The following is a 115,343-nucleotide window of genomic DNA, read 5'->3' as shown; positions in this document are numbered from 1 at the left end:
TTGGCAAGGTACACGCGCCAGACAATATCCAAGTGATTGGTATGGCCACCGCTCGTAACCGAGGCATGAGTAAAGGGAAAATTGTCAGTCTCGATAAAGTTATTACTGCAATTAAAAATGCCGTTCAAGAAGCAGAAGATATGGCAGAATGTCGAGTACATTCTGCTTGGGTTTCTATTCCAAGTGCCGAATTAAAAAGCTTTTATGCATCGGGGCGTACCTCGATCGACAATAGCGAACATGCGATTACCACCAGCGAAGTGGTACGTGCACTGGAGTTGGCCAAAGCCAGTCATTTGACTTCAGACCATTATCTGGTCAGCGCTGTGCCTCTGGGCTTTGAGCTGGATGATTCACCGGAATGGGTGCTGAATCCGATTCGGATGTCGGCACATAGCATGACCGGACATTATCATCTGATGATGCTGCCGATCAGTACCATGCAGAATATTGACCGTGCCCTGAAAGGGGCCAATATCGGCGTAGAAAAAATGGTGGTGTCGAGTCTGGCCACCGCTGAAGCCAGCCTGCTCAAAGACGAAAAAGAATATGGCGTATGTCTGGTAGATATTGGGGCTGGCACGACCAATGTTGCAGTGTATGTAGATGGCCGTCTGGCCTTAACCCATACTTTCCAGCGTGGCGGTGAACATGTGACCCGTGATATTGCAGCAGTATTGCAAACCACAACCGAAGAAGCTGAACGTCTGAAATTGCTGTACGGCTGTGTTGACCTGAAAGTGGTCAAGCCTGACCATATGATTCAGTTCCAGGGCATTGATGGACCACAGACCATCAGCCGGATCGAGCTGACTGAAATCATTATGGCGCGTTATGAAGAAATTCTCGGACTGGTGCGTGATGAGCTGGTGAAAAACGGTGCTCTCCAGGGCTTATATCATGGGGTAGTCCTGACCGGGGATGCCAGTCATATTGAAGGAATGGTGAGTTTTGTCCGCCGTACCATGGGAGTCTCGGCGCATTTAGGTAATCCGCCGACTCAGGTGTATGCGGATGAACCTCATCAGGCCGCTTTGCGTCGTTCGCAATATAGCACTGTGGCTGGTTTGTTGATGTTTAGCCAGAGTGATACCCAGGACACGATAGTGGAGCAGGATGATGTAGAACGGTTGTCATTGGCTCAGCGGGTGAAAAGAGCCTGGTCTGGCTTTAACGACACCTTGAAATCCATCTTTTAAGTCGATTTTTATTGTGAATATTGTTGAGAAGATGTAGTTAATCGGGCTTGTACTTGACAAGTGAACGCATGAGCAGCATTCTTAAAAACAATTTTATCAAGATTAAGGCAGTATACGGGCTTAGTGACTGCCAATTATGAATTAGGAATTTTATAGGTCATGGCCTCATTTGAATTTTTCGAAGACGATCATAGCGATAGCAATGGTCAAGCCCGTTTCACTGTATTTGGTGTAGGTGGTGCGGGTGGTAATGCTGTACAGCATATGTTGCAGTCCGATATTCAGGGTGTAAAGTTTGTTTGTGCCAATACGGACAAGCAGGCACTGGATCGCATGGAAGCTGAATTTAAAATTCAGCTGGGCGAGCAGAGTACCCGTGGTCTGGGTGCCGGTGCAAATCCGCAAGTGGGCCAGACTGCAGCGGAAGAAAGTCGTGAACTGATCCGCCAGCAGCTTGAAGGCACAGATATGGTATTTGTGACAGCAGGTATGGGTGGTGGTACCGGTACCGGTGCTGCGCCAGTCGTAGCTGAAATTGCCAAAGAAATGGGTATCCTGACTGTAGGTGTAGTAACTACGCCCTTCAACTTCGAAGGTAAACGTCGTTTACAGTCTGCTGAAAAAGGTATCGAAGCCCTTGAGCAGCATGTAGACTCATTGATCATCATTCCAAACCAGCGGTTATTGAAAGTCTTTCGTGATATTTCAATGAAAGATGCATATAAAAAAGCGGATGATGTGCTACTGAATGCTGTACGCAGTATTTTTGATTTAGTGGTACGTCCAGGTCATATCAACCTTGACTTTGCTGACTTGAAAACCGCTATGAGCACACGTGGTTATGCCATGATGGGTGTTGGTCTGGGTCGTGGTGAAAACCGTGCCCGTCAGGCAGCTGAACAGGCGATCCGTAGTCCATTGCTCGATAACGTGACCATCATGAATGCCAAAGGTATTCTGATCAATGTAACCGGCGGCGATGATGTGACTTTTGGTGAAATTGAAGAAATTACCGATGTTGTCAACCAGATTGTCGATTTAGATGAAGGTCAGGTGTTCTACGGTACCGTTTTTGATCCGGATGCACGCGATGAAATCAGTGTGACCGTAATTGCAACAGGTCTCACCCGCCATGCAGCCGATTCAGTTGAGCCGACCAAACGTACCAATGTACAGGCAACTCGTCCAGCTGCTGCACAGGCCGTGGTTGAAGATGACGATGTGCCGGCAATTCAGCGTCAGCAGCATGAAACAGGAGCAGCAGCGAACCCGGCAGCAGCTTCAGTTTCCAGCCCGCGCCCAACGCCAATGAGTATTCAGGATTATCTTAAGAATCAACAACGTAAATAACATGTAACATGATGTGTTTACTTGGATTACACAGTAAAGGTGGCTTAAAAGCCACCTTTTTGTTTTTTATCAATGGCCAAATATGCTAACGTATAGCGGTTTTATAGATGAACAGATGATAAAAGCATGTTGAAACAACGTACCCTGAAACGTATCGTGAAAGCGAGCGGAATCGGTCTTCACAGTGGGCAGAAAGTCATGATTAACTTTGTGCCGCACTATGCCGATGGGGGAATTGTGTTTCGTCGTATAGACCTGAACCCACCAGTGGACATTCCGGCTGATGCCATGCTGATTCAGGAAGCCTTTATGTGCTCGAATCTGGTTCAGGAAAATGCCAAAGTGGGTACGATTGAGCATGTCATGAGTGCGATTGCCGGTTTGGGAATTGATAATCTGATAATTGAAGTCTCTGCCTCTGAAGTACCGATTATGGATGGCAGTGCAGGTCCGTTTATTTACCTGTTAATGCAAGGTGGATTACAAGAGCTGGATGCTGCCAAAAAATTCGTCAAGATTATTAAACCGGTTGAAGCACTGATTGATGACAAGCGTGCCGTTTTTAGCCCCCATCAAGGCTTCCAGCTTAATTTCACCATCGATTTTGATCATCCTGCCTTTAAAAAAGAACATCAGTCCGCCAGCATCGATTTTTCTACTGAAACTTTTGTTTATGAAGTCAGTGAAGCACGTACCTTTGGTTTTATGAAAGATCTGGATTATCTCAAAGCCAATAATCTGGCGTTGGGAGCCAGTCTGGAAAATGCGATTGGAGTGGATGAAACCGGGGTCGTTAATGAAGAAGGCTTGCGTTTCTCGGACGAATTTGTACGGCATAAAATTCTGGATGCCGTCGGTGATTTATATCTGCTCGGACATCAGATTATTGCCAAATTTGACGGTTATAAATCTGGACATGCCTTGAATAATCAACTTTTACGCAATGTGAAAAGTGATCCAAGCTGCTATGAAATTGTAACATTTGATGACGAGTCTAATTGTCCAATCATGTATGTGAATGTGACATAAGTCATTGTGTTTGTGCCTTTATGTTTTTATTACTGCGTTAATACTGTGATACAGGTCACATAATGGTTACTTTTTAATTTATTACATTTGATTGCTATGTTACTTTTTATTGCTTGCCAAACGTAGTAAAGCTTGGCTAAGCTTAGGGTCGCTTATAAAGTCAGCCGCACTACGAAGTAATTCCTGTGTTTCTGCATTTAAGGCTCTTTCAGGTGTTACTGGAGCAGGGGGCATTTGCGAAGGATTCCGCAAGCAAACTTGAATTTTAGTGAGATCTGTTAATTCATTTATTTGAGAGAGTTGTGAGATGTATTGCTTTTGAAGATAGGCCAGTTGACTGATCATGGCCTGGTTTTCACCAGTAATCGTTAACACACCATTTTGATAGCAAACAACTTGCCAGCGTTCCGGTTGGGGCAACAGCGGTTGTACGAGTTTCGTAAGTTTCTGCCAAGCGGCAACTTGTGATGAGAGAAACGAAAAGTTTCCTGTTTTTATCTGCTTTCTTGTTTGTTGAAAAACGTTGACAGGTTCAGACATACATTGTTCCTACATATTTATGTCTTAATCTTATGCGCTTCTTTTAGTGGATATCAAGGATAGAGATCTTCAAGAAACTCGATTAAAGCAGTTTAGAGAGGTTTTTTATGCATATGCGACGTATTTTGTTGGCATTTTCTTTGTCGGCTTCAGCTGCCTCGGTAGCGTTTGCAGATTTAGTCAATCTAAATCAAGAAAATGGTTCAACAGATCGTATCGAGCAATTGACACGGACTTTGGCACAGGGTGCATATACTCATCCAGATGATATCGATATCCCAGCGCAAACCAAATTAAATGTTCAACTGCGTGAGAAACCTGTTGAGCTTAACAATCGAACACTTGCTCAGAAGTATGCCAGTACTTCCTCTAACAAAGCGGCAGCAAACAGCACTTACTCTTGGTTGATTTCCCATCCTTTACCTAATTCTCGCATAAGTTCAAGTTACGGCGGGCGTACCATGGGTGGCCGTGCTGAAAATCATTCAGGCCTTGATCTCGCTGCACCAAGCGGTACACCGATCTATGCTACTGGTCCCGGTATTGTGACCAAGTCAGGTTGGGGTACAGGTTATGGCCAATATGTTGAAATCAATCATGGCAACGGCTATTTAACACGTTATGCTCATGCTTCACGACTTATTACACGTGTGGGAGAACAGGTGCAAGCGGGTGATCATATTGCCAATGTAGGCTGTACTGGTCGCTGTACCGGTCCACACTTACATTATGAAGTAGTAAAAGACGGTCAACGTAAAAACCCATCGACTTATTTGGCCATGTTACCTTAAATATAGTCTGGGATAGCGAGATATATCTCTATACATAAATAATCTCCATTAAGCAGTTTTAAACACTTAATCTGAAAGCTCTTCAAATCAAATTGAGGGGCTTTTTATTTAATCGCTTTTAAATATCATATTATCACCAACTATTATAATGATTGTATAATAAATCGCCTTTATTGGCTGTTTTTTGTTATGTAGTGTAATTATACGTCACCAATCATTTAGTTCCTAAATAGTACTGCCAAATCGCATTCAGCTAGGGCCATACCAGCTGAGGTCTCAAATATGGTACATATAGGCTATTAGATTAGGCTTTTAGGAACTGTAGATTATGGCGTTTTATGGTGATACAGACGCGCAAGAAACCCAGGAATGGCAAGATGCATTTGATTCGGTTTTGCAGCATATGGGCACTGAGCGTGCAGCATTTTTATTAGAAAAACTTTATCAACGCGCAATCGCAAAGCATGTTCCTATTCAGCGTTTAAATACTCCCTACTTAAATACGATTTCTGTTGAAGAACAACCTGCCATGCCGGGTGATCAGGATATGGAGCGTCGTATTCGTGCGCTGATCCGCTGGAATGCTCTGGCAATGGTATTGCGTGCGAATAAAACTGGTGATGACCTCGGTGGTCACCTGGCGAGCTTTGCTTCTTCTGCGACCCTTTACGATGTCGGCTTTAACCACTTTTTCCGGGCCAACAGTGACCACTTTGGCGGTGACATGATCTATTACCAGGGCCATTGTGCACCGGGTATTTACGCGCGTTCATTTTTGGAAGGCCGACTGACCGAAGAGCATCTGAATAATTTCCGTCGAGAAGTCGGCGGTAAAGGTCTGCCATCTTATCCGCATCCTTATCTGATGCCGGACTACTGGCAGTTCCCGACGGTATCGATGGGTCTAGGTCCCATCATGTCAATTTATCAGGCGCATATTCAAAAGTACCTGATGAACCGTGGCCTGATCAAAGAAGAAGACCGTAAAGTCTGGGCTTATCTGGGCGATGGCGAGATGGATGAGCCGGAAAGCCTGGGTGCAATTTCTCTGGCCGGTCGTGAAAAGCTCGATAACCTGATCTGGGTGGTGAACTGTAACTTGCAACGTCTGGATGGTCCGGTACGTGGGAATGGCAAGATCATTCAGGAGCTTGAGTCGCTATTCCGCGGTGCAGGCTGGCGTGTAATTAAAGTCGTGTGGGGCCGTCACTGGGATCCATTACTAGCGAAAGATAAATCTGGTGCACTGAAAGCAGTAATGGAAGAAGCGGTGGATGGCGATTTCCAGCGCTACCAGGTAAAAGGTGGTGCTTATGCACGCGAAAAGTTCTTTGGTAAATATCCAGAAGCCAAAGAGCTGGTGAAAGATTTAAGTGATGAAGATATTGATAATCTGAACCGCGGTGGTCACGATCCGTACAAAGTCTTTGCGGCTTATGCCGAAGCTTGTACTGCCAAAGGTCAGCCGACGGTGATCCTGGCGAAAACCGTGAAAGGTTATGGCTTGTCGGAAGAAATCGAAGCAGTTAACAAAACGCATCAAATCAAGAAGATGCAAATTAATTCTTTGAAATATGTGCGCGACCGTTTCAATCTTCCTTTCACTGATGAACAGCTGGAAGAAGTGCCGTTCTATCGTCCAAGTGAAAACTCTCCTGAAATCAAATATATGAAGGCTCGTCGTGAAGCGCTGGGTGGTTATCTGCCTGCACGTCGCAAGGACAGCGAGCAGCTGGCAATTCCTGAGCTGTCTGTATTTGATTCGGTCCTAGCGGGTTCGAACGGCAAAGAACAGTCGACCACGATGGTGATGGTACGTTTAATCTCGGCACTTCTTAAAGAGAAAGCGATTAAAGATCGTGTTGTGCCAATCGTGCCTGATGAAGCACGTACTTTCGGTCTGGAGGGCATGTTCCGCCAGCTGGGTATTTATGCCGCGCATGGCCAGAAATATACCCCGGAAGACCAAGAACAGCTGATGCATTACCGTGAAGCCAAAGACGGTCACATGTTGCAAGAAGGGATTAACGAAGCCGGCGCCATGAGTGCATGGGCGGCATTAGGCACCAGTTATTCAACCAATAACCTGCCAATGATTCCGATGTACATGTACTACTCGATGTTTGGTTTCCAGCGTATCGGTGATATTGCATGGGCTGCAGGTGATGCACAGGCACAAGGTTTCTTGCTGGGCGCAACCGCAGGCCGTACCACACTGAACGGTGAAGGCTTGCAGCATCAGGATGGTCATTCACACATCCTGGCCAGTACCATTCCAAACTGTGTCGCTTATGACCCATGTTTCGGTTATGAGTTGGCAGTGATCGTGCATGACGGTTTACGACGTATGTATGTGAATCAGGAACGTGTGTTCTATTACCTGACCGTAATGAACGAAAACTACGAGCATCCTGAAATGCCAAAAGGTGTTGAAGAAGGTATCAAGCGCGGTATGTACCTGCTTGAAGAAGACGAGAAAGCTACCGTTCAGTTACTGGGCTCAGGTGTGATTCTGCGTGAAGTGATCAAGGCAGCGAAGATCCTGCGTGAGGAATACCAGATCCACTCGAATGTCTACAGTGTGACCAGCTTCAATGAACTGGCACGTGACGGCATGGCATGTGAAGAATACAACCGCTTGCATCCGCTGGCTGAAGACGTGAAAGAAGCATGGGTATCGAAACAGCTCCGTGGTACTGAAGGTATTGTGGTATCTGCAACCGATCACATGCGTGCCTATAGCGAACAGATTCGTGCTTATCTTCCGGATAACCGTCCATTCGTAGCACTGGGTACTGACGGTTATGGCCGTTCAGATACACGTGGCAACTTGCGCAGCTACTTTGGTGTTGATGCTGCACATATTGTAGTGGCCACCCTGAAAAAACTGGCTGATGAAGGTGAAGTTGATCCGCGTCTGGTTAAAGATGCGATCTCGACTTTCGAGCTTGATACCGATCGTCCAGTGGCTTGGGCACCGCAAGAAACTCCATCAGTACATGCTGTTGCTGACTACAAAGAGGAGAACTAAGCATGCAAATTACGACTCCCGATATTGGTGTAGATAAGGCAACAGTGGCCGAAATTCTGGTCAAAGTCGGTGATACGATTGCGGTCGATGACAGCATCGTATTGCTTGAATCTGATAAAGCCTCTGTTGAAGTGCCTAGCACTTCCGCCGGTGTGGTGAAAAGCATTCTGGTCAGCCAGGGTGATGAAGTGGCTGAAGGCGCGGTACTGATTGAACTGCAAGCTGAAGACGGTAGCACTGATGTGGTCGAGCCACAGCAAGCAGATGCATCACAAAAAACTTCAGAAAATACGCCAACCGCATTGCCTGATCAGGAAATCATGCAGGAAATCGCTTCACATCAACCCAAAGCTTCTGCTGCTCCTGAAGCGCAAGCAGGCTCAAAAGTGGTCGATGTGCAAGTGCCTGATATTGGTGTAGAGAAAGCCACAGTGGGTGAAATCCTGGTCGCTGTCGGTGATGAAATTGAGGTAGATCAAAGCATCGTGGTGGTGGAATCAGACAAGGCGACTGTTGAGGTGCCAAGTACGGTTTCAGGCATGGTGGAATCCATCGAGATTAAAGACGGCGACACGATCAAAGAAGGTGTAGTCATTCTGAAAGTGAAAACGGCTGTTTCGGCAGCGCAAGCACCGACAGAAGCACCTCAAGCACCAGTTGCTCAAGCGGCGACCCAAGAGAAAGCAGTCGAAGCACCACAAACGCCAGCAGTACCTGCGGGGGATATTGAAATTGCCGTGCCTGACCTGGGTGTAGACAAGGCGGCTGTGGCTGAAATTCTGGTTCAGGTCGGAGATACGGTTGAAAAAGACCAGAGCATCATCGTGGTTGAATCAGACAAGGCGACTGTTGAAGTACCAAGTACTGCGGCCGGGGTGATTAAAGCCATTCATGTTGAACTGGGTCAAAATGTCTCTCAAGGTATTGCACTGGTGACAATCGAAGCTGAAGCGCAAGCAGAAGCTGCTCCTGTTGCAGCCAAGGCAGAAGTAGCAAAAGCAGCAGAAGAATCAAAAGTGCCTGCTACAAAAGCAGCACCGACACCTGCGGCATCTTCTAATCAGGCAGTCGCGACGTCGGATAATGTCGACAAGCTGACCAAAGAGCAGAATGCGGCCAACTCGAAAGTCTATGCCGGTCCTGCTGTGCGTAAACTGGCTCGGGAGCTTGGCGTCGTGCTGGCAGATGTCAAGGCCTCTGGTCCACATGCGCGCGTCATGAAAGAAGACCTGAAAGCCTATGTCAAATCGCGTCTTACTGCGCCGCAGGCGGCTCCTGTCGCCGCTGCTGCCCAAGTCGCAGGACTGCCAAAACTGCCAGACTTTAGCGTTTTTGGTGGAGTGGAAGAGAAAACCTTGACGCGTTTGCAACAAGTGTCCATTCCACAGTTGTCGCTGAATAATTTCATTCCGCAAGTGACCCAGTTTGATGCAGCAGATATTACGGAACTGGAAGCATGGCGTAATGAACTGAAAGGCAACTTCAAGAAAGACGGCATTGGTCTGACCATTATGGCGTTCATCATCAAAGCAGTTGCGCACTTGTTAAAAGAAGAGCGAGAGTTTGCCGGTCACTTGGCTGATGATGGCAAGTCAGTATTGTTACGTAACGAGATCCATATGGGTATCGCGGTCGCAACGCCAGATGGTTTGACCGTGCCTGTGCTGCGTCATCCAGATCAGAAGTCAATTAAACAGATTGCAGTTGAGCTGGGAGAACTAAGCCAGAAAGCGCGTGACAAGAAATTGTCACCGAAAGATCTGCAAGGCGCGAACTTCACTATTACTAGCCTGGGTTCAATTGGTGGTACGGCATTTACACCGTTGGTCAACTGGCCACAAGTGGCGATTCTGGGTATTTCACCTGCAACAATGCAACCGGTCTGGAATGGTGAAGGTTTTGATCCACGCTTGATGCTGCCGCTTTCATTGTCATACGATCACCGTGTGATCAATGGTGCAGATGCTGCTCGTTTCACCAACAAGCTGACCAAGCTGCTTAAAGATATTCGTACTTTGCTCATCTAAAACCTTATCTCTAGGCCTTTGTTTTTCTCTCTGAGAGAAAGACAAAGAGGATATAAAAAACCCTGCTTCGGCAGGGTTTTTTGCTGCTGCATTGAAAAATAATCTATTTGATTATATACTTGGCGCACTTCATTGGGGAGTAGCCGCCTTTTGCGCAAAGCAGAAGGGTGATGGTCAACATATTTGCTCAACCGGGCATGGTCATCATAGCAAAGAACCAAGTCAGCTTTTCCAAGCTTTCTTTTGTTGGCAAGACCTTTGATTTACCACTCTGCAGATTTTGGCTAGCAGGAGCGGTGAGTCATTGGTATTGGATGCTAGCCAGAGAAAAACCTCATGTATGAATTCCTACTGTCGACTGCAATCGTAGCACTGGCTGAAATGGGTGATAAAACCCAATTGCTGGCATTGCTGCTTGCCGCACGCTTTCGCAAACCTGTTCCTATTTTAGTTGCCATTTTATTGGCGACGGTGATTAACCACGGTCTTTCTGCGGTATTGGGACAATGGGTCACTACAGTGATTGGGCCAGAGGTACTAATGTGGATCGTTTCGCTTGGCTTTATCGCGATGGCTATCTGGATGCTGATTCCGGATGAACTCGGGGATGAAAATGCCAGCATCAATAAATGGCAAAAATTCGGGGTATTTGGTGCGACCTTTATTCTGTTCTTTCTGGCAGAAATTGGCGATAAAACCCAGATTGCCACAGTTGCACTGGCGGCACGTTTCGACAGCGTATTCTGGGTCATGCTTGGGACCACTTTGGGTATGATGCTGGCCAATGCACCTGCGGTCTTTTTAGGTGATAAACTCGCCAACAGATTGCCAATCAGCCTGATTCATAAAATTGGTGCGGCGATTTTCCTGGTGATTGGTGTGGCAACCCTGGTTCAACATTATTTCTTTTAAAGAATAAAATAATATTTATGTGAATCCTGAGCTAAAAACTCAGGATTTTTTATGATTAAAATGCTATCGAAATGTTGATAAATAGCGTGATATGGTCAGTTCTATTGATTGTAAGTTTGATTAATTCCATATATTTTATACGGGTATAAAAGTGTCATTTTTATTATAAATTGGGGAATTTACATGGCTTTTGAACGCACCACATCGCAGGTTCTGTTTGATAACGGGACGCATAAATGCATCAGCTTTACCAGCCTGGTTAAAGGTGAAGGCGTTCAGGCAAACCAGTTTCTGATCATTGATCATGAACGTGCTGCAGTGCTCGATCCGGGGGGGGATTTAACCTATGTGCCGCTGACCATGGAACTGAATAAATACACCCGTTTGACCAATCTGGATTATGTCATGGCCTCGCATCAGGATCCGGATATTATTACCTCGATGCCACGCTGGCTGGTCTATACGGATGCCAAAGTCGTCGCATCCAAGCTCTGGGCACGTTTCTTGCCTCACTTAAACTCTGCTTTTATGAGTGACCGGATGAAAGGTAACTGGCTGGACCGCCTGGTAGAGCTTCCTGATCACGGTCAGATCGTTCCGCTCGGTCAATCTCATATTGTGGCAGTACCGGCGCATTTCCTGCATTCGGTTGGGAACTTCCAGTTTTATGATCCGGTTGCCAAAATCCTGTTTTCCGGTGATATGGGCGCGTCCATGGTTGAAGATGCCGCAAAGCCACTGGAAAACTTTGCCGCGCATATTCCGAAAATGAAAAGTTTCCATCAGCGCTATATGTGCAATAACAAGGTCATTCGTCTCTGGGTGCAAATGGTGCGCGGCATGGAGATCGAGATGATCGTGCCGCAGCATGGTACGCCATTTATCGGCAAAGAACAGATTACCCAGTTTCTCGACTGGATTGAAACGCTGCAATGCGGTACCGATCTGATGGATGAAACGGTTTTTACCTGTCCTGAATAGTTCATCCAAAAGATAAAATTTTTCTTGTATGGAAAAACAACATTTTTTATATTTCTTCTTCAAAAAATTTTTTTGATGACGAGAAATTATAAGAAATGTTGTCTCAAATTCCAACACCGGATGCGTGTTTAAGCTGTGGGGCGTGCTGCGCCTATTTCAGGGTTTCTTTTTATTGGGCTGAAGGGATTCATATGCCTGAGCACTATACTGAACCTGTTAATGCGGTTTATTCATGTATGGCTGGAACCAATCAAAAAAATCCACGCTGTATCGCACTGGATGGCACCATCGGCCAGCAGGTCAGCTGCGGTATGTATGAGCTGCGCAGTTCATCCTGCAAAGAAGTGCAGATTGCCGATCAGCAATGCAACAAGGCACGTGTGGCACACAATATGTTGCCCTTTGTTCAGATTGAAACTGATGAAGCCGAGAATGATGACAGTTTTGAATATGTCAGTTAAATCCATCCAAAGCAGAGCTTAGGCTCTGCTTTTTACAGTAGTCTTGAAGGATCAGGGTATATATTAAGTTAGGAAACTTGATTATTAAGCATAAGGGACTGCCCCAGAACACAAATCGCTCTGGTGGTACAACGCTTGAAGAAAAAATAATTTTGCAATTGCAATGAAATTTAAGCCGATATTTGTTTATAATAGTGCACGGAAATTACCAGTGAGACTGTTATGTTGACCATCGTTCAAGACGCGTTAACCTTCGATGATGTCCTATTACTCCCTGCCTATTCTACTGTTCTTCCAAAAGATGTCTCCCTAAAGACACGTTTAACTCGTGGCATTAACCTGAATATTCCTCTTGTGTCCGCAGCAATGGATACGGTGACTGAGTCCCGTATGGCAATTGCAATGGCGCAAAATGGTGGTATCGGTATTTTGCACAAGAACATGGATATCGCTGTTCAGGCTGCAGAAGTGCGCCGTGTGAAAAAATTCGAAGCGGGTATGGTCAAAGACCCGATTACAGTGACTCCTGAAACCACAGTACGTGAACTGATTGCGCTGACTCAAGCCAACAATATCAGTGGTGTGCCCGTTGTGAAAGACGGCAAAGTGGTGGGTATCGTGACCGGTCGTGATACACGCTTTGAAACCAATCTTGAGCAGCCAGTCAGCAACATCATGACTGGTCAGGATCGTCTGGTGACGGTTCGTGAAGGCGAATCGAAAGAAAACATTCAAGCTTTATTACAACAGCACCGTATTGAAAAAGTACTGGTGGTCAATGATCAGCAAGAGCTGAAAGGCCTGATTACGGTAACTGATTTCCGTAAAGCTGAATTGTATCCAAACAGTTGTAAAGATGATCTGGGTCGTCTACGTGTTGGTGCTGCTGTCGGTACCGGTGCAGAAACGCCAAGTCGCGTAGAAGCCCTGGTTGATGCAGGTGTGGATGTGATTGTAGTCGATACTGCACATGGCCATTCTGCGGGTGTAATCGAGCGTGTACGTTGGGTGAAAGCCAACTATCCACAAGTTCAGGTGATTGGCGGTAACATCGCCACAGGTGATGCTGCATTGGCTTTACTGGATGCAGGTGCTGATGCCGTTAAAGTCGGGATCGGTCCTGGCTCAATCTGTACCACACGTATTGTAGCTGGTATTGGCATGCCGCAAATCTCTGCCATCGATAGCGTAGCTTCTGCACTTAAAGATCAGATTCCATTGATTGCGGATGGTGGTATTCGTTTCTCTGGTGATATGGCCAAAGCGATTGGCGCCGGTGCGAGCACCATTATGGTCGGTTCATTAATGGCAGGTACTGAAGAAGCGCCTGGCGAAGTTGAATTTTTCCAGGGCCGCTACTACAAAGCTTATCGTGGTATGGGTTCATTGGGCGCGATGGCGGGTGCCACAGGTTCTGCTGACCGTTACTTCCAGGATTCCAAGGCCGGTGCCGAGAAGCTGGTTCCAGAAGGTATTGAAGGTCGCGTACCGTACAAAGGTCCAATGGGTAATATCGTACATCAGATGATGGGTGGCCTACGTTCTTCGATGGGTTATACCGGTTCTGCGACGATTGAAGACCTGCGTCAAAATGCCAAGTTTGTAAAAATCACTTCTGCCGGTATGTCGGAATCACATGTACATGATGTGACGATTACCAAAGAAGCACCAAACTATCGTGTGGGTTAATCTCCCGTGATTTAAAATTTGAAAAAGCCGTCATGCAAATGACGGCTTTTTTATTTTGGTGTAAAGTGTGGCACAAGGAAAAAAATGGGTGATATCAATCATCCGCGAAGAAGTGAGATAAAGATGAGTTATTTTGGTACAGACGGTATCCGTGGAAAGTTTGGCGAATTGCCGATTACCCCTGAGTTTGCCCTGAAACTGGGATTTGCAGCCGGAAAAGTTTTAAAACGTCATAGCAAAAAATCCAAACCGCTGGTGGTTTTAGGTAAAGACACCCGTTTGTCTGGCTATATTCTGGAAGCGGCCTTGCAGGCAGGTTTAAATGCTGCCGGTGTGTATGTTCATCTCTTGGGTCCATTACCGACACCAGCGATTGCCCATCTGACTCGTGCCCTACATGCCAGCTTGGGAATCGTCATTTCTGCGTCACATAATCCTTACTTTGACAATGGGATCAAGTTCTTTTCTGCGGAAGGCAAGAAATTGCCAGATGCTATACAAGAAGAAATTAATCAAGAACTTGATAAAGAAATGGTCATTGAGGATACTGCGAATCTGGGTAAAAGTGTCCGGGTCAAAGATGCCAACGGCCGTTATATTGAATTCTGTAAATCGACGTTCCCATATCACCTGGATCTGAATGATTTAACTATCGTGGTGGATTGTGCCAATGGCGCGGCCTATAACGTCGGACCTGCGGTGTTCCGTGAACTGGGTGCCAAGGTCATTGCCATTCATGATGAACCGACCGGTTTAAATATTAATGATAATTGCGGTTCAACCCATCCTGAAAGCTTGCAACAGGCAGTACTTGAGCATAAAGCGGATCTGGGGGTTGCGTTTGATGGCGATGCCGACCGTGTGGTCTTGGTGGATCAATACGGTAAACTGATTGATGGCGACCATATACTGTATATCTTGGCAACTCAAAGCTCGAAAAAACCGGCCGGAATTGTGGGTACCTTAATGAGCAACATGGCACTGGAACTAGCGCTAGAAAAAGCGCAAGTACCCTTATTGCGTGCCAAAGTGGGCGACCGTTATGTATTGCAGGGTCTGGAAGAAAATGGCTGGACCATTGGTGGTGAGCCTTCAGGCCACATTCTGACTTTGGACAAGAGCACCACAGGCGATGCAATTATTGCAGCATTGCAGGTCTTAACGGTGATGGTGGAACAGAAAAAAGCCCTACATGAACTGGTAGCTGACTTTAAACTGCTACCAAATGTCCTGGTCAATGTACGTTTAGATGCCATGTTTGATCCTTATTCAGTGCCGGCACTGGCAGCTGAATTTGAAAAAGCCGAACAGCAGCTGAAAGGCCGTGGCCGTTTGTTGATTCGCAAATCAGGCACAGAACCAGTCATCCGGGTGATGGTCGAAGGTGATGATCTGGCTGAAGTTACCACACTTGCAAATAGCTTGGCAGATGCTGTACGTGCCAATGCTGCTTAACGGGAGCATAAATGATGAGTGATCTGATCAAGGATCTGAGTGAGCTACGCCTGAATTATGAAAAAGGCGAGTTGCAGGAACAGCAAGTCAATCCGAATCCGCATATGCAGTTCCTGCAATGGTTTAACCATGCACTGGAAGCGAAATCGCATGAACCCTATGCCATGTCGCTGGCGACTGCCAATGCACAAGGGCGTCCGCATGTGCGTACTGTGCTGTTACGTGGTGCCACTGAAGCGGGCTATGACTTCTATACCAATTATGACAGTCAGAAGGGTCTGGATCTTGCTGAAAATCCGTATGCCGAACTGTTGTTTTACTGGCAGGATCAGGAGCGCCAGATTCGTATTTCGGGTCGTGTAATGAAAATCTCGGAAGAAGAATCCACCGATTACTATCATAAACGTCCACGTGATAGCCAGATTGCCGCACATGTCAGTACGCCGCAAAGCGGGGTGATTGGTAGCCGTGAAGAGTTGCAACAGCGTTTCTGGGGTTTACATCATCAGGTTGCGAATCAGCAAGAGCTGGACAAACCGGTCTTCTGGGGTGGCTATCGTCTCGAGCCAGATTATTATGAATTCTGGCAGGGTCGTCCCAATCGTTTACATGACCGTCTGAGTTATCGTAAAAGCGATGATGGCTGGACTTTAGAGCGTTTAATGCCATAACCATGCAAAAACTGGAAATCAAGCAGCGACCTTTTGTAACCCGTCCTGAAAACTTATCGGGTGTTCCTACATTTGTAGCCGAGATTCTGGCCCGGCGTGGGGTAGAGTCCGAGCAGGAGCTGGAACTCAAGCTGAAGCATCTGCTGGCACCGACCATGAAAGGGTTGCCTGAAGCCATTCAACTGATCGATCAGGCGATTGATCGTGGCCAGAAAATCGTGATTGTCGGTGATTATGATGCTGATGGCGCGACCAGTACTGCTTTGATGGTGCTGGCACTTCGGGATATGGGGGCAAAGGTCGATTATCTGGTACCGGACCGTTTTAAATATGGGTATGGACTGACACCTGCAATTGCAGACCTGGCCTTTGTCAATTTTACTCCTGATTTACTGATTACCGTGGACAACGGCATTTCCAGCCATGACGGAGTAAAACAGGCGCAGGATCACGGCATGCAGGTGATCATTACCGATCATCATCTGACGACCAAGCCGACACCCGAAGCTGAAGCCGTAGTTAATCCCAATCAGCTGGGTTGCAACTTTCCAAGTAAAGCCTTGGCCGGGGTCGGGGTGGCTTTTTACGTTCTTGCTAATTTGTCCACACATCGTAAAAAACTGGGAAAATCCACCACCTCAATTATTAACTATCTTGATCTGGTGGCGCTCGGTACTTATGCCGATGTCGCGAGCCTGGACTACAACAACCGGATTCTGGTCGATGCAGGTCTGAAACGGATTCAGCAAGGACACTGTCGCGCAGGAATCAGTGCGCTACTTGATATTGCCAAACGTGACCCAGCTGGTCTAAAAGCTCAGGATTTGGGCTTTGTGCTGGGCCCGCGGATTAATGCCGCTGGACGCATGGAAACCATGGACATTGGCATCGAATGTCTGCTGGCCCCTGATCTGGCCACGGCCTATCCACTGGCTGAACAACTCAATCAGCTCAATGTCGAACGCCGTCAGGTGGAAGGAAAAATCAAGCAGGAAGCGCTGCTTGAGCTGGATAAAATTCAGTGGGATGCAACTGAACTGCCTGCTGCACTGATCATGTTTGAACAGCATTGGCATCAGGGCGTCATCGGGATTGTAGCAGGACGTTTGAAAGAGCAGTTTCATCGTCCAAGTATTGTCTTCGCTGCTGATGAAGATGGCATTCATATTAAAGGTTCGGCACGCTCGATTGAAGGTATTCACATTCGGGATAGCATTGAACGGGTTGCGGAACAGTATCCGCATCTGGTCAGCCACTTTGGTGGACATGCAGCTGCGGCAGGTTTGACGATAAAAAAACAGTACTTTTCTGAATTTAAACAGGTTTTTGAAAATCTCGTTGCACAGATGGATGAGGATTTATTCACTGCAACTTTATGGACAGATGGGGAATTGCCAAGTTCTGCTTTTCAGATTGAAACAGTCGACTTGTTGCAAAACTTAAGTCCTTGGGGGCAAAAATTTCCCCAGCCGACTTTTGAGGGTGTATTTAAAATTATGGACTATCGCTGGCTCAAAGATGTCCATCTGAAATTGCGCGTGGCTTTGGAGAATGGTCAGGTGGTGGATGCGATTGCCTTCAATGCAGCGGATAAATATAGTTTTGACCCGATGAAAAATACCCGGTTGGTCTATGAGCTGGATAAAAATATCTTTAACGGCAATGTCAGCCTGCAGATGCGGATTATTCATTTAGAACAGTAGCTAATAGGCCATAAAAAACCGCTCACTAGAGCGGTTTTTTCTTTTCAAAGGAGAGATTAGAAGCGGAAAGTACCGTTAATTCCAAAAGAGTCAGCACCGTCAGTAGTCGTATAATTTACGCCAGCTGCAATAGCAGGGGTAAAGAATTTTTGTGCGCGTACTGAGAAGACAGTATCAAAATCTTCTAAAGTTGCATCGTTGATAGATACACCAACGCTTAACGTTGGATCAATATAAAGATCAGCAGCTACATCATATGCTGTTTCATCACCGAAAGCAGTTGACGCTTCAAAGTTAGCGTAGTGGTTGCCAATGAGAGTTACATATTTAGCACGTAGAGTAAAAGCAGTATCATCTGCTAATGCAGAAGCAGAGCTAAAAGTATTGATAAAGCCTTTTTTGCCTGCTTGATACGCATCGATATTTTCTTTTGAAATACCAACAGCTAAAAGTAGGCCATTAATCGGTAAATAACCAGCTTCAACAGCGTAACCTGTATTGTCATCAGACACTTTACCAAATTCATTTTCAACAGTTACTTCTGCACGGTTTAAGCTACCAGCAACGTAGAATTGCGAATCTGGAATAAAGAATTCACCATTGATGCCCACAGTATCAATTTTAAGCTCAGCGCCTTCATCGTCAGTATTCGCATGAGCATAAGCTAAACCAATATTACTTGCTCTACCTAAAAAAGCTGCTTCAGCAAGAGGTGAATTTTTAACTTGCACTCCGTTTAAATAATATTTTCCACCTATAGAAAATGTATTTACATCATCACTAAAACCATCAAGATCTGTGTTCTCATATCCAGCATTGAGTTCAGCTTGATAAGCATGTGCAGTTCCTAGGCTAGCAATAAGTGCTGTAGCAAGAGCAAGTTTCTTAAGCATTTAGATTTCTCTCTTTGTTATAAAAATATAACTGTTTGATTAACAGTTGTAACAAATTGTACGGTTTATATTTGATCCGTCAATGTGCAAAAAATACCTAAATGCCTGTTAAAAGTGCAATAAAAAAACCCATCCGAGGATGGGTTTCTTTTGAATGAAAAGTATCGTGGTTTAAATTAGAAGCGGTATTTCGCAGCTACACCAAATTTGTTGTAGTCATTATTCCCTACTTCACCAAAACCTACGCGACCTTCCAAGCTTACTTGCTGGTTAATGAACTTACGTGCACTGATACCAAATTCATTGGTATCTGCAAAACCATGATCTTTACTATAATAATCTACACCAACACTGAGAGTTTTATCGATGAAGTAGTCTGCTGCCAGATTCCATTCATCTAGATCACCAAATCCTGCACCTGCTTCCAGGTTAATATCTTTACCATTGCTTAATGTAGTCACATATTTAGCGCGAAGTGTTGGATCTACGCCATCATCGTAGTCATTATCATAACCTTTCAGACCCGCAGCAATTAATAAGCCTGGTGCTGGAAGATAACCGATTTCGGCGCCATAGACAGTTTCATCAAAATCACGGCCGTTGTCGCGTTTGATATCATCACGACCCACGTTACCACTTAAATAAAAATCGGAATTTGGTACAAAGTATTCAACGCCTACACCATAACGATGACGATCATCATCACCCACTTCATCATATTGGTATTGAGCGCTTACATTGCTAGCACGGTCAAGGAATGCCGCTTCTGCTAATGGGGCATTACGAGTTTGAACTGGATTGAAGTAATATGTACCATCAACACCGAAAGAACCGCTGGTTCCACCGTTGTCCGGATCAATTACTCCCGCTGATCCACCAATTTCAGCCTGGTAAGCATGTGCTGCTGTTCCAGTCATGGCTATTGCTGAAAGTAGTGCTGAAGCAATCGCTAATTTTTTCATGGTTAATACCCCTCAAATCGTGAGTTAAAATATTACACTTTTTGTTACAACTTTAAGTGTAGACCAATTCCAAAGATCGTCAATCACAGGAAAGTTACCGCAATGTGAATAGCGTAATCTTATGTAATTTTATCTAAATAAGTCACTGAATAATAAAAGTAAATTTATAATGTAGTGTTTTATTAAAACTGTGTAGATATTGTGGAATGTATTGAAATTGCTACTTTTTATTTTTTTTAGTATGCTTTTTAAAAAAGAAAAAAAGATCCACAGTCTTCAGAGACTAACTGAATAAATAGCAGTAAAAAATAATAGAAACCATTAAATAAAAAATAACTAATAAGGGGATTTTAGGGCGGTGCTGAGTGTTACAAAGTAAGTCCTAAGAAATAATCATTTGAACTTTTAGCCAACACTGAGGACGCGCAAACTGCAAAAAAAGACTGTGCTATAATCGCGGGCTAAATAATTTGTGCCTAATTCTGATTGAGAGTAATTCACGTGGAAATTAATCCGTATCTAAACCAATTAAAAGATTTAAACGAACGTGGTCAGACACTACGGGGGTATCTTTGACTACGATCTGAAAAAAGAGCGTTTAGAAGAGGTCCTGCGTGAATTAGAAGATCCAGCCATCTGGAATGACCAGAGTCGTGCCCAAGCCATGGCTAAAGAAAAAGGCGAGCTGGAAAACGTATTAAATGTACTGGACGGGTTAGAGACCCAGCTGGAAGATGCGCAAGCGATGCTTGATCTGGCCGTTGAAGCAGATGAAGAAGCCATGCTTGAAGATGTGCAGGCTGAGCTGAATGCTGCTGAAGAAGAGCTGGCCAAACTTGAATTCCGCCGCATGTTTAGTAATCCGATGGACCCGAATCCATGTTATGTGGAAATTCAGGCAGGTTCAGGGGGTACGGAAGCACAGGATTGGGCGTCCATGCTGCTGCGTATGTACTTGCGCTGGATCGAACGTCATGGCTTTAAAGCTGAACTGATGGAAGAGTCTGACGGCGATGTAGCCGGGATCAAGTCTGCCACGATTCGTGTAGAAGGCGAGTATGCTTATGGCTGGTTACGTACTGAATCTGGCGTACACCGTTTAGTGCGTAAGTCGCCATTTGATTCGGGTAACCGCCGTCATACTTCATTTTCTGCCGTGTTTGTGTCACCTGAAGTGGATGACAACATCGAAATTGAAATCAATCCTTCAGATGTGCGTACCGATACTTATCGTGCCTCAGGTGCCGGTGGTCAGCACATTAACAAAACTGATTCTGCGGTGCGTTTGACCCATATTCCGACCGGTATTGTGGTGGCCTGTCAGAACCAGCGTTCACAACATGCTAACCGTGACCATGCCTGGAAACAGTTACGTGCCAAGCTTTATGAGCTGGAAATGAACAAGCGTAATGAAGCTGCCCAGGCGCTGGAAGATTCCAAGTCTGATATCGGTTGGGGTAGCCAGATCCGTTCTTATGTACTGGATGATTCACGTATCAAGGATTTGCGTACTGGCGTAGAAAATTCCAATACGGGTGCCGTACTGGACGGTGATCTGGACAAATTTATTGAAGCAAGCCTGAAACAGGGCTTGTAACAAGTCGTTTAAAGCTGGCGTAACAATGCTTTAACAGTTTGTGACTTTTATATCTAAATTTATCGATATATAAATCGAAAAAATACGATATAATGATTGCAGATGCTGAATGAAGTTTCGTTGCGCCACTGATTGTGATGTGCTTATGGACCTTGATCTAATTTTTAAAGCCTTGGCCAATCCGACCCGTCGGCAGATTCTGGAATGGTTGAAATCTCCAGAACAATATCTGTCTGTGGAGGAGTGTGGCGGCTTTCAGCGTGGTGTCTGCGCGGGCCAGATTGAAAAATTAGGACAAGTTTCTCAATCCACCATGTCCAACCATTTGTCCGTGTTGCAACAGGCGGGTTTAATTACCGCCACCAAACATGGGCAATGGTCGTATTTTTCCCGCAATGAAGCTTTGATTCAGCAATTTATCGAACATTTACAACAACACCTTTAACCGGTGGGAGTAACGATGGCTGAATTAAATTCTCCTTTAACGCTCGGTGCGTTAGAACTCAAAAACCGTGTCATTATGGCGCCGCTGACCCGTAGTCGTGCTACTGCTGACCGTGTGCCAACGCCAATGATGGCTGAATACTATGCCCAGCGTGCAAGTGCAGGTCTGATCATCTCTGAAGCAACTGTTATTTCTGAAGAAGCCAATGGCTATCTGAATACGCCAGGACTGTTTAGCGATGCTCAGGTAGAAGGCTGGAAACAGGTGACAAAAGCGGTTCATGAGAAGGGCGGCCTGATTGTTGCACAGCTTTGGCATGTCGGCCGTGTATCGCACCCAGATTTGTTAAACGGTGAAACACCAGTATCGGCGAGCAGCGTACAACAGGCTGGTCACGTCAGCCTGTTACGTCCAAAACGTCCATACGTCCTACCACTCCCATTAGAAATTGCTGAAATTCAAGCAATTACCGAGCAGTATAAACAGGCTGCAATTCGTGCCAAAGCAGCCGGTTTTGATGGCGTTGAGTTGCATGCAGCCAATGGTTACCTGATTGACCAGTTCCTGCAAACCAAAACCAATAAACGTGAAGATGAATACGGCGGTTCAGTTGAAAACCGTGCGCGTTTCCTGCTAGAAGTCATGGATGCACTGATTGAAGTCTGGGGTGCTGATCGTGTGGGTGTACATCTGGCACCACGTGGCGATGAGCATGATATGGGCGATAATGATCCACGTGAAACCTTCGGTTATGTCATGGAGCAGCTGGGCAAACGTCAGATCGCATTTTTCTTTACCCGTGAGTATCTGGCAGAAGACAGTATTTCCAAGTATATGAAACAGCGCTCACATGGCGTACCGTACATTGCAAATATGCGCTTGAGCCGTGAAGATGCGATTGAACTGTTAGCGTCTGGCAAAGCTGATGCAGTATCTTTTGGCAAAGCCTATATTGCCAATCCGGATCTGTATGAGCGACTGCTTGAAGATGCACCATTGAATGAACTAAAACTGGAAAACATGATCGGCAGCCAGGCAGCTGAAGGATATATTGATTATCCAACCTTGGCTGAAGCAGAAGCTTTAAGCACCGCAGAATAATCTAAAATTGAGCCACATTGATTAACATGTTGATGTGGCTCTGCTATATTCTGCCCATTGAATCTTTGGACAGGGGCGCAAAGTGGCCACTCCATTTTGGTACAACGCAGCCTTGGCGCTGGTTAAACCCTTATATCAATCGCGTATTCGTAAACGTACGACCGAGCCGGAACAATTACAACAAGAAATGACAGAACGTTTCGGTCCATTTCAATCCCCTAAAAACCTGCATGCCATCTGGTTTCATGTAGTGTCAGTAGGTGAAACCAACGCGGCCCAACCTTTAATTGAGCATTATTTAAAACTCGGTCATCCGGTGCTGGTCACCAATACCACCAAAACCGGTCAGGCCCGGGCCAAATCGCTGTTCTTAAAGCCACCTTACTTAGACTTATTTCAGGCCGTGTATTTGCCTGCTGACCAGAAAACACTGATTCAGGATTTCTATCGGAAATATCAGCCTAAGTTACTGTTGTTAATGGAAACTGAACTCTGGCCGAATCTGATTGATCAGGCACCGGATTTTAAGGTGCCCTGTTTACTGCTGAATGCCCGACTTTCTGAAAAATCCGCCAAAGGCTATGCCAAGGTCAAAGGTCTGACCCGTGGCATGCTGAAAAATTTAACTGGCCTTTTGGCACAGGATGCTGTTACCCGGCAACGCTATATCGAACTGGGAATTGCAGCGGGGAAAACCCAGGTTTTGGGCAATATCAAGTTCGATATTACTGCGCCTGAGCACTTTATCCAGCAGGCAGATCAGTTAAAACAGCAATGGTCTTTAGCAGGTCGTAAAGTGATCACGCTGGCCAGTACCCATGCGCCTGAAGAAAAAGAAATTCTGAGTGCTTTAAAAGCTGCTTTAGAGGCTGATCCTAAGTTGGTCTGTATTGTGGTGCCGCGTCATCCGGAACGTTTTGATGAGGTGTTTCAGGCAGCACAGTTACTAGGTTTAACAATCCGGCGCCGTAGTTTGGGGCAACATATTGAAGCAGATACCCAGGTTTATCTGGCCGACTCTATGGGTGAAATGTGGCTTTGGTATGCTCTGAGTCAGGCATGTTATGTTGGTGGTTCTTTAAATGAACCAGGTGGTGGACATAATATTCTGGAGCCGATTGCGCTGCATGTACCTACCATTTTGGGCAAGAACTATTTTAACTTCCAGACCATTGTGAATGAGTTTTTAGAAGCTCAAGCTGTAGAAGTGGTCGAAAATGCTCAACAGGCAGCGACGACTTTATTGGAGCTTTTAAATAATTCAGAAAAGGCTGAAAGTTTGAATACGGCTGCGGAAAAGATTATGCAGCAAAATCAGGGTTCACTGGCTAAGCATATTCAGGTGATTGATCAGTATCTTTAATTTACATTGATAAGTAACAGATATTGGATTTCCCAAGACGGCAGGGATGCCGTCGTTAGGCTGTGTGATACAAGGAAGTGTCATCAGCCTAACAAAAGCCTTTTGCAGCGCTGAAGGGACGTCCTGTCCCTCGGCACTGCAGGCGACATCCCTGTCGCCACCCTCTAGCCAATAGAGGGATATATCATATTTTTTTGGTCTTCTTTTTTATGAACATCGTCCTGCTTGATCCCCGTCAAACCCAATCTGAGATTTGGACGATCAGTGCCAAACGTCAATTGGAACATTTGCAGACACATTTGGACATTCAAGTCGGTGATACGCTCAAAGTGGGTATCCGTGAAGGCAAGCGTTATCTTACAGAAATTGTTGAAATCTCTGAAACATCAGTACAACTAAAACCGCTGCAAGAAGAAACTGTTCCAGAAAAATTACCTGTGACCTTAATTGTGGCCTTGCCACGACCCAAAGTCCTGCGTCGTCTGATCATGGATGCTGTCACGATGGGAGTAGAAAAAATCATTTTACTGCACAGCTATCGGGTAGATAAAAGCTACTGGCAGACACCGTTTTTGCAGCAGCTGGATCATTATGTTGAACTGGGCCTGGAGCAGGCAGGGGATACGATCGCTCCAGAAATAGTGCTATATAAACGCTTTAAACCTTTTGTGGAAGATGTCTTGCCGGGTTTGATTAGTACGGATTGTCCAGCTTTTGTGGCACATCCTTATGCCGAACAGCCTATGCCATTTGCGCTTCAGCATCCTTGCAGTATCGTGATTGGCCCAGAAGGTGGTTTTATTCCCTATGAGATCGATCTGCTCATAAAAAACGGCTGTCAGGCAGTGAACCTTGGCAACCGTATTCTGCGTACCGAGACGGCAATTCCTTATGTTTTAGGTCGGCTGTTTAGCGCGAGCTGAGGCATCGTCATGACCATCCCCACGATAGACCTTCACTTCCTGAACGGGATAAGGGATTGAAATACTGTGTTCTGCAAAAGCCTGAATCACGCGTTCCTGCACCGCACTGATCGAAGTTCCGGTTCCGGTATCTGTGGTGTCGACCCACCATAAAGCTTTCAAGGTAATCGAGAAGTCTGCCAGTGCAATGACATTGACGCTAAAGGCAGGTTGACTCAGGATGGTTGGATCCTTATCCAGAATTGCAGTAATAATATCCTTGGCTTTCTGGATGTCATCTTCATAGCCAATACCGACCAAAAATTCACAGCGGCGATGGGTATAGGCAGTATTTACAGTCACTGCACTGGTGTAGACCGTGGCATTGGGAATGACGATACGCCGGCCATCTGGTGAGCGTAAAAAGGTCGCGCGAATCTGGATATCTTCAACTGTACCTTCCATGCCATTCACGATAATGTCATCGCCAATCTTGAAGGGTTCACTCAGTAAAATCAGTACGCCGGAAAGCAGGTTCTGGAAAATATCCTTGAAGGCGAAACCGATGGCCACTGAGCCAATCCCGAGGGCACTCATCAGCTGAGCTGGAGTAAAGCCAGGAATTGCGATCACCAGCCCGATTAATACACCGAAAAATATAATAAAAGTACTGCCTACACGGTTCAGGACCAGCACCAGATTCTGCCGGGTATAAGAGCGGTTTTCTAAAGTCTTGCGAATAAAAAACTTGAATATTTTGGAGAGTAACCAGAAAATCGAAATCACCACCAAGGCAATACAGAAATAGGGCACACGCTCCCAAAAGCCTTCTATGATCTTGTCAATGGCACTATAAGCATCATTATACTTGGCGGTATGTTCAATTACGGTCTGTGCTGTTTTTTCAGTTGCCTCGTGCAACAGCTCAGTCGTGCCTTCAGTGACCTGATTCAAAGTATTTTCTTTTTCTGCCACGAAATTTCCCGCATTTAAATTTTGCCTATTTTGCCTGATGTTCAGCAAAAAATTAACCAGGGTTTGCCAGCATGGCCAGGTATTTCTTCCAAGGCTAAAGTCAATATTAAAAATATTTTGTGGTTTTCTGCATCATTTCCCTCGGAGTCTGCGGCTGTTCTCCACCACTCATATAGCCGAATAAAGCCAGTGAACCCAACAGGCTAAGCAGAGTCAGGATAATCATCAGCCAAGCCAGGACCTTTTCCCAGAACAAGGTGATCCGTGCCGGACCATAGTGATTTATGCCACGATCACCCGAACCAAAGATTATATAAAGCCATACAAAAATGTTAACTAAGGGGAGTAATAATAACAGCACCCACCAGCCGCTCCTGTTTAAATCATGGAAACGGCGAACAGTAACGACTAAAGCAAAATACAGGTAGGCCAGAACGATGAGCAGTACACCAATGCTGCCCAAGCCTTGTAATGAAATCAGCCAGTTCGGGTCCATGGAAGGTGTGGCAATATTTACAATATCAATACTAAGGCCCAGTGCGAGGGTGCAACATAAAAAAATGAAATGTAGAAACGCCGACCAGGCAATAAAGCTCAAGCGCCCGAAACGCCCTTTCATCGACAGGGGATGATCTGCTAGAGGCAGATCAGGCGGACTAAAGTAGGGAGATTCAGGCGATGTCATAAAGAGAGTGTCCTGCTAAACCAGACCCAATGAGAGGGCAATTTTATTTTAAAGGGAATTACTACAGATCATACACAGTTGTGTAGAAAATTCTGTACTGTAAGTTGTGGTTTATTTTGATTGAATTTGTATAAATAATCTACGACGAAAGCATGATTGCCGGATTTGAAATAAGCAGGCCATACTGCCATTATGCATAAAAAACAATCAACCACGCCGCATTAACCTCTCGTGATGAGATAGAACAAAATCAAGGAAGTGAATTATGCAAGAGATCTATCCAGTACCTGAAGAATTTAAAAAAACAGCACGTACACTCGAAGAGCAGTATTTTGAGCGTTATCAGTATTCTATAGAACAGCCAGATCAATTTTGGGCAGAGCAGGCGCAACGTCTGGACTGGATTAAACCCTTTACCCAAGTCAAAAATACCAGTTTTAACAAAGATGATTTTAAAATCGAATGGTTTGCCGATGGCCAGCTGAATGTCAGTGCCAACTGTCTGGACCGGCATCTGAAAGAACATCCCTATAAACCGGCGATCATCTGGGAAGGTGACCATCCTTCAAGGCACAAGATTATTTCCTTTGCCGAGCTGCATGATGAAACCTGCCGTTTCGCCAATGTGCTGAAGAAAAATGGCATCCAGAAAGGCGATCGGGTCATGCTGTATATGCCGATGGTTTCTGAAGCCGCGATAGCCATGCTGGCCTGTGCCCGGATCGGTGCGGTTCATTGTGTAGTATTTGGCGGTTTTTCGCCAGACTCCTTAGCCAGCCGGATTGAAGACTGTCAGGCCAAAATGGTGATTACCGCTGATTCTGGCATGCGTGGCGGTAAGGCCATTCCACTGAAAGCCAATGTCGATGAAGCACTGAAACTTGCAGGTACAGAGTCCATTCAGAATGTCATCGTGGTACATCGCACCGGTAACCCGATCGAAATGCAGGAAGGACGTGATCTGTGGTATCACATGGAAATTATGTCAGTGAATGACATCTGTCCACCCGAACCGATGAATGCCGAAGATCCGCTGTTTATCCTGTATACCTCAGGTTCTACCGGCAAGCCCAAGGGAGTATTGCATACCACTGGCGGCTATCTGACTTATGTGAACTGTACCTTCCGTGAAGCGTTCGATATCAAGCAGGATGATGTGTTCTGGTGTACTGCAGATGTCGGCTGGATTACCGGGCATTCCTATGTGCTGTATGGTCCGCTTTCAAATGGTACCACCACTGTGATGTTTGAAGGGGTTCCCCAGTATCCGAGCTGGGCACGTACCGGGCATATTGTCGACAAGCATAACGTGACCATTCTCTATACCGCGCCGACAGCGATCCGCGCCATGATGCGTGAGGGAGATGCTTTTGTACGGGAAAGTGACCGTAGCAGCCTGAGAATTTTAGGATCAGTGGGTGAGCCAATTAATCCGGAAGCCTGGAACTGGTACTACACCGTGGTCGGTGAAGGTCGCTGTCCAGTGATTGATACCTGGTGGCAGACCGAAACCGGCGGTTTCATGATTACGCCATTGCCGGGTGCGACTGCCTTAAAACCGGGTTCGGCGACACGGCCTTTCTTCGGCGTACAGCCGGCCATTGTCGATGCTGACGGCAAGGAACTGGAGGGAGAAGCCGAGGGTAATCTGGTCATTAAGGATTCCTGGCCGGGTCAGATGCGGACCATCTGGGGTGATCCCGAGCGTTTTATCGAAGCCTATTTCTCGACCTATCCAGGCACCTATTTTACCGGGGATGGGGCACGTCGTGATAAAGATGGTTATTACTGGATTACCGGCCGGGTGGATGATGTCCTGAATGTGTCCGGACATCGTCTAGGTACGGCAGAAATTGAAAGTGCACTGGTGGCGCATGAATCGGTGGCCGAGGCTGCTGTTATTGGTATGCCACATGATATTAAAGGACAGGGAATCTGTGCCTTTGTCACTTTGCAGGCCGCTGTAGTAAGTTCAGATGAATTACGCGGTGAGCTGGTGAGCTGGGTGCGTAAGACTCTCGGTCCAGTAGCCACACCAGACGCTTTACACTGGGCACCGGCCTTGCCAAAAACCCGCTCCGGCAAAATCATGCGCCGGATCCTGCGAAAAATTGCAGCCGATGAGCTGGACAGTCTGGGAGATACTTCAACCCTCGCTGAACCGCAGGTGGTGGAGCATCTGATCGCAGAAGTACAGCGTAATAAAGTTTAAATTCAAGCGGTTCCAATACCGGCATTCTGCCGGTATTTTTATATCAGTCATAAGCTCTGCATGCTTTCGGATATAGGTCAGTACCCTGATCTGCTAAGCTGTTTCCATGCTGAACATGAGTTAAAATAATGAATGCACAATCCCCATATTTAAATCAGTCTCCTGTCGATATTGCCCAGAAACTTGCTGAAAATTTTGCTTTGACTGCCGCAGAGCGGGACAAACAGGGGGGGAATCCCAAAGCCGAGCGTGACCTGATTCGCCAGAGTGGCTTGCTTGGCCTGTCCATTCCAAAACAGTATGGCGGTCAGGAGGCAGATTGGCAGACCATTTTTAACACCATTCAAATTATTGCCCAAGTCGACAGTTCACTGGCGCATGTCTATGGCTTTCACCATTTGCTGATTGCGACCGTGCAATTATTTTCCCAAGCGGAACAATATGGCCCGTGGTTTGAACAGACGGCCCAAAATAATCTGTTCTGGGGTAATACTCTAAATCCGCTGGACCGTCGCACCACAGCCACAAAAGTTTCAGAAAACGAATATATTTTTCATGGAGATAAAAGCTTCTGCTCAGGTTCGATCGATTCAGATATGTTGCTGTGTTCAGGCTATAACGATGCCGGAAAATTGCTGATTGGTGTGATTCCTACCCAACGCAAAGGAGTAAGTTTTCTGGGCGACTGGAACAATATGGGCCAACGCCAGACCGACAGTGGTACCAGTCACTTTGAGCAGGTCAAAATTCATGAAAATGAACTGCTGTTAAATCCAGGTCCACTGAGTACGCCGTATTCCAGCCTACGGCCTTTGATTGCTCAACTGATTTTCGTGCATCTATTTTTGGGCGTGGCAGAAGGGGCATTTGACGTCGCCAAACAGACCGTACAAACCCAAAAAGCCTGGTCCAAATCACTGGCAGAAGATGCGGTGAATGATCCTTTTATCCAGAAGCATTTTGCCGAGTTCTATGTACAACTAGAAGGTGTACGCTTACTGGCAGATAAAGCAGTTCAGGCTTTACAGGCAGCTTGGGAGCTTGGGAATGATTTAAGTGCCGAACAGCGCGGTGAAGTCTCGGTTGCCATTGCCACAGCCAAAATTGCCGCAACCAATACCTCTCTCTATATTACCCAGAATATTTTCCAGGTGATGGGTGCGCGGGCTACCACGGCCAAGCTCAATCTGGACCGTTACTGGCGCAATGTCCGCACCCAGACCTTGCATGATCCGATCGATTATAAATATCAGGAAGTGGGGGAATGGGTGCTGACCGGGAAAGTGCCTGATCCAAGCTTTTATTCCTGATCTGAAAATAAAACAGCCTCTTTATCGGAGGCTGTTTTATTCGGGATGAAAAAGTTTGGTTTTAAATTTTCTTGAAAGCTTCAATCGCTCTTACACGAGAGGCTTTTAAATCCACAATCGGTTTTGGATAATCCAGTGCAAGATCCGGATTTTTGGCATAAGGTTCATGAATAAATTTAGCATCCAGATGCCCCAGTTCCGGCACCCAGCGGCGAATATAATCCCCATTCGGATCAAACTTCTGTGACTGGCTGACCGGATTAAAAATCCGGAAATAGGGCACGGCATCCATGCCGGTCGAAGCACACCATTGCCAGCCGCCATTGTTCGCTGCCAGATCACCATCAATCAGATGCTGCATGAACCAGCTTTCTCCCAGACGCCAGTCTATCAGCAGGTTTTTACACAGGAACATTGCAGTAATCATGCGTACCCGGTTATGCATCCAGCCAGTGGCTCGCATTTGCCGCATACCGGCATCGACAATCGGAATCCCGGTTTGTCCTTGTTGCCAGGCAGCCAGATCTTCAGGTGCATTACGCCACTGGATGTTATCGGTATTTTCCTTAAAAGGCCGATGTTTGGATACACGGGGAAAATCAAACAGGGTATGCAGATAAAACTCGCGCCAGAGCAGTTCATCCAGCCAGGTCTGCTGACCGATATCATCAATCTGGAAATAACCGTCCTTAAACAGGGTCTGCATACATTGACGGATCGAGAGAATACCGATATTCAGATATGGTGACAGGCGGCTGGTACCATCGACTGCAGGTAGATCTCTCTCAGTTTTATAGTGAGCCATTTTCTCCCCGATAAAATCATCGAGCAGCTCAAAGGCAGTTTGATCTTCTGCAGTCCAGAGCTGGGCAGCATGATCGACCTCATAATCAGCCGCAAATTTTTGCAGATCAAAGCTGGTCAGCTGAGCGGGTAATTCAAACGGATCTTGAGGCTGAATGGCAGGATAGCAGCCCGGTATATTCTGAATCAGTCGTTCATAGCACTTTTTCTTGAACGCGCTATAGACCTGATAGGGCTGATTGGACTGATTGCGGATACTGGTCAGTGGAAACAGGCTGCGATCATGATACAGCTCGACCCGGATCTGCTGCTGTTCCAGCATCTGCTGTACCTGTGCATCACGTTGCAGTTCATTCACGCCCACTTCAATATTGGCATGTAGCGTATCAATCTGCAGTTTTTGGCACAGGCTTCGCATTTCGGCAGGCAGGTCTTGCCATAAGGGAATATTTAAAATGATTAATGGAATATTCAGCTGCGTTAACTGCTGCTTTAAGACGTCGAGGCGGCGCAGATAAAAATCAATTTTAATCCGGGCATCCTGATGCAGCTTCCATTGTTCGGGAGAGAGCACCACCACTGCTATACAGGTACCTTGCTGGGTGGCATGCCAGAGCGCGGCATGATCATGAATGCGGAGGTCTTGACGAAACCAGATCAGTTGCATTGTTAAAATTCTTGGAAAGTCGTTAGTGCAGAATTTTAAGGAATTGATGGTTTTAAACCTAGCCAGACAACAATTTTATCACATAAAAAATCCCCCAAGCCGAGCCTTGAGGGAGGGAGTCTGCTGAGATTTATTGGAATAATTATACGGGCTCAGCTTCTTCTTGCTGCACAGGCATTGCCTGTTGTGCTTCAAGCTCACGAACCAAAGGCAATACCTTCTGGCCAAAATATTCGACTTCTTCAATAAAATGCAAGAAGCCTGACAGAATCAAATCAACGCCCACTTTTTTCAGTTCAATAATCCGTTCAGCAATCTGCTGCGGTGTCCCGATCAGATTGGTGCGGAACCCGTCATTGTATTGCACCAGATCTTCAAAGGTGGATTGGGCCCAGTTGCCTTCGCCTTCCTGACTTGCTGCGCCAGCTTCACGGGTCGCTTCACTAAAAGATTTCACCGCCTGCACATTGGCCTTGCTAATAATTTCCTGCAATACAGCCTGCGCTTCTTCTTCGCTATCTCGTGCAATCACAAAGGCATTTACACCAATTTTCACCGAGTGATGATTTGCCTTGGCTTTTTCACGAATATCATCGATCTGTTTTTTCAGTTCTTCCGGGGTATTGCCATTGGTGAAGTACCAGTCGGATACACGGGATGCCATATCACGTGCTGCCCGGGAACTGCCGCCCTGAAAGATTTCTATATGAGGCTTCTGCAATGGTTTAGGACTCAAGGTATAGTCTTTAAATTGATAATATTTACCCTCAAAATTAAAATTGTTCTGGGTCCAGACTCCTTTCAGGCTACGGATAAACTCTTCCGAACGGGCATAACGCTCGTCATGTTCCGGCCATTCTTCACCAATCGCATCAAACTCACCGCGGAACCAGCCACTGACCACATTGATCGCGATCCGGCCATTGCTCAGATGGTCAATTGTCGCCAGTTGTTTGGCGGCCAGTGCTGGCTTCCACGGACCCGGTAGAATCGCGGCAATGACTTTCAGGCGTTCAGTTTTGGCCAGAATGCCATGACTGAAGCTCACCGATTCATGCTGGTTTTCTGCGTTATAGCCGGCAGTAAAACGGATCTGGGTCAGAGCATAATCAAAGCCTGCCTGTTCAGCTGTTTGTGCCAGACGCACGTTATAGTCATAGCTCCAGTCGGTGCGCTGCTCGATGTTACTGACCACCAGCCCACCACTGACATTCGGCACCCAATAGGCAAATACGATATTTTTATCATTCGACATGCTGATTACCCTCTGCGTGCATATTTAAGCCACTTGAGCCTTTGGTGCTTTCTTGCTGTGTAAACGCGATTCTGCTGCATCCAGGCTAGGTACCACTGCAGATGGTAATACTTCTTCCTGTTCAATCTGCTTGTTAATGCCCAGATTTTGACTGGCCTGAATGCTTTTTTCTTTAATCACTTCAGCACGCTGTCCTTTGGCAGGTGCCCATTCCAGAATAGGTAATGCCCGCGCCACAGCCAGGGTAATCCGGTCACGTAGCAATTCACTGTGAATGGTATATTCAGGGGTGAAATCGCGGTCGGTGGCATAAACACCAATCGGCAAAGTCTGCGCCTGAAAGAAGCTGAATAAAGGACGCAGTTGATGTTCAAGCACCAAGGCATGACGGTCACTGCCGCCAGAAGCTGCTAACAATACTGGCACATCGACCAGTGCCGTTTGCTCGACAAAGTCAAAGAAATGCTTGAACAGGCCGGTAAATGAAGCGCGGTAAACCGGGGTGCCGACAATCAGCGCATCTGCGGCTTCTACGGCTGCCAGATCATCCTGAATGCGTTGTGGCAGTTGATTGCGGTAAATCGCGCCGCCTAGCAGTGAACCAATTTCACTAAATTTAATAAAATGTACATTGATCGGTGTGGCTTCTCCCAGTTTATCCAGAATCGCCTGAACCAGGGCTTCGGTTTTTGAAGGATGATTTAAACCGCCAGATACGGCCACAATATTTAAGGGTTTTTGCGCATTAAAATTAGACATATTTAGAACCTGAAAATAGGGTTAATCTCGGAATGTCCTTATTAACCCTGATTCAGCGCAGGACTGTAAAATAACGAAAAGCTGAAAAGTTATCTGATTTTTTGATATACAAAAAAAGCCTGATTTATAAGTAAAAAATATTTAATAAACTTATGATATTTATACTTATATTGAATAAATATAAGCTTTTTCAGTGAGGAATAAGATATATATAAAAAAGTGATGAGAATTAAATAATTATTGAAATACTGCAAAAACGGGCAGTTTAAAAAGAAAAACTGCATATTATTTTAAAAATAATAGTGTCTTGCATATCCTTAAACAGGGTTGTGTGGTTAGAATAGGGCCTACCGTGCCAAGATCTTTCTCACGTTGCCTATGAATATTTTAATCGTTGATGATCATCCACTATTTCGTCATGCCCTGATTCAGGCTGTACGTTATAGTCTGCCACAAGCCCAGATTCATGAAACTGCGGCAGTCAATGAATTTTATGAACGTCTAGAAAATGGCCCTGAGCCTGATCTTGTGCTCTTGGATTTAAACCTGCCGGGCGCATCCGGGTTTTCTGCCTTGGTGCATGTTCGCGCACAGTATCCGTCTTTACCGATTATCGTCGTGTCTGCGCATGAAGAAGTCAGCATCATCCAGCGCGCTATTGCGCATGGTGCGATGGGCTATATTCCTAAATCTGCCCACCCAAGCCATATTGGTGAAGCGATTCGCGAAGTACTGGAAGGTGAAATCTGGTTACCACCCAATCTGTCGGCCAATATGAACTTTGATCCGCGTGCTGCCGATGAAACGGCTTTGGCCGAACGGATCCAGTCTTTGACACCGCAACAGTTCCGGGTTTTGATGATGGTAGCTGAAGGTTTATTGAACAAGCAGATTGCTTATGAACTGGATGTATCCGAAGCCACCATTAAAGCCCATGTCACGGCAATTTTCCGTAAGCTGGGTGTACAGAACCGGACGCAAGCAGTATTGGCCATTAATGCGCTGAATATTGAAGACCGCAAAATGTAGGCTTCTGCTATTCGAATTGAAGAAGACCTCATTGGAGGTCTTTTTTATGAAAAAAATGAAGTGAAAAGATATAAAGATATTAGGCGATATAATCCTGTTTGCGAGTAAAATCATCACAAAACAGCGGATTTAAGGCACATTGCAGTTCATCAATCTGCTCTTCGGTGACATAACCTTTGGATTTCAGATATTCTGCCACGCGATCATCACGCAGACTCAGGAAGGTCGCGTCATATACCCCTAGATCTACAAACAGTGCCGCAGTTTCCAGACTGTTGAAACGGTCCAGATAAACTTCATTGTCATACATCAGGAAGATGTGATCGTCCGGTGCAGTCGGGTCAACATGTAAACGCTGTGCCAGCTCATGTGGGCAGGTTTTGATAAATAACAGATCAGATAGCTCGTCGAACTGGCTGGTATCCAGGCAATCTTCTTCATTTTTGACCTTGCCCAGCCACGCTTTAAATACCAGTACTGCACCACCACGCAGTAGCATGCTCCAGATCTGCTGCCGGGTTGCTGCGGGGAGATCCCTGGCTTCAGCTTCAAGAGACTGAATTAATTTATCTTCCTGTTCAGCAATCTTTTCAAATAAACCCAGACCTTGTGGCTTGTAGGCATAAGGTTCAAAGACATCAAAATGTAATTCATCAAAGACTTGCAGCGCCAGCGGGACTGCACTCTGATACAGCGTTTCCAGTGCCTGATACTGGGCATCATTCAGCTTGCTGTATTTAAAAATTTGTGTCCAGTCAATGTTTGGCAATAGGGCATTGGCACCATATTGACGGTGAAACTGCTGAGTCTGATTCAAGTCATGGTTTTGATCTATGTTCATGTGAAGAACTCCGATATACAGAAAAATAGATCAGCTGCCAAAGGAATCAAGGCATGTATATGAGATGGAAACTGATCGTTTCTTTTCCTCTATTTTTAAAGCCAAGTGCAGGGGATAAAACATACGACTAAAGTTATAGGAATAAAAAATCGATCTTTAATTTTTATAAAAAACATCAGCATAAATAATTGTAACTAAGTGTACACATGACCATTAATACATTCGTCAGTTTTTGCCATAGTGAATTGAAAAATGATCATTTTGGTCAATTTATTGAGCGATATTTTCGGAGTTTTTACTGCTTTTAGCACATTGGAATAAATTTTATGCAATTAAAGTAATTCTATGTAGCAGATGAGTATAAAAAATGCCCATTTCAGGAGCTGAAATGGGCATTGATCGCGGTCAAAATCTGCTCAGGTGTCAGAAATTTTCAGTCCGGATAGCCAAGAACGTAACGAGGCCGGTTTTAGCGGCTTTTTCAGCAGAACAATGTTCAGCTCTTTGAGACGCTGTGGCAGTTCCGGATCGGAATCGGCCGTAATCAGGGCGACCGGAATATCGCTACGACGATGTTCCAGAATAAAATCCAGACCAATTTTGTCTTGGTTAAGATGTTGATCTATCAACCAGACCTGAATATTTTCCTGTTCAATCAGCTGCTGTGCCTGTTCCGGTTCAGTGGCCTTGAAGACCTGATAGCCCCATTTACTTAATAAGGTGGACATGCCTTCGAGGATGGTTTCATCATTGTCCAGACACAGAATCCTAAAAGCTTTGCTCTTTAGAGGAACAGTCTGAACTGGTGCTGCCACAACTTTCGGTGCTTCAACCACAGGTACTTCAATCATAAAGCAGGAGCCTTTACCCAACTCGGAGAAGACATATACCGGATAGTCCAGCATGCTGGTCATACGCTGTACGATCGCCAAGCCTAAACCAAGACCCTGTTCACCCCAAGGCGAGGTATGGCCGCAACGTTCGAATTCCTGAAACAGCTTGATGCGCTGTTCTTCAGCAATCCCCGGTCCGGTATCCCAGACGCCAATGCGGATATGATCTGGCTTGCTACCCGAACGTAACACGCCGACCACGACTTTACCTTTTGCGGTATAACGCAGGGCATTACTGACAAAGTTCTGGATAATGCGGCGAATCCATTGCGGATCGGTATCAATCCAGAACTGCGCATCATGCACACTGAACTGGATGCCACGCTGTGCAGCAATCGATTTGAACTGGAGTTCCAGATCGCGCAGCAGGTCATGCAGCGGATAAGCCTGACGTTTAGGCTGAATGGTGCCGCCTTCCAGTCGGGCAATGTCCAGCAGGGCAGACAGCATGCTTTCGGCACCATGCAAGGCACGATCCAGTTGCTGCAAGGTCTTGCGGTCTTCGTCATTCTGTACACTTTGTTCAAGTGCGGTACTGAACAGCCGCGCAGCGTGCATCGGCTGTAACAGGTCATGACTGGCTGCAGCAATGAAGCGGCTTTTTGACATATTGGCCTTATCTGCCTGTTCTCGTGCCAGTTGCTGCTCGGACAGGGCATCGGCGAGCTGCTGGGTACGGTCCTGAACCCGCGCTTCAAGTACGGCTTCATTTTCACGGAAAGCGGTAATATCGGCAAAAGTGGTAACGAAACCGCCCCCTTCAATCGGATTACCGCGCATCTGAATCACTCGGCCATCTTTACGAATCCGTTCAAATTCATGGGCACTACCGACCTGCATCCAGTGAATCCGCTTACGGACATGTTCTTCCACCGAACCCGGACCACATTCACCACGTTCAGCGTTATAACGAATCAAGTCGGCGATCGGACAACCGACATAGACAATATCAGTGGGATAATCAAACAGTTTCAGATACTGATTGTTCCAGGCCACCAGACACATGTTTTCATCGACCACGCTGACCCCTTGGGTCATGTGATCAATCATGGTCATGATCAGGTTCTGGTTAAAGCGTTGCCATTGTGAGGCCTGATCGAGAATATTGGCGACCTGACCCAAGGCCAGACCATTGTTGACCATGGCGGTAGTAAGCAGGGTACGTGCTGAAGCTGCCCCGATGGTTCCGGCCAGATACTGTTCAGTAAAACGCCACCACATACCATTGGCACTGCTGTTTTCATTCAGCTCAACGCTGTTTTGGGTACAGAACTGCTGGAAAGCACGTGTGGTTGGGCCTTCACCAGTAATTCGTTTGGCCAGGGTAATCAGGTCACCGACTTTTAAACGTGCGACATCCTGATGGGAATAGCTGACTTCGGTAGAAGGACTCTGTGAGGGTAAGGGCTTGGTTTCATAATAGAAGAAACTTTCCGCCTGAATCTGCTCGGCCACACTTGGACGGAAGATACGGGAAATCCAGATATACAGCAGGGTGTTTAAACCCAGCGCCCAGACCACCCCATGCGTCAGTGGGTCAAAAGATTCAAAACCGATCAGGGCTTCTGGTCGTAACCAGTTCCAGCCAAAAGGACCATGAGTGAGCAGGCTTTGGCTGAAGCCTTTATAGGCTTCAGGCAGGCTGCGCAAAATGGTTGGAAACAGCAAAGTATAGGCCCACAGGGCAAAACCAGTTAACAGTCCGGCATATACGCCCTGTTTACTGCCACCGCGCCAGTACAGGCCGCCAATCAGGGCAGGAGCGAATTGTGCCACCGCACTAAACGCCAGCAGGCCAAAAACCGAGAGCTGATCAATATCATTGAAGAAGTTGAAGAACAGAAAGCCCATCAACATTACACCCAGAATGCAGACCCGGCGGGTAAATTTCAGTACCAATGGTAAGCGCTTGTCATGCCGTGAAATCAGTTTTAAGCGCCATAATGCCGGCATAATCAGGTCATTGCTGAGCATGATCGACAGGGCTACGGAAGACACCAGTAGCATGCCGGTAGAGGCAGAAAAACCGCCCAAGAAGGCGAGTAAAGTGAGCCAGTCCTGATTATAGCTGAGTGGTAAAGACAGTACGGCTACATCCGGAATGGCCAGATATTGGGGTGCTGCATGCAATGCCCAGCTGGCAATTGGAATAATCGCCAGGGTAGTTAAAATCAAATAAACTGCGAACCAGCGCCGTGCACCGCGGATATGTTTTTCATCGCGCAGTTCCACCACCGCCACATGGAATTGGCGTGGCAGGCAGATAATTGCCAGTGCCGCCAGAAGGGTCTGAATCCAGAAGCTTTGTGGTACGCCAAACAGTTGCACCTCACGAAAAGTGGTGCTGATATCATGACTGATCTGTGCCATATTTCCTGGTGCTTCAAACATGAAGAAACAGGCCACAGCCAGTAAGGCAAAGAGCTTTACAAACGACTCAAATGCTACAGCCAGCATCAGACCGCCATGCTGTTCAGTATTGGCAATCTGACGGGTACCAAACATCATCGCCAGTATTGCCAGAACCCCGGTCAGAAACAGTACGCCATTGGTCGTGCCGGTTACACCTGCGGAAGGCTCCAGAATGACGGCGGCACTCAGGGCAATCGCACGTAACTGTAAGGCCAGATAAGGCACAATCGCCACCACCGCCAGAATGGTCACCAGCGAGGCGAGGGGGCCACTTTTACCATAGCGGGCAGCGACAAAGTCTGCGATTGAAGAAATAGCATGATGCTGCCGAACCCGTCCCAGACGGCGCCAGATGTCATAGCCGACAGCAACAAAGAGCAGCGGACCCAGATAGATCGGCAGGAAAATAATGCCTTCACGTACCGCAGCACCCGTGGCGCCGTAAAAGGTCCAGGAGGAGCAGTACACTCCTAAAGTTAAACTAAACAATAGCATGCGCCCACGGGTACTCAGCCGGCTGGCATGTTTTTCCCCGTAGAAAGCGCAGATAAAGAGTAATGCGATATAGAGGGCGAGTACCCCTATGATGAGCCAACTGTTCATATAGCCTGATGTGTACTGAGCATGCCGCTATGATAACGCATCGTGAACGCTACAGTTTAAATTGATCATTTTTTAACGACCAAAGTCTAAATTACAAGCACCTACGATTATTGTTAACTTGCAACAGTGATAATTCGAATTAAAAAATAGGCAGCCCAAGGTTGGGCTACAGGAGTAGTAATTATGGATGAGGTACAAGTAGATCGTATTCTACAAAATCCAAAATTCAAGGAAATGGTCCGCAAGAAAAGTATGCTCAGCTGGACGTTGACCGGCATTATGCTATTTGTCTATGTGGGTTTCATGTTGCTGGTTGGTTACAACAAAGAATTTCTATTGTCTTCAATTTCAGGTGGTGTGACCACGTGGGGTATTCCACTTGGTCTGGGTATCATTGTCCTGTCGTTTATCTTGTGTGGTGTGTATTCCTACATTGCCAATAACAAACTTGATCAATTGACTGAAGAAGCAATCCGTGAAGTCGAAGCGATTGCGCATGAAAAAGGACACCACTAAGATGAAATGGAATTCTCTTATTGCCCTGGCGACCACGATAGTGGCTTCAGGCGTTGCATTGGCTGGTCCTGATCTGGGTGCAGCAGAACAGCAGGCGACCAACTGGCACGCGATTATCATGTTTGTGATTTTCGTAGGTGCTACGCTGTTTATTACTAAATGGGCAGCGAAACAAACCACCAATACCAAAGACTTCTATACTGCCGGTGGCGGTATTTCCGGTTTTCAGAATGGCCTGGCGATTGCCGGTGACTATATGTCAGCCGCATCTTTCCTGGGTATTTCCGCGATGGTGTTCCTGTCCGGTTTTGATGGCTTGCTTTATTCACTGGGTTTCATGGTGGGCTGGCCGATCGTATTGTTCCTGGTGGCAGAACGTCTGCGTAACCTGGGTAAATACAACCTGTCAGACGTAGTGTCTTTCCGTCTACAGGAAAAACCGGTACGTACCTTGGCTGCTTTAAGCTCGCTGGTTGTGGTCGCGTTCTACCTGATTGCACAGATGGTGGGTGCAGGTCAGCTGATCAAACTGCTGTTCGGTCTTAACTATAATATTGCAGTGGTCATTGTGGGCTTGTTAATGATGGCCTACGTAATGTTCGGCGGCATGTTGGCGACCACTTGGGTACAGATTATCAAGGCGGTGATGTTATTGTCTGGTGCAACCTTTATGGCATTTATGGTCATGAAAGGTGTAGGCTTCAGCTTTACCAACATGTTTGAACAGGCCATTGATGTCTATGCAAAAGTGCATGACTTGAGCCTGGCAGATGCGACCAAGATCATGGGGCCAGGTAGTCTGGCGTCTAACCCGATTGATGCGATCTCTTTGGGTCTGGCATTGATGTTTGGTACGGCAGGTCTTCCACATATCCTGATGCGTTTCTTCACGGTAAAAGATGCGAAAGAAGCACGTAAATCAGTAGTGGTAGCAACAGGCTTTATTGGTTACTTCTACCTGCTGACCTTCATCATTGGTTTCGGTGCGATCCTGTATGTATCGAATAACCCGCAATTCCTTGATGTTGCGAAAATGGCAGTGACTGGCAAGCTGGAGCTGGTCGGTGGTAATAACATGGCGGCGGTTCACCTGTCTGATGCAGTCGGTGGTGACCTGTTCATGGGCTTTATTTCTGCAGTTGCATTTGCCACGATTCTTGCAGTGGTTGCAGGCTTGACTCTGTCAGGTGCCTCAGCTATTTCGCATGACTTGTATGCCAACGTCCTGAAGAAAGGCCAGACTACACCTGCCTCTGAACTACGTATGTCTAAGATTGCGACTTTAGGTCTTGCGATCTTCGCGATGATTCTCGGGATTCTGTTCGAGAAACAGAACGTAGCCTTCATGGTAGGTCTGGCGTTCTCGGTTGCAGCATGTGCCAACTTCCCGGTACTGGTATTGTCCATGTTCTGGAAAGGTTTGACGACACGTGGTGCCGTGATTGGCGGTGTGGCAGGTCTGGTGACTGCTGTAACCTTGATTGTACTGTCTAAAGCAGTATGGGTAGATACTTTGGGTATTTCCGATACACCAGTGAATCCGTTCAATGGCCCAGCAATCTTCGCGATGCCATTGTCATTCTTCTGCTGCTGGTTGTTCTCTGTGACGGATAGCTCGGCACAGGCTCAGGCAGAACGCAAAGCCTTTGATGCCCAGTTTGTACGTTCACAAACCGGTCTTGGTATCTCCGGCGCATCGGATCACTAAGATTGGCGTTACACAAAAAAAGTCCCGTGAGGGGCTTTTTTTATGGGGGCATGATTATATTTCTTGTTAAAAGAAGTCCCGTATTGGAATGGATGAGCCAGATTTCTATAGTGTGCTATTTCAGTAATTTTCATACAAATCGCATATCTGCAAGCTGTTTTGAACATGCTATGTTAACGCTGCTTATAACAACAATGCGTTCCCTGCATGACAATAGCAACTAGAAGGTCATTATGAAGCAAACTTTACAGCAGTTCTGGAACAGCTTTACACAGCTGCCTTCTGCATGGCTGTTATGTCTGCAATTGCTGATCCTGATCTTGTCCGTTTTAAGTTATGAAAGTGTGTCTTACCGGGCGGGAACCTGGGTGCTTGGTGTGCTGGTATTACTGGTGATTGCTCGGGTCATTCGCCAGACCCCGATGTTTACTATTCTTGGACTCAGCTTTGTCGCCGGCGCGATTTTATTTTCCTCCCTGATTGTACTGGGGCTGCGTTATACCTGGATCCATGTTACCGCCAACCTGTTTGAAGCCGGGGCTTATTTCAGTGCAGCCTATGGCCTGCTGCGTTATATGTTTCATGATCGCTATCTGACCAAAGATGAACTCTTTGCTGCTGGTGCAGTATTTACCTTGCTGGCCTGGGGCTTTGCCTTCCTTTACAGTATTTGCCAGCTTCTGGTGCCCTACAGTTTTTCGGATCCTGACCTGCACGCCTATCAGCCTTGGCTGGACCTGCTTTTTCTCAGTTTCAGTGTACAGTCTGCAACAGGACTGTCCGATATGATGCCGGTCAGTCCGGTCGCCCGGATGCTGGCCATTGTCCAGATGTTTGTCGGGGTGATGTATCTGGCGCTGATTGTGTCACGCTTAATTGCCTTGCAATATATCTCGCGCCTGCCGCATAAAAATAACGTCAAAGACAGAGAGCACCCATCTGAATACTAAACCTTATATTTTTTATTTTATTTGTTACAGGAACTTAACGGCTTTATTTTTTCTAACCTCCTAAAATAACAGCAGATCTTGCTCTCATAGACTGAATCTGTTCCCGTATTTTAACTTTCTTAATAATTATTTGACGCTGTTTGTCGATCCAATTTTAAAAATGGAGGATGTATGCCTTCTGCGAAACCATCCTGGTTTGCCAATATCAATCCAAATGTTTTTATCAGTACTGTAAGTATTATTGCGATATTTCTAGCGCTGGTCATATTTGCGCCCGATGCTTTTTCACTTCTCACCCAGCAACTGAACCAGTGGATTACTACGTCCTTTAGCTGGTTCTATGTCTTGTCTGTGGCGATATTTCTGATCCTGCTCATTTATATTGCCCTGTCAGACATGGGTAAAATCAAGCTGGGACCTGACCATAGTCAGCCTAAATATAAAAATACCTCCTGGTTTGCGATGTTATTCACCGCAGGGATGGGGATTGGCCTGATGTTCTTTGGCGTAGCTGAACCGGTGATGCACTATGTCACGCCGCCGGCCGGAACGCCTGAAACGGTGCTGGCTGCACAGCAATCTATGCGGGTTACTTTTTTCCACTGGGGTCTGCATGCCTGGGCAATTTATACGCTTGTTGGCCTGTCGCTGGCTTATTTCGCTTACCGGCATCAATTACCCTTAAAAATCCGTTCGGCCCTATATCCGCTGATTGGTCAAAAAATCTATGGTCCGCTTGGAGATGGGGTCGATACGTTTGCCACCATTGGTACGATATTTGGTGTCGCCACAACACTGGGTTTCGGGGTTACTCAGATCAATTCAGGTTTGAATTACCTGTTTGGTATTGAACAGGCACCTAGCACTCAGGTGATCCTGATCATTGTGGTGAGTGCCATGGCAGCGACTTCTGTGTTTTTTGGATTAGATAAAGGAATTAAACGCTTATCTGAACTAAATTTAGTGCTTGCACTACTGTTGCTGATCTTTGTCTTTGTGGCAGGTCCAAGTATTTACCTGTTGCAGACCACTATTCAGAATGCCGGACAGTATGTTTCAAATCTGTTCAGTATGACTTTTAACCTGTATGCCTATCAGCCAAGTGGCTGGATTGGGGGCTGGACCATCATGTACTGGGCCTGGTGGATTTCTTGGTCGCCATTTGTCGGCATGTTTATCGCCCGGGTTTCAGAAGGACGAAGTATTCGTGAGTTTATCGTTGGCGTACTGCTGATTCCCACTGGATTTACCCTGATCTGGATGGGTTTTATGGGCAATGCCGCACTGTACAGCATTATGCATGAAGCCAATACCAGCTTGCTAGAAGCAGTTCAGCGTGATTCTTCAGTTGCCCTGTTTGAGTTTCTCAGTCATCTGCCTTTCAGTTCAGTGACCAGTATCATTGCGACGGTGCTGGTGATGCTATTCTTTGTGACTTCTGCCGATTCAGGAGCATTGGTGACTGATTATCTGACAGCAAAAAGTGAAAATTCACCGACCTGGCAGCGTCTGTTCTGGACCGTACTCATGGCTTTACTGGCGATCATCCTTTTACTGGCAGGCGGCTTAGAGGCACTGCAATCGGCCACGATCATGAGTGCCTTGCCATTTACCTTCATTATGCTGCTGATGTGCTGGGGTTTAATCAAAGCTTTGCATCTGGATGTCACCAAAATGCATGCACTGCAAGCAGCACGGATCACCCCGCGTGCCATCCAGAATCCGCGTAGCTGGCAACAGCGCTTAGGTCTAATCATGCATTATGCGCATAGCCAGGGTGAAGTACGTGATTATATTGAGACCACGGTCAGCAAAGCATTTAGCAGTTTTCAGGCTGAACTGAAACGGCGGCAGATACAGGTAAAAATTGCTCAACTGGAGGACGGTCTTGAGTTGCGGGTCGATCATCAGGATGAAATGAACTTTATCTATCAGGTCATTGCTACGCAGACTGTAGTACCAAGTTTTATGCCGGATGCTGACTCTCCCCAGTCTTATCAGGCAGAAGTCTTTTTAAGAGAAGGCGGGCAGGGCTATGATGTGATGGAATGGACACAAGAAGATCTGCTTCAGGACATCATTGATCAGTATGAACGTCATCTGCATTTTTTAAGTCTGGTGCGCACACCTGAGTAAACAGCTTCATAAAACAATAAAAAGGACGCATATTGCGTCCTTTTTTACTTCAGTATCTAATCAGAAATTAGAAACGGAATTTCGCATTAAGCGCACCTAGGTGTGCATCATTCGCACCGTATTCACCATCAGCATAAACGTAGCTTGCGCCAAGTGATACTGCTGGAGTCACAAAGTAACTTGCATTCACGCCAACTGCAGAGGTCGGCACGGTAGAGCTCTTGTAGCTGCCATCTGTATAAGAAACACCTAGACCCAGTTTAGGCGTTACATAAAGATCTGTTTTCAGTTGATACATCGTATCTTCGCCAGAAACTAAACCAGCTTCAAAACCGATAGCCATGTCAGTACCATCGATTGGACCTACATATTTAGTTCGTGCGGTGACTGCATCTTTCTTTTCACGGATCGCGCGCGATTCCATAGTTGCACTCATCAGACCATTATTTAAAATGTTGAAAGTATCTAAGGATTCTGTAGCAGCAATATTGGTATAACCTACCGCCATCAGGAAGTTTGGTAAAACCATGGCACCCAGCTCTAGTGCATAACGATCGCCAGAATCATCATTTTGAATTAAAGCAGTGAAATCATTTTTAGCGTCAGTTTTAGAGTGGTTATAAGATGCGCTTGCATATACTGGCACAACACTTGTAGGAATATAGGCTTCACCCTTAATGCCATAAGTGTGTTGTTCTGCATCAAACTCTTCATTTATCGTAACTGGATTACCATTCACATTAACTGTGCGGTTAATATCGGCAGTCAGCTGGCCAAAATTGTAGCCAGCAGAAATGCTGCTTGCTTGATTCAGGAAAGCAGATTCAGCTAATGGCCCTTTAGAAGCGTCGACATCTTTAAAATAATAAGTCCCTTGTACCCCAACGTTATAGTTACCATCGTTAAGTTCGGCATCGTAATAGCCTACAGTACCTTGTACTTCAGCTTGGTAGGCTTGGGCACCTGTCACAGCAAGTAATAATGCTGATGCTAAATAAACCTTTTTCATACGCATTCCAATTAAGTTAATGAAAAAACATTTGAATTTTCATGAATAAAAGTCAAAAGGTCAACCTTTAATCAGTAGTAAATTGCTAACAAAAAAGGACGCATATCGCGTCCTTTTTTATTTTCAGCATCTAATCAGAAATTAGAAACGGAATTTCGCATTTACACCGATCGTCTGTGTATCACGAACTTGAGCAGTTTTTGCAAGATTCGCTTCATAGTTAGCATTTACATAAGATGCGCCAACTGCAACAGCAGGGGTGATGAAGTAGTTAACGTTCGCGCCCCATGCTTTGTCTGGAGAACCCGTAAAGCTAGATTCCATATAAGAAGCACCTACGCTTAACTGCGGGTTAAGGAAAAGAGTTGTACCTAAGTTGTAGGCAGTGTCTTCGCCATAAACCAGACCGCTTTCAAAACCAACTGACATGTTGGTTCCGTCAATCGCGCCTACGTATTTAGTACGGGCAGTGATTGCATCTTGGTCTCCATTGATTGTTTGAGACTCTAAGCCTGCTTTAATAACACCGTTATTAAACATGTTGAACGCGTCATAAGACGTTTGGTCTGCGACGCTGGTATAACCAACAGCAACCAAGAAATTAGGAATCGGTAATACACCTACTTCTAATGCATAACGGTCGCCATTGTCATCCGCTTGACCACCTTTACCATCAGTAATGGTATGGCTATAAGATGCACTTGCATAAGCAGGAACAACTTGAGTCGGGATGTAAGCTTCACCTTTCACACCAAAAGTATGAGAAGTCTGGTCTTTGGCATCAGCGTCTACATCGTATTCGCCATATGTATAAGCAGCAGAAACGTTTGATGCCTGATTAAGGAAAGCAGCTTCAGCTAAAGGACCTTTAGTCGCATCAACATTTTTAAAGTAGTAAGTACCTTGAACAGCACCAGTGAAATCTTTGTCATTTACAGTATTGTCGATGAACTCTGACTGACCTTGAACTTCGAATTGATATGCTTGAGCACCGGTCATGGCTAATAATAAAGCAGTGGCTAAACCGAGTTTTTTCATGATATTTACCGTTTTGTTACAAGATGTGTACAGCTTGGAACATATTGTATTGTAACAATTTATTAAGTCAATCTGGTCTGCGATAGCTATTTTTTTAAGCTAAATAATTGTATTATTTTTGTGTAAATTTCATGTTTTTGATGAATCTCCTCTTTGTAGAAAAAATTCTTTTATAACAAAAGGTAAACTTTAAAATTAAAATCAAGTTCTAAAATTAAGGAGAAATTATGTTGATATTTTTATTTCTTAATTCAATTAAATTTAAAATTTAGATTGGTAAAATCAATTAATGGGAGGTGGAATTTTCCATAAATATGTCAACAAACTTAAACTATTCAGCTCATCAAATCTTTGATTGGGTTGATTATTTTTTAGCCTAAATAGGTCGGATGGCATGGTGGATGCCTATTTTTTAAGCTAAATAAGAATGTTTTATAATCTTGAGCGAAGCAATCGGCTTTACTTTTTTAAGAGAATTTTACATAATATAAAAATCAAGTTAGAGTTCACACTTTCAGGGTGATTTAGCCTGATTCTCCACAATTTTTTGTTTTATCGGCCCAGCTTTCCCCAAGGTTGGGCTTTTTTTTGCCCCGAATTTTTAATTTTAACGATCCTCGATTCCTGAGTTAAAACACTCAAGACAAAAGCAGATATATTAAGAATTGGATGGCACTAAAATGGTGCAATTTGAAAAGTAAAAATAGAATGAAAAAACTTAATAGTTAAAAAAAAACCCCAATTTTCATAGAAAACTGGGGTTTTTTCGCCAAAATTTGCGGGTAAACTAAAATATCTGCTGAGGAATAATTTAACTCGCCCTAATGCGGTGCATTATGCACCTCTTTGTTGCATGTGTAAATAGTGCAGAAAGCAAGTTTTTATATTTTTTTAACTATAAATATCTTCTTATTTTGATATGCGTTTATGTTGGGCTATAGATATAAAACTCTGCTGTATCGTCTGAAAGGAGCAATAGTACAGATTTTAAGAAGTTTAGATTAAAAAAATTATGAAAAACATAAGCTAACTAAGACTAAAGACTTTAAGAAAATCTGTTTTTATTTGTATAATAAACATTCTATTTGGATTTGTTTGTAATATTGGGGCGTAATACAACAGCATGAATACATTACGCTCTGAGTGGATCAGTAAACGTTTATACGGGTCGATGTCGATTATTATTTTGTGCTTACTCTGCATCTGTATTCCCTTGATCGTCAGTAGCAGTCAAAGCTATTTAAAATCCAGACAAACTTATCAACAACTTAATGCCTTGCAACAGGTCGCTGATCTGGCAAATAAAATTTCGCGTGAGCGCGCACCTGCCAATAAAGCCATGTCCAGTTCGGTGCAAGAATTTGCCAAGCATCAGCAAGAGTTAATCCGCTATCGGCAGCAGGTAGACCAGCAATTGTCCCTGACGACTGAAGTATTGGCAAAAGTCGGTTTTAACGATCTGAATCAGCAACTTTCACAGCTTGAAATCAGTCTGAAAAAAGGACGTGCACAGGTTGATGCTTATACCCGGATGCCACGTCAGCAACGTAATGCACAGGAAATGGATCAGGCAATTCTGGCGATGTTCGCTGCCTGGGAAAGTTGCCGCGAACTTTTGCGGGGTGTGGCAATGACTTCAGATAGCTCATCAACTCATCTAAAGAACTATATTAGCCAGATTCTATTTTTATCTGATTTGCGCGATCAGGCGGGGCGGGTTGCCTCGTCTGTCATGGCGCATGTGACATTTGACACCCCGCTCCCGACAGAAAATATTACCCGCTCTTTACAGACCTAGCATCAGGTGCGTTATCTGTGGTCATTAATTGATACCCTTCAACCTGCTCAAGATAAGACCGAGGAATTCATCCGTTTGCATCGGCGGGTAGAAACCGAGTTTATTCAGCAAGGTTTACCGATCGTCAGCGAGCTGATCGATGATAGTCTGGAGCAACGTGATTACCATTTAAGCGGAACCCAGCTGACTGAAGCGATCGTAGACAAATTTGCGACCGTGGTGGATCTGCAAAATTACCTGCTGCAATACAGTAGAGATGCAGCGATCCGGGAAATGAACAGCAATATGCAGCGTTTGACCTGGAGCATATTGTTGTCGTTGATTTCATTGCTGACCGCTATTTCTACCATGGTCTTTGCACGCAAACAGGTTTTTCTGCCGCTGATTCAGGCGCGTCGCCTGCTGTTGAATTTATCTAAAAATTCGGGTCGTCAAAAAATTGATATGCCGCTGCGTGACACGAGCCATTCGGATTCTCTATTTGCAGCCATTCAGAAATTGCAGCAGATGTTGCAGGAACGCGATGCCCTGGAATTTCGTTTAAAGAATATTGCCCACTCCGATTCTTTGACCGGATTATCCAACCGTTTTGCCCTGGAAGAATATATCCGCTTTCTGGAAAATCAGCCGGGTCAATTGAGCCAAACCTGTCTGATGATTATTGATATTGATCATTTTAAACAGGTAAATGATCAATATGGACATATTGTTGGTGATCAGGTCATTCAGCTGGTGGCCGAGCGTTTAAAAGCCAATGTCCGTGCTACAGATTTGCTAGTGCGTTATGGGGGTGATGAGTTTCTGGTACTGATTGAAAATATCCAGATGCAGCAGGCACTGATTGTGGCTGATAAAATCCGTGCTGAAGTGGCTGAGCGTCATATTGTGACTGCAACAGGAGATGAGATTAAGGTTTCGGTCAGTATTGGCGTAGCGATTGGTGCTGGCTCTTGGATAGCTTTATTGTCAAATGCAGATGATGCTTTGTTTGCGGCAAAGGCCAAAGGACGCAATGCGGTGGCTGAGGTTTAAATACACTGAATAGAATATTTAAAATTAATGTTTTGAAAGCAATCATCCTTAGATTTGGTAATGATAAAAATAGAATAAGTATCGTCCATTTAAATGATTGAAAATTATAAAATTCAGAAAGGTTTAAAATGAGTGAAAATTGTATCTTCTGTCAGATTGTGAAAGGTGAATTACCTTGTCATCTGATCGATGAAAATGAGGATTTTTTGGCTTTCCTCAGTATTTATCCAAATACCCTGGGCGTAACAGTTGTTATTCCAAAACAGCATTATTCTAGTTATGCATTTGAACTGAGCAATCAGGTTCTGGCAAATCTGGTTCTCTACACCAAACAGGTGGCATTAAGGCTGGATCATTATTTTGAAGATGTGGGTCGAACCGGCATGGTATTTGAAGGTTTTGGTGTTGATCATGTGCATGCCAAGTTATTTCCGATGCATCAGACTCAAGGCCTGCATAAGAATTGGCAACCTGTGAATTCGTCAATCGATAAATATTTCGATGCCTATGAAGGATATATTTCATCGCATGATGCGCAAAGAGCAGATGATCAAGAACTGGCGCAATTGGCTAAAGCAATTCGTTCAATAGTCTAGTGAAAGATAAAAAACGGTGAACGAATCACCGTTTTAGCATACTTATTACCTGAATAAAAAATCTCCCTAGCCCTAAGTCCTATATGACGTCAGATAAAGAAGAAAAATCCCTCCTTTTTCAAAGGAGGGTTGGGGAGGATTTAAAAAACTAAATCACTTCAACAACGGCTTCAAGAATTTACCTGTATGTGAAGCTTTGACTTTCACTACTTCTTCAGGCGTTCCTTCCGCGACAATCATACCGCCACCCGAACCGCCTTCAGGTCCCAAATCCACCACCCAGTCGGCGGTTTTAATTACGTCCAGATTATGCTCAATCACCACGATGGTATTACCCTTGTCACGGAGCTGATGCAGGATATCCAGTAGTTTGGCAATATCATGAAAATGCAGACCCGTGGTCGGTTCATCCAGAATATACAGGGTTTTACCAGTATCACGTTTGGCCAGCTCGCGTGCCAGCTTGACCCGCTGTGCTTCACCACCAGAAAGAGTGGTAGCAGACTGACCCAGACGGATATAACCCAGACCCACCTGATTCAGCGTTTCCAGACGACGGTGAATCACCGGAATGGCATCGAAGAAATGCATAGCATCTTCAACGGTCATTTCCAGTACATCGGAAATGTTCTTGCCCTTATAGTTCACTTCCAGCGTTTCACGGTTATAACGCTTGCCATGACAGGCATCACATGGCACATACATATCCGGCAGGAAGTGCATTGCCACCTTGATCATACCGTCACCTTCACAGGCTTCACAGCGACCGCCTTTTACGTTAAACGAGAAACGACCGGCGGCATAACCGCGTGCCTTGGCTTCCTGTGTCTGTGAAAACAGTTCACGAATCGGGGTAAATAGACCGGTATAGGTTGCCGGATTGGAACGTGGGGTTCGTCCAATCGGACTCTGGTCAATATCCACAACTTTGTCGAGGAATTGCAAACCATCAATCGATTCAAACTTTTCCGAAGTTAAAGTAGTGGCACCATTGAGCTGGGTTGCCGCCAAAGGTAACAAGGTGCGGTTGATCAGGGTAGATTTACCCGAACCGGACACCCCGGTAACACAGGTCATAATACCTAAAGGAATGGTCAGATCGACTTTTTTCAGGTTATGTCCGGATGCCCCCATCAGCTTGATCTGTTCCTCAGGCTTAGGCGGTTGAATCCGTTTTTTCGGCACTTCGATTTTTAATTTGCCGGATAAATATGTTCCGGTCAGCGAGTCAGGATTCGCCAGAATTTCATCATAAGTCCCTTCGGCAATCACATGTCCGCCATGTACGCCGGCACCTGGACCAATATCAATAATATGGTCAGCGGCACGAATCGCATCTTCATCATGCTCGACCACCAAGACGGTATTGCCCAGATCACGCAGACGGATCAGGGTTTGTAACAGACGGTCGTTATCACGCTGATGCAAACCAATCGACGGTTCATCCAGCACATACATGACGCCCATCAAACCGGCACCGATCTGTGAGGCCAGACGAATCCGCTGCGCTTCACCACCAGATAAAGTTTCCGCAGAACGCGACAGGCTGAGATAGTTCAGGCCCACCGAAACCAGAAAGTGCAGACGTTCACGGATTTCCTTGAAAATCTTGTCGGCAATTTCACCCCGTGCACCTTCCAGATGAATGCCTTGATAATAGCTTTCAGCATCGCCAATCGACATGCGGGTAATGTCGGCAATGGTCTTGTCCAGAATTTTCACATTGCGTGAAATTTCATTCAGGCGTGAACCATCACAGGCATCGCAGGCGGCATTGGACAGATACTGTGCCAGATCATCACGCACATAATTACTTTCGGTTTCACGATAACGGCGTTCCAGATGCGGCAAAATTCCTTCAAAGGGAATGACCCGATTATGGCGACGGCCACGTTCATCGATATAACTCAAATCAATTTTTTCTTTGCCGGTGCCGTACAGAAATTTTTTCTTGGTATCGGCATCCAGTTCATTCCACGGCGTTTCTAGAGAAAAACCGAAATGCTCGGCGACTTTCTGGATCATGCTGTAATAATATGGACGCTGACGGTCCCAACCACGAATGGCTCCCTGACTGACGCTAATCTCAGGGTTGGGAATCAGTTTGTCGGCACTGAAATGGCTGCGGGTCCCCAGACCGTCACAGACCGGACAGGCACCAAAGGGATTGTTGAATGAAAACAGGCGTGGTTCCAGTTCAGCCACAGCACGGTCACATTGCGGGCAGGAATGCTTGGCTGAAAACACGCGATCGTTATGTTCGCCTTTCATCCAAGATAAAATCGCGATATCGCCACCGAGACGTAGCGCGGTTTCAAAACTTTCGGCAATACGGTTACCCAGATCATCACGTACTTTAAAGCGGTCGACCACCACTTCAATGGTATGTTTTTTCTTTTTATCCAGCTCAGGTGGTGGATCAATTTCCATGATCTCGCCATCCACACGGGCGCGGACAAAACCCTGACTTTGTAGCTGTTCAAACAGCGCTGTATATTCGCCCTTACGTTCGCGCACGACCGGTGCTAACAATAACAGAGCAGTGCCTTCTTCCAGTGCTTTGACTGCATCGACCATTTCAGTGACTGTTTGTGCCACCATTGGCAGGTCATGTTCCGGACAATAAGGCGTTCCGACCCGTGCATAGAGTAGACGTAAATAGTCATAAATTTCGGTAATAGTGCCTACAGTCGAACGCGGGTTATGACTGGTAGATTTCTGCTCGATCGCAATCGCTGGGCTTAAGCCTTCGATCGAATCGACTTCCGGTTTTTCCATTTGGGAGAGGAACTGGCGGGCATAGGCTGACAGCGACTCGACATAACGGCGCTGACCTTCGGCATATAAGGTATCGAAGGCCAATGAGGACTTACCTGAACCAGACAGTCCCGTAATCACCACAAACTTGTCGCGTGGTATATCAAGGTTCACATTTTTCAGGTTATGGGTACGTGCGCCTCGAATACGGATGTGGCTTTGGCTCATGCAAGAATCCTAGAATATTCATCAAAAACTCTTATATGATACCGGATGAAAAATGTTCAAGTGCAAATAAAAGTATTTTAAACGTCAAGTTATGTCGGTGATTGGTCAAAAGATCAGTATAAAAGCAACTATTTAGAAACGGATGATGTATTTTTCCATTGAAATTCTGGCCAACCTTTTTATCAAGACGTTTAAATATGGATTCGACGTCTGCAAAAGGTTGAGTGCATGGAAGTGCAGAGTATCAATCAAGATGAATATTAAAACTATTTTGCATTATTTAAAATTTTTTAGAAAAAAAGCCCTGTATTGAACAGGGCTAAATTCAGCTTAAATTAATCCAGACCAGGCCACTGGCGTTGTTCATAAGCACTGTCCCAGAATAGCCATTCCAGGCGCGCTGCATGGGTATAAGCTGTATGCATTTTTTCTAGTGTATCGGCATCGACACGCGCTGCCACCCGATCCACGGTTGCAATCACATTACGCACGGCGGTATGGAAATCTTCCCCGGCATAGGTATCAATCCAGGCCTGATAAGGATTATTTGCTGCAGCATTGTCGACAATATCCTTGCCGACTTCTGCATAAATCCAGAAACACGGCAGCAACGAAGCCAATACCACCGGATAACTTTCGGCCCAAGCCGTCGCCTGCAAATAAGAAGTATAATGATGGCATGCCAGCGTCAACGGTGTCTGCTCAAATTGCGCCTTGCTAATACCAAAATCCTGCATAAAGCCATCATGCAGGCTGCGTTCTACCACAATTGCAATTTTAGCTGCTTCACTAAACTGGATAACGTCATCTGCCTCAAAAGCTTTGGCTGCACAGACTGCCAGCGCACGACCATAGGCCAGCAGATAATGCGCATCCTGAATCACATAATGGCTAAAGGCGTCACGGCTTAAGGTGCCCTGTGCCAGCTGCTGGTTAAAAGGCAACGCCAATGTCTTCTGATAAAGTTCGAGATTACGTTGCCATACATCTTGAGAGAAACTCATACTAAAATCCTGAGCAGTTGAGGTCTAAGCATGCAGCACTATAGCAAAGAACGCCCTGTTTAAAAGATCAACAACCTGGAAAAGCAGAAAATACTCAAATATGGCTCAGGAAGTGCTTTGGTTTAGATGACAAAAGTTTCATAATTGAGACAACTTCTGGTTTTAGTATTTCCCTGTAATTAAAGAAATACATTCAATGAAATTTATCTAAGGTCGATATGTATGTTGAAACATTTTGGTTTCTCAATTGCATTTTCGATTGTGTGTCTTGGTTTGTCTGCTTATTGGGGGTATACCCACGGTCCGGAAGCGGGCCTGCAAACCATGTTCACAGCACTGACCATCACCGCTATTCTGGCGATTATGGAAGTGTCGTTATCTTTTGATAACGCGGTTGTCAATGCATCTGTCCTTCGCGGCTGGGATCATTTCTGGAAAATGCTCTTCCTGACGGTCGGAATTTTAATTGCCGTTTTCGGGATGCGTCTAATCTTCCCGGTGGCCATCGTCGCGGTAACCGCAGACATGGGCTTTATGGAAGTAGTCCAGCTGGCCCTGAATGATCCAAAAGAATATTCGGCGCGTTTAATGGCACATCATCCTGAGATTGCAGCCTTTGGTGGTGCCTTCCTGTTGATGGTGTTCCTGAACTTCTTCCTGGACGAAGAAAAAGACACGCACTGGTTCAGAAGTGTAGAACGCCGTCTATCCAATATAGCCAGTGTTCCTGCAATGTCGGTCTTTATCGCCCTGGTGGCGCTGCTGATTATGGCGGCCAATGTGGTAGAGGCCAAGCGTCTGGTCGTGACGATGGCGGGGATCTGGGGTATTGTGATCTACATCGGGGTACAGGTTCTGAGCCATCTATTGGGTGGTGAGCCGGAAGTCGATGAAAATGGCAATGCAGTTCGTCATGACGAAAATGGCGTGCCTACTGGCGTGGTAAAAGCCGGTATCGGTGGCTTTCTCTACCTCGAAGTTCTGGATGCTTCCTTCAGTTTTGATGGCGTGATTGGCGCCTTTGCGATTACCTCGGATGTGGTGATTATCATGCTGGGTCTGGCGATTGGTGCGATCTTTGTCCGTTCAATGACGATTTATCTGGTTGAGCAGGGCACATTGGATGCCTATATCTACCTGGAACATGGTGCGCATTATGCCATCGGTGCACTGGCTTTCATTATGATTGCCAGCGGAACCGGTCTGCATGTACCAGAAGTGGTGACCGGTCTGATCGGTGTGGCTTTTATTGTCTGGGCAGTATTCGCCTCGATTCAGTACAAGAAACGTCAGGCAGCTTTAGACAAATAAAGCACTGTCCCTGAATGAAAGCGTAGCTCCGGCTGCGCTTTTTTTGTTTTTAGATTGGCATCATCTTTATTTCAAGTAAAATTCATGTCTTATTAATGAGCTGAATGTCCTATAATCTGGGCTCCAGATTAATTAACCCAATCGCCATAATTTATGATGAATGCTTTAGAACGTCGTTCAACCTTTGCCCTGAGCAGTATTTTTGCACTGCGCATGCTGGGGTTGTTTATGATTATCCCGGTGTTTTCTGTGGCAGGGCAGGCATATCAATATGCGACGCCTGCACTGATCGGTTTGGCGGTCGGGGTCTATGGTCTGACCCAGGCCCTGTTACAGATTCCATTCAGCCTGATTGCGGACCGTTATAGCCGTAAGCCACTGGTGGTTTTGGGGCTGCTCTTATTTGCGCTGGGCGGTGCGATTGCGGCCATGTCGGACACCATTTATGGCGTGATTATTGGCCGAGCGATCGCCGGTGGTGGTGCAGTATCTGCTGTGGTGATGGCGCTGCTGGCAGATGTCACACGTGAAGAAAACCGCATGAAAGCCATGGCAATGATGGGCATGAGTATCGGCCTGTCTTTTGTGGTGGCCTTTAGTCTTGGGCCTTGGCTAACGGGTCTGGTGGGCATCTCGGGATTATTCTGGGTGACTACGGTGATGGGCCTGGCGGCGATTGCCATGCTGTTGATGGTGCCTAAGGTCACGCGGCATCATCAAAACTTTCAGCAAGGCTATCTGGCACAGTTGAAACAGGTAATCAAAATCGGAGATCTGAATCGTCTGCATGTGTCGGTTTTTACCCTGCATTTATTGCTCACCGCGATGTTTATCTATGTACCTTCGCAGCTGATCGAATTTGCTGATCTGCCACTGTCCAGTCATGGCTGGGTATATTTGCCGCTGTTGGTGCTGAGCCTGTTTTTTGCTTTTCCAAGTATTATCCTGGCAGAAAAATACCACAAAATGCGCGCGATTTTTCTGGTGGCCATTACTGGCATTATTCTGGGCCTAATGGTGATGGCATTTGGTTTTGAATCCAAATATGTCTTGCTGATTGGTCTAGGGCTGTTCTTTATTGCTTTTAATGTGATGGAAGCCTTGTTGCCGTCCTGGTTGTCGAAAGCGGCACCGATCCAGTCCAAAGCCACCGCAATGGGCATAAATGCCAGCAGCCAGTTTTTAGGGGCGTTCTTTGGCGGTATGATTGGCGGACAATTATTACTGCTGAACAATACCTCGATGGGCTGGAGTATCCTGACAGGGATTGCGATAATCTGGCTGCTGATGAGTTTTGGCCTGGCACAGCCACGCTATCTGTCATCGCTGGTGTTGCGTTTGCCGGAAAGCAGACAAACTGACGAATGGACTTCTCAGCTTTTGGCGATTCGTGGTATTGAAGAGGTCGTGGTGATGTCTGAACAGCAAGTTGCCTATGTAAAAGTCGATAAACAGCAGATTGATGATGCTTCGCGACAACAATTAACGCACTTGTTGGGTAAAGAGGTAGCCATTTAAGCATAACTCTTATAAAGTAAAATACAGAAATATATAGGAAGTAAACGGCAAATGCGTGGTGTAAATAAAGTTATTTTAGTGGGTACTTTGGGTAAAGATCCGGAAACCAAAACTTTTGCAAATGGTGGCTCTCTCACTCAATTCTCGATCGCAACCAGCGATTCGTGGACAGATAAAAGTACCGGTGAACGTAAAGAACAAACGGAATGGCACCGTATCGTGTTGCATAACCGTTTAGGTGAAATTGCACAGCAATATCTTCGTAAAGGCTCAAAAGTATATATTGAAGGTTCATTACGTACCCGTCAGTGGACTGACCAGAATGGTCAGGAGCGCTATACGACGGAAATTCGTGGTGAACAAATGCAGATGTTAGACTCTAGCCGTCCTCAAAATGATCAGGGCGAGAGCAGCTTTAACCAGCCACGCTTTAATAACAATAATCAGGCGAACAACAACCAGGGCGGTTATGGCAATAACCCGCAATCAGGTTATGGTTCAGCACCACAGCAAGGCGGTTTTAACAACAACCAGGGCGGCGGTTATGGCAACAATAACCCGAGTGGTTTTGCGCCAAAATCTGCACCTGCTCCAACAGCAGCACCTGCAGCAGATCTAGATGATGACCTTCCATTTTAGATCTATTAGAACGGTAAATCATCATTAAAACCCACCTGAAGGCGGTGGGTTTTTTATGTCTTGAAGATTGGTATTGAGTTTGCATAAAGCCCGACTTATTAGAAGAATCATAAGTGTTAAAGCATTATCTTGCTTTTGATCAGCACAACTCTGCATCGAGAAAATAAATGAGATTAACAATACTAATAGAAATTAATGATCTAAAAAAGCGATCATTTTTATAAAAACTTGCGGTTTTACCTATTTTGAAATTTTTCGTATTCTAGCTTCACAAGATAAGCAATCCCAGAAATAAGCCAGAGGAAATATCTCATGAGTTTAATCAATACTGAAATCAAATCATTCAATGCAACTGCTTACCACAATGGTCAGTTCATCGAAGTTTCTGAGCAAGACCTGAAAGGAAAATGGTCAGTGGTGTTTTTCTATCCTGCAGATTTCACCTTTGTTTGTCCAACTGAATTAGGCGATCTTGCTGATCAGTATGCTGAATTCCAGAAAATGGGTGTAGAAATCTATGGCGTGTCTACCGATACTCATTTCACCCATAAAGCTTGGCATGATACCTCTGACGTGATTGGTAAAATCCAGTATCCATTGATTGGTGATCCAACCTGGACTTTGTCTAAAAACTTCGAAGTACTGATTGAAGCTGAGGGTTTGGCAGATCGTGGTACTTTCGTGATTGATCCAGAAGGTAAAATCCAGATCATTGAAATCAACGCGGGTGGTATCGGCCGTGATGCACAAGAGCTTCTGCGTAAAGTGAAAGCTGCACAATATGTACATGCGCACCCAGGTGAAGTTTGTCCGGCAAAATGGAAAGAAGGTGAAGCAACACTTGCACCATCCATCGACCTGGTGGGTAAAATCTAATTCATACCTGCTTTTTTGCAGCAAAAGATCCAGCACAAGTTGCTGGATTTTTTAATTCTTAATTCAGCTATTTGCGCCTCATTTGAAGATAAATCAAGAAAGGTAGAGTTTTATTATCCGCCTTTCAAGTTACTTATTCCGGTTAATCAGGTGAGTCCAGTACCACGCTACGTGATTTATAAAGTATGAAAACAAAGAAGCCTCTGCTTTCGCAGAGGCTTTTATTTTATAAGGCGCTGTAGTTTCTTGTCGTTTTAAACAATTTTCGCATAAACGCATCTGAATGGAACCGGATGAATTTATGGTTTTCTTATGCTGCGAATCATAGGTATTTAAAAAGTATTTGTCAACCAAGGATTATAAAAATGGTTAATTAAATTATTTGTTTTTAAAGCGAATTTTCAAGTTTTTAGATAAAAATATGAATAAAATCTTAGATTTGATGGAATTTTAACTAAGGCAGAAAAATGAATAAAAAGCAGGTGAAATTGAACAAAAAGGCCTTTACGAAAAACATATATTCTGGAAGATTTTAATAACCTGTTTGATTGGCGCATGGTACATAATTTCTGTAGTTTTTCAATGACGGATGATCAGTTTGGATATCGCAGTAATTGGTAGTGGCATGGCCGGACTGGCTACAGCCAGAATTCTCCAGGACGCAGGGCATCACATCACGATTTTTGAAGCACTTCCAGGTCGCGGCATGGACAGTCATAGCCTTGAATTTGAAGGGGGCCTGATTGACGCACCTTTACGTGTGATGAACCCCTATCTGTGGAAAAACACCCTGAGTCTAGCCACACATCTGGGCATTAAAACTTATCCGGTGCGGACCTATATGGCCTGCAGCTGGTTATTTGAAGATAAAACTGAAACCTGGCTGACCACATCGCGCAGCCGAATTGGCAATATCCCGATTATCAACAACCGTAAAGGTCTGCAACAGTATGGCTGGCGTCTGGTCAAAGGCCTGTTGCAGTTAAAAGTTGCATTAACCAAATTCTTTAAATCGAAAAATCAGGACATCAGCCTGGCAGAATTTATCAATCGTAACGAGATTGAAGAAGTGTTCTGGCACGGTGCGGTGATGCCGGTGCTATATACCATCTGTACCTGCAATCCGAAAACCATTGGTGAATGGCCAGCCAAACCGTTGTTAATTTTCCTGCGTCAATTGACCGATGGTGATGCTTTACTGCGTCTGCAAGGCGGTACACCGGCACTGGTCGACAAGCTGATTGAAGGCATTCAGATTGAAGACGGTTCAGCAATTACACTGGTACAAGAGCAGGGCGATCAGGTCAAAGTGGAAAATGCGGCCGGTTATTCAAAACTGTTTGACCGGGTGATTGTCGCAACACCGACCACCAAAATTGAGGAGTTCCTGGATCCGGTACAGTTTGCCAGTGAAATTGAATTATTGAAGAAATTCAAATTCGAACAAGGCGAACTGGTGATTCATACCGATGCCAGCGTAATGCCGCCAAAACGTAAAGACTGGGCCGTACTCAGCTATATGATGGACCGTAAATTTACCCGTCAGCAATTTACCGTGTGGCTTAACTCGATTGAACCTTCTTTGGTCGGCAAGTCGGCCGTGTTTCAGACCTGGCGTCCGGTAACCGACATTGATCCGAAGAAAGTGATCAAATCGGTCATGCTGACGCGTGCAGTGGTCGATGCCAATACCGTGGCACTGAATAAGGAATTGCAGCAACGTCATCTGGATGCCAACCGTAAGGTCTTCTTCTGTGGCTCATGGTCATGTGACGGTTTGCCAATTCTGGAATCGGCAGTGACTTCAGCGATGAAAATTGCAGAAATCTTTGGTGCGCCTTTACCATTTCAGGGTTTAAAACCTGTGGTCGAGGTTGCTCCGCAACTGGGTTATTAATCCATGCAATGGCTTCAGGCACTGCGTCAGCGTCTTCCCCAGCACAAGTATGCAATCGATGCCGCTATGTTGGGCGATCATGCGCAATTGCCCTGGAGCAATTTAGGGTATTGGCAAGCAGGTCAGCAGGATTATGCGGCTGCCTGTTGTATGCTGGCCGATCACCTTGCACAAACTGTAAATTTAAATTCAAAAGATAAACTGCTGGATTTAGGCTGCGGTCAGGGTGCCAGTTTGCTGTACTGGCAACAACACTATCAGGTGCAATATCTGGCCGGGGTTGAGCTGCAAGCTGCCTGTGTAGCCAATATTCAGCAATATTTACCAGAACTGAATGCCATTTATCAGGCGTCATTTTTGCGTTTAAAAGAATTGCCATTTTCCCAGCGTTTTGATGTGGTGTTATGCCTGGATGCAGCCTATCACAGTCCTGTGCCTGTATTCTTAGAGCAGGTCCGCAGTGTTTTAAATTCAAATGCGCGGATTGGTTTCCATCATCTGGTTTTGTCCGAGCGCTGGGAAACTTTAAATGCATTACAACGACGTAAGTATCAGTTCTTATTGAAATCTGCCGATGTGAATTTAAAAGATTTAATGACAGTAGGTGCGTTATATGCCTGTCTGGATCGTTTTAAATTTAAAAATATTGAGATTCAGGATCTGTCCGAACCGGTATTTTCCGGCTTTGCTGATTATGTGCAACAGACTTTGAATTCAAAGTCATCAGATGCTCAGGCTCAAGGCTCGAAACTGGATCAATTTAAGATTCAGATGACAGCAAAACTGTGCCAGAAATTATATCAGGAAGGGATCGTTAGGTATGTGCAAGTGACGGCACAATCGAAGAATGAATAAAGCGCTGCAGACCCCCACTTACTTATAAAAACCCCAGGTCCAGAAACATCAAAGCCTCACTAAAAAGCGAGGCTAAGATATGGTGCCGGCACACGGATTCGAACTGTGGACCTACTGATTACAAGTCAGTTGCTCTACCAACTGAGCTATGCCGGCGTTGTGGAGTGCATTTTACAGATTTTTCTTAAGGGCGCAAGCCAAAAAATAACCGTTCAATCTTATAACCATTTTTTTATTACTGATCATTGAAGCATCTTCACTCAGGCATCTACATTTAAATCATGAAATTGCCCATATCAGTGATATGGGCAAGGATAAGGGGTTGATATTTAAAATCTATTATGAGTGAGTTAAAAGGGAATTATCTGCTTTTGAGTATCCGATCCAGGTCTTGTGCGCATTCCTCTAAAGTAAAGGCCATATCAAACTGCATTTGAGGTTTGAGTTCTTGAGCGAGACTTCTCCACTGTTCAATTAGTTTTAGGGCTTTTTGAATCTTATGTTTGTTGACGTCTTTGGCAATGGTCGGGGTATAACCACCGCGTTTGGCATTTTTTATCTGTTTCATGTAGTTTGCGCTGTTATTCATGTCCACTCTCCGAATAGCAGTGTTTCCACTTTTTTCTAACTCAAATAAGGAAGACTCAAGCAATAACGTTTTCTATCTTTAGGTTTTTATTCTCCTTTTATCCTGTTTTGATTCCACCATAACATAGCGATGATGACAATTAAATTAAGCTATTTTTATGCCAGTTTTTGTCTCCATCATATAAATAAACTAAAAGAAGAACATAAAGTTAAGAAATTAATAAAAATGGATATATCATGGTTTTATCCAGAGAATTTATTTCAATATATCCCAACCTATATCCTTACATCTTTAAATCTATCAAAAGAAAAGGCAAGCAATACTCATCTCAAAAATAACCAGTAAAATGAATTATCCTTTTTCAATTCATCTGTCCAAGATGCTCACTTTTAAGGTTTTAGACTATAAAAAAAGCCCAATATAAAATTGGGCTAGGGCTTAAGGCTCGACTTCTAGCGGATCACCATCTTCAGGACGAAGATGACGTGTGCCATCATCCGCAGGATCTACACTTGATCCATCTTTGGTGATCGGGTTGTACATTTCATCCTCTTTTTTATCGTCAGTGAACTCTTCATCTTCGAAATCCAGAGGCTCGTTATCATCATCAAAATTTAGGGGTTTTTCATCATCTTTCATAGCGATCCATCATTTTTTACCAAGATAGGATCATGCTCGAATATTCCTCAGTGTCATTCAACAGCCATCCGGCATCATTTATGTAACTTGTATAGTTATTCTTTTATTTTTAACGCATCACCTCATAATTTAGGCAACAAAAAAGGCTTAAACCCTTAAGATTTAAGCCTTCTAAGACATCATGTGGCTACATGATAATGAATTTTGGCGGTGAGAGTGAGGAAGCTAGGTTTTATAATTAAGTATTTGAATATTATAAATATTATTGACTATTTTCCCACAAAAATACCCTCAAACAAAATAATAATTGAGTTTTTTGATCAATTAGGTTGGGGAAATTATAATTAGATACATGATTACTCTTTAGTCCCAAAAGCTTAATTGATCAACGCTGATCATATTACACTACATTTCTGCCATTTCATCAGATATAATTTTTTCTATTGTTTCATAGGTTTGATGAGCTATTTGTTCAGCATGAGGCGTAGCTAAATCTGCTCCAACTTTATTAGGAATATAAAAATTATTATTCATTCTTTCTATAATAGCTTCATTCTCAAAGAATTCATCTGCTGGAAGTCCAGCATCTGCTCCTGAATCATTAATATATTTTCCAGCCAAGTCTAAATACAAACATTTTTTTGATTTTTGAAATGTAATATAGCAATTCGAGATAAGATCTTTAATTCCTATAATTCCACTTTCTTTAAAAGTATCATACACTTGTTTGGACGATGTCTTAATTTCTGCAGGATTAGGTTGTAAGTAATATAATAGTCCAGTTTCGTATGTGGACATCGCTCTTTCATCAGTAACTGTATTGGCTTCATCACTTTCTGCATAAACTTCTTCACTATCATTCATTAACTCTGAATCAGCTAGGCTGTAATCTTCTTCAATTCCTGTCGCCTCTACCGCAGCGGCATCTGCTGCTGCTTCAGCTTCTTCAGCAGCCTCTCTTGCCTCTTCAGCAGCTAGAATTGCTTCTACATCGGATTTATCCGATAAACTCTGCATATATGAGTTTGCTACAATTACAATTATGAAAATCAAAGCTAATGCAATACAAGTACTACCTATTTGTATGAAAACTTTTTTCTTTGAAATTATCCAATTTTTAAATTTTATAAAAGGGGAGAAAATAGAAAAGCTATGTGGGACATCAATGGAGATATTCATTTTGAAACTTTCAGAATCAGCTTCTTGGCTGTTGTCTTTTGAGCCGTTAGTGGAGTTGGTTTTATTTTGCTGTTCAAAAGCTGCTCTTTGAGCTCGCATAAACTCTTCTTGTTCCTTCTTCTTAATATATTCTTCTTGTTGCTGCTTACGTCGGGCTTGTTCTGTAAGAAATTGATCATAATTTTTACGTTTAATTGGATCGATTAAAGTTTCATATGCTTCTCTAATTTTAATCATTATTTCATTTGCATCATTACCTTTATATCGATCTGGATGATATTTTTGAGCCAACCCTTTATATGCAAGCTTAATAATTTCTTCTGGTGCATCTTGAGAAATATGCAATATTTCATATAAATTCATAAATTATTTCTTTCATAAATTAATTTTAATTAAGGCATTAGACCCCCTCTAATGCCTTAAAACTTAATATTCAAATATCCAGCTTCGGTAAAGCCTTCACTATCTCCCTCGTTTCAAAACTGATCATAATCACACGCAAGAACAGTTCAAGCGGGTATAAATTTGAATGACTATGACATTTTTGTCGTCCATTCCCTAGAGAATGAAGGCTGATACCCGCAAATATACCCGCAAAAGTGCGGGTATTCTACTGTTATGCTATGGAGTGTATTAGATAATAAAAAAGGCCTAAACCCTTTAGATTTAAACCTTTTGAGACATCATGTGGCGACATGATAATGATATTTGGCGGTGAGAGAGGGATTCGAACCCTCGATACGCTATAAACGTATACACACTTTCCAGGCGTGCTCCTTCAGCCACTCGGACACCTCACCATGGCCGTGGATGATATAGAAAAAAAGCCAGTCTGCCAAGCTTGAAACAATTGATTTGCGGAAAAACTTTGAACGCAGTGCTATGATTCGCAAAAATGCTTGTTAAAAACGAAGACAATTTATGCAAAGCACTGCACAAAAGGCAGCTCTTCCGGTCATTACGCTGGCTGCGCTTGGAGTAGTTTTTGGAGATATTGGGACCAGTCCGCTGTATGCACTGCGCCAATGCTTCCTCACTGCACATCTCGCCATTAGCGAAGCTTCAGTACTCGGCATCCTGTCCCTGATTTTCTGGTGCATGATGCTGACCATCAGTTTTAAATACGTCACCATCATCATGCGTGCTGACAACAATGGTGAAGGCGGGATCATGTCACTCCTGGCATTGAACCTGCGTACCACACGCATTTCTGATCAAAAGAAAATTTTCCTGATCGCCTTGGGCTTTATCGGGGCATCACTATTTTTTGGTGACGGAATTATTACTCCGGCAATCTCTGTGCTCTCAGCCATCGAAGGCCTGAGTATTGCGACACCCATTTTCAATCAATGGCTGGTGCCGTTATCGATCGGAATTCTGGCTGGACTGTTTATAATTCAGCGACATGGTACGGCGACGATGGGCAAGTTCTTCGGACCTTTAACCCTGCTCTGGTTTCTGTCCATTGGTGGCTTTGGTTTATGGAGCATTATCCAGACCCCATTTGTACTCTGGATGGTAAACCCTTACTGGGCCTATCATTTTGTGGTTGATCAGCCTTATGTGGCTTTTCTGACCATGGGGGCGGTGATCCTGACCATGACCGGCGGTGAAGCAATTTATGCCGATATGGGGCATTTTGGCCGTCTGCCGATTCGTCTGGCCTGGTTCATTATTGTCTTGCCGTGTCTATTGCTGAATTATGCCGGACAAGGAGCATTGTTGCTGCGTAATCCTGAAGCACTAGAGAACCCTTTTTATATGCTGTTACCTGAGTGGGCCTTGTTCCCGATGATTGGACTGGCAACGGCAGCAGCGGTAATTGCTTCACAGGCGGTTATTACCGGGGTGTTTTCTATGGTCAATCAGGCCATTCAGTTGCGTTATTTGCCGCGCCTGTCAGTCAAGCATACTTCGGCAGTGGAGCGCGGTCAGATTTATCTGCCTTTCATTAACTGGATGCTGTTTATCTCGGTCCTGATCCTGATTTTACTGTTTGAAAATAGTGCCAGTCTGGCCAGTGCCTATGGTGTTGCAGTGACCATGACCATGCTCTGCGGCACAATTCTGATCTCAATTCTGGCGTATGGCTTCTGGCGTTGGCCGGTATGGAAAGTGGCTTTATTTGCTGTGCCATTTTTGGCACTGGATTTGATCTTTGTTGCTTCAACTTCCTTAAAAATCGCTTCAGGAGGTTGGGTACCAATTCTGATTGGTGCAGTACTGTTTACAATTCTCATGACCTGGAAAGACGGGCGTGCTTTGGTGCTGACACGGCTTGAGCAGGATGCTTTACCGATAGACTTATTTATTAAAAGCATCTCGATGGGGGACGGCACCAAGTTTGTACCAGGGGATGCTGTTTTCCTGACGGGTACACCCAATATTGTGCCACATGCCATGCTACATAATATTAAGCATAACAAAGTCTTACATGAAAGAAATATCATGCTCACGGTAATTACCCGCGACATTCCTTTTGTCGACAGACAAGATCGGATTGAGGTAGAAAAACTGAGTGAACACTTTTACCGGGTATTTATCTATTACGGTTTTAAGGATCAGCCGAATATTCCGGATGCGTTACAACAGGCCTATGAGCAATGGAATTTTGAATATGACCTAATGCAGATCAGTTTCTTTATTTCACGTGAACGGATTATGCATACTGTGGGTGAGGGCATGGCACCCTGGCGGGAAAAGCTGTTTATTTCCATGCAGCGTAATACCAGTCCGGTCAGCGATTTTTATCAGATTCCAACCAACCGTGTAGTCGAGCTGGGCACCCAGATCCAGATCTAAGTAAGATGAGAAATCAAAAAAACCAGAGCCATACTCTGGTTTTTTTATACAGAAAACAATAAACCGGCGAGTTTGGTTTATTGCTCAAGCTCTACCGCAGCTGGCATTTCAGGTGCCGCATTCAAAGGTTCTTCCATCTGTACTGGCTCTGCATCCGATTGCACCGCAACTTCAGCCTGTTCATTGCTTACCTCTGCTTCAATCACAGCGGCTTGCTGTTCTTCCTGTGCTGGTTGTGGTTGAGGCGCAGCCATAGACATGTTTGCCTCTACACCTGCCTCATTCATGCCAGGTTCTACCATAGCTGGTTGAGGAACAGTACCTGAATTTGGTGCCTGAGTCATTGCTGGATCATTAGACATTGGGGCGGGTGTATTTGGCATTGCGGGCTGTGGTGCCACTGTACGCGGGTCAACTAGGCGGATCTGGCCCGAATTTACCAAACTTTCTAAAGAGCCTTCCTGGCCATTCACTTTTGTACTGATTTTAGCTTTAGAGAGGCTTTCAAGTGTTTCACCCGATTGAATGGTGGGTTCGGCAAATGCCCCTACGCTCATCACACTTGTAAATAATCCTAAACTTAATATTTTAGAGAATTTGGAATTCATAATTAACACCATTACTAATAATTGTACGAATTGGATAGGCGCTTAGCTTTACATACTCAGTCTATGAGGCCAAACAAAGCTACGTAAACACCGTGAAAATTCATTTAAAAAGAAATAAAAACCAGACAGTTTGTTACAACGAATGCGGTTTATACACAGTTATTGTTTATTTAGTAAACGAATAGTGGAGCCAAGATATACTTCGCTTATACAGCTTGTTAAGCTCAATTAAAGTCGGTGTTGATCTAAAAAGTACGTGTAAGAATGGCCAAGAAGCAGCGTAAATCCAAAAATTCATTTTTTCAGTTTTTAAATGATAATAGTATTAAAGTCATTCTGGGTGTAGTGGCTTCGAGCAGCTTCGCCATCGCTTTTGGTCAAGAAAAAATCAGTCAATGGGTATCACTGTCATCCTCTACCGATTCTGCCTGCCTGAACCAGTTTTACCGTGATGTACCCCCTTACCTGATGAGAGAGAGCCTGAAAAAAGACAGTTATTCACTGTGTTTTAATGGCTTTAATGTAGAGTATTCCGGAGTATCCAAGACCCCGCTCTGGGTGGCAGAAGCTTTAACGCCGGCACGCTTAAGCAAGAAAATTCCTCGTGAAGACAGTTTTCATGAAGAAGAGCGGGTTAGTGCGAAACATCGTGCCACATTGGCGGATTATCGCGGGTCGGGCTATGACCGGGGGCATATGGCACCCAATGCTGACATGCCGACTAAAGCGGCACAGTTTGACAGTTTTTCCTTGGCCAATATGGTGCCGCAGGCGCCTAAGAACAATCAGCAGGTCTGGCGTGAGCTGGAAGAGGCTACCCGTGCGATTGTGACCAAGCAAAAGCAGGATGTCTATGTCATCACCGGTCCGGTATTTGCAGGGAAAAAACTCAAAACCATCGGCAATGGTGTAATCGTGCCGACTGCGGTCTATAAAGCAGTTTATATGCCGAAAACCGGTGCCATTGGTGCCTACTATGCTCCGAATGATAATTCACTCAAAGTACGTATAGTCAGTGTCTGTTATCTGGAAGAACAGTTGGGAATTAACCTGTTCCCGCAGCTCACTGAAGAGCAGAAGCGCAATACTTATCGCCTGCCATTGACAGCCAAGGCAGTAAAAGCCAACCAGAAAATTGAATATTCGAACTGGGATGCGGAAAGCCAGTGTGCCGAAGACGTTTCCAAAGAAAACCTGCAGGCGCTGCAACGCCAGTTCAAATTTGCCTCAAGCGGCTCGACCTCACCTGCAGCTGGCAGTGCGATGGATAGCGCAACGCAAGAGACTATCGTGAAACAGCTGATTGATGCCTTATTGCAATATATTTTGCAGCTGTTGAAATAAGTTTGCTGAAAAAACCGGAATTCAGGTAGCATCGATATCACAGCTTGATTAGAAAATAACAAAGACAGGTGAAAAGGATATGTTTAAAGCATTTGAAAATGGCAACGAATCCCATGCCATTCATGATCTGACTTTGGAAAATGATCTGGACTGCGTCAGCCTGTATGGTAACTTGCAGATCACCAAGGATCAGCAGGGGCTGAAAGTGGCCAAAGCCTTGCAGGCTTTTATCGATGATGTCGTGCAGCAGCTCGAGAACACACCTGACCTGCCAGAAAAAATTCAGCGTAATGACCTGGATGAAATTGAAAATCCATTTTTATAAAACGTGCAGCTCTGTTTTTCTGCACGTTCTAAGGGAAACATGCAGAAAATGAACTTATAAATTAGATAGAGATTTTTATATCTCTATCCCTGCAAGCACTAGTTTTTCTTTTCCAGCAGGGTCTTGTAAATCAATGCGCCAATAATGCCGCCAACTATCGGGGCAACCCAGAATAACCACAATTGACTCAATGCTGCAGTCTGTGCAAAAAGTGCTACACCTGTACTACGCGCAGGATTGACCGAAGTATTGGTCACGGGAATACTGATAAGGTGAATCAGGGTCAGGGCAAGACCGATGGCAATTGGCGCAAAGCCAACAGGTGCACGACGATCAGTAACGCCCATAATTACAATCAGAAAGATTGCAGTCAGTATAATCTCGATGATTAATGCCGACCCCATAGAATAATGGGCGGGCGAGAGTTCAGCAAAACCATTGCTGGCAAAAGCACCGGTACCGGTAAATCCTAGCTGACCTTGTACAATCACATACAGTAACCAAGCGGCCAGAATTGCACCAATCACCTGTGAGACGATATAGGGAAGCAGCTGTTTAGCTTCAAAACGTCCACCTGCCCATAAGCCCACACTGATCGCAGGATTAAAGTGTGCTCCCGAGATATGACCGAGGGCATAAGCCCCGGTGAGTACGGTTAAACCAAATGCCAAGGCGACGCCAGCGAAACCAATTCCCAGTTCCGGAAAAGCCGCTGCTAATATCGCGCTGCCGCAACCACCGAAGACCAGCCAGAACGTACCGATCAATTCTGCAATATATTTATCCATAGTGTATTCCTTTATTGTTTTTATTTGCTTTTTTTAAATTTTATATCAGTAAGCTGCAATAGGGAGAGCAGATTGCTGCTGTCTTTATTCGTGCCTGTCAGGGTTCACGACATTGAGATGCTTTCTAATCGCCATTGTTGTGGCGTCAGCTTGGTCCACTGCTTGAATGCCCGCTGAAAGGCACTCTGTTCAGAATAACCGAGTAACATTGCGGTTTCTTGCAAGCTCAAGTGTGGATCTTTCAGGTATTGCATGGCCATCATGCAGCGGATTTCCTGCATCCGTTGCTGGTAGGTTTTGCCCTGTTTCTGCAAATGGCGCTGTAACTGACGCACTGAAAAATTCATCTGCTCGGCAATATGCTCAATCTGGAACAGGTTTTTTTGCAGGCCAATCAGAATCGCCTGTTGCAGTTGCTGATCAATCAGGGTGGAGTGCGGGAATTTTTCTAACAGTGCGTTGGCCTGTTGCATCAACAGTTTCTGCAAGGTCTGGTCGCCCTGTTTCAGTGGCATGGAAAGTTCACTTACATGTACCAATACCTGATTTTTAGCTTGGGAAAAACGGACCTTACAGCGGAAATGCTGTTCATAAAGGGAAATTTTTTTGGGCATTGGATGCTGAAAATGTACTTCATATAACTGTACACCACGCGGATCCTGAACAATGGTCTTAATGAACTCGGTCATCAGTGCAATGGCGATTTCATCGGTCAATTGGGTATTCAAATTAAAAGGGACTTCGGCCCAGCCAATCGACACATAATCACCTTCCCACTGCAGCTGGAGTGGACCGCCATCATAGATCAGGCGATGATAATCATGATAGCGCATGAACGCCTCCCCCAAGGTTTCACTTGAGAGGGTCAGATAGCCAATGATCCCGAGATGTTTGACTTCTACCAGTTGGGCTATTTCCAGACCCAGAGCAGGTCGTTGCAGCTGTTGATCAAGTGTTGTTAACAGCTCACGCCACAGGACGAAATCGAAGCATTCGAGGTTTTGAATGGCCAATAATTTCTTAGGGACCTCAAGCTGTTTCAACTGATAATAGTCCAAAAGCAAATGTCCTAAACCCCCGTATACCGAGCCTACGTAGTCTTTTAGAACCAGCATTTTTAATTCTTTTATTTTGTCGTATTTTGTCAATCATATTGAATATTTTGGTCAATATCTAGTCCTTTATTTAGCCTATATTCAAAATAGACCAAGAGGTAAAAGATTATGTGGAAAGGTTTTCTGGCAGGACTCGTCGTTGCAAATGGATTTGAATGGTTTGCGCATAAGTATGTATTGCATGGTGTTCACCGGCCGGGACAGAGCCGCTATAGTCCGGTGCCGGAAAGTATGCGCTCCCATTGGGAACATCACCGGGTTGTGCGCAAAACGGAATTTTCCGATTTCGGTTATGTAGAAGGACTGGATAACTGGCGTACCCGTAATGAAATAGCTTCACTTGCAGTGGTCGCAACTGTTTTTGGACTCAGTTTTTATCCTTTTTCCAAAGGCATGACACTGGCTACCCTATATAGTGCAGGCAACTATTATTATTTACATCGCCGGGCTCATCTGGAACCGGAATGGGCCAAAAAGAAATTGCCCTGGCATTATGATCATCATATGAATAGTAATCAGGATGCGAACTGGTGCGTCACCAAGCCCTGGTTTGATTATCTGCTCGGTACCCGGGTGGTTTCCTCGGCAGATTTGCAGGAACAGAATCCTTTAGGTTTGAGCTTGCCTGCACCGATCTCGAAAAAACTGAACCGCTGGGCAGAACAATATTTTCCGGTTAAATCGGCCGATGCTTCCACTAAAATGACGAAAAATACTGCAAAAAATACGGTAATGAAGCAGTTAAATACACAGGTTATGGAGTAAAACAGGGCTTTGTCGTGATTTGTCAATAAAATACGATTGTATTGTCAATATTGTCCTGCGGATTTCACTTATATTTGCTCCTGTCGGTGAGCAAAGCCTCATACTGATAATGTTTCTGGGTGTAATGAGTTATTTTGAATACCAAGTGCTGTAGTCTTATCTTGGTTTTATAAGGAGTCGTAAGACTCCTTTTTTTTGTCCCGTATTTGCTGTGTTGTTTTATTTAAGGCATAAAAAAAGAGTGTTTATAAAAACACTCTTTAATCAAATCATCATCTAAAACGGCTTAAAGGCGCATTTCAATCCCTTGGGCTGCCATATAGGCTTTGGCTTCCGGAATGGTGTGTTGACCAAAATGGAAAATTGAAGCTGCCAGTACCGCATCGGCACCACCATGAATAATGCCGTCCGCCAAATGCTGTAAATTACCCACACCGCCAGAAGCAATAGTCGGTACCGTGACGCGGTCATTAATCGCACGCATCAGGGCAATATCGTAACCGGCTTTGGTGCCATCGGCATCCATCGAAGTAATCAGCAATTCGCCTGCGCCGTAACTGGCCATTTTCACTGCCCATTCAATCGCATCAATCCCGGTTTCCTTACGGCCACCGTGGGTGAAAATTTCCCATTTATGATCACCGGTTTTTTTGGCATCGATCGCCACCACGATACATTGTGAGCCAAAGCGTTGAGAGGCTTCCTGCACAAACTCGGGATTATAAATCGCTGCCGAGTTAATACTGACTTTGTCTGCACCGGCATTGAGCAGTAAACGGATATCTTCAACTTTACGTACACCGCCACCGACAGTCAGAGGCACGAATACAGATTCGGCCATACGTTCCACGGTACGGTAAGTCGTGTCGCGTCCATGATGTGTAGCGGTAATATCAAGGAAAGTAATTTCATCGGCACCTTGTTCATTATAACGGCGCGCCACTTCGACCGGGTCACCCGCATCACGAATATCAAGGAACTGGACACCCTTGACCACACGGCCGTTATCCACGTCCAGACAAGGAATAATACGTTTAGCTAGCATAAATTTTTCCAATTATTACAGCCGATTATGAAACTCACCCACGCAAGCGCTACACCTTGGCAGATGGAAACGGTATTCTAGCAAAATTATGTAAGTTTTTTCGCAGGTTTTCTATGTCGGTTTATACCACTTTGACTTTAAAGGAAGTTCAGGATTTTGCAGCGCCTTATGGTTTAAAGGCGATTGATCTGATTCCCATTCAAGGCGGTATTCAAAATACCAACTATTTTTTAGTCTGCGAAGACCAGCAATATGTGCTGACCGTATTTGAAGATATGGATGAACAGGCAGCAGGCGAACTGGTTCCGGTTCTGGAACATCTGGGGCAGGCTGGGTTGGCTGTTCCGGTGCCTTTATCGCATTCAGGCAAAGCGATTCACAGTATTAAAGATAAACCGGCACAAATTGCACCGCGCCTGATGGGTGAACATCCGATGCCCTCTACCATCGGACAAGTTGAAGCGATTGCAGTGGCTCAGGCGAAAATGCACGTGGCGTTACAAGACTTTAAACTGCAACGTAATTTCGTACGTGATCATGCATATTGGCTGGCAGTGTCTCAAGAGATCAAACCAAGCTTGAATCCGGCAGATAAAGTCTTGCTGGGTAAACTGTTAGGTTTATATGAGGCTTTAACGGCGGTATATCCGGACCGTCCACGCGGTTTTATTCATTCAGATCTGTTCCGTGACAATACTTTATTTGAAGGCGATCAGCTGAATGGTATTCTGGATTTTTATGAGTTGAATCAAGATGAATTCCTGTTTGACATCGCGATTACGTTAAATGATTTCTGTACTGAATATCCTGACGTGGTCCTTAATAAAGAAAAGGCCAATGCCTTTTTAAAAGCGTATGAAACCGTTCGTCCCTTAACTGAGGATGAAAAATCCTGTCTGGAACTTTATCTGGCCATGGCGGCTGGGCGTTTCTGGATGATGCGTCTGCAGGTGGCACAGCGTAATGCAGCACTGGGTCGGAATGGCGAAGATATTTTGCAAAAAAATCCGGACGAAATGCGTAATATGCTGATTGAACGCTTAAAATTCGTCACTGCTTAAACAATCAGATTAAAAAGGATAGGGGATATGCGCGATCAGGGACGCTTAGTGGAATGGTTTGATGAACAGGGGTATGGTTTCATTCAGCCCAGTGACCCCGCCAAAGATCGCGTATTTCTGCATATCAAGGATTTTGCCAAGCCTGGCCCACGGCCAATCGTGGGCTGTGCGCTGGATTATCTGGTCGTTCTGGATGAACGTGGACGTTATCGCGCGCAGCAGGTGATGTACCTTAAAGCATCGCAAAGCAAAGGTCTGCAAGCCAAACTCAAGCCGTCCAAGCCGCAGCAGACACAGAAATTACAACCCATGCAAATTGCCTGTGTGGGTTATCTTCTGTTTCTGGTCGTTCTGACGCTGGCGGGTTTACTCAGTGGACTGGTCTTATTGCTGGTCAGCCTGATGAATGCACTGAGCTACTGGCTCTACGCACAAGACAAGGAAGCAGCACAGCTGGGTAATCGCCGTATTCCGGAAAATACCTTGCATCTGGTGGCCTTCTTGGGCGGCTGGCCGGCAGCCTGGCTGGCACAGCAGAAATTACGCCATAAAACACAAAAACAACCGTTCCGGCAGATATATTTTTGTACCATAGGCTTTAACATCATTTTGATTCTATGGCTGATTTCCCCATTCAATAGCTTAAATATCTAGGGGAAAATACGAGGAGGGGATGTGAACTATTCCATTGATAAAGACCCAAACCGCACACTGACTTTTGCATTATACATTTTATATATCGTGGCCATTTTTAGTGCTGGCCTGCTGGCTGTCGTGGCCCTCATCATTAACTATGTAAAACGGCGCGATGTACGTGGTTCCATCTTTGAAAGCCACTTTACCTGGCAGATCCGCAGTTTCTGGTGGTATCTGTTCTGGAATATTATTGCTTTTGTTCCCTTCCTGTTCCTGTTCTTTACTCATGAAGATCCCGATCTATTTGCCGGCGTAACCTTTGGTGCTTCCGCTTTCTGTTTGATTGTCATTTTTGTTTCCTGGATCTGGATTGTCTATCGGGCGATCCGCGGTATCATGCGTTTAAATGACAACAAGCCGATGTATAACAAATAATTTTAGCCGTATTTCCCCAGAGAAAAAATCCCCCTTTTAAGGGGGATTTAGTGGAATTAAGAAAGATCTTGCTTTAATTCTTCTGTTGGTTCTTTTCTTAAAAACTTTGGTTTCCATTCACTGACAATCACGCCAAGCACCACCATCAATCCACCGACTAGCGCGAGCGCAGGTAGACGTTCTCCGGCCAGACGGCCAAACAGGGCTGCCCATACCGGTTCGCCGGCATAGATAATCGCTGCCTGCGAAGGATTGACCATGCGCTGCGCCCAGTTCATCACCAGTTGAATCAAGGCACTGGCAATGCCTAAACCGACTAAAATTCCTGCCAGATGCCAGTGAAATTCGGGTAGCTGAGATTCACCTAAAACGGGTGCGATCATAAAACAGAACAATGATGCAAAAATCAGTTGCAGCACTGTAACCCGGCGTACATTGACCCGTTCAGCAAAATGGCTGATGAAAATAATCTCCAGTGCAATTGCAATCGAACCAAGCAACGTCAGGGTTTGCCCGAAACTGAGCTGAATTGCAGCAAAGCCATTGCCTGTCAAAAATACCAGACCGATAAAGGCAAATAGCGCTCCGATCCAGGTCATCATCTGTGGTTTTTTGCGAAACAGCAGCCAGAGCAGGATCGGGACCAGCGGCACATACAAGGCGGTTAAAAAAGCCGATTCACTGCTGCTAATGGTCTGTAAACCCACAGTCTGGGTGCCATAACCAATGGCGATCATGAATCCAATCACCGCGCCGGCGAACACCTCTTTCAGGTTCATGCCTTTTAGGGATTTCAATGAAATCAGGGTAATTGCAAGCGCTGCTGCAGCAAAACGCAGACCGACAAATATCATCGGGCTGCTAAAATTCAGCCCGTATTGCACAGTAATAAAACTGCCACCCCAGATTAAAGTAATCAGGATTAAGGCAAACTGCGGTAATTTGGCTGTCAGGGAGGCTGAGCGGGAGGCGGAAATGATTGTAAACATGCGAGGAGATCAGAAAATTAAAAAATAAAAAAGAGGTCCGAAGACCTCTTTTACAGCAGGCTTAATTATAGCGCCTGTTGCTCATCTAGCAATAACTGTGCTTCACGTAAACTTAAGGTACCTTCGTAAATTGCACGACCGGTAATTGCGCCTAAAATACCCGGTTGGTCTTTCAGGTTACGTACGTCATCCAGATTGGTCACGCCACCTGAAGCAATCACAGGCAGGCCTGAATATTGTGCCAGGTTTACGGTCTGTTCAATGTTTACACCCTGCATCATGCCATCACGCGCGATATCCGTATAGACAATGCTCGACACGCCAGCATCGGCAAAACGTTTCGCCAGGTCAGTAGCTTTGACATCAGTCACATTGGCCCAGCCATCTGTTGCCACCATGCCATTCATGGCATCAATACCCACAATAATGTGGCCGGCAAATTTTTGACATGCTTCTTCAACAAATTCAGGATTCTGAACTGCTTTAGTGCCAATAATCACAAAAGACACGCCTGCTTGAAGATAATGCTCGATGGTTTCCAGAGAACGAATACCGCCGCCAATCTGGATCGGCAAGTCAGGCTGGGATTTGACAATGGCTTCAACCACTGGCTTATGGATTGGCGTACCTGCGAAAGCACCGTTTAAATCTACCAGATGCAAGCGGCGAGCGCCTTCATTTACCCAATGCTGTGCTGTTGCGACCGGATCGTCTGAAAATACGGTATCGTCTTCCATACGACCTTGTTTTAAACGGACACATTTGCCATCTTTCAGGTCAATTGCAGGAATGATCAGCATGCTTTCGCTCCTTGCTCAATCTTTAGAATGAATTTCAGTGGCTTCATCTTAGCAAATAAAGTCGAAATTTCTAACTCTTAAACGGTATGAATAAAGAAAACCTGTACGCAGACAGGTAGGAGTTAGGTAATTTATTTTAATGGCGTTAATGAGTCTGCGAGTGAATGGAGATCAGATCTTTATAGTGGGTCGCGTATCGAACTGAGCGTTAATCAAAACGGTAAAAAGACATTGCTGTTGAAACTACGTTTTCGACTTTACTCATCCCGGCTTTCATTCGTATATCAAGCAATATTGGAGTCATCCTTGTCATGCCAGACGCAATACGTGGCTCAAGTGCTTAAGCCGTCGATGAGGGGCGGATTCTCAATTTCAGTGACGTATTGGGAATCTCTTTGGGTAAAAGACCTCGCTGCAACAATTCTTCAAATACCAGCACGGGCGCATAGGCATCTGCTGCTGCATAATCAATTTGTGCCGGGCTGAGCTTCTTGCTGGCCCAGTTCGAGGTACTAATCCGTTTGGATTTAGGAAAATTTACTTGAAATAGCAAAGCCATGGCATTTTTTAATCCGACCGGATTGTTTAAACCAAAAGCTTTAAAACATTTGGACAGTTCGACCACACTGTTGAGTTCAATGCCTTTTTTACGGAACAGATGCGCATCATTTTTCAGGCCAAAACCGACCTTGATCTGGTCTCGACTGGCAAAGATCGGTTTAAGAAAATCCCAGATCGAATCATTCATTTGAAATAAATAGGCTTTGTGCAAAGTCGCTAGCTGAATCAGATGTGGCCCGGTAGAGACTTCACCGACTTTAAAGGTGGGCTTGGATTCAGAATCGAAACCCAGGACGGCACAGCTTTTTAGCTCCTGTTCAAGGGCATGACACTGTTCCAGACGATTAATCACCTGAATCTGTTGCATTGGAAGATTTTTAAATACAAGAAAAGTCTGAATTTGTTCCTTGCTTGGTAAAGTATCCAGCAGCTGTTGCATAAGCTTCAATCATTAAATGAATGCATTCAGCTTAATCACTTTTGCTGTTCTAGGCAAAAATAAAGCCCATGAAGAATGGGCTTTATGCAAAATTTAACAAGGATTAATCAGTGTGATAGCTACTCTGTTCCATCTGCGCCTGTTGAGCCTGAGTCACATAGTCTTGATATGCCGGAAGCGCAATTGCAGCCAGAATAGCTAAAGGGAAAATTAAAAAATAGAGCCAGCCTAAAACCTTTTCCCATGTTCGGGTGCTACGTCGAGGGCCATATTGGTTGGGACGGTCATCCCCTTTAGCAAAAATTAAGTAAAGGATAAAAATCAGATTGACCAGCGGAATGAGGACAAGTAAGGATAACCATCCTGTGTGATTACGGTCATGTAGACGGCGAATAGTAAAAACAAAACTAAAATATAGCATGACCAAGTAAGCGAGTCCGATGAGAACAGTTGAAACCATGGATGAGCCTGCCAAGGTAGAGCTATCCATAAATAGGCCAGGTGAAAAAGCTGCAATCATCCCAATGATGATCAGGAGCGAAAAGGTCATTAGCATGTTCCAGCCGAGATAAGACAAGCGGCCAAAACGACCATTTGGGCTTAAAGCTGATTCATTGCTTGGATAGTGTGGATTCATTATTGTATTTCCCCTGAGTTTAATTATTTTTAAATATAAAGAGTTACTTCAAAATCATAACAATTTTAATGGCTAAAAAATAGTCAGAATTCTAGCAGTGAACTAATCTAAATGAATAAAAAAGCCCGCAGATGCGAGCTTTTTAGAAACTTTAAAAATCCTGAGATTAGATCTTCCAATCCACAAAGTTTTTCAATAACTGTAAACCGGCGGTATGGCTCTTTTCCGGATGGAACTGGGTCGCAAACAGGTTTTCTTTATGAATTGCGGTACAGAACTCGATGCCATAGGTACAAGTCGCTGCCACCAGGTCTGAATCTTGTGGTTCTACATAGTAACTGTGCACAAAGTAAAAACGCGCGTCCTGTTCGATATTGTTCCACATCGGATGGTCAGGATCAGCCTGATGCACCTGGTTCCAGCCCATATGCGGCACTTTTAAGCCCGCCATTTCCGGAAAATGCTTGACTGCGCCTTCAAAAATACCCAGTGCCTCTGCACCGCCATTCTCTTCGGAATGTTGCATCAAGGCTTGCATACCCACACAAATGGCCAGTACCGGCTTGTTAAATACGGCGTTGCGTACCACTTCATCAATCCCGGCTTCGTGCATACCTTGCATGCAGTCACGCATCGCGCCTACGCCCGGAAAGACAATCTTGTCTGCTTGTGCAATCAGTTTTGGATCATTGGTCACATCAACCGTGGCACCGACATGTTCTAATGCTTTTGCCGCAGAGTGCAAATTTCCCATGCCATAATCAAGAAGGGCAATACGGGTCATTACAGCGTACCTTTGGTTGAAGCTACCGTATTGGCAGCACGTGGATCGACTTCACAGGCCATACGCAGTGCACGCGCAAATGCTTTAAATACGCTTTCGATCTGGTGATGGCTGTTTTTGCCCTTCAGGTTGTCGATATGCACGGTCATCAGCGAGTGGTTCACAAAGCCCTGGAAGAATTCAGAGAACAGGTCTACATCAAAACGGCCGATCATGGCACGGGTAAATGGAATATCCATAAATAGGCCCGGACGACCCGACAGATCGACCACGACACGGCTTAAAGATTCATCAAGTGGCGCATAGAAATGGCCATAGCGTTTCAAACCTTTTTTATCACCCAGCGCTTGCGCGAAAGCCTGACCCAGCGTAATACCGCAGTCTTCTACAGTATGATGGTCGTCAATTTCCAGATCGCCCTCACAATGAATATCAATATCAAACAGGCCATGCCGCTTGATTTGATCAATCATATGATCTAAAAAGGGAATACCCGTGTTTAAGGTGCCTTGACCAGTACCGTCGAGATTCAAACGAACTCGAATTTTGGTTTCGTTGGTATTTCTTACCACTTCACTGATACGATCTGTCATAGACACGTTCCTCAAATACGTCAAAATGATTGATGTAGAAAATATTTTCGCCGTGACGAAGTCACCGCATATTAGATTGCTCAGGAGGGTTTATCAATGCCTATCACCGTACATGCTTATACTTCTTTAGAAAATGACGAAGTGCGCAGCCAGCTTGAGCGACTGTATGACACGAGCCCGGAATTTAGCGACGGGTCAGATGCCATGGAACAACTAGAGCAAAACCTTGCACAGTATACCTCAGTTTATAGCGCAGAATTTAATAGCAAAATTATTGGGGCAATCTGGTGCACCGGGCAGGGCGAAAGCCGGATTCTGGAAAATATCGTGGTACATCCGGCCAACCGTGGTCGTGGTGTGGCAGAAAGGCTGGTCAGTGAAGTCTGTCGCATGGAAGAAGATAAAGGCGTGAAAAATTTTGTACCGGGCTGTGGGGCCATTCATCGTTGTCTGGCCAATCTGGAAAAGATATAAAGATAGCGCAGTCAAAAGCAGCCTTAAGGCTGCTTTTTTATGTAAGCAAGCGTCTAGATCTGTTTGAATTGCTAAGGTCTTTGGTAAAAACTGTTTGAATTGTGACTCAAATTGACCCGAGTTGATGGAAAAGTAAACATTTGATGAAAATTATTCTCTCCGCTCTTGACGATTTATAATGGAGACTGTTTAATACGCGACATCGGCGTGATAGCTCAGTAGGTAGAGCAACGGATTGAAAATCCGTGTGTCCCCAGTTCGATCCTGGGTCTCGCCACCATATTTTAAAACGATTTAAAAGTTTTCAATCCCTGATCCCATCAGGGATTTTTTTTAGGCCAAAAATCAGGCACTCAAATATTTTTTTCATAATTTTGATTGACTAATGAAGCCAGATACGGCTTAATACACCGCATCGGCGTGATAGCTCAGTAGGTAGAGCAACGGATTGAAAATCCGTGTGTCCCCAGTTCGATCCTGGGTCTCGCCACCATATTCAAAAAAATCCTCAAACCATGTTTGGGGATTTTTTTTGTCCGGACTAAAGTCATATCAAGATTTTTCCTAATTTTTCAATCTTTTTAATTGCTTCCTTTTTTAGTTTAAGCTGTTTTTATTTGTCATTTACCGTTTATCAAACTTAACAATAGGCACTGGTATTATTTGTAAGCTTTCAGTCAGATGCTTTCCCTTTTCCAAACGAGGGTGAATATGATGAATCTCCTGAAACCCATAATACGAAGCCTGATAGCCACCTGTATGACTTTGACTTTACCGTTATTAGGTCATGCTGGCTCTACGGGTGAATCTGATTCCGTGATACTGCCTACGCTTACCGTAATGGCAGAACCTGAACTGCGTGCGGTGATTGAAGTTGTGCCTTACCAGGAAGATGCAGCTCAACAACAGGCCTTGCAAATGCGTCTGATGGAAATTGAACGTGATATCCAGTCTTATAGCGTCGATGCTGATTTTGTCGCAAATATTGATGTCATGCGTGCACCTGCTCCTCCAGATCTGGACAGCCTGCCTGTGATCTTCCAGGAATATGTGCTGGCTGTAGCACAGGGCTTATTGTCTTCAGATCCACGAAATGGGCTGTATGTGGTGTTGCAACCTTTTGGTATTAACCGCGATGCCACCACCGTCCAGATTGCCCGTGAGCAGTTTAATTCCTACCGGAACCAGCTTAATCTTTCACTGCCATCTCCTTCCAGGTAAGCCGTGCCCGGCATTGGACTTTACTAGTTGCGGGCTTGTGTAGCAGCAACTAAAGATCAAAAACAAGCAGGAAGTTGAAATAAATTTCCTGCCAGATCGGTGTTATATCTTCATAGGTAAGTATTGCTGGAAAAATTGAACATCTTGAATTGTGTCTAAAAAATAAGCATAGTGGATAGGAATCTACAAGATCTGATGGATAGAACTGGAGCGTGTACATGCCGCGTGTTTTTATGATTTTAGCTGCTGTGACACTGGCAATTTTTATTGGGCTGTTTTATCAGCATTCTGTCCAGCAAAAACATCAGGCCGAGCTGCTGGAATATGAAACCGTACTAGAAGAAAAAACTGAAAGTATTGCACAGCAGGCACAGGACTGGTCTAAACCGATTCAGATCGAGCTGGAAGATGACCGTCTGGAGGGCGACTATGCCATTATGGCTGAATTCATGCTGGGGCAATTGCGTGACAGTGCCGAGGAACGTAATCAGTATCTACGGGATCTAAAAGCGGCCAACTGGCAGAATTTTCTGGATATTAACCGCTTGGCCAAGGACCAGACCCAAGATTATAAAGAAACTGAAGCCATGCTTAAGCAAGTCCATCAAATTATGGACAGCTATCAGCAGAAAATCCAGCAACGTGATGCTGAGCTGATCGACAAGGCACAGCAACTGGATATTAAAAACCGTTATCGCCAGCAACTAACCCAGAATCTGAAAGATAGTCAGCAAAATAGTAATGCACATGTCATTTTCGAAATCGAAAAACAGAATTTAGCCAAGGCAGATGCTTTATTTGCAGTCTTAAAAAAGTATAAATGGCAAAAGAAAAATAACATGTTTATGTTCTATGACGATAAAGCGGTGAAAGAGTTTAATGCGCTGTACAAGGAAATTCTGGACCTGAACAAGCAGATGCAACAAGTCGCGAGCGCTAACCAGAAAGCAGTAGAAAACAAGTTATGACCTGTCTTGGATGGTCGGCCAGATTACTGTCATCCACTGCTCAATACGGGTTACTGAATTGAAGCTGTCAAATCCAGGCAGCTTTTTTTATTTTCTGGATAGTCCTCATCTTGCTATTGTATGGACACAGCGTACATAAGCATGATTTTAATTCCGGCATCAACAGTCTATGCTCGAAAGTAACAGCCGCTGCTTAAACAATAAAAGGTGGCATATGGGCTAAGTGGAGGGAAGTCAATCATGCAAGAACTGAAATGTTATAAGGAGTTTCCGGTCTGGACACAGCAGAGTATTCCTCAGGGTTTCAAAAATAAGCACAATACCAAAGCAGGCACCTGGGCAAAACTGACCGTCTTAAAAGGTAAGGTACATTTTGCCATGCTGGACCAATCTGGCGAGGTGCAATCCGAGCATGTGTTTACTCCAGAGCAGCAACCGCCATTTATTGAGCCTGAGGTATGGCACAAAATTGTCTCTGCCAGTGAGGATGCCGAATGCCAGCTGCGTTTTTATTGCCGGCCTGATGATTATTTCAGCAAGAAATATCATTTGAATCCTACCCATTCTGAAGTATTGGCCGCCATGCCCTATTTAAAGGGTGGTCGTGCCCTGGATATCGGCTGTGGTACAGGACGTAATGCGCTTTATTTAAGCCAGAACGGCTTTAAAGTAGATGCCTGGGATGTCAATGAAAACAGTTTGCAAACCTTAAGACAAATTGTGCAGACGGAGCAGATTGAGCATATTCAGGCGCAGCGTCGCGATCTCAACACGGATACCAGTATTACAGGCCAATATGACTTTATCTACTGTACTGTAGTGATGATGTTCCTTGAGGCAAAAACCATTCCGCCGCTGATTGCACAAATGCAGCAGGCGACAGTTCCGGGTGGTTATAATCTGATTGTCTGTGCCATGGATACAGACGATATTCCGGTACAGCCAGACTTTCCATTTAGTTTTAAACCGGGTCAGTTAAGCGAGCTGTACGAAGGGTGGAAGCTGATCAAATACAATGAGAATGTTGGCGAACTGCATCGGGTGGATGAACAGGGTCATCGGATTAAACAGCACTTTGCCACCATGCTAGCGCAGAAGGTTGAATAGAAGATTGAGGATTTTTTTAAATTCCTGAATTAAATCATCCAAAACAAAAAAAGATGTCAGGCTGACATCTTTTTTATGCTTAAAAAAATACTAAGCCGCTTTTTTAAACCAAGAGAACCAGCCTTTTTTCTCAGCTTTTACTTCTGCTTTTTCAGCAGCAGCGTCTTTGGTTTCTACTGCTTCAGTTTGCGCAGCTTCAACGTGTTGTTCTGCTGTAGCTTGAGCTGTTTCTACTTGAGTTGTCGCTTCTGTTTTTACTGCTTCAGCTTTAGTTTCAGCCGCTTGTTGAGTTGCAGCAACAGTCGCTTGAGCAGCTTCAACTTTTGCTTGTACAGGTGCAGCAGTTTCTTTAGCAACAGTTTGGGTTGTTTTAGTTACAACAGTTGCTGGTGTAACTTGAGCTTCAGTTGCCATTGCAGATGCAGAAGTCGCTAAGATTGCAGTCGCGATCATTGTTTTAAGCATGTTCATATAAATCCTTTTAAGGAAATAGGAAAAAAGAGGCTTGATCATACATATATAAAATTTAAGTGATTCATAAATAGGATTTTATTGGTTGATTATTCAACTGAAATTACAAAGGGATAACATTGCTTAGAAAGGTACAAGTTCAAAAGAACTTGATAAGTTGGTTCAGGTACATTTCGGTGGCCTCCGAAATCATTCATACGGCTTAAGTTATTTTTATAAAACCAATTAGAAATCATAGCTAGCTTATAGCACTGATAATTTAGAATTTCTTTTAATAAAAAACCCCGCACTAAGCGGGGTTTCTTTTATCGAGGTATTTAAAAATTAAACACGTTCGATCACTGTTGCAATACCTTGGCCAAGGCCGATACACATCGTCGCAAGACCGATTTGCGTATCTTGTTGTTCCATTACGTTTAACAACGTTGTTGTGATACGCGCACCAGAACAACCCAATGGGTGACCCAATGCAATCGCGCCACCGTTTAAGTTTACGATGTCTTGCTTGTCATACAGACCTAAACCTTTAAGAACAGACAAGCCTTGTGCCGCAAATGCTTCGTTTAACTCAACCGTTTGCATGTCTTCAATTTTAAGACCAGCACGTTTAAGTGCTTTGTGTGTTGCGGGAACCGGACCATAACCCATGATCGCAGCATCACAGCCTGCAACTGCCATAGAGCGAATCACAGCACGTGGTTTAAGACCTAAAGCTTGAGCGCGTTCAGCAGACATAAGCAACATGGCAGATGCACCGTCAGACAAGGCTGAAGAGGTTGCTGCAGTCACTGTACCGCCTTTCGGATCAAAGACTGGGCGTAAAGCACGGAAGGTTTCGATATTGGCATCCGGACGGATCACTTCATCGATATCACACAGCATTTTGTAGCCATCTGCATTGTGACCTTCAATACCAACAATCTCGTTCTCGAACAGACCATTTTCAGTCGCAGCCCAGGCACGGCGGTGAGATTCCACACCAAACGCATCCTGTTCTTCACGGGTAATGCCGTTCATACGACCCAACATTTCAGCAGTCAGACCCATCATGTTCGACGCCTTAGCATAATGCTTAGACGCTTCAGGGTTCAGGTCGATACCGTGCATCATGCCAACATGGCCCATGTGCTCAACACCACCGATGATGAAGATATCACCCTGGTTCGTCGCAATTTGCGCAGCCGCAGTGTGAATCGCCTGCATAGACGAACCACAAAGACGGTTTACCGTTTGACCTGCAACAGTCTTCGGCAAGTCTGCCAGTAATGCGATATTACGGGCAATATTCATACCTTGTTCTAGGGTTTGGTTCACACAGCCCCAGATGACGTCTTCAACTTCATTCGGGTCGAATTCGTTACGTACCAACAGGGCACGGACAAGCTCAGCAGACATTGAGTCGGCACGTACATTGCGGAACATGCCGTTTTTGGATTTACCCATTGCTGAACGCACGCCATCAACGATGACAACGTCACGTGGATTTAAAGTAGCCATTCACGTTGCTCCTTAACCGTAGAATTTTTTGTTGTTAGCAGCCATTTCACGCAACATTTCTGGCGCTTCATAAGCTTTACCAAGGTGTGCATATTTATTGCAAAGTGCCACATACTCAGCTACACCGGTTTGATCGATGTAACGGCATGGACCACCACGGAATGGAGGGAAACCAACACCCATGATCATTGCCATATCTGCTTCAGCAGGTGTTGCCACGATATTGTCTTCCAGGCAGCGAACAGTTTCATTACAGAAAGCCAGCATCATACGGTCAATGATTTCCTGAGCGTCAAACTCACGTTTTTCCGCAGTTGCAACAGATGCCACAAGCTCATATGCAGTTGGATCAACCACTTTGGCTTTTTTGCCTTTACGGTCAAGTTCATACTTGTAGAAACCAACGTCGTTCTTCTGACCAAGACGGTTGTTTTCATACATCACCTGGATCGAACCTTTGTAATCAGGTTTCATGCGATCCGGGAAGCCTTCAGCCATGACTTCTGCACCATGCACGCCCGTGTCGATACCGACAACGTCCATCAAGTAGGCAGGACCCATTGGCCAGCCGAATTTTTCCATGACTTTGTCGATTTGCTGGAAGTCAGCACCATCTTTAAGTAACAGGTCAAATGCACCGAAGTAAGGGAACAGTACGCGGTTCACCAGGAAGCCCGGGCAGTCATTGACCACGATTGGTGTTTTACCCATTTTCTGAGCAAGCACCACAGTCGTTGCAATCGCTTCGTCAGAAGTCTTCGCACCGCGAATCACTTCAACCAGTGGCATCATGTGTACTGGGTTAAAGAAGTGCATACCGACGAAGTTTTCAGGACGTTCCAGGTTTTCAGCCAGACGCGTGATTGAAATCGTAGAAGTATTAGATGCAATGATCGTGTTTTCACGAACTTTTGCTTCAGTTTCTTTCAGTACGATACCTTTGACTTTTGGATTTTCAGTCACGGCTTCGATCACGATGTCCACTTCTTTAAACTCGTCATAGCTTAAAGTTGGACGGATGCGCGCAAGAGTTTCACCCATTTGAGCAGGCTTCATCTTCTTACGTTCAACCTGCTTGGTCAGCAGTTTGTTCGCTTCAGACATACCCAAGGCAAGTTGCGGGTTACCGATGTCTTTCATGATGATCGGCGTGCCTTTGCTTGCTGCCTGGTAAGCAATACCGCCACCCATGATACCTGCGCCGAGAACGGCCGCCTGGTTCACGGGATGTGCACCTTGTTCATATTTCTTGGAAGTTTTCTTCACCACCTGGTCGTTCAGGAACAAACCGATTAATGCACCTGCCTGTGGTGTGACTGCGGCTTTAGCAAAACCTTCAGCTTCAGCTTTTAGCGCGTCATCACGATGCAGGCTAGCACCTGCTTGTAATGAATCCAGTAGTAATTTTGGCGCAGGATATTGAGCCGGGTTGGCTTTGGCCAGCACCATACCTTTAGATGAATTAAACGCCATCATCTGTTCGATCGGACTCAGTCTAACCGGATCAAGTTTTTCCTGACGCTTGTTCTGCCAGTCTAAACGGCCATGAATCGCCTGTTTCACCAGGTCAATCGCAGCATCTTTCAATTTGTCTGCAGCAACCACTGCATCGACTGCACCATCTTTCAGCGCAGCAGCAGGTTTTTTAGGATTGGCCATTGCCATCCATTCTACCGCGTTATCGATACCGATCAGACGGCTTAAACGTACTGTACCACCGAAGCCCGGGAAGATACCCAGCTTGATTTCAGGCAGGCCTACTTGCGCTTGTTCTGACATGACACGGTAGTCACATACCAGGCACATTTCGAAACCGCCACCCAGTGCCATGCCGTTAATGGCCGCCACTTTAGGAATGTCGAGGTCTTCGAAGCTGTTAAAAATTTCATGTACTGGCATTGCCCAGTCAACAATCGCTTGTTCACCCTGAGCAAAGTTGTCGCCGAATTCAGTGATATCAGCACCTACAATAAATGTAGATTTACCTGAAGTAACGATTAAACCCTGAATGTCTGCTGCGGAAACTGCGTCAATCGCAGCCTTGAAATCTTCAATCGTTGCACGGTTGAATTTGTTAACGGACTCACCTTGTAAGTCAAAGCGGAATTCTGCAATCCCGTCCTCAAGCATTTGGACGGTAATGGCATTGCCAGCGTGGATCATGCCCTGATCTCCTTTATTTTGGAGGACTTCTAAGTTGATGTTGTGAAGCAAGTGCGCATGTCCCGCGCACTTTTTGACTTCGCTAATCTTACGATAACTATATCCAAAAAGAACATAACAAGTTGTATCAAGCCGTGACGCAATGGTCATCAATTTCTGCCGGCTTGATCCGACCGGTTATAATTTTTCCTTTCAGTTTCTTATAGCCCGATGAACCAAAGATTCTGTTTCAATTCATTATTTTTCATTGATCAGCCTGACTGATATGGAGCAGAATGCCTGATTTTCAAGGCAAGCATCTCGCTAAGCTGCGTCAATTTAGTCAATTTCAGTCTTGAGCACAGGATTTTTCTCGCCGAATCTGGCTGATTGCAGGGCTTTCAGGTAGTGGTCGAGATTTTTCTATCGGCACAAATAAAACTGCCGTATCTCATTTCCGGTTACAGGAATTTGCTGAAAGTAGCCAGGAAGATCACGGCTCAAACGATATCTGGATTGAAATAATTTTCATCCTTCCAGATCCAGGCCCTGTCATCTGTGCCGAAATTGTTTATGATGATCCTGCACCTGGATATGGGGGATATCGATGCACGTGTTTCGTTCTAAAAAAGACTGGTGGTTGCTGGCTTTTGTGATTTGTATGAGTGGCCTGCTGCTGCAACTGCTGTTGACCATGCAGGCCAAAGGGACCATGCAGCAGTATCCGCTGCATACCGCTGTGTATATTCTGACTATTATTATCCTGTGGTGGCCGCTGTGGAGTACGCGCTATTTGGTGGACAATGGGGTATTGACCATAAAAAGCCTGTGGTTAAGCTGGAAGATTCCGTTAAGTGCAATCCAATCCATTCAGCCCACCGAGCACTCTATTATTGCACCAGCCTTGTCCTTAAAGCGTCTACGGATTGACTATACGGATGCGGGCGTGCAGAAATTTATATTGGTTTCACCCAAAAATCAGACTACTTTTATGCAGGCCCTCCAACCAAATAAAAACGGAGAGAGAGTCTACCTTAGTTAAGCTTTTGCCTGCTCAGGTACAACCACAAGCTGTGCCTTAATACAGTCCAGGTGCAGGCTCAATTGCTCGGGCTGGTTTAAAAAAGACAGCGCCAGAATTGGCTCCAGTTCGGTACGCATCTTGCGGCCCAAATGCCGGGCGCCGTAACGGATATCATGACCCTGATAGAAATAGGCTTTGGCTGAAGCGCTTAAATGCACGCTGCGTTGCTGATGTTGCAAGCGCTTGTTCAGTTTATCCAGTTCAATTTCGACCAGACGTGGCAGGGCATCATGCTGTACCGCCTGATAATGTAGACTGCGGTCAATCCGGTTCAGAAACTCGGGATCAAATTTACGCTGCATGACTTTTTCAATGATGCGCTGGGTGGGCACCCGTTTTAAACACAAGGCCTGCATTTTCTGTGGCAGGTAACTGAGTTTGTCCAGATATTGCTGCGCTGCCTGTGCACCGACATTGCTGGTCATAAAGACCATGCAGTTGCGAAAATCGATAGTTTTAGTGCCCGCTGTCAAGGTCAGCCGGCCAGTATCCAGCACGTTCATCAAGCCGCGAATCACTTCGTTACTGGCTTTTTCCAGTTCATCAAACAGCATGATGCCGGGCCGGGTATGACTGCCGGCAATCGCAGTTTCATCAAACAGGCTGTGACCTTCCTTGGAGCCGACATAACCCGGCGGTGCACCGGTCAAAGCCGCTGCATAATGTTCCTGTGCCAGAGTATTCATATCAATCCGGCAAAAGGCATCCGGGCGGCCATAGATCGCTTCGGCAATCAGACGTACGGTTTCAGTTTTACCGACGCCAGTAGGGCCCAGCATCAAGGTCACCGACAAAGGGCGATCCGGACTGGAAAAATCTGCCTTGACCACATGCAGCATTTTTTCAATTTCATTCAGGGCTGCATCCTGCCCAATAATCCGTTCACGTAGCAGCTGCATTACATTATTTGGCTCGAAATGAAAACGCGGTTTGCCAATCAGACGATCACGTTCAGACAGGTGATGGGTGGAAGTGGAGGGTTGAACAATATGAATGTCCGATTGCTGCATGGTCATGCGAATCATCTCAAAACTAGACTTTTTGAGCATAACAAAGTTAAAGGTTGAAATTTATAGCTTTTAACAATCAGTTTATGTCGTGAGGATTATAGATTGGGGGGATAACCCGACAGGAACTTTAAGATTAGGTGGCAGCTTCAGGGGAATTTTGTGTTTTTGCTTGAAAATGACGCAACAATCATCACATATATCTGCAGATTGTAGGTGAAAAATAGGCTTTAGGTGAACGAAAACGCACGCCCCCATATTGAAAAAATCCTGGCGAATATGACCAGCCTGCCCGGGGTCTACCGGATGTATGGCAAAGACGGCGAATTATTGTATGTGGGTAAAGCCAAAAACCTGAAAAACCGGGTCTCCAGCTATTTTGTCAAAACGCTGGATCATCCCAAAACCCAGGCCTTGGTGGCACGGATTTATGATATCCAGACCCTGGTGGTACGTTCTGAAACTGAAGCCTTGTTGCTGGAACAGAACCTGATCAAGCTGCATCATCCACCGTATAACATCATGCTGCGTGATGACAAATCTTATGTCTATATTTTTGTTTCGGCAGATAAACCCTATCCGCGTTTAGCCAGTGGACGTGGCAAGGGCAAGCACCAGGTGGGCAAGTTTTTTGGACCTTATCCGAGTGCTTATACGGCACGGGATACTCTGGTGGTGCTGCAAAAACTGTTCAATGTGCGTTCCTGTGAAAACAGTTTTTTTGCCAACCGGACCCGGCCATGTCTGCAATACCAGATCAAACGCTGCTCTGCGCCCTGTGTCGGATTTATTTCTCCGGAAGACTATAAGGCAGATGTCGATAACTCGATCCGCTTTTTGCAGGGTGATACCAAGGAGCTGAATCAGGAACTGATCGCAAAAATGGAAGCGGCCGCTGAAGCGCTGGAATTTGAAAAAGCGGTGTTCTATCGGGACCGGATGGCGCTGTTAAGAGAGGTACAGTCACAGCAGGCGATTTATAAGCTCAAAGGCGAAGCCGATATCCTGTCGATTGCTTATCAGGCCGGAGTGACCTGTGTGCAGATCATGCATGTGCGCAACGGTAAAATGCTGGGTGGGAAAAGTTATTTCCCGGATATGCTTAGTGATGACCTGGGGCAAATGCTGGCCGATTTTATTGCCAATTTTTATTTTCAGGTGGCAGATGAAATCCCGGCTGAACTGATTGTCAATCTGGAAGTGGCTGATCGTAAGGAACTGGAAGCAGCACTGTCGCAGCATTTTGGCAAGAAAATCCAGATCAAGTCTAAAGTCCGCGAAACCCGGGCCGAATGGCTGGAACTGGCGCAGATGAATGTACAGCACGCGATTCAGGGCAAGCTAGCCAATCATATAGAATTAAATGAGCGTTTTCATCAGCTGGAGCAGGTGGTCGGCCGTCCTGTAGACCGGATCGAGTGCTTCGATATTTCACATACCATGGGCGAAGATACCGTGGCGTCCTGTGTGGTCTTTGATAGTGGTGGCGCGCGCAAGCGCGATTATCGCCAGTTTTCCATTCAGGATATTCAGGCGGGCGATGATTATGCTGCCATGCGTCAGGCGCTGACCCGTCGTTATAAAAAAGCCCTGTTGCCAGACTTGCTGCTGATTGATGGTGGCAAGGGGCAATTGCACATGGCGATGGAAGTTATGCAGGAACTGGGACTGGATGCTTTTATGGTTGGTGTGTCCAAAGGTGAGGGACGTAAGCCCGGTCTGGAAACCCTGCACTTTACCGATGGCAGTAAAATTCAATTACCGGAGGATCATAAGGCGCTGCATCTGATTCAGCAGGTGCGTGATGAAGCACACCGTTTTGCGATTACCAAGCACCGTGCCAAACGTGACAAGAAACGGGGTTCATCAGTGTTGGAAGTCATTCCGGGGCTGGGACCAAAACGCCGTCGTGACCTGCTGACTCATTTTGGCGGAATTCAAGGGGTGCTGAAAGCCTCAGAAAAAGATCTGCAAATGGTGCCGGGACTGGGTTCAGTCATGGCCAGAATGATTTATAAAGTACTGCATGAATGACGCGTGACTTAAATGCAAGGGCCAAAGTGCGCATTGACGCTTGGGTCACGTGACATTCACAACCTGATGAATTTTGCCCAATATACTAAGCATCAAGACTTACTGAGGGACCAACATGTCTTTGCATGCACTTTATGCACAAATTGCCGAACAGGAATGGGTGGAATTTCCACAGGGATGGTTACAGGGCCGTACCCTGTATGGTGGTCTGGCTGCCGCGATGATGATGCAAAAAGCGGTTACACAGATCAATGATCCTGCCAAGCATCTGCTGAGTTGTAGCGTGACCTTTGTCGGCCCGATTCAGCAAGCCAAAGTACGGTTGACGGCTGAAATCCTGCGGCAGGGTAAATCTGTGACGACTATTGAAGTACGTTTATGGCAGGATGATGCCGTGCAAAGTATTCTGGTTGCCAGTTTTGGAATTTCCCGGGATTCCGCCATTCAGGTGCAGCAACAAGCCCAAGCTCCTGACTTTGCTGCGCCAGAGCAGTTGTTTCAGATTCCTGCGGGTTATGGCATGCCAGACTGTTATAACCATTTTGAAATTGCCTGGGCGGATGTCAATCTGCCCTGTAGTGGCAGCCCTCGTCCAGACTTTAGCGGCTGGTGCCGTTTTCATCCCGAAAAGCATCGTAACCGTGAATTTCTGGTCGCAGACCTGATGGCTATTTTTGATATCTGGCCACCCGGGGTGTTACCGATGTTTAAAAAAATGGCACCTGCAAGTAGCTTGACCTGGACCGTGACGTATGTGCATCCGGTGCAACACCAATTGCATGATTGGTTTAAATATAAAGTATTTACTGATCATGCTGCAGATGGTTATGCGACAGAACATGCTTGTCTGTGGGATACCGAAAATCGCCTGATTGCGATGGCAAGACAAACAGTGACGGTGTTTGCCTAGTGACACTTTCGGTCAATTCGTATAAAGTGAAGCCTATTAATGATGGATCAAACCTCTAAAAAAGTGTGCATTTTCATCGTACATGAGGGGAACAATTGGCGGTGTCTATGACTACAGGTCGTATCCTGAATATTCCAAATATCTTGACCTTGGCGCGTATCGCTCTTATTCCGGTATTTTTATTGGTGGCTTACTGGCCACCTGCAATGGGCTTTGATGCTCATAACCCCGATATGACGCGGCATATTATTTTAACCACGATCTTTGTGGTGGCTGCGGTCACGGACTGGTTTGATGGCTATCTGGCACGTACATTAAACCAGACTTCCGCTTTTGGGCGGTTTCTCGATCCGGTTGCAGATAAATTAATGGTGGCGGCTGCACTGATTGTACTGGTGCAATGGCAGCCTTCCATGTCGATGGCTTTTGCTGCGATTGTAATTATTTCCCGTGAAATTACTGTTTCAGCCTTGCGTGAGTGGATGGCAGAATTGGGTGCACGGACCAATGTTGCGGTTTCAACCGTTGGAAAATACAAAACAGCTTTCCAGATGATCGCCATTACCGTATTCCTGCTGAACTGGCCACCGCTGGAAATACTAGCATATGCCTTGCTATATACAGCAGTTGTCCTCACTTTATGGTCAATGTTTATTTATCTGAAAGCGGCTTGGCCATATCTGAAACAACCTTAATTGAAATAACCCAAATAAAAAAGCTCCTGGAAAAGGGGCTTTTTTTATGGGCTTGGATCATTAAAAAATGGATAAATCACAGGCAAAAAAATACCCAGCCTTTGGGGGAAGAACTGGGATTAAATCGGGGTATTTATTACTTATTATTATAGTTATTCAAAGATGTCTCATCTTCTTAGGACTTATTATAGAGAGCCAGTTTTTCAAAATCATATGACTTCTTGTAGCAGATTGTTGTGTTTTGTGATTGCTCTGTATATTGAATTTACAATTTCTAATTTTGATACAAATCTGAATGTTTTTCAGCAGGATAGTGGCTGACTATCTTAAGCAGATAGAGTAGGTAAAAATGCTTTTGGCTAATTCAGTTCTTGGCCCATCATTACAAAGCAGATAAGAGGGATAAGCAAAATTCAGTACTAAAGGAATAACTTCTTTAGTGTGCTTTTATTAATCTGTTCTTAATATTCCAGTTCATGCCAGTGCAAAGCTTCTAGAATAAGGAAAAGTCTGAAAAGATAATCTTTCCAGCGTAAAGCCTACATACATTTTGAAGGTTGATATTGTGGGGAGCGGAGTAGTCTGGAGATCAAGAGAAAAAAGCCTGTAACAGGATTTTTTAACTGTTAATACTGCGCACTTCGCCTGGTTTATAGAAAAAAAGGCCATGTTAAGAATAAAAAAGAGTCTCAAAAGAGACTCTTTTTTGATTAACGCCTACGCGCGCTTTCAGCGCTTGTCTTGCGTAATTTTTAAAGCAACATATAAAAAAGAATCCCCCAAAGATGAGGGATTCTTTTAAATTAAAGCCTACGCACAGCATAGCTACTTGTCTTGCGGCGTGGCGGAGCAGTGCTCCGCTAAATCACGCCTCAGGCTTCAGACCTTCGGCTTTTTCCAATGATTCATCATTGTTAAAGAACTTTTCACGCTGTTCTTCAAGAAACTTTTTCGCATCAGGTTCAAACACATTTAAACGCTTTTCATTAATCAGCGTGGTCTGGTGTTTTAGCCATTCTTGCCAAGCCTGTTTCGACACGTTATCAAACAGTTCCTGACCCTTTGGCCCCGGAAAGGGTGCAAAGTCTAAGCCTTCCATTTCTTGTTGATACTTACGGCAAAATACTTGTCGAGACATATCGGTCTTCCTTAAGCGTAAAGGTTTTCTAGGCGAGTGTAAGCACGTGCAATCGCAGCTTCCACCTGAGCAGGTGCAGTACCACCAATGTGATTACGGGCATTCACCGAAGCTTCAAGGGTTAGGGCTTTTTCAAATACGTCTGCCTGAATCAGGTCAGAGAACTGTTGCAGTTGTTCAAGGCTAAGTTCAGAGAGATCTTTACCTTCCTGAACGCCGAGTGCAACCGCTTTACCTACAATCTCGTGTGCATCACGGAAAGCCACGCCGTTTTTCACGAGATAATCAGCCAGATCAGTCGCAGTTGAGAAACCACGTAATGCTGCTTCGCGCATTTCGGTAATGTTTGGAACCAGCGCAGGAATCATGTCGGCAAATGCCATGAGTGAACCGCGAACGGTATCAATGGCATCAAACAATGGTTCTTTATCTTCCTGGTTGTCTTTGTTATAGGCTAGCGGCTGGCCTTTCATTAAAGTTAGCAGGCTCATCAAATCGCCATAGACACGACCGGTTTTACCACGTACCAGTTCAGGTACATCCGGGTTTTTCTTCTGCGGCATGATGGAAGAGCCAGTACAGAAGCGATCTGGAATGTTGACGAATTTGAACTGCGCCGAAGTCCATAGAATCAGTTCTTCAGACATACGTGACAAGTGCATCATGATTAAAGATGCAGCAGCATTAAATTCAATTGCAAAGTCACGATCCGATACTGCATCTAAAGAATTTTCAGCAACCGCTTCAAAACCTAGCAGTTCAGCAGTATAAGCACGGTCGATTGGATAAGTCGTTCCCGCAAGTGCAGCAGAACCAAGCGGCATACGGTTGACACGCTTACGGCAATCAATCAGACGCTCTGAATCACGTACCAGCATTTCAAACCAGGCCATGAGATGATGGCCAAAAGTTACTGGCTGTGCAGTTTGCAAATGAGTAAACCCTGGCATGATGGTGTCGGTGTTTTTAGCTGCCAGGCTTAAAATACCTTTTTGTAATTTTTTCAGTAATTCTAAGATCGCATCAATTTCATCACGCACATAAAGACGGATATCTGTTGCTACCTGGTCATTACGGCTACGACCAGTATGCAATTTTTTACCAGTAATACCGATACGCTGAGTCAGGCGTGACTCAATGTTCATGTGTACATCTTCTAAATCAATGCGCCATTCGAATTTGCCTGCTTCAATATCGGCTTGAATTGCAGTCAGACCTTCAATAATGTCATCGCGTTCTTGATCGGTCAGTACGCCTACTTTTGCCAGCATGGTTGCATGCGCAATCGAGCCTGCAATATCTTGTTTATAAAAACGTTGGTCAAATTGAACAGATGCTGTAAATTCAGCAACAAAAGCATCAGTCGCTTCAGAGAAACGACCGCCCCACATACCCGAAGTCTGGGCGTGTGATGGATTAGAGGAATTAGAAGATGTGGTCATGTCGGCTCAATCAGATTAAAAGCAGTAGAACGAAAAAGAGTATAACAAATTCAAAGCCCATTGCCGAAGTCACATCTGCTCAATCTTTCGCATCGATGAACGAACAAACGCAAAATTCCTATTTTTTTAGCCAGATCGGCAATTTGCACTATTTGCTGGAACTCTTTGTTGGCGGCAATATTCTGGCCATGATTTTAGCACTCGCAGAAGCACAGTCTTGGCAGGCTTTGAATGGAATGCACCTGCTGCAATATATCCTGTATATCAACTGGGTGCTGTTATGTTTTGCAGCATTGGTAGAATTGTTCCATCAAGCCTTTCAGCGTATGGGCATTAAGCTGGCGTTAATTTCCGGATTTTTACTGTTACAGGCAATTGTACTGCTCACTACGGTGAATCTGAATATTTTGATACATTTTGGGCAGAATTTTAATTTTCAGGATTTAAACCTGGCGATTGCGCTGGATCAGGTCGGGTTACATTTAAGTCTGGGGATTTTGCTGGGAACTTTCTGTTTTCGCTATCTTTATTTGCGTGAGCAATGGGAGCAGCAGCAACATAGCGAGCTGAATGCCCGGATTCAGGCCATGCAGGCGCGGATTCAGCCGCATTTTTTGTTTAATAGCATGAACAGTGTGCTCAGTCTGATCAGTATTGATCCGGATAAAGCCGAGCACATGCTGTTGAATTTGTCACGGCTGTTTCGCGCCAGTTTTCAGGAGTTAAAACTGGTCAGCCTGCAGGAGGAAATTGATTTGTGCCAGCGTTATCTGGAGATTGAGCAGATCCGTCTAGGTGAGCGCTTACAGGTAGAATGGAAGTTAGAAAACAAAGACTTATACTCACAAGTTCAAATTCCATTATTAACTTTACAACCCTTGCTAGAAAATAGTATTTTCCATGGAGTTGAAAAAATTCTCACAAAGAGTACCATAAGCATATTGGTTGAAATATTGCAAAATCAAATTAATATCATCATAACCAACCCTTATGCACAGGATAATAAAACTTTAAAAAAGGGACATGGTATTGCAATAGAAAATGTCAGACAGCGTCTGCAAGCTTATTACGGATCCAGTGTGACTTTTCAGACCTTTGCCGGCGAAGGGATGTTTACGACGGTAGTGCGATATCAATATAAATAAAAATAAATCAAAGAAATCGCAGTTGGCTTTATCATTGATTTGATAATGTTAACTGGGGAAGGAGGAGAAATGGACATCCTGATTTGTGATGATGAGCCTCTGGCCGTCGAGCGTTTATCACGGTTGGTCTCTCAGCTGGGGCATGATGTGGTGGCGACAGCAAGCCATGGTCGTGAGGCGATTGATCTGGCTCACCAATACGAACCCGATGTCATTTTATTAGATATTCAAATGCCTGAAATGAATGGACTGGCTTGTGCGCAACATTTGCGTCAACTGGATCCAATGCCGGCCATTGTCTTTTGTACGGCTTATGACCAACATGCGCTGGATGCATTTAAATCAAATGCCGAAGGCTATTTGCTTAAACCGGTGATGCAACAGGAATTGGCACAGGTTTTAGAGCACTTAACTAAACTTACCCAAGCTCAAATGAGCCAACTAAAACAAAAAGAAAATATGGAAGAAATCAATATCAGCCGCCAGCAGATTGCGGCAAAGACCTATCGTGGTGTGGAATTGGTGCCAGTTGAAAATATCTATTATTTTCTGGCAGATCAGAAATATGTCACTGTACGTCATAAAAATGGCAGTGTACTGATTGATGAAACCTTAAAGGAGCTAGAGCAGGAGTTTGGGGACCAGTTTATCCGGATTCATCGTAATGCCTTGATCTCGGTGCATTATCTGGATGGTCTGGAAGTGGTGAGTTCAGGTCAGTATCAGGTACGTTGTCGTGAACTGGACGACCGTTTAGCAGTGAGCCGGCGACATTTACCGTTCTTAAGAGACCGGATTCAAAAGCTTTAGCAGGGGGCAAGTGAGAGCATTCAGTTGAAACTTGTATAAATTCACTTGCATTTTCAAGTGAGCAGGTTAAGTTTAGACTATTGTTCTCATTAACTGCTATTGAAATTTATGAAGACCCTAAAAATTGCAACTCGACAAAGTCCACTTGCGCTTTGGCAAGCGGAACATATCCGTGCGCGCCTACAAGATTTGCACGCTGGTTTGCAGGTCGAGTTAGTCACTTTTGTTACACAGGGCGATAAAATTCTCGATACGCCACTGGCCAAAATTGGTGGAAAAGGACTGTTTGTAAAAGAATTAGAAGCCGCCTTACTGGATGGTCGTGCAGATCTCGCCGTACATTCCATGAAAGATGTTCCTATGGCTTTGCCGCAAGGCTTAAGTCTGGCAGTGATCTGTGAACGTGAAGATCCACTGGATGCTTTTGTGTCAAATACTTATGCCAGCTTTGATGAATTACCACACGGAGCTAAAGTGGGAACCTCAAGTTTGCGCCGTAAAACCCAGATTTTAAAACAGCGTCCAGATCTGGACATTATCGATCTGCGCGGCAATGTCGGCACGCGTTTGTCCAAACTGGATGCAGGCCATTATGATGCGATTATTCTGGCCAGTGCCGGTTTAAAACGTTTAGGTCTGGCAGAACGTATTCGTCATACCCTGACTCCTGAAATCAGTCTACCGGCCGTGGGTCAAGGTGCGCTGGGCCTGGAATGTCGTACTCATGATCAGGCAGTGCTGGACTTGATTCAGCCACTCCTGCATGCAGATACAGATGCTTGCGTACGTGCCGAACGTGCCTTTAATGCCTATCTGGAAGGCGGATGTCAGGTGCCGATTGCAGGTTATGCCACGCTCAAAGAGGGTGTGATTTCAATCGAAGGTCGTGTAGGCAGTATCGATGGAGCAGTTTTGCTTCGAGCACAGCAGACTGGGAAAATTGCGGATGCCGAACAATTGGGGATACAGCTGGCAAAAGACTTGCTTGATCAAGGTGCTGGCGAGTTGCTCAAAACACTTTATTCAAACTGATGTTATTGATTAATACCCGTCCCAGTGACCGTGCTATAGGCTTGACCCAGCAGTTACAGGCAGCACAGGTTGCTGTTTTAGAGTTGCCTCTGCTCGAGCTGCATGCCATGCCTTATTCCGATGAGCTGTTGCACTTGTATCAGCAGCTGGAACAGGTACAGATTATTGTGGTAGTCAGCCCGACGGCGGCCAAAATTGGCATGCAATATTTGCAACAGGCGGGCGTTGAGTTATCGGCTCTGGGGCAGGTACATTGGGTTGCGGTGGGTAAGGCCACTGAAGACGCACTAGCGAGATACGGTATTCACAGTGATGTACCAGAAGTTGAAACCTCGGAAGGTATGTTGCAATTGCCGGTGCTGAAACAGCTGGCTGTTGGCTCGAGTGTGGCTTTCTGGCGCGGAGAGGGTGGCCGTCAATTTATGATGGATCATTTACGTGCCAGCAATATTAAAGTTTTAAACTTTATTTTGTACCGGCGGCAATGTCCTGAAACGGCGGCAAAAACTCTGGCAGAGAACCTGGGATTGCTTGAGGCACAGCAGCATTTTGCGGTGCTGATCACCAGTGAAGCGAGCTGGTTAAACTGGCTGACACTCCTGCAAAAGGATGCGGAGTTTATACAGCGAGCCTGTTATTTGGTTTTGGGGCCACGTTTGGCCGCTATTCTTGGGGAATATCAACAGCAGCATCAGGCAAGTTTTCAATTCGTACAAATCGATGATTTAGACGCAAACACAATCTTGCAGAAAATGGGGCTGATATTAGGGAACGCATGAAGAAACTATTCATTGTATTGTTCATCTTAAGTTTGTCGTGGCTCGTCAAGCTTAGCTATGACCTGCATGTTCTGAATACAGCACAGACTGAATTGCAGCAGAGTATTGGTCAGTTACAGCAGCAAAATGCCATGCTTAATGATCAGTTCGTGGCTTTAAAGCGCCAGATTTCTGCTCAGCAGGAAAAGACTGGAGTCACTGCAGCAAAAGCACCCGCAGGGGAGCCGATAGCGGCTGAAATGCAGAATGATATTGCCTTGGTACAGCAACATCTGGACCTGATCGAATTTGCATTGCAACAGCAACAATATGCCACCGCCATTGAAAAATTAAATCAGTTATCCAATGAGTTGGATGATTATGTTCTGGCGCCCGCTTTGGTGAGCAGTTTGCAGCAAGTGATTGCAAAAGATAAAGACATGCTGAAAAAATTCGTGAATAACCGATTGGTGCAGCAAGGCAAATTAAAAGAAGTTTTGGTGAAGATGGATGCTGAAATTGAAAAGGAAATTCAGAAGCCATATCGTCAACCGCCAGTGTCTCAACGTTCTTTCTGGCAGCGCTGGATTCAGATCGAATCTGCAGATCAGCCAAGTACAGTCTTGATGCAACGGCATCTGGTGCTTAAAGAAGCCCAGCTACGTTTGCTTATTGCACAGAGTGCCTTGCAGCAAGATCAATCTGTCGCTTTTCAGCAGGCACTGAATGCGGTGATTGAGGTCTTGGAGCAATTACCAGATGCGCAGAGCCAGCAATGGATTCAGCAGCTGAAACAGATCAAGGCGACACCGATCACTCCGATTCCATTATTGAACACACGCACCCTAGTGGGCTAATTGCTTATGAAACAGATTCTGCAGGCCTATTTATTTATATGCTTACTTGGCATTGCTGGGCTAAGTATCCTCAGTTATGGACATGGGGCTGGCTATGTCTATCTATATTGGCGTGAATGGCAGCTGCAGACCACGGTCTGGTTTTTGGCCGCATCCCTGGTGAGCGTAAGTTTTCTGATACAGTGCATCTGGTATGCCATCAAGCAATATCGCAATCGTGAACAGCGTAAGACGGAAACAGTATTTAGTTTTTCCCGCTTACATCCTTATGAACAACTGGCAGTTATCTGGTTATTAAATGCTGCACAGGATCAGCGGGATTTTATTCAGCAGTCTTTTAGTAAATCGGGCTTACTCAAGCATATTATAGATGCACGTTTATCTTGGGGGCAGCAGCAGTATAATGAGGCATTAACTGCATTGAATCAGTCCAGCCCAATGGCATTTGAATTGGCAGAATTGCAGCGGATTGAAATTTATTTATCACAACAACAAGGTGAACAAGCACTCACCCATTTAGAGTTTTTAAATCAGCATGAATTATCACCTTGGTTAATTCAGGTTAAATCAGCCTATGAACAGCGTCTTGTTGCGTTATGGGGGGTATTTGCCATACAGTTTCCCTGGTTATATTTACGCTCGACCCAATACGGACATTTAGACCAGAAAGTAAAAAAAATATGGCTTGAACAATTATTGCTGGCCTATGATCAAGCCACACAGGAAGATTTATTTTATTTACAGCAACGTTATTTAGATTTAAAACCGCAAATATTTGATCGTGACTATTCAATAAAATTATTATGGTTGAAGTTATTATTCAGAATGCCGGAAATGAGTGCTGAGCATGAGGTGCTTGCAATTCATTTGATGGAGCAGCAGTTTAATCAGGATGTTTTTTATTTGTGGTTCCAGCAACAGTTATTACGGCAAAATCCGGATTATAATGCGATTGCACAGCAGATTTCGTACTGGGAGGCGAAATATCCGGCATTGCCGATTTTAAGCTTTGCAAAGTGGCATGTACTGCAAGCGACAGGCTATACAGATCAAGCCCAGCAACTACTCGACTTATATCCCGATGATATTCGTATGAGTTATTTAAGAATTAAAGCTGCCTTGCAGGATCGGGAGGACTTACTGCAGCAGCTGAATGCAGTATTTGAATCCAATGTAAACTTTATAGAAATTAAGACTTGAAAATAATAATGTCGGAATTAGACCAATATCCAGTCATTTATGAGCAAACTATAGCATGGGGTGATATGGATGCCTTGGGGCATGTCAATAATGCCATGTATTACCGCTATGTCGAAAGTGCCCGCCTGGTATATTTGAATTTATTGGATTTAAACAATGAATCAGTAATTACAGTAGTCGCTTCAAATCAGTGCCGTTATTTAAGCCCCGTGGTTTTTCCTGATCATTTGAAAATTGCAGCGCGTATTGAAGAAATCCGAAATAGTGCAGTCAGAATGCAATATCTATTATGGAGTGAAAAACAGCAGGGTATTGTTGCTACTTCTGAAGCAGTGATTGTTTGCGTAGATAAAATAACCATGCAGAAAACTCCAATTCCAGATTATATTCGTGAAAAGATCAAAGCAATTGAATTAACTGTTCAACATAAAATCTAAAAATGAATGAATTATTTTGATTTGTAATTTTTTTTAAACTTTATTGTTGTTGCCTCAAGATTTTATATTGAATGTTTTATTTAATATAAATATGATGGGGTTATTATTTAACAAAACGAATAATATTATTTTTCGGAGAGCCTTATGCCAGATATTACTCATTTATCAGTAGAAGAGTTAAAACGTTTACAAGCAGAAGCAGAATCACTTATTGCTTTAAAAAAAGATCAGGAAATTGAAGATGCTTATCAGCAAATCTTGGCAGTTGCCGAGAAAGTTGGTATGACTGTTGAGCAGTTGCTGGAATTTGGTGCATCTAAACGTAAGAAATCGTCACGCAAGTCGGTTGAACCACGTTATCGTAGCAAAACCAATCCGGATGACACCTGGACTGGCCGTGGTAAACAACCACGCTGGTTGGTGGCAGAACTGGAAAAAGGTGCAAAGCTGGACGATTTCCTGATCTAAGCTCCTATCTGATTTCGTCATTAGTCTGTCATACAGACAGACTATGATAATTAAACCAAGCATCCCTGCTTGGTTTTTTTATATCTATGAATTGGCGTTAGGAGAAAAGTGTGCATAATGTGTAGGTATAAGGAAAAAATTATAAATGAGGATTTGGACTTGAGTGATTGGTCGTGGTGGGGATGAGCAATAAACCGAAAACTTTAAGATGGTTGATCCTTGCTCTTGTTGCATTTTTTGTTTTTGTGGTATTACAAGTGCCAGCAGCCTGGTTAATTTCAAAATTTTATAAAAATAACCAGACTTTGCATAATGTAAACGGAAATATCTGGCAAGGAAGTGCGGACTGGAAAAAAGGTAATCTTCGGGGCAGTCTGAACTGGAAAGTGCGGCCTCTGGATTTACTGTTGCTGCGAGTTGGGGCACATGTGGATATACATAGTGGCAATACTCAGCTTTCCGGGATCATGGCCTATGGTCTGAATAAATCTTTTATTGTGAAAAATCTTGAAGGGCAGGTTGCTGCTGAAACCTTAAAAAAAATTGCGGACTGGCAATGGCCAAGCACTGCAATCCAATTTAAAGATCTGGATTTTAAATATAAGCCACAGCAGGGTTTTAGTCAGGTGGCCGGACAAATGCAATGGGCGGGTGGCGAGCTGATTTATACCTTTGCCCAGCGCCAGGAGCGCATAAACATCCCCGCGTTGACCGGCACATTGACCGAGGAAAATGGACAGTTGCTACTCGATGTCCGCGATAGCCGTGAGCAACGTATGCTGAATATCAAGCTTGATCCCGGCATGATGCTGGATATCCAGCTCACCCAGCGCTTTTTATTGAATGCCCCATCCTATCAGGGTAAAGCAGGACTGGATACTTTTGTGATTAGTACCCGTCAGCCTCTTATGGGAGGCATTAACTGATGGCAGTTTCACTTGAAGCTTTAAAAAATATTGACCTTAAACAGGTAAATCGTGCTGCACCTGTGGTTTTACTGCTGCTGATCCTGTATTTGTGCTGGAAACTGGCTGCACTGTTCTGGCTGCTGGTGGCTCCTCCACAGGCGATGCAGCTGGAGCGGGTCGAGCTGGGCTCACAACAGCCGCAAATACCGAATATCGGTACATTTTCTCTGTTTCAGGAAAGTGTGCAAAGTGTAGTCGTGGTGGAAGTCGCGAATATCATTTTACAAGGTGTGGTGGTCGCTAATCCACGTTATAACTCGTCTGCGGTCATCAAGATCAATGATCAGGCGGAGCTGTACCGGGTAGGAGATCAGCTGGGCAACAGTGGCTTGGAACTGGCTGAGGTGTACTGGGATCGGGTAGTACTGCGCCGTTCTGGCGGAGCGACGCAGGAGGTTTTCTTTAAAGGGCTGGAAAATGGCCTGAATCAGCCCGTCATACCTGAAGCTCAAGCAGCTCCTGCTATGAGTCCTCCGGGTGGCGGCGGTGCAGGACAGGAAAATACTGTTTCCCCCCAGAATGAAATTGGTCGGGCAATCCAGCAGATGCAGGAAAACCGCGAACAGTATTTACAGAATATGGGGGTAAATGCATCATCGGAAGGCGGGTATGAGGTGACGGCCCGCACACCGGCCGCACTGCGTAATCGGCTGGGCTTGAGACCTGGAGACCGGATATTGTCTCTGAATGGCCAAACTTTAAGCCAGGGACAGACAGAAGCACAATTGCTGGAACAGGCCCGACGCGAAGGTCAGGCTAAACTCGAAATAAAACGTGGTGATCAGGTGATGACCATACAACAAGATTTTAAGTGATGTGTCATCACATATAGGGTTAGGAAACACATAAGTTTATGGCTTTATTTAATAATAATCGATCAGCGTGGGCCTTCTGTGTGGCGACACCACTGATGGCTGTAGTCAGTACGGCAGCTTATGCGCAAACCTGGAAAATCAACCTTCGGGATGCTGACCTGGCTGCATTCATTAATGAAGTGGCAGATATTACTGGCAAGAACTTCGCAGTCGATCCGCGGGTGCGTGGCAATGTGACGGTCATTTCCAATAAAGCACTGAATAAAAATGAAGTCTATGACCTGTTTTTAGGCGTGTTGAATGTCAATGGCATAGTGGCGATTCCTTCCGGCAATACCATCAAGCTGATTCCGGACAGTAATGTTAAAAACTCAGGTATTCCCTACGATCCCCGAAGCCGTGCCCGGGGTGACCAGATTGTGACTCGGGTGCTCTGGCTAGAAAATACCAATCCGAATGACCTGATTCCTGCACTGCGTCCCCTGATGCCGCAATTTGCCCATCTGGCTGCAGTACCGGGTACCAATGCCCTGATTGTATCGGACCGCGCCAGCAATATTTACCAGCTGGAAACTATAGTCCGGAATCTGGATGGTACAGGCCAGAATGATATTGAAGCGGTGACTTTGCAGTCCAGTCAGGCAGAAGAGATGATTAGTCTGATTGAGTCCATGACGTCAACTGGTGCGGCCAAGGATGTCCAGGGCTCACGGGTACGGGTGATTGCCGATATACGCACCAACCGGATCATCATCAAGGGCGATCCCACCACGCGCAAGCGGGTGCGGCAGATTATTGAAACCCTGGATGTCCCGGCTGCAGACCGTTTAGGCGGCTTAAAGGTTTTTCGTCTGAAATATGCCAGTTCCAAGAATCTTGCAGAAATCTTGCAGGGACTGGTGACCGGACAGGCGGTGAGCAGTAATTCAAATTCGGGTACGACCTCATCAAGCTCGTCTTTACTCAGCTCCAGCAGTGATTTAAATAATAGCAATAGCGGGAATAATACGGGAAACCCCACTTCTTCTTCAGGGATTCAGCTGAATTCAGGCATGAATAATGAACAGGGTGGGATTAGCAGCTTTAATGCCAATGGGGTAAGTATTATTGCTGATGCGACCCAAAATTCTCTGGTGGTGAAAGCCGATCCACAACTGATGCGGGAAATTGAATCGGCGATTAATCAGCTCGATATCCGCCGTCAACAGGTATTGATTGAAGCGGCCATTATTGAAATTGAAGGCACCGATGCCGATCAGCTTGGGGTACAGTGGGCTTTGGGCGATATCAGCAGTGGTGTTGGCCTGGTTAATTTTGATAATTTTGGGACTAGCCTGAAAAATATTGCGGCCGGTTATCTGACGGGTGGCGGTGCGGGTGCATTAAGTTCAATCGGAGCGGGCAGTTCACTGGTACTGGGTGATTATCGTGAAGGCAGTGATGGTTCGCGCCGTCTGTATGGAGCGATTATTCAGGCCTTGAAAGAAAGTACCAAGTCTAATCTGTTATCTACACCTTCCATTGTGACCATGGACAATGAAGAAGCCTATATTGTGGTGGGTGAAAACGTACCTTTTGTCACCGGCTCAGTGTCCACAGGGGTTGGCGGTGTGGTCAATCCTTATACCACTATTGAACGTAAAGATGTCGGTGTCACTTTAAAGGTAGTTCCGCATATTGGTGAAGATGGCACGGTACGTCTGGAAGTCGAACAGGAAGTGTCTGATGTCAAGAGTAGTAAAGGACAGGCACAGGATCTGGTGACGAGCAAGCGTGCAATTAAAACCTCGATTCTGGCTGAACATGGACAAACGATTGTTCTTGGCGGGCTGATTTCGGACAATACCCGCTATGGCCGTCAGGCCGTACCTGGTCTGGGTGCGATTCCCGGAATTGGACGTTTGTTCCGTTCGGAAGGTCAATCTAACCAGAAGCGTAACCTGCTGATCTTTATCCATCCAACTATCGTGGGCGATAAAAATGCAGTGCACAGACTGACCCAGCAACGCTATAGCCAGTTATATAGTCTGCAACTTGCATTAGACTCAAATGGAAACTTTGCCAAATTGCCAGAAAGTGTTGAAGATGTGTATCAGCAGCGAATTCCAGTATCCAAAACGCCACTACAAAATTCAACCTATCAAACTGTGCCGACAGCTCCTGTTCAGGTGCAGCCAGCTGATGTGATCGTCACGCCGGTTGCGATTGAGCCTGTGATTCAGCGTCAAGTAGTACAGCCCGTCCAGCAGGTGGAAAAAAGTAAAAATACCGTTACAACAACTACACTTAGACCAAAAAGCTAAGACATTCTCATTTGTAGACAGCATGTTATGATAATGTCAAAGAGAACAGAGAAGTAACTTTCATGACTTGGAAAATACACGCAATTACAGGCGACTTAACAGGACAGGAAATTAGCATTGACCGTGACATGGTGGTAGGACGTCATCAGGCAGCAGATATCGTATTGCAGGCTGCGGAAATCTCCCGCAAACATGCGGCATTTTTACTGAAAGATGGTGCGCTCTGGGTACAGGATTTGGGTTCATCCAACGGTACTTTTGTTAATGATGTACAGATTGAACAGGCAACCTTATTAAAGCAGGATGACATTGTTCAGTTCGCCAGCTTGAAATTTTCGGTACTGGCACCTGTGGCTGCGGTAGAGGTTCCAGCAGAAATTGAAGCAACAGCAGAAAAAGTTGTGGATCAGGTTGAAGTGGCGGAACCTACACCTGCCCAGAAAATGAATGATCAGGGAATGCCGGAACTGAAACAGCGTGATGCTTCAGTACAGTTGACCCGTGACGGTATGCCAACCAGTGTTGGTATTCCAAAACCGGCACCTATTCCAGAAAACGTAGATATTAGTGCAGTAAAACCTGAGCCAGCGCCAGTTCCGGTTGAGCAGCCTGTATCACGTGTAGAACAGGAAAAAGAAACCCAGAAAAATGTATCTGTTGGTTTGATTTCAGTGATTGTGCTGATTATTTTGGCAATTATGGCTTGGTTGTTGTTCAAATAAGCTGATGATTGGTTACAATCAAGGCATGCATAGCGCATGCCTTTTTTGTGGCTGCGCACATTATAAAAGAGGATCGGGATGTCTATTGCACAATTAGAAAAGCGTGAACTGATCTTGTTCGATCTGGATGGTACGCTGGTGGATTCAGCTCATGATCTGTATCGCGCCATGAATATGAGCCTGAACGTGCTGCAATTGCCGCTGGTGACCGAAGAACAGGTACGGACCTGGGTGGGCAAGGGCACCTCGATATTCTGTGAAAGTGTACTCCAGCATCTGGTGGGCGAAGTTACGCCGGCACAGCATCAGGAACTCTTAAGTACCTTTCTGGATATCTACAATGTTGATCCCTGTGTAGATACCGTTCCTTTTCCAGGAGTCCTGAAATTTCTGGATTGGGCCAAAGCCCAAGGTAAAATCCTGATTTGTGTCACTAACAAGCCTGAACTTCCTGCTCGTAGTATTCTGGATACCTTGGATATGGCCCATTATTTTGCCGATACCATTGGTGGCGACCGTTTTACTGAACGTAAGCCGCACCCACGCCAGTTGCTGCACTGTGTCGAACATTATGGCGTAAGCAACGAACAGGTGTTGCTGATTGGCGATTCTTCCAATGATGTCGAAGCCGCACGCCGCGCCGGGATTGATTGTGTTGTGGTCAGCTATGGCTATAATCATGGTGAAAATATTGCAGATTGTCAGCCGCAGCAGATTGTGGATGATCTTAGAGAATTACTTGCCTAATACGCGTACTAAGGAAAGAAAATGAATAGTTGTAAGGTTTTTCGATGGCGTCGCTCAGTTCAATTCTATTTACATACTGAGTAACCCTAATTTAAAGAGAAAAACCGCATGACCACTCAAGCACAATTCCAGCAACTTGCTGCACAAGGCTATAATCTCATTCCTGTTTATCGTCAGCGTCTGGCAGATACCGATACACCACTTTCTATTTTTGCACGCCTTAAGCAGCATCAGCAGGCTTATTTATTTGAATCCGTAGAAGGCGGGGAGAACTGGGCACGCTATTCGATTATTGGACTAGGTGAATCTACCGTATTTTCCTGCAATGCCGGCGAACTGACGGTACAGCATGCAGATGCTTCAATTGAAAAACAGCACTGTGCTGATCCATTTCAATATATTCGTGACTTTCAGGCGCAATTTAAGGTGCCTACCCAGGCAGAATTGCCGGACTTGCCGAGTTTTACTGGCGGGTTGGTAGGTTACTTTGGCTATGATGCCGTGCGCTATATTGAGCCGAAGTTAAAAAATGTCCCGGAAGCTGATCCGGTCGGATTACCCGATATCTGGATGATGCTGTCTAAAACTGTCATCGTGTTTGATAACTTGAAAGATACCCTGTTTCTGATTGTGCATGCCGATGCTGCTGATTCTGGAGCATATCAGAAGGCACAGCAGCAGCTCGATGACTTGGAGCATATTCTGGCAACGCCGGTTAGCCTGAAAGCAGAAAAACATACCCCGCCGCATTTTGAGTCACTTACTGGGCATGACAACTTCATTGCCTCGGTAGAAAAAGTTAAAGAGTACATTCGTGCTGGAGATGTGATGCAGGTCGTTCCTGGTCACCGGATGGTCTCTGATTTCGATGGTGATCCGCTACAAGTGTATCGTGCGCTGCGTCATCTCAATCCATCACCGTATTTGTTCCTGGTGCAAGGGCAGACCTTGGAAAACAACACGCCATTCCATATTGTCGGTTCTTCACCGGAAATTCTGTCCCGTCTGGAAAATGGAATTGCCACCGTACGACCGCTTGCAGGTACCCGTCCACGCGGCAAAACCAAAGAAGAAGATCTGGCGCTTGAGCAAGACTTATTATCCGATGAAAAAGAAATTGCCGAACATGTCATGCTGATTGACTTGGGACGTAATGACGTGGGACGCATCGCAAAAATTGGCAAAGTGCAGGTGACTGATCAAATGGTGATCGAGCGTTATTCACATGTCATGCATATTGTCTCCAATGTCCAGGGTGAAGTACGTGATGATGTCGACGCCCTGGATGTTTTTAAAGCAACATTCCCCGCAGGTACGCTTTCTGGCGCACCAAAAATCCGTGCCATGGAAATTATTGACGAAGTTGAGCCGGTGAAACGTGGAATTTTTGGTGGTGCTGTTGGTTATTTAGGCTGGCATGGCGAAATGGACATGTCGATTGCGATTCGTACCTGTGTCATTCGCGAAAATAAAGTCTATGTACAGGCCGGAGCAGGGCTGGTTGCCGACTCAAATCCTGAATCTGAGTGGAATGAAACCCAAATAAAAGCTCGCGCAGTGATCAAAGCGGTTGAATTATCATCAAATGGTTTGATTTTATGAGTTTTTGAGGTTTTTTTTGAAAAAAACACTTGCATGGTTTCTGAGTTTTGCTAAACTGCACACCGTTCCGATACGAAACGTACGAAACACTAAGAAACGCCGGCATAGCTCAGTTGGTAGAGCAACTGACTTGTAATCAGTAGGTCCACAGTTCGAATCCGTGTGCCGGCACCATCTTAGAAGTTTGGTAGTGTAAAGTAAAGAACAGCACTGATGTAAGTGTAAAAAATGGTGAGGTTCCCGAGCGGTCAAAGGGGGCGGACTGTAACTCCGCTACGAAAGTTTCGAAGGTTCGAATCCTTCCCTCACCACCAATTTTAAGACTTCAATAAGTGGTTTGTACCAACATCGTGCGGGAGTAGCTCAGTTGGTAGAGCGGTAGCCTTCCAAGCTACATGTCGCGAGTTCGACCCTCGTCTCCCGCTCCATTGAAGTACTAATATTTGCTCTTATAGCTCAGTGGTAGAGCACTCCCTTGGTAAGGGAGAGGTCTCGAGTTCAAATCTCGATAAGAGCTCCAGATTACAGTTTAGCAACTCTAGTTGCAAAGAAATTCCAAAAAGCAGGCTATTTAGTCTGCTTTTCAAGTATTTGATGTTCGGTTTTTTTAAACGATATGTCGGAGCTGGGTTTTACTCAGAATTGTGTTCGACGTAAACGAGGAAGATTAACATGGCTAAGGCTAAGTTTGAACGTAATAAGCCACACGTTAACGTGGGCACAATTGGTCACGTTGACCATGGTAAAACAACTTTAACAGCTGCGATTGCAACTGTATGTGCGAAGAAATTCGGTGGCGAAGCGAAAGACTACGCTGCAATTGACTCTGCACCAGAAGAAAAAGCACGTGGTATTACCATCAATACTTCTCACGTAGAATACGATTCTCCAACTCGTCACTACGCTCACGTAGACTGCCCGGGCCACGCCGATTATGTTAAAAACATGATTACTGGTGCTGCTCAGATGGACGGCGCGATCCTTGTATGTGCTGCGACTGATGGTCCAATGCCACAAACTCGTGAACACATCCTTCTTTCTCGTCAGGTAGGCGTACCTTACATCGTTGTATTCTTGAACAAATGCGACCTTGTAGACGACGAAGAGCTTCTTGAGCTGGTTGAAATGGAAGTTCGTGAACTTCTTTCTACTTATGACTTCCCCGGTGATGACACTCCAGTGATCCGTGGTTCTGCTCTTCTTGCACTTAACGGTGATGACAGCCAATACGGCGAGCCAGCGGTAGTTGCGCTTGTTGAAGCTCTTGACTCTTACATCCCAGAGCCAGAGCGTGCAATTGACCTTCCGTTCCTTATGCCGATTGAAGACGTATTCTCAATCTCTGGTCGTGGTACAGTAGTAACTGGCCGTGTAGAGACTGGTATCGTTAAAGTAGGCGAATCAGTTGAAATCGTTGGTATCCGTGATACACAAACAACGACTGTTACTGGCGTTGAAATGTTCCGTAAACTTCTAGACGAAGGTCGTGCGGGCGAGAACTGTGGTGTTCTTCTTCGTGGTACTAAGCGTGAAGATGTACAGCGTGGTCAAGTATTGACTAAACCAGGTGCGATCAAGCCACATACTAAATTCGATGCGGAAGTATACGTACTTTCTAAAGAAGAAGGTGGTCGTCACACTCCATTCCTTAACGGCTACCGTCCACAGTTCTACTTCCGTACTACGGACGTAACTGGTGCGATCTCGCTTAAAGAAGGCGTGGAAATGGTTATGCCTGGTGACAACGTTGAGATGTCAGTAGAGCTAATTCACCCGATCGCAATGGACCCAGGTCTACGTTTTGCGATCCGTGAAGGCGGTCGTACAGTTGGTGCTGGTGTAGTTGCTAAAGTAACTGCATAATCATAGAATAAGACAGGCGAGTTGGGGTTTAGGCTCCAACTTGTTGTTTTGCAGGTCAGTAGTTCAATTGGTAGAGCGTCGGTCTCCAAAACCGAATGTTGGGGGTTCGAGTCCCTCCTGACCTGCCAAGTTTTTAAAAAGACGCTTGATGTCGGCAAAATTGGTCATATAATAAGTCGCGAAACCTACGACGAGTACAAAAATGTCGAATGAAAAATCACGCGACGCATTAGGCGAAGCGGCAATTCCTCAAAGAAATAATCCTGCAGTAGATGTAAATTCTGGTTCTCCATTAGACATAATTCTATGGGTTATCGCCTTGATTTTATTGGTGGGTGCAATGATGGTAAACCAATATTTACCAGCGTACTGGGCACCCGCAAATGATATTTGGGTGCGCGTTGGGGTGATTTTGGCTTGTATCGTTGCGGCATTCGGTTTATTATACGCCACCCATCAAGGCAAAGGCTTTATTCGCTTGCTGAAAGACGCGCGAATCGAGTTACGTCGAGTGACCTGGCCTACTAAACAAGAGACCATGACCACATCTTGGCATGTCCTTGTCGTTGTTGTCATTGCATCTATATTACTGTGGTGTTTTGATTATATTTTAGGCTGGTTAATCAAGTTTATTATCGGGTAAGAGAGCTATGAAACGTTGGTACATTATTCATGCCTATTCAGGCTATGAAAAACAAGTGATGCGTTCGCTTAATGATCGAATCCAGCGTAGCGCTGTAGCCGATAGCTTTGGTGAAGTCCTGGTTCCTACCGAAGAAGTGGTGGAAATGAAGGATGGCAAAAAGCGTAAATCAGAGCGTAAGTTCTTTCCTGGCTATGTTCTAGTCGAAATGGAAATGAACGATGATACTTGGCACATTGTTAAAGAATGTCCAAAAGTTTTAGGCTTTATTGGTGGGACGGCTGAAAAACCGGCACCGATTACGCAAAAAGAAGCAGATGCGATTCTTGCGCGTGTACGCAATACTGGTGAAGCACCTCGTCCTAAGACGATGTTTGAACCAGGCGAAGAATTACTCGTTATTGACGGTCCATTCACAGACTTTAAAGGTGTGGTGGAAGAGGTTCAGTACGAAAAGTCACGCTTAACGCTGACAATTAATGTATTTAACCGACCAACTCAAGTTGAATTGGAATTTCGCCAAGTCGAAAAATCAGTCTAATTTGTATGGGTTGAAAACGCCTGGCTTATTTATAAGTCAGGCATTGTTGTTGTAACGGTATCGTTACTTGAAATCATTGGGGAGCCTTCACCGGCGTTTGCACCCAGAGGTAATTTGAAATGGCTAAGAAGATTGACGGCTATATCAAGCTGCAAGTTCCAGCTGGTAAAGCGAATCCATCTCCACCGATTGGTCCTGCACTAGGTCAACGTGGTGTGAACATCATGGCATTCTGTAAAGAATTCAATGCTGCTACACAAAAACTTGAAGCTGGTCTGCCAATTCCAGTCGTGATCACTGTGTACAACGACAAGTCGTTCACATTCATCATGAAAACTCCACCTGCTGCTATTCTTCTTAAGAAAGCTGCTGGTATTCAAAAGGGTTCAGCTGTACCTAACAAAACTAAAGTTGGTAAGTTGACTCGTGCTCAGTTAGAAGAGATCGCGACTACTAAAGAACCAGATTTAACTGGTGCTGACTTAGACGCGCGTGTGCGTACCATTGCTGGTTCTGCACGTTCTATGGGCTTGGAAGTGGAGCTTTAAGACATGGCTAAATTAACTAAACGTCAAAAAGCGATTGCGTCTGCTGTAGAAGCGCACAAAGTTTACACACTAGAAGAAGCTGTTGCAGTTTTAGAGAGCCTTCCAGCTCCTAAATTCAAAGAGTCTCTAGACATCGCGGTAAATCTGGGTGTTGATCCTCGTAAATCTGACCAAGTTGTTCGTGGCGCGACTACACTTCCTGCAGGTACTGGTAAAACTGTACGTGTAGCTGTATTCGCTCAAGGCGCTGCTGCTGAAGCTGCTAAAGCTGAAGGCGCAGATGTTGTTGGTTTCGACGATCTTGCTGAAAGCATCCAAGCGGGTAACCTTGACTTTGATGTTGTAATTGCTGCTCCAGATGCAATGCGCGTTGTAGGTAAACTTGGTACAATCCTTGGTCCACGTGGCTTAATGCCAAACCCTAAAGTGGGTACTGTAACTCCTGACGTAGCAACTGCAGTTAAAAATGCAAAAGCTGGTCAAGCACGTTACCGTGTAGACAAAGCGGGTATCATCCACGCTGCGATCGGTCAAGTAGGTTTTACTGCTGAAGCTGTTCGTCAAAACGTTGAAGCACTTGTGGCTGACTTGAAAAAGTTAAAGCCTGCTACTTCTAAAGGCGTATACATTCAAAAGATCACTTTGAGCTCAACTATGGGTCCTGGTTTGATCGTTGATGTAGCAAACGTATCTAAGTAAGTCTCGACTTATTACAGAATTTTAAAGCCCTGAAGATGTCTCCTTCTCCCTCTGGGAGAAGGTCGGGAAGAGGGTTAAACCTCTCCCTAGCCCTCTCCTATAAGGAGAGGGGATAATTTAGGCAAACTTTGAATTGATAAATGAAAATTTATCAGCGTCAAAGACCGCAGGCGAGGGGAGTTTTATGCTTCGCTCTTAATAGCTCAGCCTGCGTAGACGCGGTGGTGTGATTTGTTCATCCTCCGCGTGTGAGTCCAGTGATGGTCTCGCGAATTGGGAGTGTACTTCGCGTAAGTACATAAATCACCATTAGGAGGTTTTACAATGGCTCTTCTTATCGAAGGCAAAAAACAGATCGTAGCTGAAGTAACTGAAGTTGCTTCTACTGCATTTGCTGCTGTTGTTGCTGACTACCAAGGTTTAACTGTTGAGCAATTGACTGCTCTTCGTGTTGAAGCTCGTAAACTAGGTGTTCACACACGTATCGTGCGTAATACTTTGGCTAAACGCGCTCTTCAAGATACTCAATTCAATATCTTGAACGACAGCCTTGTTGGCCCAACAATCTTAGCTTTCTCGACTTCTGAAGACGACATGGGTGCAGCTGCACGCTTGTTCGAAGAATTCGCAAAAACTAACAAAGCATTCGAACTTAAAGCTGCTGCATTTGATGGCAAAGTTTACGAAGGTGCTGAAGTTAGCGTAATCGCGAACCTTCCGAACCAAGAAAAAGCGCTTACTATGCTTGCAAACGTTCTTCAAGCTCCTATTTCGAAATTGGGTCGCCTTATTACTGCGCTCAAAGAGAAAAACGAGTCAGAAGCTGCATAAGCTTAAATTTATTTCCACACCATTCAATTTCCATTTGGAGTTATTCTCATGGCTTTAACTAACGAAGAAATCCTAAACGCAGTTGCAGAAAAAACTGTTCTTGAACTTGTTGAACTAATCTCTGCTTTCGAAGAGAAATTCAACGTATCTGCTGCTGCTGTTGCTGTTGCTGCTGCTCCTGGCGCTGCTGCTGCTGCTGAAGAACAATCAGAATTCAACGTTGAGTTGACTTCTTTTGGTGGTAACAAAGTTGCTGTAATTAAAGCAGTTCGTGAAGCTACTGGTCTTGGCTTGAAAGAAGCTAAAGACATGGTTGAAGGCGCACCTACAGTTCTTAAAGAAGGCGTTTCTAAAGAAGAAGGCGAAGAGCTTAAGAAAAAACTTGAAGAAGCTGGTGCTACAGTTACTCTTAAGTAATTTCTTAAAGGAGCCGGTTTTTTTATAATCGGCTCCAAAAATTGGCTGATGGCTCTTGGGTCATCAGCCTTTTTGCGTTACAATAATCGGCTCGATTTTTGTTTGCATGATATAAAATTCATCTCTGCACACGACAAAAAAACAAAAAAGTCTGTTAAAGCAAAGGCATAATAGTAATTTTTAAGACGAATCAGACCA

General features: G+C 45.1%; 101 protein-coding genes, 9 tRNA genes, 1 pseudogene and 1 riboswitch (1 of these 112 running past the window's edge). Of the genes and pseudogenes, 76 read left to right on the top strand and 35 right to left on the bottom strand.

Features of this window, described 5'->3' with window-relative positions:
* The 3 genes from ftsA to lpxC all read left to right on the top strand — a co-directional run.
* Positions 1-1,199: the 3' portion of a cell division protein FtsA gene (gene ftsA / locus VXQ11_RS06790; protein WP_064095066.1), read on the top strand. Its footprint begins 64 nt before the window's first position; only the last 1,199 of its 1,263 coding nucleotides appear in the window; its start codon lies off the left edge, out of view; its stop codon occupies positions 1,197-1,199.
* A gap of 159 nt (positions 1,200-1,358) precedes the next feature.
* On the top strand, positions 1,359-2,549 hold the full coding sequence (gene ftsZ, locus VXQ11_RS06785) for a cell division protein FtsZ (protein WP_064095065.1): 1,191 nt from the start codon (positions 1,359-1,361) through the stop codon (positions 2,547-2,549).
* Between the two features lie 126 nt (positions 2,550-2,675).
* Positions 2,676-3,578, top strand: coding sequence for a UDP-3-O-acyl-N-acetylglucosamine deacetylase (gene lpxC, locus VXQ11_RS06780; protein ID WP_416705709.1), 903 nt, complete (start codon positions 2,676-2,678; stop codon positions 3,576-3,578).
* A gap of 99 nt (positions 3,579-3,677) precedes the next feature.
* On the opposite strand, the gene VXQ11_RS06775 is transcribed toward lpxC, so the two are convergent.
* Positions 3,678-4,118, bottom strand: a complete 441-nt coding sequence (locus tag VXQ11_RS06775) for a DciA family protein (RefSeq protein ID WP_064095063.1) — start codon at positions 4,116-4,118, stop codon at positions 3,678-3,680.
* 107 nt (positions 4,119-4,225) lie between these two features.
* On the opposite strand from VXQ11_RS06775, the gene VXQ11_RS06770 reads away from it, so the two are divergent.
* From VXQ11_RS06770 to recJ, 10 genes are all read left to right on the top strand, one after another.
* On the top strand, positions 4,226-4,909 hold the full coding sequence (locus VXQ11_RS06770) for a M23 family metallopeptidase (RefSeq protein WP_416681454.1): 684 nt from the start codon (positions 4,226-4,228) through the stop codon (positions 4,907-4,909).
* A gap of 328 nt (positions 4,910-5,237) precedes the next feature.
* Positions 5,238-7,940: a pyruvate dehydrogenase (acetyl-transferring), homodimeric type gene (gene aceE / locus VXQ11_RS06765; protein ID WP_064095061.1), complete on the top strand. Its 2,703-nt coding sequence runs from the start codon at positions 5,238-5,240 to the stop codon at positions 7,938-7,940.
* Between the two features lie 2 nt (positions 7,941-7,942).
* Positions 7,943-9,967, top strand: a complete 2,025-nt coding sequence (locus VXQ11_RS06760; RefSeq protein WP_416681450.1) for a 2-oxo acid dehydrogenase subunit E2 — start codon at positions 7,943-7,945, stop codon at positions 9,965-9,967.
* A 122-nt stretch (positions 9,968-10,089) separates the two neighbouring features.
* Positions 10,090-10,230: riboswitch (yybP-ykoY riboswitch) on the top strand.
* A gap of 73 nt (positions 10,231-10,303) precedes the next feature.
* Positions 10,304-10,879 carry a TMEM165/GDT1 family protein gene (locus tag VXQ11_RS06755; RefSeq protein ID WP_064095059.1) on the top strand — a complete coding sequence of 192 codons (576 nt, stop codon included), beginning with the start codon at positions 10,304-10,306 and terminating at the stop codon, positions 10,877-10,879.
* Positions 10,880-11,062: 183 nt separating this feature from the next.
* Positions 11,063-11,860, top strand: coding sequence for an MBL fold metallo-hydrolase (locus tag VXQ11_RS06750; RefSeq protein WP_064102608.1), 798 nt, complete (start codon positions 11,063-11,065; stop codon positions 11,858-11,860).
* Between the two features lie 95 nt (positions 11,861-11,955).
* Positions 11,956-12,321 (top strand): YkgJ family cysteine cluster protein, encoded by a 366-nt coding sequence (locus VXQ11_RS06745; protein ID WP_081406316.1) that lies wholly within the window; start codon positions 11,956-11,958, stop codon positions 12,319-12,321.
* Positions 12,322-12,543: 222 nt separating this feature from the next.
* Complete coding sequence (gene guaB, locus VXQ11_RS06740) at positions 12,544-14,010, top strand: IMP dehydrogenase (RefSeq protein WP_064102609.1); 1,467 nt, start codon at positions 12,544-12,546, stop codon at positions 14,008-14,010.
* 123 nt (positions 14,011-14,133) lie between these two features.
* Complete coding sequence (glmM, locus tag VXQ11_RS06735) at positions 14,134-15,465, top strand: phosphoglucosamine mutase (protein ID WP_144724154.1); 1,332 nt, start codon at positions 14,134-14,136, stop codon at positions 15,463-15,465.
* A 14-nt stretch (positions 15,466-15,479) separates the two neighbouring features.
* Entirely contained in the window at positions 15,480-16,136 is a 657-nt protein-coding gene (gene pdxH, locus VXQ11_RS06730) for a pyridoxamine 5'-phosphate oxidase (protein WP_416705744.1), read from the top strand.
* 2 nt (positions 16,137-16,138) lie between these two features.
* The gene (gene recJ, locus VXQ11_RS06725; RefSeq protein WP_416705708.1) at positions 16,139-17,839 is read left to right on the top strand and encodes a single-stranded-DNA-specific exonuclease RecJ; all 1,701 of its coding nucleotides are present in this window, start codon (positions 16,139-16,141) and stop codon (positions 17,837-17,839) included.
* A gap of 56 nt (positions 17,840-17,895) precedes the next feature.
* Here the strand turns inward: recJ and VXQ11_RS06720 are convergent, their stop codons facing one another.
* Positions 17,896-18,732 carry a putative porin gene (locus VXQ11_RS06720; protein WP_416705707.1) on the bottom strand — a complete coding sequence of 279 codons (837 nt, stop codon included), beginning with the start codon at positions 18,730-18,732 and terminating at the stop codon, positions 17,896-17,898.
* A 176-nt stretch (positions 18,733-18,908) separates the two neighbouring features.
* Complete coding sequence (locus VXQ11_RS06715) at positions 18,909-19,694, bottom strand: putative porin (protein ID WP_064095051.1); 786 nt, start codon at positions 19,692-19,694, stop codon at positions 18,909-18,911.
* A 501-nt stretch (positions 19,695-20,195) separates the two neighbouring features.
* On the opposite strand from VXQ11_RS06715, the gene prfB reads away from it, so the two are divergent.
* The 5 genes from prfB to VXQ11_RS06690 all read left to right on the top strand — a co-directional run bounded on the left by prfB (position 20,196) and on the right by VXQ11_RS06690 (position 25,123).
* Positions 20,196-21,291 (top strand): peptide chain release factor 2 gene (gene prfB, locus VXQ11_RS06710; RefSeq protein ID WP_144724157.1). Its coding sequence is split into 2 segments (ribosomal slippage): positions 20,196-20,267 and positions 20,269-21,291, totalling 1,095 coding nucleotides; the frame shifts between segments, so codons are not numbered across the junction.
* 145 nt (positions 21,292-21,436) lie between these two features.
* Positions 21,437-21,736: an ArsR/SmtB family transcription factor gene (locus VXQ11_RS06705; protein ID WP_064095178.1), complete on the top strand. Its 300-nt coding sequence runs from the start codon at positions 21,437-21,439 to the stop codon at positions 21,734-21,736.
* Positions 21,737-21,751: 15 nt separating this feature from the next.
* Complete coding sequence (locus VXQ11_RS06700; RefSeq protein ID WP_416705706.1) at positions 21,752-22,837, top strand: alkene reductase; 1,086 nt, start codon at positions 21,752-21,754, stop codon at positions 22,835-22,837.
* A gap of 82 nt (positions 22,838-22,919) precedes the next feature.
* Positions 22,920-24,200, top strand: coding sequence for a 3-deoxy-D-manno-octulosonic acid transferase (locus VXQ11_RS06695; protein ID WP_416705705.1), 1,281 nt, complete (start codon positions 22,920-22,922; stop codon positions 24,198-24,200).
* A 209-nt stretch (positions 24,201-24,409) separates the two neighbouring features.
* The gene (locus tag VXQ11_RS06690; RefSeq protein ID WP_416705704.1) at positions 24,410-25,123 is read left to right on the top strand and encodes a 16S rRNA (uracil(1498)-N(3))-methyltransferase; all 714 of its coding nucleotides are present in this window, start codon (positions 24,410-24,412) and stop codon (positions 25,121-25,123) included.
* Here VXQ11_RS06690 and VXQ11_RS06685 read toward each other — a convergent pair.
* The gene (locus VXQ11_RS06685) at positions 25,097-26,077 is read right to left on the bottom strand and encodes a mechanosensitive ion channel family protein (RefSeq protein ID WP_416705703.1); all 981 of its coding nucleotides are present in this window, start codon (positions 26,075-26,077) and stop codon (positions 25,097-25,099) included. The genes VXQ11_RS06690 and VXQ11_RS06685 overlap by 27 nt on opposite strands.
* Positions 26,078-26,183: 106 nt before the next feature.
* Positions 26,184-26,762, bottom strand: coding sequence for a DUF805 domain-containing protein (locus VXQ11_RS06680; protein ID WP_416705702.1), 579 nt, complete (start codon positions 26,760-26,762; stop codon positions 26,184-26,186).
* A 265-nt stretch (positions 26,763-27,027) separates the two neighbouring features.
* Here VXQ11_RS06680 and acs point away from each other — a divergent pair, with 265 nt between their 5' ends.
* Both acs and VXQ11_RS06670 read left to right on the top strand, forming a co-directional pair.
* Positions 27,028-28,974, top strand: coding sequence for an acetate--CoA ligase (gene acs / locus VXQ11_RS06675; RefSeq protein ID WP_416705701.1), 1,947 nt, complete (start codon positions 27,028-27,030; stop codon positions 28,972-28,974).
* 128 nt (positions 28,975-29,102) lie between these two features.
* The gene (locus VXQ11_RS06670) at positions 29,103-30,284 is read left to right on the top strand and encodes an acyl-CoA dehydrogenase family protein (protein WP_416705700.1); all 1,182 of its coding nucleotides are present in this window, start codon (positions 29,103-29,105) and stop codon (positions 30,282-30,284) included.
* Between the two features lie 61 nt (positions 30,285-30,345).
* Here the strand turns inward: VXQ11_RS06670 and VXQ11_RS06665 are convergent, their stop codons facing one another.
* From VXQ11_RS06665 to msuE, 3 genes are all read right to left on the bottom strand, one after another.
* Positions 30,346-31,755: a cryptochrome/photolyase family protein gene (locus VXQ11_RS06665; RefSeq protein ID WP_416705699.1), complete on the bottom strand. Its 1,410-nt coding sequence runs from the start codon at positions 31,753-31,755 to the stop codon at positions 30,346-30,348.
* Positions 31,756-31,897: 142 nt separating this feature from the next.
* The gene (gene sfnG, locus VXQ11_RS06660; RefSeq protein WP_416681424.1) at positions 31,898-33,010 is read right to left on the bottom strand and encodes a dimethylsulfone monooxygenase SfnG; all 1,113 of its coding nucleotides are present in this window, start codon (positions 33,008-33,010) and stop codon (positions 31,898-31,900) included.
* Positions 33,011-33,034: 24 nt separating this feature from the next.
* Positions 33,035-33,769 (bottom strand): FMN reductase, encoded by a 735-nt coding sequence (msuE, locus tag VXQ11_RS06655; RefSeq protein WP_416705698.1) that lies wholly within the window; start codon positions 33,767-33,769, stop codon positions 33,035-33,037.
* A gap of 378 nt (positions 33,770-34,147) precedes the next feature.
* Between msuE and VXQ11_RS06650 the strand changes: the two genes are divergently transcribed.
* Positions 34,148-34,798 carry a response regulator gene (locus tag VXQ11_RS06650; protein ID WP_064095039.1) on the top strand — a complete coding sequence of 217 codons (651 nt, stop codon included), beginning with the start codon at positions 34,148-34,150 and terminating at the stop codon, positions 34,796-34,798.
* 79 nt (positions 34,799-34,877) lie between these two features.
* Here VXQ11_RS06650 and VXQ11_RS06645 read toward each other — a convergent pair whose 3' ends face one another.
* On the bottom strand, positions 34,878-35,639 hold the full coding sequence (locus VXQ11_RS06645; protein ID WP_064095038.1) for a hypothetical protein: 762 nt from the start codon (positions 35,637-35,639) through the stop codon (positions 34,878-34,880).
* 416 nt (positions 35,640-36,055) lie between these two features.
* Entirely contained in the window at positions 36,056-39,547 is a 3,492-nt protein-coding gene (locus tag VXQ11_RS06640) for a PAS-domain containing protein (protein ID WP_416705697.1), read from the bottom strand.
* A 183-nt stretch (positions 39,548-39,730) separates the two neighbouring features.
* Between VXQ11_RS06640 and VXQ11_RS06635 the strand changes: the two genes are divergently transcribed.
* From VXQ11_RS06635 to VXQ11_RS06620, 4 genes are all read left to right on the top strand, one after another.
* Positions 39,731-40,063: a DUF485 domain-containing protein gene (locus VXQ11_RS06635; protein WP_004281374.1), complete on the top strand. Its 333-nt coding sequence runs from the start codon at positions 39,731-39,733 to the stop codon at positions 40,061-40,063.
* A 1-nt stretch (position 40,064) separates the two neighbouring features.
* Positions 40,065-41,771 (top strand): cation acetate symporter, encoded by a 1,707-nt coding sequence (locus VXQ11_RS06630; RefSeq protein ID WP_416681415.1) that lies wholly within the window; start codon positions 40,065-40,067, stop codon positions 41,769-41,771.
* Between the two features lie 233 nt (positions 41,772-42,004).
* On the top strand, positions 42,005-42,721 hold the full coding sequence (locus VXQ11_RS06625) for an ion channel (RefSeq protein ID WP_416705696.1): 717 nt from the start codon (positions 42,005-42,007) through the stop codon (positions 42,719-42,721).
* Between the two features lie 171 nt (positions 42,722-42,892).
* On the top strand, positions 42,893-44,857 hold the full coding sequence (locus VXQ11_RS06620) for a BCCT family transporter (protein ID WP_416705695.1): 1,965 nt from the start codon (positions 42,893-42,895) through the stop codon (positions 44,855-44,857).
* Positions 44,858-44,924: 67 nt separating this feature from the next.
* Here the strand turns inward: VXQ11_RS06620 and VXQ11_RS06615 are convergent, their stop codons facing one another.
* Both VXQ11_RS06615 and omp33-36 read right to left on the bottom strand, forming a co-directional pair.
* Positions 44,925-45,866, bottom strand: a complete 942-nt coding sequence (locus VXQ11_RS06615; protein ID WP_416705694.1) for a putative porin — start codon at positions 45,864-45,866, stop codon at positions 44,925-44,927.
* Positions 45,867-46,007: 141 nt separating this feature from the next.
* Positions 46,008-46,904: a porin Omp33-36 gene (gene omp33-36 / locus VXQ11_RS06610; RefSeq protein WP_064102623.1), complete on the bottom strand. Its 897-nt coding sequence runs from the start codon at positions 46,902-46,904 to the stop codon at positions 46,008-46,010.
* Between the two features lie 1,123 nt (positions 46,905-48,027).
* Between omp33-36 and VXQ11_RS06605 the strand changes: the two are divergent.
* A pseudogene (locus VXQ11_RS06605) lies at positions 48,028-49,734 on the top strand (diguanylate cyclase).
* 128 nt (positions 49,735-49,862) lie between these two features.
* Positions 49,863-50,330, top strand: coding sequence for an HIT family protein (locus VXQ11_RS06600; protein WP_064095029.1), 468 nt, complete (start codon positions 49,863-49,865; stop codon positions 50,328-50,330).
* Between the two features lie 153 nt (positions 50,331-50,483).
* On the opposite strand, the gene uvrA is transcribed toward VXQ11_RS06600, so the two are convergent.
* Positions 50,484-53,315 carry an excinuclease ABC subunit UvrA gene (gene uvrA / locus VXQ11_RS06595; protein ID WP_416705693.1) on the bottom strand — a complete coding sequence of 944 codons (2,832 nt, stop codon included), beginning with the start codon at positions 53,313-53,315 and terminating at the stop codon, positions 50,484-50,486.
* A gap of 335 nt (positions 53,316-53,650) precedes the next feature.
* Positions 53,651-54,319 carry a thiaminase II gene (gene tenA / locus VXQ11_RS06590; protein WP_144724791.1) on the bottom strand — a complete coding sequence of 223 codons (669 nt, stop codon included), beginning with the start codon at positions 54,317-54,319 and terminating at the stop codon, positions 53,651-53,653.
* A 222-nt stretch (positions 54,320-54,541) separates the two neighbouring features.
* On the opposite strand from tenA, the gene VXQ11_RS06585 reads away from it, so the two are divergent.
* From VXQ11_RS06585 to VXQ11_RS06560, 6 genes are all read left to right on the top strand, one after another.
* Entirely contained in the window at positions 54,542-55,630 is a 1,089-nt protein-coding gene (locus tag VXQ11_RS06585) for a DUF475 domain-containing protein (protein ID WP_416705692.1), read from the top strand.
* A gap of 153 nt (positions 55,631-55,783) precedes the next feature.
* Positions 55,784-57,148 carry an MFS transporter gene (locus tag VXQ11_RS06580; RefSeq protein ID WP_253100074.1) on the top strand — a complete coding sequence of 455 codons (1,365 nt, stop codon included), beginning with the start codon at positions 55,784-55,786 and terminating at the stop codon, positions 57,146-57,148.
* A gap of 51 nt (positions 57,149-57,199) precedes the next feature.
* Positions 57,200-57,787, top strand: a complete 588-nt coding sequence (gene ssb / locus VXQ11_RS06575; protein ID WP_004281391.1) for a single-stranded DNA-binding protein — start codon at positions 57,200-57,202, stop codon at positions 57,785-57,787.
* Between the two features lie 312 nt (positions 57,788-58,099).
* Complete coding sequence (ahpC, locus tag VXQ11_RS06570) at positions 58,100-58,663, top strand: alkyl hydroperoxide reductase subunit C (RefSeq protein WP_005105379.1); 564 nt, start codon at positions 58,100-58,102, stop codon at positions 58,661-58,663.
* 589 nt (positions 58,664-59,252) lie between these two features.
* Positions 59,253-60,560, top strand: coding sequence for an FAD-dependent oxidoreductase (locus VXQ11_RS06565; protein WP_005250386.1), 1,308 nt, complete (start codon positions 59,253-59,255; stop codon positions 60,558-60,560).
* Between the two features lie 3 nt (positions 60,561-60,563).
* The gene (locus VXQ11_RS06560) at positions 60,564-61,415 is read left to right on the top strand and encodes an SAM-dependent methyltransferase (protein ID WP_416705691.1); all 852 of its coding nucleotides are present in this window, start codon (positions 60,564-60,566) and stop codon (positions 61,413-61,415) included.
* Positions 61,416-61,495: 80 nt separating this feature from the next.
* Here VXQ11_RS06560 and VXQ11_RS06555 read toward each other — a convergent pair.
* The 5 genes from VXQ11_RS06555 to VXQ11_RS06535 form a co-directional block, all read right to left on the bottom strand.
* Positions 61,496-61,571, bottom strand: a tRNA-Thr gene (locus VXQ11_RS06555).
* 205 nt (positions 61,572-61,776) lie between these two features.
* Positions 61,777-62,004, bottom strand: a complete 228-nt coding sequence (locus tag VXQ11_RS06550) for a hypothetical protein (RefSeq protein ID WP_004781576.1) — start codon at positions 62,002-62,004, stop codon at positions 61,777-61,779.
* Positions 62,005-62,442: 438 nt separating this feature from the next.
* The gene (locus VXQ11_RS06545) at positions 62,443-62,643 is read right to left on the bottom strand and encodes a hypothetical protein (RefSeq protein WP_004781578.1); all 201 of its coding nucleotides are present in this window, start codon (positions 62,641-62,643) and stop codon (positions 62,443-62,445) included.
* A gap of 405 nt (positions 62,644-63,048) precedes the next feature.
* A complete protein-coding gene (locus VXQ11_RS06540; protein ID WP_262738293.1) occupies positions 63,049-64,185 on the bottom strand; it encodes a J domain-containing protein in 1,137 nt (378 codons plus the stop codon).
* 346 nt (positions 64,186-64,531) lie between these two features.
* A tRNA-Ser gene (locus VXQ11_RS06535) sits at positions 64,532-64,622 on the bottom strand.
* Between the two features lie 121 nt (positions 64,623-64,743).
* On the opposite strand from VXQ11_RS06535, the gene VXQ11_RS06530 reads away from it, so the two are divergent.
* Complete coding sequence (locus VXQ11_RS06530; RefSeq protein WP_064095020.1) at positions 64,744-66,624, top strand: potassium transporter Kup; 1,881 nt, start codon at positions 64,744-64,746, stop codon at positions 66,622-66,624.
* Positions 66,625-66,701: 77 nt separating this feature from the next.
* Here VXQ11_RS06530 and VXQ11_RS06525 read toward each other — a convergent pair whose 3' ends face one another.
* Positions 66,702-67,232 carry a hypothetical protein gene (locus VXQ11_RS06525; protein ID WP_416705690.1) on the bottom strand — a complete coding sequence of 177 codons (531 nt, stop codon included), beginning with the start codon at positions 67,230-67,232 and terminating at the stop codon, positions 66,702-66,704.
* A 264-nt stretch (positions 67,233-67,496) separates the two neighbouring features.
* Here VXQ11_RS06525 and VXQ11_RS06520 point away from each other — a divergent pair, with 264 nt between their 5' ends.
* The gene (locus VXQ11_RS06520) at positions 67,497-68,576 is read left to right on the top strand and encodes a DNA/RNA non-specific endonuclease (protein WP_416681392.1); all 1,080 of its coding nucleotides are present in this window, start codon (positions 67,497-67,499) and stop codon (positions 68,574-68,576) included.
* Between the two features lie 79 nt (positions 68,577-68,655).
* Positions 68,656-68,901 (top strand): hypothetical protein, encoded by a 246-nt coding sequence (locus VXQ11_RS06515; RefSeq protein WP_064095017.1) that lies wholly within the window; start codon positions 68,656-68,658, stop codon positions 68,899-68,901.
* A 98-nt stretch (positions 68,902-68,999) separates the two neighbouring features.
* On the opposite strand, the gene aqpZ is transcribed toward VXQ11_RS06515, so the two are convergent.
* Together aqpZ and VXQ11_RS06505 are read right to left on the bottom strand one after the other, a co-directional pair.
* Complete coding sequence (gene aqpZ / locus VXQ11_RS06510; RefSeq protein WP_064095016.1) at positions 69,000-69,689, bottom strand: aquaporin Z; 690 nt, start codon at positions 69,687-69,689, stop codon at positions 69,000-69,002.
* 104 nt (positions 69,690-69,793) lie between these two features.
* The gene (locus VXQ11_RS06505; protein ID WP_064095015.1) at positions 69,794-70,804 is read right to left on the bottom strand and encodes an AraC family transcriptional regulator; all 1,011 of its coding nucleotides are present in this window, start codon (positions 70,802-70,804) and stop codon (positions 69,794-69,796) included.
* A gap of 108 nt (positions 70,805-70,912) precedes the next feature.
* Here VXQ11_RS06505 and VXQ11_RS06500 point away from each other — a divergent pair, with 108 nt between their 5' ends.
* The gene (locus VXQ11_RS06500; RefSeq protein ID WP_416681386.1) at positions 70,913-71,569 is read left to right on the top strand and encodes a hypothetical protein; all 657 of its coding nucleotides are present in this window, start codon (positions 70,913-70,915) and stop codon (positions 71,567-71,569) included.
* A gap of 286 nt (positions 71,570-71,855) precedes the next feature.
* Here the strand turns inward: VXQ11_RS06500 and hisF are convergent, their stop codons facing one another.
* Positions 71,856-72,614, bottom strand: a complete 759-nt coding sequence (gene hisF / locus VXQ11_RS06495) for an imidazole glycerol phosphate synthase subunit HisF (RefSeq protein WP_416705689.1) — start codon at positions 72,612-72,614, stop codon at positions 71,856-71,858.
* A 113-nt stretch (positions 72,615-72,727) separates the two neighbouring features.
* Here hisF and VXQ11_RS06490 point away from each other — a divergent pair, with 113 nt between their 5' ends.
* From VXQ11_RS06490 to VXQ11_RS06480, 3 genes are read left to right on the top strand one after another with little or no spacing between them, the layout of a single operon-like run.
* A complete protein-coding gene (locus tag VXQ11_RS06490; RefSeq protein ID WP_416681384.1) occupies positions 72,728-73,675 on the top strand; it encodes a homoserine kinase in 948 nt (315 codons plus the stop codon).
* 27 nt (positions 73,676-73,702) lie between these two features.
* Positions 73,703-74,329: a DUF1294 domain-containing protein gene (locus VXQ11_RS06485; protein ID WP_064102631.1), complete on the top strand. Its 627-nt coding sequence runs from the start codon at positions 73,703-73,705 to the stop codon at positions 74,327-74,329.
* Between the two features lie 21 nt (positions 74,330-74,350).
* The gene (locus VXQ11_RS06480) at positions 74,351-74,746 is read left to right on the top strand and encodes a DUF4870 family protein (protein ID WP_064095010.1); all 396 of its coding nucleotides are present in this window, start codon (positions 74,351-74,353) and stop codon (positions 74,744-74,746) included.
* Positions 74,747-74,802: 56 nt separating this feature from the next.
* On the opposite strand, the gene VXQ11_RS06475 is transcribed toward VXQ11_RS06480, so the two are convergent.
* From VXQ11_RS06475 to hisB, 6 genes are all read right to left on the bottom strand, one after another.
* The gene (locus VXQ11_RS06475) at positions 74,803-75,735 is read right to left on the bottom strand and encodes a DMT family transporter (RefSeq protein ID WP_416705688.1); all 933 of its coding nucleotides are present in this window, start codon (positions 75,733-75,735) and stop codon (positions 74,803-74,805) included.
* Between the two features lie 65 nt (positions 75,736-75,800).
* Complete coding sequence (gene hisA, locus VXQ11_RS06470; protein WP_416681382.1) at positions 75,801-76,535, bottom strand: 1-(5-phosphoribosyl)-5-[(5-phosphoribosylamino)methylideneamino]imidazole-4-carboxamide isomerase; 735 nt, start codon at positions 76,533-76,535, stop codon at positions 75,801-75,803.
* A gap of 340 nt (positions 76,536-76,875) precedes the next feature.
* Positions 76,876-77,535: a 3'-5' exonuclease gene (locus VXQ11_RS06465; RefSeq protein ID WP_416681380.1), complete on the bottom strand. Its 660-nt coding sequence runs from the start codon at positions 77,533-77,535 to the stop codon at positions 76,876-76,878.
* Between the two features lie 103 nt (positions 77,536-77,638).
* Entirely contained in the window at positions 77,639-78,172 is a 534-nt protein-coding gene (locus VXQ11_RS06460) for a DUF805 domain-containing protein (RefSeq protein ID WP_416681377.1), read from the bottom strand.
* Positions 78,173-78,338: 166 nt separating this feature from the next.
* A complete protein-coding gene (gene hisH, locus VXQ11_RS06455; RefSeq protein WP_416681375.1) occupies positions 78,339-78,956 on the bottom strand; it encodes an imidazole glycerol phosphate synthase subunit HisH in 618 nt (205 codons plus the stop codon).
* Positions 78,956-79,549 carry an imidazoleglycerol-phosphate dehydratase HisB gene (gene hisB / locus VXQ11_RS06450; protein ID WP_005095198.1) on the bottom strand — a complete coding sequence of 198 codons (594 nt, stop codon included), beginning with the start codon at positions 79,547-79,549 and terminating at the stop codon, positions 78,956-78,958. The genes hisH and hisB overlap by 1 nt, the downstream gene beginning before the upstream one ends.
* 96 nt (positions 79,550-79,645) lie before the next feature.
* Between hisB and VXQ11_RS06445 the strand changes: the two genes are divergently transcribed.
* The 6 genes from VXQ11_RS06445 (at position 79,646) to tehB (ending at position 83,319) form a co-directional block, all read left to right on the top strand.
* Positions 79,646-80,023, top strand: a complete 378-nt coding sequence (locus tag VXQ11_RS06445; RefSeq protein WP_064095005.1) for a GNAT family N-acetyltransferase — start codon at positions 79,646-79,648, stop codon at positions 80,021-80,023.
* Positions 80,024-80,227: 204 nt separating this feature from the next.
* Positions 80,228-80,303, top strand: a tRNA-Phe gene (locus tag VXQ11_RS06440).
* Positions 80,304-80,440: 137 nt separating this feature from the next.
* Positions 80,441-80,516 (top strand) — tRNA-Phe (locus tag VXQ11_RS06435).
* Between the two features lie 221 nt (positions 80,517-80,737).
* Positions 80,738-81,244: a hypothetical protein gene (locus VXQ11_RS06430; RefSeq protein ID WP_416705687.1), complete on the top strand. Its 507-nt coding sequence runs from the start codon at positions 80,738-80,740 to the stop codon at positions 81,242-81,244.
* A gap of 218 nt (positions 81,245-81,462) precedes the next feature.
* A complete protein-coding gene (locus VXQ11_RS06425) occupies positions 81,463-82,212 on the top strand; it encodes a hypothetical protein (RefSeq protein ID WP_064102634.1) in 750 nt (249 codons plus the stop codon).
* Between the two features lie 240 nt (positions 82,213-82,452).
* On the top strand, positions 82,453-83,319 hold the full coding sequence (gene tehB / locus VXQ11_RS06420; protein WP_064095002.1) for an SAM-dependent methyltransferase TehB: 867 nt from the start codon (positions 82,453-82,455) through the stop codon (positions 83,317-83,319).
* Between the two features lie 90 nt (positions 83,320-83,409).
* Here the strand turns inward: tehB and VXQ11_RS06415 are convergent, their stop codons facing one another.
* The 3 genes from VXQ11_RS06415 to fadB all read right to left on the bottom strand — a co-directional run bounded on the left by VXQ11_RS06415 (position 83,410) and on the right by fadB (position 87,450).
* Positions 83,410-83,790 (bottom strand): hypothetical protein, encoded by a 381-nt coding sequence (locus VXQ11_RS06415; protein ID WP_064095001.1) that lies wholly within the window; start codon positions 83,788-83,790, stop codon positions 83,410-83,412.
* A 324-nt stretch (positions 83,791-84,114) separates the two neighbouring features.
* The gene (gene fadA / locus VXQ11_RS06410; protein WP_064095000.1) at positions 84,115-85,287 is read right to left on the bottom strand and encodes an acetyl-CoA C-acyltransferase FadA; all 1,173 of its coding nucleotides are present in this window, start codon (positions 85,285-85,287) and stop codon (positions 84,115-84,117) included.
* A 12-nt stretch (positions 85,288-85,299) separates the two neighbouring features.
* Positions 85,300-87,450 (bottom strand): fatty acid oxidation complex subunit alpha FadB, encoded by a 2,151-nt coding sequence (fadB, locus tag VXQ11_RS06405; RefSeq protein WP_416705686.1) that lies wholly within the window; start codon positions 87,448-87,450, stop codon positions 85,300-85,302.
* Positions 87,451-88,036: 586 nt separating this feature from the next.
* Here fadB and VXQ11_RS06400 point away from each other — a divergent pair.
* Positions 88,037-88,471 (top strand): PH domain-containing protein, encoded by a 435-nt coding sequence (locus tag VXQ11_RS06400; protein WP_144724813.1) that lies wholly within the window; start codon positions 88,037-88,039, stop codon positions 88,469-88,471.
* On the opposite strand, the gene VXQ11_RS06395 is transcribed toward VXQ11_RS06400, so the two are convergent.
* Complete coding sequence (locus VXQ11_RS06395) at positions 88,468-89,529, bottom strand: AAA family ATPase (protein ID WP_064094997.1); 1,062 nt, start codon at positions 89,527-89,529, stop codon at positions 88,468-88,470. The two genes, VXQ11_RS06400 and VXQ11_RS06395, sit on opposite strands and share 4 nt — an antisense overlap.
* A 225-nt stretch (positions 89,530-89,754) precedes the next feature.
* Here VXQ11_RS06395 and uvrC point away from each other — a divergent pair, with 225 nt between their 5' ends.
* The 3 genes from uvrC to pgsA all read left to right on the top strand — a co-directional run bounded on the left by uvrC (position 89,755) and on the right by pgsA (position 93,159).
* Positions 89,755-91,554 (top strand): excinuclease ABC subunit UvrC, encoded by a 1,800-nt coding sequence (uvrC, locus tag VXQ11_RS06390; protein ID WP_064094996.1) that lies wholly within the window; start codon positions 89,755-89,757, stop codon positions 91,552-91,554.
* A 115-nt stretch (positions 91,555-91,669) separates the two neighbouring features.
* Positions 91,670-92,464, top strand: coding sequence for a thioesterase family protein (locus tag VXQ11_RS06385; protein WP_064094995.1), 795 nt, complete (start codon positions 91,670-91,672; stop codon positions 92,462-92,464).
* A 107-nt stretch (positions 92,465-92,571) separates the two neighbouring features.
* Positions 92,572-93,159, top strand: a complete 588-nt coding sequence (gene pgsA / locus VXQ11_RS06380) for a CDP-diacylglycerol--glycerol-3-phosphate 3-phosphatidyltransferase (RefSeq protein WP_064094994.1) — start codon at positions 92,572-92,574, stop codon at positions 93,157-93,159.
* A gap of 865 nt (positions 93,160-94,024) precedes the next feature.
* On the opposite strand, the gene VXQ11_RS06375 is transcribed toward pgsA, so the two are convergent.
* Positions 94,025-94,297, bottom strand: coding sequence for an oxidative damage protection protein (locus VXQ11_RS06375; protein WP_064094993.1), 273 nt, complete (start codon positions 94,295-94,297; stop codon positions 94,025-94,027).
* Positions 94,298-94,308: 11 nt separating this feature from the next.
* Positions 94,309-95,739: an argininosuccinate lyase gene (gene argH, locus VXQ11_RS06370; RefSeq protein ID WP_171486390.1), complete on the bottom strand. Its 1,431-nt coding sequence runs from the start codon at positions 95,737-95,739 to the stop codon at positions 94,309-94,311.
* On the opposite strand from argH, the gene VXQ11_RS06365 reads away from it, so the two are divergent.
* The 26 genes from VXQ11_RS06365 (at position 95,730) to rplL (ending at position 115,145) form a co-directional block, all read left to right on the top strand.
* The gene (locus tag VXQ11_RS06365) at positions 95,730-96,884 is read left to right on the top strand and encodes a sensor histidine kinase (protein WP_064102641.1); all 1,155 of its coding nucleotides are present in this window, start codon (positions 95,730-95,732) and stop codon (positions 96,882-96,884) included. The genes argH and VXQ11_RS06365 overlap by 10 nt on opposite strands.
* A 69-nt stretch (positions 96,885-96,953) precedes the next feature.
* Positions 96,954-97,694, top strand: a complete 741-nt coding sequence (locus VXQ11_RS06360; RefSeq protein WP_064094990.1) for a LytR/AlgR family response regulator transcription factor — start codon at positions 96,954-96,956, stop codon at positions 97,692-97,694.
* A 108-nt stretch (positions 97,695-97,802) separates the two neighbouring features.
* Positions 97,803-98,726, top strand: coding sequence for a hydroxymethylbilane synthase (hemC, locus tag VXQ11_RS06355; RefSeq protein ID WP_416681164.1), 924 nt, complete (start codon positions 97,803-97,805; stop codon positions 98,724-98,726).
* Positions 98,726-99,505 carry a uroporphyrinogen-III synthase gene (locus tag VXQ11_RS06350; protein ID WP_416681163.1) on the top strand — a complete coding sequence of 260 codons (780 nt, stop codon included), beginning with the start codon at positions 98,726-98,728 and terminating at the stop codon, positions 99,503-99,505. Before hemC ends, VXQ11_RS06350 begins: the two co-directional genes overlap by 1 nt.
* The gene (locus VXQ11_RS06345) at positions 99,502-100,341 is read left to right on the top strand and encodes a hypothetical protein (protein WP_416681161.1); all 840 of its coding nucleotides are present in this window, start codon (positions 99,502-99,504) and stop codon (positions 100,339-100,341) included. Before VXQ11_RS06350 ends, VXQ11_RS06345 begins: the two co-directional genes overlap by 4 nt.
* Positions 100,342-100,347: 6 nt before the next feature.
* Positions 100,348-101,541 carry a hypothetical protein gene (locus VXQ11_RS06340; RefSeq protein WP_064102644.1) on the top strand — a complete coding sequence of 398 codons (1,194 nt, stop codon included), beginning with the start codon at positions 100,348-100,350 and terminating at the stop codon, positions 101,539-101,541.
* 8 nt (positions 101,542-101,549) lie between these two features.
* Entirely contained in the window at positions 101,550-101,978 is a 429-nt protein-coding gene (locus VXQ11_RS06335) for an acyl-CoA thioesterase (protein WP_416705685.1), read from the top strand.
* 144 nt (positions 101,979-102,122) lie between these two features.
* On the top strand, positions 102,123-102,446 hold the full coding sequence (locus VXQ11_RS06330) for an H-NS family nucleoid-associated regulatory protein (RefSeq protein ID WP_416681158.1): 324 nt from the start codon (positions 102,123-102,125) through the stop codon (positions 102,444-102,446).
* 182 nt (positions 102,447-102,628) lie between these two features.
* Positions 102,629-103,372 (top strand): type II secretion system protein N, encoded by a 744-nt coding sequence (gene gspN, locus VXQ11_RS06325; RefSeq protein ID WP_064102646.1) that lies wholly within the window; start codon positions 102,629-102,631, stop codon positions 103,370-103,372.
* The gene (locus VXQ11_RS06320) at positions 103,372-104,229 is read left to right on the top strand and encodes a type II secretion system protein N (protein WP_416681156.1); all 858 of its coding nucleotides are present in this window, start codon (positions 103,372-103,374) and stop codon (positions 104,227-104,229) included. The genes gspN and VXQ11_RS06320 overlap by 1 nt, the downstream gene beginning before the upstream one ends.
* A 38-nt stretch (positions 104,230-104,267) precedes the next feature.
* Positions 104,268-106,532, top strand: coding sequence for a type II secretion system secretin GspD (gspD, locus tag VXQ11_RS06315; RefSeq protein WP_416705684.1), 2,265 nt, complete (start codon positions 104,268-104,270; stop codon positions 106,530-106,532).
* 62 nt (positions 106,533-106,594) lie between these two features.
* Positions 106,595-107,254, top strand: coding sequence for an FHA domain-containing protein (locus VXQ11_RS06310; protein WP_064094980.1), 660 nt, complete (start codon positions 106,595-106,597; stop codon positions 107,252-107,254).
* 78 nt (positions 107,255-107,332) lie between these two features.
* Positions 107,333-108,001 carry a phosphoglycolate phosphatase gene (locus VXQ11_RS06305; protein ID WP_144724835.1) on the top strand — a complete coding sequence of 223 codons (669 nt, stop codon included), beginning with the start codon at positions 107,333-107,335 and terminating at the stop codon, positions 107,999-108,001.
* 108 nt (positions 108,002-108,109) lie between these two features.
* Complete coding sequence (trpE, locus tag VXQ11_RS06300) at positions 108,110-109,603, top strand: anthranilate synthase component I (RefSeq protein WP_416705683.1); 1,494 nt, start codon at positions 108,110-108,112, stop codon at positions 109,601-109,603.
* Positions 109,604-109,701: 98 nt separating this feature from the next.
* A tRNA-Thr gene (locus VXQ11_RS06295) sits at positions 109,702-109,777 on the top strand.
* A 56-nt stretch (positions 109,778-109,833) separates the two neighbouring features.
* Positions 109,834-109,917 (top strand) — tRNA-Tyr (locus VXQ11_RS06290).
* 38 nt (positions 109,918-109,955) lie between these two features.
* Positions 109,956-110,031, top strand: a tRNA-Gly gene (locus VXQ11_RS06285).
* Between the two features lie 17 nt (positions 110,032-110,048).
* Positions 110,049-110,123: transfer RNA gene (locus VXQ11_RS06280), tRNA-Thr, on the top strand.
* A 152-nt stretch (positions 110,124-110,275) separates the two neighbouring features.
* Positions 110,276-111,466 (top strand): elongation factor Tu, encoded by a 1,191-nt coding sequence (gene tuf / locus VXQ11_RS06275; RefSeq protein ID WP_064094977.1) that lies wholly within the window; start codon positions 110,276-110,278, stop codon positions 111,464-111,466.
* Positions 111,467-111,518: 52 nt separating this feature from the next.
* Positions 111,519-111,594: transfer RNA gene (locus VXQ11_RS06270), tRNA-Trp, on the top strand.
* A gap of 74 nt (positions 111,595-111,668) precedes the next feature.
* Positions 111,669-112,109: a preprotein translocase subunit SecE gene (gene secE / locus VXQ11_RS06265; protein WP_064094976.1), complete on the top strand. Its 441-nt coding sequence runs from the start codon at positions 111,669-111,671 to the stop codon at positions 112,107-112,109.
* 7 nt (positions 112,110-112,116) lie between these two features.
* Entirely contained in the window at positions 112,117-112,650 is a 534-nt protein-coding gene (nusG, locus tag VXQ11_RS06260; protein WP_064094975.1) for a transcription termination/antitermination protein NusG, read from the top strand.
* Positions 112,651-112,769: 119 nt separating this feature from the next.
* Complete coding sequence (gene rplK, locus VXQ11_RS06255) at positions 112,770-113,198, top strand: 50S ribosomal protein L11 (protein ID WP_004813566.1); 429 nt, start codon at positions 112,770-112,772, stop codon at positions 113,196-113,198.
* Positions 113,199-113,201: 3 nt separating this feature from the next.
* On the top strand, positions 113,202-113,897 hold the full coding sequence (gene rplA / locus VXQ11_RS06250) for a 50S ribosomal protein L1 (protein ID WP_064094974.1): 696 nt from the start codon (positions 113,202-113,204) through the stop codon (positions 113,895-113,897).
* 324 nt (positions 113,898-114,221) lie between these two features.
* Positions 114,222-114,728, top strand: a complete 507-nt coding sequence (rplJ, locus tag VXQ11_RS06245; RefSeq protein ID WP_416705682.1) for a 50S ribosomal protein L10 — start codon at positions 114,222-114,224, stop codon at positions 114,726-114,728.
* Positions 114,729-114,776: 48 nt separating this feature from the next.
* Positions 114,777-115,145: a 50S ribosomal protein L7/L12 gene (gene rplL / locus VXQ11_RS06240; protein WP_159123444.1), complete on the top strand. Its 369-nt coding sequence runs from the start codon at positions 114,777-114,779 to the stop codon at positions 115,143-115,145.
* Positions 115,146-115,343: the final 198 nt, after the last annotated feature.

Source organism: Acinetobacter sp. 197 (assembly GCF_048148385.1).
GTDB lineage: Bacteria > Pseudomonadota > Gammaproteobacteria > Pseudomonadales > Moraxellaceae > Acinetobacter > Acinetobacter pecorum.
The sequence above is the reverse complement of the archived record's forward strand: the minus strand, read 5'-3'. Positions and strand labels throughout refer to the sequence as shown.

Coding starts and splice junctions, on each gene's coding strand:
- ftsZ (WP_064095065.1), top strand. CDS start 1,359: ATGGCCTCATTTGAATTTTTCGAAGACGATCATAGCGATAGCAATGGT.
- lpxC (WP_416705709.1), top strand. CDS start 2,676: ATGTTGAAACAACGTACCCTGAAACGTATCGTGAAAGCGAGCGGAATC.
- VXQ11_RS06775 (WP_064095063.1), bottom strand. CDS start 4,118: ATGTCTGAACCTGTCAACGTTTTTCAACAAACAAGAAAGCAGATAAAA.
- VXQ11_RS06770 (WP_416681454.1), top strand. CDS start 4,226: ATGCATATGCGACGTATTTTGTTGGCATTTTCTTTGTCGGCTTCAGCT.
- aceE (WP_064095061.1), top strand. CDS start 5,238: ATGGCGTTTTATGGTGATACAGACGCGCAAGAAACCCAGGAATGGCAA.
- VXQ11_RS06760 (WP_416681450.1), top strand. CDS start 7,943: ATGCAAATTACGACTCCCGATATTGGTGTAGATAAGGCAACAGTGGCC.
- VXQ11_RS06755 (WP_064095059.1), top strand. CDS start 10,304: ATGTATGAATTCCTACTGTCGACTGCAATCGTAGCACTGGCTGAAATG.
- VXQ11_RS06750 (WP_064102608.1), top strand. CDS start 11,063: ATGGCTTTTGAACGCACCACATCGCAGGTTCTGTTTGATAACGGGACG.
- VXQ11_RS06745 (WP_081406316.1), top strand. CDS start 11,956: ATGTTGTCTCAAATTCCAACACCGGATGCGTGTTTAAGCTGTGGGGCG.
- guaB (WP_064102609.1), top strand. CDS start 12,544: ATGTTGACCATCGTTCAAGACGCGTTAACCTTCGATGATGTCCTATTA.
- glmM (WP_144724154.1), top strand. CDS start 14,134: ATGAGTTATTTTGGTACAGACGGTATCCGTGGAAAGTTTGGCGAATTG.
- pdxH (WP_416705744.1), top strand. CDS start 15,480: ATGAGTGATCTGATCAAGGATCTGAGTGAGCTACGCCTGAATTATGAA.
- recJ (WP_416705708.1), top strand. CDS start 16,139: ATGCAAAAACTGGAAATCAAGCAGCGACCTTTTGTAACCCGTCCTGAA.
- VXQ11_RS06720 (WP_416705707.1), bottom strand. CDS start 18,732: ATGCTTAAGAAACTTGCTCTTGCTACAGCACTTATTGCTAGCCTAGGA.
- VXQ11_RS06715 (WP_064095051.1), bottom strand. CDS start 19,694: ATGAAAAAATTAGCGATTGCTTCAGCACTACTTTCAGCAATAGCCATG.
- VXQ11_RS06705 (WP_064095178.1), top strand. CDS start 21,437: ATGGACCTTGATCTAATTTTTAAAGCCTTGGCCAATCCGACCCGTCGG.
- VXQ11_RS06700 (WP_416705706.1), top strand. CDS start 21,752: ATGGCTGAATTAAATTCTCCTTTAACGCTCGGTGCGTTAGAACTCAAA.
- VXQ11_RS06690 (WP_416705704.1), top strand. CDS start 24,410: ATGAACATCGTCCTGCTTGATCCCCGTCAAACCCAATCTGAGATTTGG.
- VXQ11_RS06680 (WP_416705702.1), bottom strand. CDS start 26,762: ATGACATCGCCTGAATCTCCCTACTTTAGTCCGCCTGATCTGCCTCTA.
- acs (WP_416705701.1), top strand. CDS start 27,028: ATGCAAGAGATCTATCCAGTACCTGAAGAATTTAAAAAAACAGCACGT.
- VXQ11_RS06670 (WP_416705700.1), top strand. CDS start 29,103: ATGAATGCACAATCCCCATATTTAAATCAGTCTCCTGTCGATATTGCC.
- VXQ11_RS06665 (WP_416705699.1), bottom strand. CDS start 31,755: ATGCAACTGATCTGGTTTCGTCAAGACCTCCGCATTCATGATCATGCC.
- sfnG (WP_416681424.1), bottom strand. CDS start 33,010: ATGTCGAATGATAAAAATATCGTATTTGCCTATTGGGTGCCGAATGTC.
- msuE (WP_416705698.1), bottom strand. CDS start 33,769: ATGTCTAATTTTAATGCGCAAAAACCCTTAAATATTGTGGCCGTATCT.
- VXQ11_RS06650 (WP_064095039.1), top strand. CDS start 34,148: ATGAATATTTTAATCGTTGATGATCATCCACTATTTCGTCATGCCCTG.
- VXQ11_RS06645 (WP_064095038.1), bottom strand. CDS start 35,639: ATGAACATAGATCAAAACCATGACTTGAATCAGACTCAGCAGTTTCAC.
- VXQ11_RS06640 (WP_416705697.1), bottom strand. CDS start 39,547: ATGAACAGTTGGCTCATCATAGGGGTACTCGCCCTCTATATCGCATTA.
- VXQ11_RS06635 (WP_004281374.1), top strand. CDS start 39,731: ATGGATGAGGTACAAGTAGATCGTATTCTACAAAATCCAAAATTCAAG.
- VXQ11_RS06630 (WP_416681415.1), top strand. CDS start 40,065: ATGAAATGGAATTCTCTTATTGCCCTGGCGACCACGATAGTGGCTTCA.
- VXQ11_RS06625 (WP_416705696.1), top strand. CDS start 42,005: ATGAAGCAAACTTTACAGCAGTTCTGGAACAGCTTTACACAGCTGCCT.
- VXQ11_RS06620 (WP_416705695.1), top strand. CDS start 42,893: ATGCCTTCTGCGAAACCATCCTGGTTTGCCAATATCAATCCAAATGTT.
- VXQ11_RS06615 (WP_416705694.1), bottom strand. CDS start 45,866: ATGAAAAAGGTTTATTTAGCATCAGCATTATTACTTGCTGTGACAGGT.
- omp33-36 (WP_064102623.1), bottom strand. CDS start 46,904: ATGAAAAAACTCGGTTTAGCCACTGCTTTATTATTAGCCATGACCGGT.
- VXQ11_RS06600 (WP_064095029.1), top strand. CDS start 49,863: ATGAGTGAAAATTGTATCTTCTGTCAGATTGTGAAAGGTGAATTACCT.
- uvrA (WP_416705693.1), bottom strand. CDS start 53,315: ATGAGCCAAAGCCACATCCGTATTCGAGGCGCACGTACCCATAACCTG.
- tenA (WP_144724791.1), bottom strand. CDS start 54,319: ATGAGTTTCTCTCAAGATGTATGGCAACGTAATCTCGAACTTTATCAG.
- VXQ11_RS06585 (WP_416705692.1), top strand. CDS start 54,542: ATGTTGAAACATTTTGGTTTCTCAATTGCATTTTCGATTGTGTGTCTT.
- VXQ11_RS06580 (WP_253100074.1), top strand. CDS start 55,784: ATGATGAATGCTTTAGAACGTCGTTCAACCTTTGCCCTGAGCAGTATT.
- ssb (WP_004281391.1), top strand. CDS start 57,200: ATGCGTGGTGTAAATAAAGTTATTTTAGTGGGTACTTTGGGTAAAGAT.
- ahpC (WP_005105379.1), top strand. CDS start 58,100: ATGAGTTTAATCAATACTGAAATCAAATCATTCAATGCAACTGCTTAC.
- VXQ11_RS06565 (WP_005250386.1), top strand. CDS start 59,253: ATGATCAGTTTGGATATCGCAGTAATTGGTAGTGGCATGGCCGGACTG.
- VXQ11_RS06560 (WP_416705691.1), top strand. CDS start 60,564: ATGCAATGGCTTCAGGCACTGCGTCAGCGTCTTCCCCAGCACAAGTAT.
- VXQ11_RS06550 (WP_004781576.1), bottom strand. CDS start 62,004: ATGAATAACAGCGCAAACTACATGAAACAGATAAAAAATGCCAAACGC.
- VXQ11_RS06545 (WP_004781578.1), bottom strand. CDS start 62,643: ATGAAAGATGATGAAAAACCCCTAAATTTTGATGATGATAACGAGCCT.
- VXQ11_RS06540 (WP_262738293.1), bottom strand. CDS start 64,185: ATGAATTTATATGAAATATTGCATATTTCTCAAGATGCACCAGAAGAA.
- VXQ11_RS06530 (WP_064095020.1), top strand. CDS start 64,744: ATGCAAAGCACTGCACAAAAGGCAGCTCTTCCGGTCATTACGCTGGCT.
- VXQ11_RS06525 (WP_416705690.1), bottom strand. CDS start 67,232: ATGAATTCCAAATTCTCTAAAATATTAAGTTTAGGATTATTTACAAGT.
- VXQ11_RS06520 (WP_416681392.1), top strand. CDS start 67,497: ATGGCCAAGAAGCAGCGTAAATCCAAAAATTCATTTTTTCAGTTTTTA.
- VXQ11_RS06515 (WP_064095017.1), top strand. CDS start 68,656: ATGTTTAAAGCATTTGAAAATGGCAACGAATCCCATGCCATTCATGAT.
- aqpZ (WP_064095016.1), bottom strand. CDS start 69,689: ATGGATAAATATATTGCAGAATTGATCGGTACGTTCTGGCTGGTCTTC.
- VXQ11_RS06505 (WP_064095015.1), bottom strand. CDS start 70,804: ATGCTGGTTCTAAAAGACTACGTAGGCTCGGTATACGGGGGTTTAGGA.
- VXQ11_RS06500 (WP_416681386.1), top strand. CDS start 70,913: ATGTGGAAAGGTTTTCTGGCAGGACTCGTCGTTGCAAATGGATTTGAA.
- hisF (WP_416705689.1), bottom strand. CDS start 72,614: ATGCTAGCTAAACGTATTATTCCTTGTCTGGACGTGGATAACGGCCGT.
- VXQ11_RS06490 (WP_416681384.1), top strand. CDS start 72,728: ATGTCGGTTTATACCACTTTGACTTTAAAGGAAGTTCAGGATTTTGCA.
- VXQ11_RS06485 (WP_064102631.1), top strand. CDS start 73,703: ATGCGCGATCAGGGACGCTTAGTGGAATGGTTTGATGAACAGGGGTAT.
- VXQ11_RS06475 (WP_416705688.1), bottom strand. CDS start 75,735: ATGTTTACAATCATTTCCGCCTCCCGCTCAGCCTCCCTGACAGCCAAA.
- hisA (WP_416681382.1), bottom strand. CDS start 76,535: ATGCTGATCATTCCTGCAATTGACCTGAAAGATGGCAAATGTGTCCGT.
- VXQ11_RS06465 (WP_416681380.1), bottom strand. CDS start 77,535: ATGCAACAGCTGCTGGATACTTTACCAAGCAAGGAACAAATTCAGACT.
- VXQ11_RS06460 (WP_416681377.1), bottom strand. CDS start 78,172: ATGAATCCACACTATCCAAGCAATGAATCAGCTTTAAGCCCAAATGGT.
- hisH (WP_416681375.1), bottom strand. CDS start 78,956: ATGACCCGTATTGCCCTTCTTGATTATGGCATGGGAAATTTGCACTCT.
- hisB (WP_005095198.1), bottom strand. CDS start 79,549: ATGACAGATCGTATCAGTGAAGTGGTAAGAAATACCAACGAAACCAAA.
- VXQ11_RS06445 (WP_064095005.1), top strand. CDS start 79,646: ATGCCTATCACCGTACATGCTTATACTTCTTTAGAAAATGACGAAGTG.
- VXQ11_RS06430 (WP_416705687.1), top strand. CDS start 80,738: ATGAATCTCCTGAAACCCATAATACGAAGCCTGATAGCCACCTGTATG.
- VXQ11_RS06425 (WP_064102634.1), top strand. CDS start 81,463: ATGCCGCGTGTTTTTATGATTTTAGCTGCTGTGACACTGGCAATTTTT.
- tehB (WP_064095002.1), top strand. CDS start 82,453: ATGCAAGAACTGAAATGTTATAAGGAGTTTCCGGTCTGGACACAGCAG.
- VXQ11_RS06415 (WP_064095001.1), bottom strand. CDS start 83,790: ATGAACATGCTTAAAACAATGATCGCGACTGCAATCTTAGCGACTTCT.
- fadA (WP_064095000.1), bottom strand. CDS start 85,287: ATGGCTACTTTAAATCCACGTGACGTTGTCATCGTTGATGGCGTGCGT.
- fadB (WP_416705686.1), bottom strand. CDS start 87,450: ATGATCCACGCTGGCAATGCCATTACCGTCCAAATGCTTGAGGACGGG.
- VXQ11_RS06400 (WP_144724813.1), top strand. CDS start 88,037: ATGCACGTGTTTCGTTCTAAAAAAGACTGGTGGTTGCTGGCTTTTGTG.
- VXQ11_RS06395 (WP_064094997.1), bottom strand. CDS start 89,529: ATGACCATGCAGCAATCGGACATTCATATTGTTCAACCCTCCACTTCC.
- VXQ11_RS06385 (WP_064094995.1), top strand. CDS start 91,670: ATGTCTTTGCATGCACTTTATGCACAAATTGCCGAACAGGAATGGGTG.
- pgsA (WP_064094994.1), top strand. CDS start 92,572: ATGACTACAGGTCGTATCCTGAATATTCCAAATATCTTGACCTTGGCG.
- VXQ11_RS06375 (WP_064094993.1), bottom strand. CDS start 94,297: ATGTCTCGACAAGTATTTTGCCGTAAGTATCAACAAGAAATGGAAGGC.
- VXQ11_RS06365 (WP_064102641.1), top strand. CDS start 95,730: ATGTGGTCATGTCGGCTCAATCAGATTAAAAGCAGTAGAACGAAAAAG.
- argH (WP_171486390.1), bottom strand. CDS start 95,739: ATGACCACATCTTCTAATTCCTCTAATCCATCACACGCCCAGACTTCG.
- VXQ11_RS06360 (WP_064094990.1), top strand. CDS start 96,954: ATGGACATCCTGATTTGTGATGATGAGCCTCTGGCCGTCGAGCGTTTA.
- hemC (WP_416681164.1), top strand. CDS start 97,803: ATGAAGACCCTAAAAATTGCAACTCGACAAAGTCCACTTGCGCTTTGG.
- VXQ11_RS06350 (WP_416681163.1), top strand. CDS start 98,726: ATGTTATTGATTAATACCCGTCCCAGTGACCGTGCTATAGGCTTGACC.
- VXQ11_RS06345 (WP_416681161.1), top strand. CDS start 99,502: ATGAAGAAACTATTCATTGTATTGTTCATCTTAAGTTTGTCGTGGCTC.
- VXQ11_RS06340 (WP_064102644.1), top strand. CDS start 100,348: ATGAAACAGATTCTGCAGGCCTATTTATTTATATGCTTACTTGGCATT.
- VXQ11_RS06335 (WP_416705685.1), top strand. CDS start 101,550: ATGTCGGAATTAGACCAATATCCAGTCATTTATGAGCAAACTATAGCA.
- VXQ11_RS06330 (WP_416681158.1), top strand. CDS start 102,123: ATGCCAGATATTACTCATTTATCAGTAGAAGAGTTAAAACGTTTACAA.
- gspN (WP_064102646.1), top strand. CDS start 102,629: ATGAGCAATAAACCGAAAACTTTAAGATGGTTGATCCTTGCTCTTGTT.
- VXQ11_RS06320 (WP_416681156.1), top strand. CDS start 103,372: ATGGCAGTTTCACTTGAAGCTTTAAAAAATATTGACCTTAAACAGGTA.
- gspD (WP_416705684.1), top strand. CDS start 104,268: ATGGCTTTATTTAATAATAATCGATCAGCGTGGGCCTTCTGTGTGGCG.
- VXQ11_RS06310 (WP_064094980.1), top strand. CDS start 106,595: ATGACTTGGAAAATACACGCAATTACAGGCGACTTAACAGGACAGGAA.
- VXQ11_RS06305 (WP_144724835.1), top strand. CDS start 107,333: ATGTCTATTGCACAATTAGAAAAGCGTGAACTGATCTTGTTCGATCTG.
- trpE (WP_416705683.1), top strand. CDS start 108,110: ATGACCACTCAAGCACAATTCCAGCAACTTGCTGCACAAGGCTATAAT.
- tuf (WP_064094977.1), top strand. CDS start 110,276: ATGGCTAAGGCTAAGTTTGAACGTAATAAGCCACACGTTAACGTGGGC.
- secE (WP_064094976.1), top strand. CDS start 111,669: ATGTCGAATGAAAAATCACGCGACGCATTAGGCGAAGCGGCAATTCCT.
- nusG (WP_064094975.1), top strand. CDS start 112,117: ATGAAACGTTGGTACATTATTCATGCCTATTCAGGCTATGAAAAACAA.
- rplK (WP_004813566.1), top strand. CDS start 112,770: ATGGCTAAGAAGATTGACGGCTATATCAAGCTGCAAGTTCCAGCTGGT.
- rplA (WP_064094974.1), top strand. CDS start 113,202: ATGGCTAAATTAACTAAACGTCAAAAAGCGATTGCGTCTGCTGTAGAA.
- rplJ (WP_416705682.1), top strand. CDS start 114,222: ATGGCTCTTCTTATCGAAGGCAAAAAACAGATCGTAGCTGAAGTAACT.
- rplL (WP_159123444.1), top strand. CDS start 114,777: ATGGCTTTAACTAACGAAGAAATCCTAAACGCAGTTGCAGAAAAAACT.